The following is a 115343-nucleotide window of genomic DNA, read 5'->3' as shown; positions in this document are numbered from 1 at the left end:
CCCGACCGACATCAGCCCGACCGACATCAGCCGGCGCCGGCTCCTCGGGCTGAGCCTTGGGCTCGGTGCCGCTGCCGCGCTCGGCCTGGCCGGCTGCGGCGGCAGCGACCAGCCGACCGCCTCCACCGGCAACGGGAACGGCGGCAAGGACTACACCGGACCGAAGGTCCAGCTGAACCTGTGGAACGGCTTCACCGGCGGCGACGGGGACATCTTCAAGAAGCTCGTCGACCAGTTCAACGGCGAGCACGCCAACATCGCGATCAGCGTGGCCACGTACAAGTGGGAGGACTACTACGCGAAGCTGCCCGGCGCCGTGTCCAGCGGCAACGGCCCAGACGTCGCCGTCATGCACATCGACATGCTGGCCACGTTCGCCGCCCGCAGGGTGATCCAGCCGATCGATGACGTGGCGAGCGCGCTCGGGCTCTCCGAGGCGGACTTCGCGACCACCGTCTGGAAGGGCGGCCTGTACCAGGGCAAGCGCTACGGCATCCCGCTGGACATGCACCCGGTCGGGTTGTACTACAACAAGGCGCTGCTACAGAAGGCCGGCCTGGACCCGAACAAGCCGCCGCAGAACCGCGCCGACCTCGAGGCGGCCCTCGCCGAGCTGAAGAAGGCCGGCATCCAGGGGTTCTGGGTGAGCCCGTTCCAGTTCACCGGCGGCATGACCGCCTATTCGCTGGTGTACCAGTTCGGCGGCGCGCTCTACAACGCCGACGCGACGAAAGCCACGTTCAACAGCGACCAGGCCGTCGAGGCCGTCACCTGGCTCACCGGTCTCATCTCGGCCGGTCACTCGCCGACCAACGTCGGGCAGGACGCGGACTACCTCGCCCTCAAGAGCGGCAAGAACGCGTTCAACGTCAACGGCATCTGGCAGGTCAACGACCTGAAGAAGAGCCCCGACGTGCAGTGGGGCGTGGCGCCCTTGCCGCAGATCGGCACGAAGAAGGCGGTCTGGGCCAACTCACACAACTTCACCATTGTCCAGCAGCGCAACGTCGAGCAGAACAAGGTCTCCGGCGCCAAGGTGTTCATCAACTGGCTCAGCCAGCACTCGCTGGACTGGGCGGCCGGCGGGCAGGTGCCGGCCCGCAACTCGGTGCGCGACGACCCGAAGTTCAAGGACCTGGCGGAGATGAACACGCTCGCCGCCGAGTTGCCCGACGCGGCGTTCCCACCCGCGGCACCAGGCATCGGCGATGTCACGAAACTGTTCTACGACGCCGTCAACGAAGCCGTACTTGGCAAGAAGCAGCCGAAGCAGGCCCTGGACGACGGTGTGGCCAAGGCCGACAAGCTGCTCGAGGACAACCGCAAGAAGTACGGGAGCTGACGGTCGTGGCCGTCGCGACCGTACCGGAGGTGGCGCGGCGCACCGCGTCGCCTCCGGTGGCGCGCGCCGTGCACGGCAGCGCCACGCCGTACCTGTTCCTGCTGCCGTACCTGGTCATCTTCGGCGTCTTCGGGCTGCTGCCGGTCATACTGGGCGTCTGGCTCAGCCTGCATCAGTGGGACTTCCAGCTACCCAACAAGCCGTTCGTCGGCCTCGACAACTACACCGAACTCTTCTCACCGGGCTCGCTGGTGTACGGCGACTGGTGGGAGAGCGTCCGCGCCACGGCCATCTTCACCGTCGCGTCGGTGCCGCTGCTTGTGGCTCTGCCGATGGGCATCGCGGTGCTGCTCAACCGCTCGTTCCCGGGCCGGACGTTCTTCCGCGCGGTGTACTTCGCGCCGTACGTGCTCGGCGTCGCGGTCATCGGGCTGCTGTGGCGGTTCCTGCTGGACGCGAACCTCGGCTTCGTCAACCACCTGCTGGGCACGTCGACGCCGTGGGTCACCGCGACGCCGTGGGTGTGGGTGTCGCTCGTCGGAGTCACCGTCTGGTGGACGTGCGGCTTCAACGCCGTCATCTATCTCGCCGGCCTCCAGGACATCCCGGCCGAGCTCTACGAGGCGGCCAAAGTGGACGGTGCCGACGCGTGGGACCGGTTCCGTCACGTGACGCTGCCGGGCCTGCGGCCGGTCATGCTGTTCGTCATCACCACCACGATTCTGGCCTCGGCCAACATGTTCGGCCAGTCGTACCTCATCACGAAGGGCGCGCCGGGCACCGAGACCCGCACGGTCGTGTCGTACGTCGTCTCGCTCGGCCTCGGCCAGAATGACGCCGGCCGGGCCGCCGCGATGAGCGTCACGCTCACCCTCATGCTCGCGATCGTCAGCTTCGCCAACTTCCGGCTCTTCCGCTATCAGGGGGACTCGTGAGGACCGCCCGCCGCATCCTGCTCTACGCCGCGCTGCTGGTGCTGACCGCGGTCTTCGTCGTACCGCTGGTTTGGATGGTGCTCACCTCGCTGAAGACCTACCCGGCGGCCCAGCAAAGCCCGCCCACCTGGCTGCCGCACCCGGTGTCGACATACGGGTATGAACGGCTGTTCCAGGCCGACTCGCAGAACCCAATCCTCCGCTGGTTCGTCAACAGCATGCTCGCCGCCACGCTGCAGGCGGTGCTCGTGCTCGCCACCGCCTCCACCGCCGCATACGCCCTCGCGAGGATGCGCTTCCGCGGCCGGGGAATGATGTTCGCGGTGATCGTCGCGACGCTGTTCGTGCCGCCCGCCACGCTCATCATCCCAAACTTCCTCGTCGTCGACACGTTGGGCTGGCTCGACACCGTTGCCGTCATCGTGGTGCCCGGCGCGGCCAGCGCGTTCGGCGTGTTCTTCCTGCGCCAGTTCTTCCTCTCGCTGCCCCGCGAACTGGAAGAAGCCGCCGTCCTCGACGGCGCCAACCAGTGGCAGATCTTCACCCGCGTCGTGCTTCCGCTGTCCAAGCCGGCCCTGGCCACGCTGGCCGTGCTGTCGTTCCTGACGAACTGGAACGACTTCCTGTGGCCCATCTTCACGCTCTTCAGCGCCGACCGGCTCACCCTGCCCGCCGGACTGGGCCTGCTGCAGGGCGAGTACGTCACCGACTACCCCGTCATCATGGCCGGCGCCGTGCTGGCCAGCGTCCCCGCGCTCTTGCTGTTCGTGTTCGCCCAGCGGTACGTCGTCGAAGGCGTCTCGCGCAGCGGACTGAAGGGATGATTTCGCATGCGTTTCATGGTGGTAGCCGCACTCGTCGCGGCCCTCACCCCGGCACCTGTCTCAGCGGCACCTGCCGCGGCGACGGCGGCCGACACGTTCGCCGACCCGTCGGTGGTGCGGGGCGATGACGGCGCCTGGTACGCCTACGGCACCAGCGACCCGCTGCACGTCGGCGAGACCACACCGCACCTGCTGCCGATCCTGCGCTCCACCGACCTGTTCCACTGGGCGTACGCCGGCGACGTGTTCACCCACCGACCCGGCTGGGCCACCGGCACCGCCGGGTTGTGGGCGCCCGACATCCGCCGCGTCGGCGGGCGCTACGTGCTGTACTACACGGTCACCGACACGACGCTCAACCCGGGCGACGACTCCGCGATCGGCGTGGCCACCGCACCCAGCCCGCTCGGGCCGTGGACCGACAGCGGCGGCCCGATCGTCGCGCCCCGGCCGGCCCCCGGTGGGGGCTTCCTGTGGACGTTCGACCCGGCGCTGCTCACCGACGCGCAGGGGCGCAACTGGCTCTACTATGGCTCGTACTTCGGCGGCATCTTCACCGTCCCGGTCAGCGCCGACGGGCTGTCGGTGACTGGCCCGCCGACCCGGGTGACCATCGACAACCGGTACGAAGGTGCCTACGTCGTGCGGCGCGGGCCGTGGTACTACCTGTTCGGCTCGGCGGCCAACTGCTGCGCCGGCCCGACCACCGGCTACAGCGTGTTCGCCGGCCGGTCGGCGAGCCCCACCGGGCCGTTCGTCGACCGCGACGGCATCTCGCTGCTGACCTCCCGGGTTGGCGGAACACCGGTCATCCAGCCCAACGGCAACCGCTGGATCGGCACCGGCCACAACGCCGTCGTGACCGACACCGATGGCCAGGACTGGCTGGTGTACCACGCGATCGACCGCAACCAGCCGTACCTGAACGAGCCGTTCGGCATCAACCGACGCCCGATGCTCGTCGACCGGCTCGACTGGGTCGACGGCTGGCCGATCGTGCGCGCCGGGCCTGGGCCGTCGAGCAACGGGCTGGCGGCGCCGCCGAGGGTCGGGCCCCTGGTACCGAACGCGTCCGACGAGTTCAACGGAGCCGGCCTGGGCGCCGGATGGACCTGGACCCGGCGCGACGACCGGGCCACCGTCACCGGCGGCGCACTGCGCTGGCCGACCGAGCCGGCCGACCTCGTCGGCAGCGCCAACACCGCCGGCGTGCTCACCCGGGCCGCGCCGAGCGGGCCTTACGTCGTCGAGACGAAGCTGATCATCGACCTCGGCGTCGACACGGTCCGCAACTACCAGCAGGCCGGCCTCATCGTGTACGCCGGCGACGACGATTTCGCCCGGCTCAGCCACGTCGCGATCTGGAACACCCGGCAGATCGAGTTCGGCCGGGAGCTGCCGTACGCCGGGCGGCTGTCCTACGGGGGCATGGTCGAGGGGGCGCCGGCCGAGACGACGTGGCTACGGTTGGCGCACACGGTCGTCGGCGGGGAGCACCGGTACCGGGCCGGCTGGAGCCGCGACGGCGTGCACTGGTCGTGGGGCGGCACGTGGACGTTTCCGCCCGGCAGCTCACCCCGCATCGGACTGGTCGCCCAGGGCGGCAACGACCCGCAAGCCACCGCCGTCTTCGACTATTTCCGCGTGTACCGCAGCCTGCGGTGACGGAGGTCCCGACCCGCGATCAAGGAGAACGTTGACCTCGGACGGTACCGGTGAGCTCATCGTCCCAACACCGTTCCCCCGTTGACTCCCACCAGTTGCCCGGTGACGAACGATGCCTCGGGCGAGGCCAGGAACTTCACGACGGACGCGACGTCCTCGGGAGTTCCGGCGCGCCCGACCAGGGTGCGGTCGACCCTGGCCTGGTGGAACTGCGGGTTCATCCGGTCGCCGAAGAACTCGGTGTCTTGCACGTACCCGGGTAGCACCAGGTTGGCAGTGGCCCCGGCCGGCCCCAGTTCCGCCGCGAGCCAGAAGATCCACGCGTGCAGCGCCGCCTTCGCCGCGCCGTACGAGCCGCTGTAGCCGCTGCCGAGTTGGGCGCCGATCGAGCCGATGCCGATCACCCGGCCCTGCTCGGCCAGCTTTGGCCGCAGCGCGGCCACCAGCAGCACGGCGGTCAGCACGTTCTGGTCGAAGTCGGCACGCCACTCCCGGGCGATCGCGTCCAGCTCGGACGGCACCGCCGCGGCGGTGCCCCCGGCGCCGGCCACGATCACGTGCACCCGGTCCACCGCGCGGGCCACCCGCGCGGCACCGTCCGCCGTGCTCAGGTCGGCGGCGACCCAGGTCGCCGTGGGGCCGAGCCTCTCCGCCGCGGCGCGCAGCGCCGGCCCGCGCCGGCCCACGAGCACCACCCGGTCGCCGTTGCCGACGAACGTCGCGGCGACCGCCCGGCCGATGCCGGTACCGCCGCCTCCCACCACCACCGTGCGGCTCATCGAGCCCTCCCGAGCATGGAAAAGTCAGGGCACCAGCATCGTCTTGATGCGCGCCGACGGGCCCCGCATCAGCGCCTCGAACACCTCGACACCGTCGGCGAGGTCTCGAAGTTCCAGCCAGTCCTCGTCGACGGCGGCGACCAGTGGCACTGCCGCCGCGAACTCCGCGGCGGTGTAGCAGAAGCTGCCCACGACCGCCTTCTCACCCCGAATCATCGCTCTGCAGTCCGCATCGGACTCCGCAGCATGCAGGCCGAGCCAGACCGCGGCACCGCCCGGATGCAGCAGGGCGACGGAGTCGGCCCGGGTCCCGGCCGTGCCCACCGTGTCCACGATGACGTCGAAGGTGCCGGTCAGCCGCTGCCCGGTGCGGCCGGCGCCCGCCTTGGCCGCGGTCGCCAGCCGCTGTTCGGCCAGGTCGGCGACGTGGATGCCGGTCAGGCCGCGGCTGCGGAGCACCAGCAGCACCGCCGTGCCCAGCATGCCGGCGCCGATCACGCCGACCCGGGCGTCCGGGACGAGTCGGTCGGCGACCAGGTTCGCGGCGTGCACGGCGTTGGCCATGGGTTCGACGAACGCCCCACGCTGCGGGGACACACCGGCCGGCAGCGGGTGCACGTTGGCTCGTGGCACGGCCACGTACTCGGCGAAGCCGCCCGCCCGGTTGATCCCGAGGATGCTGCGGTTGTCGCAGATGTTCGTCCGGCCGCGCCGGCAGTTGCCGCAATCGCCGCACGCCACCAGCGGATTGACCGTGACCAGAGCGCCGTCGTCGACCCGATGCCCGGCGAACTCGTGACCCATCACCAGCGGCGGCTTGCGGAACGGGCTCTGGGTGGCGAAACCCTCCACCTCGGACCCGCAGACCCCGGCCGCGGCCACCCGCACCAGCACCTCGTCGTCGGCCGGGGCCGGAACGTCGAGATCGGTGACGACGAGTTCGAGCGGCCCGGCGTAGAGCAGTGCTTTCATGCGACACGTCCATCCTTCCGCGCGCCGATGCGCGCACCGCTGTGACTGTCGAACCAGCAGGCGCCGCTCAGGTCGAGCAGCACCCGGCATTCGTCGTCGACGGCGAGGCCGGCGTCACCCGGTACCTTCGCGTAGTGCAGGTCGCGCACGGCGGCCGCGCCGAGCTCCTCGCTGTTGGCGGCGAGCCCGAGCCGGAAGCCGACCACGGTTTCGGCGCCCAGCCGTTCCACCACCGCCACCCGGGCCGGCTGGCCCGAGCCCGTCGCGGCGACCCGCACCTTCTCCGCCCGCACGCCCAGCAGGGCCGTCCCGTCGGGCACCCCGCCGGCGGGCACGCTCGTACCGCCGTCGATCGTGGCCTGTCCGTCCCGGACCGTGACCGGCAGAAGGTTCATCGCCGGCGAACCGATGAACCGGGCCACGAAGGTGTTCGCCGGCTCGTCGTAGATCTCCTGCGGGGTCCCGCTCTGCTGCACCACGCCGTCGTTGAGCAGGATGATGCGGGTGCCCATGGTCATCGCCTCGACCTGGTCGTGCGTCACGTAGATGAAGCTCGCGCCCACTCGCCGGTGCAGTGCCGTGATCTCGGTGCGCATCTGCGCCCGCAGCTTGGCGTCCAGGTTGGACAGTGGCTCGTCCAGCAGGTAGATCGAGGGCTCGCGGACCAGGGCCCGGGCCAGTGCGACCCGCTGCCGCTGCCCGCCGGACAGCGTGCGCGGCCGGCGGTCGAGGTAGGGCGTGAGCTCCATGGTCGCGGCGATCTGCTCGATTCTCGTGGTGATCGCGGGGTCGCGCATCGCCCGCCAGCGCGCCACCATGCCGACCACCGGGATGTGCTGCCACCAGCGGAAGCGGCTCATCAACAGCGGGAAGGCGATGTTGGCCCGCACCGTCTTGTGCGGGTAGAGCGCGTAGGACTGGAAGACGAACGCGACGTTGCGCTGCTTGGGTTCCAGGTCGTTGACCCGTTGGCCGTCGAAGAGCAGATCACCGCCGGTGATGTCGATGAGCCCGGCGATCATGCGCAGCATGGTGGACTTTCCACACCCGGACGGGCCGAGCAGCACCAGGAACTCCCGGTCCGGGATCTCCGTGGAGAACTCGTGGATGACCGGTGTGTCGCCGTAGGACTTCCGGATGCCCCGGAACGCAATGGCTGGCATGCCTACCCCTTCACCGAACCGGAGGTGAGGCCACTCACGATCCGGCGCTGGACCAGTAGGAAGAAGACGATGGCGGGAACGGTGAACACCAGCGCGGCGGAGAACACCGTCGACAACGGGGTGATGAACTCGCCGATGAACGACGACAGGCCCTTGCTGGCCGGCCATTTCGTCGAGTCGCGGATGAACGTCGAGGCGAACAGGTACTCGTTCCAGCCGTCGAAGAACGTGATGACGGCGGCCGCGGCCACCGACGGCGCCACCAGCGGCAGCGTGACCTGGGAGAAGATGACGAACCGGGGCGCGCCGTCGACCCGGGCCGCCTCCTCGATCTCGTAGGGGACGCCGTCCACGGCCGACTTGATGATCCACGCGGCGACCGGCATGGCGAAGGCCGTGTCGGCCAGCACCAGGCCGAACAGCCCGTTGATCAGGCCCAGCGACACGAACAGCGTGTAGAGCGGCACGATCAACAGCGCCTCGGGCAGCATCTGGGTGGCGAACAACGCGAAGCCGATGAGACCGCGGCCGTGGAAGCGGCGGTACCGCGACAGCCCGTAACCGGCCAGCACGGCGAGCGCCAGGCTGAAGAACGTCGTGCCGGACGCCACGATCGCGCTGTTGGTGAGCCAGCGCAGCAGCGGTACATCGCTGTCGAAGACGTCGAACACGGAAGCGATCCGGTCGACGCGCGGCCACAGGCTCTGCCCGCTGAACAGTTCCTCGCGGGTGGCGAGGGCGGTGTTGAGCATCCAGTACACTGGGAAGCCGGCGACGACGATCAGCACGACGACCGCGAGCCATCGCCCGGGACCCGCTCCGGTCAGCCGCTTCACTGCGCCTCCCGCCGCGCCGAGCGTCGCTCGACGACGAAGTAGACGACGGTGACGACGAGGGACAGGCACAGGCCGAGCATCCCCAGCGCGGACGCCCGGCCGAGGTCGGAGTTGGCGAACGCCTCCCGGTAGACGTTGATGACGAGCGTGTTGGTGGCGTCGACCGGTCCGCCGCCGGTGAGCAGGTAGATGATCTCGAACCGGCGCAGCGACCAGATCGTCATGAGCAGCGCGACGATGCGCAGGGTCGGCGCGATGTGCGGCAGGACGATCTCCTTGAGCGCGGTGAACCGGTCGGCGCCGTCGACCCGGGCCGATTCACGCAGTTCGGCGGGCACCGACTGCAGGGCGGCGAGGACGACGAGCATGATGAACGGGAACACCTTCCAGACGCTGACCGCGGTCACGGAGAGCAGGCCGAGGTCGGGGTCGATGAGCCAGCCCTGCTCACCGATGCCGAGCACGGCGAGGCCGCGGTTGGCGACCCCGTCGCCGACGTTGAAGATCCAGGTGAAGACGAGCACGACGGCGATCGACGGCACCGCCCACGGCATCGTGAGGATGGCCCGCACGACGGCCCGGCCGCGGAATCCGTCGTTGATCGCGAACGCGGCGGCCGTGCCGAGCAGCAGTGACCCGGCGACCGTGCAGGCGGTGTACAGGATGGTGGTGAGCACCGACGACGCGAACCGGTCGTCGACGAGGAGGTCGTGGTAGTTGTCCAGGCCGACGTACTCGCCGCCGTCGGGATTGAGCAGTTTGGTGTCGGTGAAGCTGAGCAGCACCCCGCGCAGCAGCGGGGTGGCGGTGAACACCAGCAGATAGACTGCCGCGCCGCCGACGAACAGGTACGGCGCGAGCCGCGATCGGGTGCTCATGGCCCTCCTTCGGGGATCGTGCGCGGTAGGTGCCGGTTGGCCCGGCACCTACCGCGCCGGCGGCGGGTCAGCCCCCGACCGCCGCCTTGGCCTCCTGGGCCGCCTTGGCGAGGGCCTCCTCGGGCGGGACGTTCTGCAGCAGCACCTTCTCGATCCACTGCAGCACGATGTGGCGGATCTGCGGGGTCTTGGCCTCGAACCCGTCCACCACGGCGTCGTGCGAGAACGGCGCGTTCTCCCGGTAGGCGGTGACCCACGGGTTGGCCTTCACGTACGCCTCCGGGACCGTCGTGTCGACGGCCACGGTCGAGGCGTTGCCGATGACCTCGGAGAGCTTCTGCTGCGGCTGCGGCTGGACCAGCCAGCGCAGGAAGTCCTTGGCCAGCTCTTTGTTCTTGGAGTGCTTGTTGATGACGAAGTAGATGCCGACCTGGCTGGTGTTCTTGCCCGGGAACGGCAGCTTCGAGGACATGATGGAGGTGCCCGGCACCTTGTCGCTGATCATCGCGGTCGGCGCGCCGGTCGCGTCGATGAGCATCGCCAGCTTGCCCTCCTTGAACTTCGTGCGGAAGGTCGACGCGTCATCACCCACGGCGAAGGCGCCGGAGCTGTAGACGGCCTTGTAGGCCTTGAGCGCGGCGACGTTCTCCGGCCGGTCGATGGTGAGGGTCTTGCCGTCGGACCAGCCGCCGCCGAAGCCCTGCGGCCAGTTGTTGAAGTCGATCCACCACGGGTTCTCCTCGGCGATGCGGTGGCGCACCGCGAAGCCCGTGATGCCCGTCTTCTCCTTGATGGTCTTCGCCGCCGTGACGAGTTCCTCGGGCGTGGTCGGCGGCTGGACGCCGGCCTGGGCCAGGATGTCCTTGTTCCACAGGAACGCGTAGGGCGCGATCTGGGCGGTGATGGCGAGCTGCTTGCCGCGCCACTTGCCGCCCTCGTTGGTGACGTTGAGCTTCGCGTCGGCGCCGAAGACGCCGTCGAGCGGTTCGAGGACGCCCGCCTCGGCGAGCTCGGGCAGGAACGTGTCGGCGACGGCGAACACGTCGGGGCCGCCCCCCGCGGCGATCTGCGTCTTGATCGTGGTCTCGTAGTCGGCCCGGGTGACTTCCTGCTTGGTCAGCGTCGCCTTCGGGTTCTGCTGCTGGTAGCCCTGAAAGGTCTCCCACATCTTCGCGCCGTAGCTCGGTGCCAGCAGGTCCCAGTGGGCGATCTCGAGGGTGCCGCCGTCCTCGGCGGACTTGGTGGGTTCATCGGTGTCGCCGCATGCGGCCGTCAGGCTCAGTGAAGCCACGACAGCGGCCGCCAGAAGTGCGGATCGGTGTCTCAACATTCCAGTCCACCTCGTGGGGCAGTTGGTGTGTCGGAGGGACGCGGGACTTGGTCCACGACTGTAGACGCGGTGATCGAGTATGGGAATAGGCGTTCAGATACCTGAACGACTTGCCTATTTATGCAGCTCAGCAGCGGTTGATTGCCTACGATCGGACGCGTGTGGCACCCTGCTCGGGACTCGACTCACGGACAAAGGCGGACGGAAACCATGGCGCCGACAACCCGATCTCTTGACGCCGCGGACGCCGCGGCGCCGGCCGGCTCCATCAAGTCGGCCGAGCGGGTACTGCAGATCCTGGACCTGGTCGCGCGGCACACCGACGGGATCGACGCCAGCGGTATCCGCACCGCCCTGAAGCTCCCCCGCAGCAGCCTGCACGGGCTGTTGCGGGTGCTGTCGGACCACGGCTACCTGTTCATGGACCCGCAATCCCGGGCCTACCGGGTTGGGCTGCACGCCTGGGAGGTCGGGCAGGCGTACGCACACAACCGGAACATCACCGTCCTCATTGGACCCGAGATGCGCGCGCTGCGTGACGAGCTCAACGAGACGGTGCAGCTGGCCGTCCTGGACGGCCTCGACAACGTCTATCTGGCCAAGGAGGAGTCCGACCATCCGCTGCGCCTGGTCTCCGGCGTCGGCCTGCGGCTGCCCGCGCACACCACGGCGCTGGGCAAGGTGCTGCTGGCCGGCCTGCCCGCGGGCGAGCTGCGCCGCCGGCTGATCGGGGTCACGTTGCAGCGGTTCACCAAGAGCACCGTCGGCGACAAGGCCGAGCTGCTGCGCCGGCTCGCGGCCGTGCGGACCAACGGTTTCGCCGAGGACGAGGGCGAGTACACCGTCGGGCTCTACTGCGTCGCCGTGCCGGTGCGCAGCGAGTCGGGGGCGGTCGTCGCCGCCGTGAGCTGTTCCATCCCCTCGGCCCGCGCGGGCACTGCCGGCGACCGCGCCCAGCGATACCTGCCGGCGCTGCGAGCCTGCGCCGGCCGGCTCGCCTCGCTGATGGCCCCGCTGTCCTGAGCGCCGCCGGCGCGGCGTCAGCCGCCCGCCGCCGCCACGCAGTCGATCTCGACGAGCATGCCGGCGGCCAGCGTCGATCCCACCGTCGTGCGCACCGGCCGCGGCTCGGACATCAGCCCGCCGTACGCCCGGTCGAAGGCGGCGAAGTCGGCCAGGTCCGCCAGGTGCACGGTGACCTTCACGACCCGGCTGAGTCCGCTTCCACCGGCCCGCAGCACCTCGTCGAGATTGCGCAGGACCTGAACGGTCTGCTCGCCGACGTCGCGGCCGACGATCTCCCCGGTGGCCGGGTCAACCGGTCCCATCCCGGCGGTGAAGAGCAGCCCGTTGACGAGCAGCCCCTGCGAGTACGCCCCGGCCGGCGCCGGGGCCCGGTCGGTCCGGATCTGTTGCACCATGTCTCCACCCTTCGGGGATGACTGTCTGATGTGGACGAACACTGGTCACTGGCCACCGCCTCGCCAGCCGAGGTCACGGGACATCGCCTCGCAGTGGCGGGTCAGCGTGTTCACCAGGTGGTCTCGGTGCGCCGGTCCCTCACCGAGCCGGACACGGGGGATGGAGCAGCTCATCGCGGCCACCACCCGCCCGGTGCCGTCCCTGACCGGTACGGCGACGCAAAAGACCCCGGGGGTGTACTCGCCGTCGTCCTCGCCGAAGCCGCGCTCACGGATGTCCTGGACCCGCGCGAACAGCTCCTGCCACGTGGCGACGGTGTGCTGCGTGAACTTGCGCATGCTCACGCCCTCGAGGCGTGCCTTCAGGTCCGCCGGATCAAGGTAGGCCAGCAGCACCTTGCCGAGGCCGGTAGCGTAGGCGGGCAGCCGCATCCCGACCCGGGACACCAGCCGCAGCGGATGGTCGGCCTCGACCTTGGCGATGTAGACGTTGTCGATGCCGTCGAGCACGGCGAGCTGCACGGTTTCGTTGAGCTCGTCGCGGGCCGCCCGCAGGTGCGGTTCGGCCCGGTGGGCAAGACTGTCCAGGTAGTCGAAGCTTTGCGCGGTCTCCCAGACCCGCACCCCGATCCGGTAGCGCCGCCGCTCCTCATCCAGATAGACCCAGCCGCGGCCCACCAGCGTACCCAGCAGCGCGTGCAGGCTGCTCTTGGGGAAGCCCAGGTCCTGGCCGATCTGCGGGAACGTCGCGCCGGAGCGGTGCGCCGCGAGGTACTCCATAAGGTCCAGAGCCCGCTCGGCCGACTTGACGCCGGTCGTGGACTGGACGTTCGGGGAGGTGTCACGGGTGGCGGTCATGACGCTGGCCTCCTTGCGTGCTGAGGTGTGACCGGCTGTCCCGCCCAGGTTCGATCGGGAAGCGCGCCGCGTTGCCCGGGTCGTGCAACGCCACCACCTCATCACACACGCGTCGATACTGTTTGATGGCCCGCCGGCACTCGGCGGCGTCCTCGGCGATGCCGATCGGGAGCTCCTCGGCGATGTTGCGGTCGAAGAACGCCGTCTCCAGCAGGCCGACCACGCCGTCGGCGCAGCGGACCCGGACGCCGGCCGACCCCGGGTGGTGGCCGCCGGTCGTCTCGAACTCCAGCCCCGGCGCCACGGTGACCGGCCCGTCGCTCAGCACGAGCCGCCCGGCGACCGCCAGGTCCCGCAGCAGCGACCAGGTGCCGCTGGTGAAGTAGAACTCGGTCGGCGGGTGCCCCGGCGGCGCGCACAACATCTCCCGTACCCCGGCGTACGAGGCGTAGATCGTGGCCCGCGGGAGCAGGTCCGGCAGGAGACCGCCGGTGTGGTACGTGACCGTCTGGGTGAGCAGGACGAAGTCGACGTCCTCGCCGCGGACCCCGAGCACGTCGAGGGCCTCCGGCAGCAGCCGCACGTCGTGGAACGCGCATCGCGGGTCGAGGGCCTGATTGGCCCTCTCCAGCGCCGCCCGGTCGGCGTCGCCGATCGGCAGGCCGGTGTCGATCAGCCCGGTCCGCTCGCCGTCGGTGACCAGCCAGACGTAGAACCACAGGTCGTGGAAGTCGGGGTCGTTGCGGCCGAAGAACGCCGCCGAGCCCACGATCGGCATGCGGGCCACCGGCGCCGCCGCCAGCCGCCACGGGCTCGTCATTGGTCGAGCACCTCGACCAGCCGCTTCGCGAGCGCGGCACCGTCGCCGGGCTGCAGTCCCATCGGGTTGACGACGAGCACGCCCTGCCAGGCGCGGTCCTCGCCGACGTGGATGCGGGGCGTGCCCCGGTCCAGCTCCCGCACCACGTCATCGGCGTCGCGACCGCACGCGGACAGGTCGATCTCGAGGACCGGCACGTCGAGGTGGTGCTCGTAGCCATCCCGGACCGAGCACCGGGCGTCGGCCTCCAGCGCGGCCCGAATGTCGGTCAACTCCTGCGCCCCGTGCCGGTGGTGGGCGTCCGGGTCCCGGACGAACGCCCGCAGGGCGACGAGCAGGCCGATGATCTGTTCGCGGCCGACCTTCATGCCCCGGCCGATGCCGTGCCGGCCGCGGACGGGGTCGGCGCCGGTGATCTCCGAGCGCTGCCAGGTGCGGGGCCGGATGTCCATGTCCTGGTGGTGCAGGGCGACGGCGCCGACCAGGTCGGCCCGGCCGCAGAGGATCCCGGCGGTGTGCGGGCCCCGGAACGCCTTTCCGGCGCTGATCGCGACCAGGTCGGCGCCGCCGTCGAGCAGTTCCGCGAGCCTCGCCAGGGGTGGTACGTCCATCGCGGCATCTACGAGCACCGGCACGCCGGCGCGGTGGGCCAGCTCCGAGGCCTCGGCGATGCCGAGGTGGTCGCCGCCGCGGCCGGGCCGCCACAGCACCAGCGCGGCCCGTTCGTCGAGCTCGCGGGCGAGCTCGTCGGGGCGGGTCGAGCCGGGGTAGCCGATCTCGACCAGGTCCGCGCCGGCGGCGCTCAGCGCGTGGTCGTAGGGGTCCCGGTGGGCCCGCTGGACGATGGCCCGGCGGCGCGGCCCGGCGACCTCGGGCAGCACGTCGATGGCCGCCGGGCGGTCGCCGGCGAGGCAGACGGCGGTGGCGAGGCTCAGGGCCGCGGCGGCGCCGCTGGTGACGTAGGCAGCGGGCGCGCCGAGCAGGGCGGCGATCTCGGCGCCGGCGGCCTCCTGGAGTTCGTCCATGCGCACATTGCGTGCGCCCGCCGCCCGCATCGCCTCCACGACCTCGTCGGACAGCGGCAGGCCGCCGAGCCGGGTGGCCGGCCCGACCGCGTTGATGACGGTTCGCAACCCCAGTTCGGTATAGATGTCCATGTGTTGATGCCCCTTCAGATTGGTTCGGCGCGGTACACGATCTCGCCGGCCCGGACGGTCAGCACGGCCGCGACGGCCGGTGCCGGGTCTTCGGTCACCCGCAGGACCGCGACGTCGGCCGGTGCACCAGCACGGAGCGTCCCGATGCCGGCGCCGTCCAGCCCGGCGACCCGGGCCGGCGCCACCGTCGTGCGGCGTACCACCTCGGGCAGGGCGACGCCGAGCCCGAGGAACTTCGCCATCACGTCCGGCAGGCCGCCGACGATGTCGCGGGAGTAGGTGTGCAGGTCTGAGCTGATCGTGTCGGGCAGGAACCCGGCGCCGACCGCGGCCCGGGCCCGCTCCAGGTCGAATCCGCACATGCCGTGCCCGACGTCGAAGAGCACGCCGCGCTGCCGGGCCTCGCCGACCAGGTCGACGACCCGGCCGTGCTCGGTGTACGGGGTGCCGGACAGGCCGGTGAAGCAGTGCGTGAGGACGTCGCCGGGGCCGAGCCGGGCCAGGATGTCGGCCAGGGACGCCGGCGGCGGCCCGAGGTGCACCATCAGCGGCAGCCCCTCGGCATCGGCGACCTCGCGAGCCCGGTCCAGGGCGACGACGCCGTTGTCGCCGGCGACGTCGGCGGACGCCCGGACCTTCACGCCGATGATCCGTTCCCGGTGTTCGGCGATCGCCGCGCGGCAGGCGGCGGGGTCGACGTACGGGAGGGTCTTGAGCTCTCCGGAGAGCAGGATGCTCGTGGTGCCGACGGTGGAGATGTTGATGAACGCGCCGATCCGGGTGCGGGCCCGTTCGACCGTACCGCGGACGAACGCCCCGAACAGGTGCGCGCCGGCGCTGCCGGTGTCCACCATGGTCGTGACCCCGCTGGGCGGGCCGAGCACGTCCGGGTCGACACCGAGATCCTGGCCGACGAAGACGTGCGTGTGCAGGTCGACCAGGCCGGGCGTCACCACCAGCCCCGACACGTCCACGATCCGGTCCGCCGGGTCCGCGGTGGCGGCGATCCGCCCGGCGCGCACGACGAGGTCCCCCGGGGCCAGGGTGCCGGTCTCGGGGTCGCAGACGAGGCCGCCGCGGAGCACGAACCCGGTCATGACAGCCTCACCGGCTGCCCGGTGCGGGCCGACTCGGCCGCCGCGGCGGCGCAGACCACGGCCAGCCGCCCGTCCTCGGCGGCCGGGACGGCGGGCTCCAACCCGGCGCAGGCCGCCACGAACGCCGAGAGCTGCCGGTGCAGCCAGTCGTCGCCGGCGTACGACTCGGCCCGCTCCCCCGCCGTGGACGACGCGGCGAGCGTGCCGCCCTGCTCGATCCGCAGCTGCCCGGCGCTGCCCTGCACGACGGTCAGCGACCGAGGGCCGGCCACGTGCGTGCGGCCGAACGACAGCGAGATCCCGGTGACCGCGCCGGACGCGAACGTCCCGGTGATCGCGGCCGCCGACTCGGCCTCCCCGGCCAGGCCGGTGGTGCGGCAGGTCAGCTCGGCCAGGGGCACGCCGAGCAGCCACGGCAGCCGGTCGAAGCAGTGGTGCGACTGCAGCTGCAGGATCCCGCCACCGCGGCCGGCGTCCCAGTACCAGGGCGGCGTGTCGGGCGTCGCCTCGACGATCACGTCGGTGACCGACAGCGGCTCCCCGACCACGCCGTCGGCGACCAGCCGTCGGGCCGCGAGCCACTCGGCCCGGAACCGGTAGCTGAACCCGACCATGAGCACGATGCCGGCCGCGTCCCGGGCCGCGATGATCCGGTCCGCCTCGGCGACGGTGTTGCACAGCGGCTTGTCGATCAGGACGTGGACGCCCCTTGCCGCCGCCTCGACGCAGGCGTCGGCGTGGCCGTCGTGGGGCAGCCCGAGGTAGACGGCGTCGACCGCGCCGGAGTCGAGCAGTTCTTGGAAGCCGGCGAACGGGATGCCGCTCGACCGGCCGGTCAGCGCGGCGGCGCGTTCGGCGACCGGGTCGGCGACGGCGGTGACGCGCACCCCGGGCAGCCCTCCGGCGCTCGCCGCCACCTTGGCGCCCATGATCCCGGCACCGACGATGCCCAGCCTGATCACGACGTCGCTCCTCACATGCCCAGCAGCTCGCCGCCGTCGACGACGATGTCGCCGAGCAGGACGTGGGAGCTCTCCGCCGAGAGCAGGAAGCGCACCACGGAGGCGACGTCGCTGCCGCGGGCGACCCGGCCGGCCGGGATCCGGGGGCGGAACGCCAGCAGGCTACCGTCGGCCAGGTCGTCGACGGAGGCGTGGTCGCTGGCGAGCTGCCGCATCATCTCCGTGTCCGTCGGCCCGGGCGAGACGGTGTTGACCCGGACCCCGCTGCCGGCGACCTCCAAGGCGAGGACCCGCAGCGACTGGCGCAGTGCGGCCTTGGAAGCCGCGTAGGCGGCCTGCCGCATCCGGGGCATCCGCGCGGCGACGGACGCGACCGCCACGATGGACCCGCTCCCGCGGGCGGCCATGCCGGCGGCGTAGCGGCGGGCCACGTCGAAGCAGCCGAGCGTGTTGACCCGCAGGATGCGCTCGAAGTCGGCGACGGTGACGTCGAGGGTGGGCGAGCTGTCGAAGACCCCGGCGGCGATCGCGACCTTGTCCGCCTCGGCGGTCTCGGCGACCAGGTCCTGTACCGATTTCTCGTCGGTGACGTCGACGTGGCGGGCGGTCGCCTCGACACCCTGCACCCGCAACGTGGCCGCGACGCGTTCGACGAGGTCCGCGTCGATGTCGGCGAGGATCAGCCGGTCGCCGGGGCAGGCTCGGGCGAGGTCCTCGCCGATCGCCTGCCCGATGCCTCGACCCGCGCCGACCACGACTGCTGTTGTGCTCACGGTTGTTCTCCAGGTTCTGTGGCGGGCGCCGCCGCGTACGCGAACGCCCGGGCGGGGTTTGCGACCGTCATGCGGTGGATGTCCTCCTCGGACACTCCCCGGTCGCGCAGCATGGGCAGGAAGGTCTCGATCACGTTGGCGTAGCCCGGTCCGCCGTACGCGGCGAGCTGGCCCAGCTCGCAGATGTCGTTGGACAGCATCAGCTGCCCGGCCAGTCCCATGGCCGTCAGCTCGGCGACGTTGTCGGCCCGGAACGACAGGGGCGCGTAACCCTGCACGAAGGCCAGGTTGTCGATGTTGAGCCAGGCGCCCCGTTCGGCGATCGGCAGCCACCACTTCGTCCCGCGCCGGTCGCCCAGGTGCGACACGATGACGCGGGCCGGGTCGACCCCCTCCTCGGCGAGCAGGTCGAGCTGCTCGAGGGCCAGCTCGCCCCAGTGGGTGGTATGGGTCATGATCGGGCAGCCGGTACGGCGGTGGGCCCGGCCGGCGGCGCGGAACACCCGCTCCTGGTGCGGGGTGATGTGGCCGCGCTCGGTGCCGATCTCGCCGATGAAGCCGGGGCGGATGCCGCTGCCGTCGACGCCGTCGGTGATCTCGGCGACGAGGCGGTCGGCGAGGGCTTCGGTGCTGTCGGTGGTGATGTAGCCCGGGTAGACGACCTCGCGGTACCAGCCGGCGCCCATCACGATGTTGACGCCGCTGGCCTCGCTGATCCGGCGCAGGGCCTGCGGGTCGCGCTTGAGCCCGATGTTGGTCGGGTCGCAGATCGTCCGGCCGCCGGCCGCCGCGAACCGGCGGACCTCCTCGACGGCGATCTCCTCGTCGTCGAGGATGGCCTCGTACAGTTGGCGCAGTCCCCACCCGTCGACCAGCACGTGGTCGTGGCTGAGGGTGTTGCCCATGTCCTCGGGCTCGATCGGCCCGAGGACCGTCATGACCTTTCCGGCAAGACTTCCGGTCATTTCACACTCCCTGCGGCGAGACCTGTCACGATGTACCGCTGAAACGCCAGCGCGATGAGCACCGGCGGGACGACCGTGAACATGGTGGCCGCGGCCAGCGTCGTCCAGGAGAACTGCTGGAGGTTCTGCAGGCCGGCCACGACCGGCGGTACCGTGAGGGCGTTGGTGAGCACCAGCGAGTAGAAGAACTCGCTCCACGCCTCGAGGAACACCAGCAGGCCGGCGGCGATCAGCCCGGGCCGGGCGATCGGGGTGACGACCACCAGCAAACAGCGCAACCGGGACGCGCCGTCGACCTCGGCGGCCTCCTCCAGCTCCTTGGGTACGCTGTCGAAGTACGTCTTGAGCAGCCAGATCGCCAACGGCAGCGTGAACGCGTTGTAGCTGATGATCAGGGCGAGCGACGTGTTGAGCAGCCCGAGGTGCCGGAAGGCGATGAAGAACGGCAGCACGATCGCGATGGCCGGCACCACCCGGGAGGCGAGCAGCAGCAGGTACGCCAGGCGCGAGCCACGGAACTCGTACCGCGAGAACGCGTACCCGGCGGCGCCAGCGATGACCAGGTTGCTGGCGACCACGACGACACCGACGACCAGGCTGCGGGCAATCGCCGGCATCAGCCGGGCGACCGCGTCGGTGCTCGAGACGATCCCGCCGTCCTGCCCGGTGGAGAATGGCGCGCTGTTGCCGGTGAAGATGGCGACGTAGTTGACCAGCGTGGGGTCGTGCGGCCACCAGTGGAACGGCTTGGCGCCGATCTCCGAGGGCCCCATGAAACTGCTCAGCACGGTGAAGTACAGCGGGAACAGGATCCAGACGAGGAACAGCGCGAACCCGACGTAGATCCCGACCGAGGCGAGCCGTGAGCGCTTCACTCGACGCCCTCCGTGATCGTGCTCGAGCGGTACAGCAGCTTGACGAACACGAACCCGAGGACGAGCGCGATGCCGCCGAGGACGACGGCGGTGGCCGAGCCGAGGCCGGTGTTCGTGTACACGAACAGCTGCTGGTACAGGTAGATCGACAGGACCGAGGTGGCGCCGCCGGGGCCGCCCTGGGTCAGCGCCCAGATCGTGTCGAACTGCATGAACCCGAAGATCGTGTTGATGATGACCACGACGACGATGACCGGCCGCAGCCAGGGCAGGGTCAGGTGTCGCAGCCGCTGCCAGGCGTTGGTTCCGTCGACCATCGCGGCCTCCGGCAGCTCCCGCGGGATCGTCTGCAGCCCGGCCAGAAACAGCAGCCCGGTGAACGACGCCTGCCGCCAGGCCCCGGCGAGGATCGCGACGATGAGGGCGCCGGTGCTGTCCGACAGCGGCGCCACGCCGTCCAGGCCGAGGGCCAGGAGGGCGCCGTTGAGCGCGCCCACCTCACCGTCGACGAACCATTTCCAGATCATGCCGACCATCACCCACGGGCAGGCCCACGGGACGATGAGCAGGCTGCGGGCCAGCCACTGGCCGCGAAAGCCGGTGTTGAGCAGCAGCGCGAACCCGAGCCCCAGCAGCGTGGAGACGAGCAGGAAGCCGACCGCGTAGAGCACCGTTGTGGTGAGCGCATGCCGGAACTGCTCGTCGGCGAACAGCGTCCGGAAGTTCGCGAACCCCGCCCACCGCGCCTCGCCGCGAAAGCTGACCCGCTGCAGCGAGTAGATCGTCGTGCGGATCGCCGGCCAGGCGATCAATCCCAGCACGAACACCAGCGCCGGGGCGGCGAGGACCAGCCCGAAGCGGGCGTTCGCCCGGGCCCGCGGCGACGTGCGCCGCCGCGGGGCCGGGGCCATCGTCTCGGCCATGCTAGCCGCCCGCGGCGGCGAGGTTCTTGGCGTCCGCGGCGAGCCCATCGACGGTGTCCTTGACGCCGGCCTGGCCGAGCAGCATCGCCTGGAGCCGGTCGCCGACCTTGACCTGGAACGAGGCGTACCACGGGGCGACCCGCGCCGGGACCACGTCGCTCTGGTTGGCGAAGGCGTCCTCCAGCTTCGACATGTCGTAGTAGTCCGGGAACGCGGCCAGGAAGTCCTTGTCCTTGAACAGCCCCGGGTACGGGCCGAGCAGCGCCGCCGCCTTCGCCCAGGACGTGAAGGTGGAGTACTTGCCGGCCTCGTCCTTCCAGCCGTAGAACTTCAGCAGCTTCCAGGCGTCCTCGGCCCGCGCGCCGCCGGCCGTGGCCCCGATCTGGATGACCTCACCGATCTGCAGCGTCTTGCCGGTGATGCCGGGGTGGCGGTACGAGATCGTGACGTTCTTCGACTCCGGACCCTCCGTCGTGCGGATGATCTGCAGGAAGTAGTGGTGCAGCGTGTAGAACGTGGAGTTGCCCTGTGCCATCGCGGTGACGTGCGCGCCGGGGTCGGCGGTGAGCACCTCCTTGGACGTCAGTCCCTCCTGGTACATCGCCTTCCACCACTCCATGACGCTGAGCGTCTTGGCGTCGTCGGCGAAGACCGGGGCCCCCTTGGCGTCGAACGGCGTGATCCCGTCGGCCAGCAGGTAGACGAGGAAGTACTCCTCCAGGAACTGCTTGGTCCAGTAGCCCGCGTACGGGCTGGCCACCCCGGCGGCCTTGAGCTTCTTGCACTGCTCGTACACCTCCTCCTTCGTGGTCGGAGGTGCGCTGATGCCGTATTTCTGCAGGTGGCTCTGGTTGTACATGAGGCTGTGCACCGCGGAGAAGTACGGGACGCTGATGATCCGGCCGTCCGCGAGCCGGTGCCGGGCCGCCGAGGCGGGGAACATGTCGCCCAGCATGTCCTCGACGCCGGCGAACTTGTTGAGCGTTCCGGCCCAGCCCGCGTCGACGTACTTGGTCGAGGCGTAGGCGAAGTTGTAGAAGGCGTCGATCGCCTGGCCGCCCTGCAGCCGCGTCTGCAGGGCCGGGCCGTAGCCGACGTTCGGTATGAGGGACAGATCCACGCCCACGCCGGACTGGTCCTTGAAGGACGACAGCAGGGTGCGGATCTGATCCGGGTATGCCTCCCAGGCGGTCATCGACAGCGTCCCGGGAGTGTCGTTGGTCTTCGGAGTAGACGCACCGCCGCACGCAGCGAACAGCGATGCCGTGGGAACGGTCAGGCCCGCCGCGAGCGCGCCGCGCAGCAGGCTCCGACGGGAGATCGACGTGCTGGTAGAGAACAAACCCGGGATCGGACGCCGCTCATCCATGTGACCCTCCGGCCGGTCAGACGGTTCATATACATGAACCTAAGTTCTGAGTTGAGCATTCGTACCAGGTCAGCGAGGCGCAAGCAAGAGGCGGCTTCATCGATCCGTGGTCGGGCGGGTCCCGGATCCGGACCGCGTCATGCCCGCCGAGGGCCGCAGCACGGGCATCACGACCGACAGAACCGGCCTGGAGTCATGCCGAGATCGAGCACGACGGACCGGCCGACGACCCATTCGACCGCGCCGAGTGGCTGGCCGATCAAGGCCGGGTCGAGGAGGCCATCGCCATCTATCGGGAGCGGGCCGGCGGCGGCTGGGACGACCAGCAGATGCTGGCCGGCATGCTCGAGGAGCACGGGTATGTTGCCGAGGCCGAGGCGATCTACCGCGTCGGAATCGCCGCCGGCCACGCCAGCGGCTGGAACGATGGCGCGCTCGATCGCTCGGGCGGCGGCGGGTGGCAACGGGATCAGGACGACCTTGCCGCCCTTGCCGCGCACGCGCAGGATGCGGTGGCCGTGCTCCTCACCGAGGTCGGCGATGTTCGACCCGCAGGCTTCGAAGATCCGCAACACCCGAGCAGGCCCAGGAGCGCGACCAAGGCGAAGTCGTTCGGGTTGGCCGACAGCCGGGCGGTGGTGATCAGCGCTTCGAACTGCAGGTGCCCCAGGCCGAGCGTCGGGGACTCGGCCGGGACGGCGGGCCAGCGCACGTAGTCGGCGGGCGAGTGCGGCAGGATGCCGTCGATGACACAGACCCGGTAGAACCCGACGACGATCGACAGCCGCCGCAAAACGGTGGACGGCTGGTAGCAGCGCACGTCCTGCAGCCAGCGCACATACCGTTCGATGTCGATCCTGACCGCGGTCAACGGGTCGAGGTTCTGGTCGCTGTACCAGCGCAGGAAGACGCGCAGGTCCGCCTCGCTGTGCAGCCGGGTTTGGCCGCGGTCCACCCGCGGCTGGGCCGTCACCCACACCGCCGGTAGCGACCGAGGTAGGCCGCCACTGCGGCACGCAGGACAACATCACCCCGGGGCTCGACACCGGCGCTGGGGGCAGGAAACGCAGCCATATATTACCGTGCGTTACCAGTGCTGATGAACGCCAGACCCCCCGACGCGGCATGTGCGTGCACCATTTGACATTATGGCCAGCCGTGTGGGGCAGCGGGTCCGGCTGGATTCTGGGAAAATGAATTCATGGGGCAGCTGCAATTGTTTAGCAAGTCTGAATTGGCTGCCATGCGTGACCGGACCAGGTCGCGTCGTTATTCCGCGGCGAATGAGGAGTTCCGCCGGGAACACGCCCGGCATCGCGCGTGGGGCCTCGCCCAGCGACACGCCGAGAAACTCCGCCGAATACGCGCGAGCGCCCCGTCGGCAAGCATCACTGCCGACGGCCAGGAAGGCTCAGCGAACGAACCGCCCCCGGCCAAGGCCACCGCCACGGCCTCGGCGCCACGCACGGCCACGACTACGACCTCGGCGCGGCAGCCAGACACGGCCGCGACGCGACCGCCCGAGGCCACAGCCACGACCTCGGCACCGCCACCGGCCATGGCCACGGCTACGGCGCGGCCGGCTGAGGCCCCAGCCAGGGCCTCGGCACTGCCGACCAAAGACAGGGCCTCGGCGCCGCCACCGGGCGAAGCGCCGCCACCGGGCGAAGCGCCGCCACCGGGCGAAGCGCCCGAGCGGCCCGGGCAACCCCGCGACCGATACCGGCCCGGACGACCACGCCACAGTGCCGCACCCGACGCATGGCACCGACCAACCCGGCGCCGCCACGCAGCGCCGGCCCGCACCCACCGCGTCAGCGCCATCCCACCGGCCCGTCGGCACAGCGCCGACACACCAGCGAGAATCCGCGCCGGCCCGCCGACACGGCACCACGAAGAAATACCGGCAAACACTCCAGAGCTGTACCCGGGAAATGCCACGCACGCAATCCGTCAAGCCCTATCCCAACGGACCACCGACCAGAAATTCCGAGCGCCATAATAATGACGACGACGCACGAAACACACGCGCTCATCGGCGGTTCAGCACACCCGGCGGTGCCGGATGATCGTTACTTGGCGTCGCGGAGTTTCCCGACCACGCGCGCACGGTCGGCGGCTACCGTGTACCCGATCAAGAGGTCGTAGCGGCAAGAGGCCCGAGTTCCGACAACGGCCGATGATGACGCTGACCGTTCGGGCCACATTCCGGATGCCGGGGTTGCGTGGATTCCCTGGCCGCACTCGTACCGCAAACCGGCGTCCGTCATGCGTTGCGCGGCGCCGTTCAGGACGGACCGTGAGCTGATCTTGCTCACGGCCATCCGGCGCACGGTTCGGTTCAGCCTGACCGAGGCGCTGGTCACCGCCGTTCAGTCCCAGCGAGCCGGATCTTCGAGTCTCGGCGTGGTGGCCGCCCAATCTCCAGCCGCGCCGTTCGGTGTTGTGATTGGTGCGGCGGTCCAGGTCGTTACCGGTTCGGTCGTAGCGCATGGTGGTGCGCGGGCCGGCGTACCGGCAGCGATCTGGACGTTGCGGCGGCTGACGGCGTCGAGCCACATTTGGTGCCCGGGGCGTCGCCGTGGAGAAATTGGCGCTGCGGCAAGTACATGCGGGAGGGTCAATGACCACAATGTCCGGCAAGGTGTGCCTGGTGACCGGCGGGACCAGCGGGATCGGCCGGGAGACGGCGGCCCGGCTGGCCGAACTGGGGGCCACCGTGGTCGTCGTCGGGCGCGACGCCGAGCGAGGGCGAGCGGCCGTCAAGGAGATCCGGCATCGGGCGCCCGGCGCCGAGGTGGACCTCCTGACGGCCGACATGTCGAGCCTGGCCGACGTGCGCCGGCTGGCCGCCGAGGTGCTGGAGAAGTACCACCGGCTCGACGTGCTCGACAACAACGCCGGTGTGATCATGCTCAAGCGGCAGTTCACGGTCGACGGCTACGAGACCATGTTCGCCGTCAACCATCTGGCGCCGTTCCTGCTGACCAGCCTGCTGCGGGAACGACTGGTGAGCAGCGCGCCGGCCCGCGTGATCACGGTGTCGTCCAATGTGCATCGTTCGGCCAAGCAGATCCCGTGGGACGAACTGGCCCGCGGCGAGCCGAGTTACCCGCTGTCGAAACTGGCGAACATCCTGTTCACCGTCGAGCTGGCCAAGCGTCTGACCGGCACCGGTGTGGTCGCCAACTGCCTGCACCCGGGCCTCATCCGCACCCAGTTGGGCCGCGAGGTCCGCGGCGTCGCCAAGCTGCTCGTCGCGGCTGCCAAGCCCTTCATGGGTACCGTCCAGACCGGCGCGGCCACCCCGGTCTACCTGGCCAGCGCCCCGGAGGCGGCCGAGGTCACCGGAGGCTACTTCCTCCGCGGCAAGCAGATCGAGCCGAGTCCCCTGGCCCGCGACCCCGAGGCCGCCGCGCGTCTATGGACCCTCAGCGAGGAACTGGTGGCGTAGGCCAGGCCAAGATCATCGCCATGTGGCGCGCTCGCCAGATTTGTGATCAATGGCCCGCGGAGCGGCGTACGGACCGTGACGATCGACGTGAGCCACAGCACCGGCTCAGCGGCATGTACGGACGTTCAGTTGGGGCTGTATCACGATGAAGGAACGTCGATCCGGCAACCGCAAGTAGATCTTCGGCGCACCCTAACAGCTGCGGCGCGGCTTGACCGCCCGCGCTTCGGGGCGTGGTGTCGCGGGATGGGGTGGGGGATTCCGGGCCGGGTGGAACCGGTCGCGGCCGCTGTGCGCCTGTAGGAGGTGACCGTGCTCTCGGAACCGGCCGTCCGGGGCGACTTCGACGCGCTCTACGCGGCGCAGTTCGCTCCCATGGTGCGGCTGGCCTGTGTGACGACCGGAAGCGTACCGGCGGCGGAGGACGTCGTGCAGGAGGTGTTCCTGGCGTTGCTCCACCGTCCGGACGTCCGCGAACCGACCGCATGGCTGCGCCGCGCCGTCGTGTCCAGGTGCACCTCATGGGTGCGCCGTCGTCGGCTGGAACGCCGCCATGCCAGCCAGCCTGAGCCTGAACCGCTCGTGCCGCTGGGGCCGGACGCGATCGCCGTCCGTGCCGGCCTCACCCAGCTGCGGCCGCGGCACCGGGCGGCCATCTTTCTGCGTTACTACCTCGACCTGTCCGAGGCCGACATCGCCGACGCGCTGAACTGCCGGCCGGGCACCGTCAAGTCCCTGCTACACCGGGCCCACTGCGCACTGCGGGAGCACCTCGATGACCACTGACCAACGCCTGCGCGCCGCCGTCCACGAACTCGTCGAGGCGATCCCCGTGCCCACGGTGGCGCCTCCCGTCATGCCGCTGACCTCTCGCCGGTCATGGCGGCCCGTGCTCGTGGCCGCCGCCGTCGTGCTGCTGTTGCTCGCGGTGGGGCTGGTGCGCTTGCCGGCGACGCCGCGCGCACCTGCCGCCGGTCCAGCCACGCTACCGCGCGTCTTCGCCGACCACTCCTTCCTCACCGCCACCGTCTCCGCCGCGCCTGCCGGGCCCGCAATCGCCATCTACGGGTACGGGCAAGGCGACATGCCCTTCCAGACCCCGCAGCTCATCGCCGTCGGGATAGACGGGCGCACCTACCGCGTAATCGACCTCGCCAGAAAGCGCGGTCGGTCCGTCGACGCCCCTGCATCCGCCCTGCTGTCTCCCGACGGCAGCAGGGTCGCCGTCGCCGACGCGCTCGGGCCGGTCCAGGATGTGGCGATCGTGGACCTGACCACCGGCCGTACCCACAGCTACCCAGTGCCGGCCAGCTCGGCGGTCCGGCTACTCGCCTGGTCGCCGGACTCGATGCGGCTCGCGTACGCCGTCGCGCCGTATCAGGCGGACAGCCATGGCGACCCCCGGGTCGCGCTCGCCGCCGACGGCGAACTGACACTGCTCGACCTGGCCACCGGCGACACGTCTACGGTCGCCGGGCAGCGCGGGGTGCTCGACGCGGCGTTCTCCCCCGACGGCAGAACGCTGGCCGTCCAGGTCGGCACCGAGCTGCGCCTCCTCACCGCCGGTGGGAGCACGGTCGTCCCGCTGCCGGACAGGCATCGGCTCGGCGGGCCAGCCGCCTGGTCACCCGACGGCAGCCGGCTCGCGCTCTTTCGGGTGGCCGCGGGCAGCCCGTCCTGGGCCGCCGGGTATTGGTCGCCGGACGGGTTGGCGGTTCTCGACCTGTCCACCGGGGCGTCCACGCCGCTCGACACCGACGCGACCGCGGTCCTCGGTTGGCAGGGCGCCGACCTGTTGGCGACCGACCACCTCACGATCGTCTCGGTGCCGCCCACCGGGTCGGCCCGGGTCCTCGCCCGGCTCCAACCCGGCAACGACCACTGGATCGACACGGTGCAATTGGCGACTGCCCGCACCGGCGACCTTCAGGTACACGATACCGGCGTCGATCGCGGCCCGTGGCCATGGTGGCTGTGGGGGCTCACCGTCGGGCTGCTCCTCCTCGCAGGTGGCGTCGTACGTATGGCACTGCGCCGCCAACGGGCTCATTGACAGCGAGGCATTCGATGCCCCGCCCAAGCTTCAATCTGGCGTTGCCGAAGTCGGTAAGGAGCATTCGACACGGACATCTCCGGTCGCTGCGCGCGGTGCCGCAGCCAGCCCACACAGCCTCGACGCATGCTCATCGGCATGTCCGCGAGCCTGACGACCAACTCTCGATGACGTTCGTAGCGAGCTGATCGCGGCAGATGCGGTCACCATGCCGGACGTTCGTCGCCGACCGGTGGTCGTCAATGCGGAAGCCGTTGCGACGTACCTGCCGCGCGATCACGCCTACTGGGCCGCGCGCCTCGCTGATGCTCGGCCTGCGCTGAGTTTGTGGAGATTCGCCGGTCGGGGTCGACGGCAGATGCGTATCGGTCGACCATGTGCATGGTGAGGAGTACTCGGAGCGTTCCGGCCACCATGGCGCTCGTGGCTGGCGCCGTCATGCTGGCGTTCGACGTTGCCGTGCAGTTCCAAGCGCACGTCGGGTCGTGGCATCTGGTTGCGCTTGCGCCGCTGGAGCGGCCGTCCCGTGCAGCGCTGCTCTTCGCAGCCGGGCTGGTACTGCTGGCAGCGGCGAGTTGGCGGGTGTCGGACGGGAAGGTCGTGGCGCGCGTGCTGACCGTGTTCGCCGGGGTGCTCGCGCCATGCGCCGTCATCGCGGCCGCGGCCGCCAACGTCGTCGAGACAGGCATACTCGAACGCTCCTCGGCGCATCGAGTAGCGGTCACGCCGGACGGACGGCACGCGCTGTACGCCCGGTCCGTGTACAGCCTGGGCTACGACGACATCTGCTACCGGTTACGTACCACCGGTTGGCTGGTGCGCGAGAGTCGGGTCGATGTGGTCTGCGTCGACGGCGTACAGGTCGAATTCGCCGACGACAGCCATCTGCGGGTAGGTACCAGGACGATCGCCTTCTCCGGTGTGGCAACGGCCGAGACCGTCTACGTGCGGAACTCGGACTAGCGGGTTTAGCGGTGTTGCCGGGGCTAGCGGGCCGAGGCGCTAGCGCTGGTCGGCTGAGCCGATGTAGGCATCGGCTCAGGTATTGCAACCTCTTCACTTGCGCAACCCGCTGCACGGGCAGATCGCGGCCTACCTCGCGGAGCTACAGCGGCACGCCCTGGTCACGGCGGCGATCCCGGGCGCCGCGACGCGCGGGCGGCTAGCGTTCGGCGTCCCAGTGCCGGCCAAGATGTTCGGCTGGCGCTCGATCTGCGACCAAGATCGGGTGAGCGCTCATCGGCAGATGAGTGAGTTGATCAACCGGCGTCGCTGGTCAAGCGATAACGGAATGCTGGCGGGGCGTTGACGTCGACGCGTGCGAGTTTGGTGAATCGGACCGCTCAGGCGTGACGGGTCGCAGCCTGAAGAGACCGGCCGGGCGATCGACATCTGAGGCTGGCGGCTGGGCTGTGACAACGTTGTCCGGCTCGTTTTGGCTGTGTCAGGCGGTCGGTTGGCCTTCGCAACGCGACTCGGGAGGCGGCCTCAGCTGGTCCGCGATCCGCAGCACAAGATCCTGAAAGTCCTTGCGCTGCTCGTCGGCGTCGTCCCAGGCGGCTTGTAACCCGTCTTCCCGGGGAAGGCCGTCGTCACCGGATGGCCAAAGATAGATTCGCAGGAAGGCGACGCCGCCGCCGGCGACGAGGATGCGCAGAGATCGCGTGGCTGAGTTCCTGGTCATGCCCCTCACCCCAAAATCTATCAGTGAATGGTTCTCCTCCACACTATCTATCGGCGATAGGCTGGGCAACGTGACAAAAGTCAACCGCGAGATCGTCGTCCGCGAGGCGCTCGCTCTGCTCGACGAGGTCGGTCTGGATGCCGTGAGCACGAGGCAGCTGGCGAGGCGGCTCGGCGTCGAGCAGCCGTCGTTGTACTGGCACTTCCGCACCAAGAAAGATCTGCTCGCCGCCATGGCGGAGGCGGCGATGGCGCCGCATGCCACCGCACCCCTGCCGGCACCGGGCGACGACTGGCGCGACTGGTTCCTCGACAACACGCGAAACTTCAGGCGCACCCTGCTGATGCGCCGCGACGGCGCACGGCTCCACGCCGGCAGCACGCCCGCCGGCGACCTCGAGCGGATCCGCCGCAAGATGGATTTTCTCGCCGCCTCCGGCGTGCCCGAACGGGACGCGCAGATGGCGATGCTGGCGGCCAGCCGTTTCACCGTCGGCAGCGTGCTGGAGGAGCAGGCAGACACCGGCACCGGTGCTGATCTACCGCCCGACGTGCCGGTGATCGATCACGAGTCGGCCTTCGAGGCGGGCCTGACCCTCATTCTGGACGGCCTGGCGCATCGCAGCCGAACCGAGTAACCCATAGCGCGCGTCTGCCGCGTTCGACGTTCACTCGGCTTGCAGGCGACCGACCCGGCGAGCACGGCCAGGGCCGCGCTCGCCGTCGCCGGCCGGGACTCGTCACGACGCGCGCGGCGTGACCGGGGTGGAGATGTTCAGCGCGAGCGCCTCCACGTCCCACGACGTGATGGTGTCCGCCCGGTCGATGAGCATGGGGAAGGGGCCGGGATCGACCGGCTCCAGCTCGGGCGGGAACAGCATCGACACGTATCGCCATCCGCCGTCGCAGTCGACCCGGCTCTCGTGGTCGAAGGCCTTGCCGCGGATGCGCAGGGCGAGCTGGCCCGAGCCCGTGCAGCGGGCCCGGACCTTGATGAACCGGGCGCCGGGGATGGCGACCTCGGCGTGCGCCGCGGTGTGCTCCGCCGAGCTCCACCGGCCCACCGGCCGACCGGCGTAGGGAAAGCTGGTCGACAGGTCGGGCGCGGTGGTGGTGGCCGGCGCCGAGGCCGATCCGGAGGCCGGCCCGGCGGGCCCCGTCGGGCCGGTACAAGCGACCGGCCCGACGAGTGCCACCAGACCTACCAGCGCCGTTGTCATCAACGAGCGCGGCATGCCGTCCTACCCGAGGTGTCTGAGGATGGAGGCTCCGACATCGCTCGCGCTCTTGCCGCCGGACGGGATCGATCCGAGCTTGACGGGCTGCGTCGTGGGACCAAAGTACGTCACCTTCATTCGCATCATGGTGTAGTCGATGGTGCTGCCGTTGGCGCCGTGCCCGGAGTACTGGACCTTCTCCCACTTCACCGAGACCGCCGGCACGTAGACGAACTGCTGGCCCGCTTCGGTGTGGAACGACTCGGAGGTCTCGACCGACTTCGACTCCGACTTGGTCCAGGTGTAACTCCACGAATCCTCGTAGCTGTCGGTCAACTTACCCGAGACCACCCCACCGGAGATCTCGCCCTCAGCGGACATCGTGTGCACGCCGCCCATCCCATCGGCCCACTCGTTGGTCTCGGAGATCGTCGTCTTCGTGGAGTAGTCCTTCGCGATGTAGGGGTCGCCGTACACCATCGACAGCGGGACGTCCTCAAGGGCGAACTGCTGCTCGCCGCCGGTCGCGACGACCTTCTCGGTCAGCAGCGACGGGCCGAGGTGGGCGTTGGCCTGGGCGCGGGCCCTGGCCAAGCGGCGCTTGGCGCAGGCGGCGTTGCAGGGTGCGTTGATGTCGTTGTCGATCCGGTCCTCCTCTGCCTTGCGCTGCCGGCCCTCCTCCGTCTGCACCGCCGCCCATTCCTTGAGGCAGTCGCCGTCGCAGTCCGGCCGCTGACCGGACGGGTCGGACATGGTGACCGGCGAGTTGTTGGCGTAGGCGTAGCCGTTCGTGCTCGCCGGGTCGGTCGGGGCGAAGACCGGGTCGACCGAGAGGAACCTGCCGATCGCGGGATCGTACTCACGGGCACCGACGTGGGTCAGGCCGGTGGCGTCGCGATCGCCGCCGACGAAACCCTTGGCGGTCGGCCAGGCGGGCGAGCCGCCGCGGGGCGCGCCGTAGGGGTTCTGCCGCCGGATGCTGATCGCCTGGCTGCCGGCGGCGACGGCGATGTTCTGCGTGTTCTGATGGTCGCCGATCAGCCAGGTGACGGCGCCCCCGGTGGTCATCATGGCCACGACCTGACCGGCCCAGGAGTAGTACCGGGTAGCGGTGACCGCGCCGTTCGACTTGGCCCGCTTGAGCTCCATGCCGGGCAGGTAGAGCGTCACGTTCGCCGGGTCCTCCGCGACGAGACGGGTCCCGTCGGCCCCGTAGACGTACCGGCTCACGCCGGAGCTGTCGGTCGCGGTGGCGAGGTGGCCCTCGGCGTCCCAGGTCAGCGTCTGGCTGCCGGTGCCGCCGCAGGTGTTGGCGCCGGTGCCGGCCGGACGGCAGGTGGCGTTGCCGGTGGCGTCGTACTGGTAGTTCTGCGTGACCGACCCGGTCGTGACCGTGCTGACCGCGTGCGGCCGGGCCCCGCCGGCGGCCGGGTAGGTGTAGTCGGTGTTCGTCGTCGCGGCGGCGGTGTGCACCGTCTCCTTCTTGCGGTCGCCGGCGCTGTCGAACGTCCACGACTGCCAGTACGGCGCGGGGCCGCCGAGCGCCGTGGCCGACCGGGTCTGCTGGCAGTCCCCGCTCGACGGCGTCCACGCCTCGGTCAGGCGCTGGGCGTAGTCGTACTCGAAGCACTGCTTGTCGGCGCCGGAGATGATCCCGGTGATGCCGCCGACCTTGTCGTAGTCGTAGTGGGTGCTGTCGACGGCCTGCGGCGTGGCCTGCCGGACGGTGACGGCGTCCTTGAGCCGGCGGGTGTCGTCGTAGTAGGTGAAGGAGCGCTGCACGAAGCTGCCGGCGGTCTGCTTGTACTCCACGAAGGTCGCCTCACCGTACTCGGTGAAGTCGGTGTTCGTGACGTACGTGCCCTGACCGTTGTTGGTCTGCAGCTGCTCGGGCAGGCCGGTGGTGGCGTCGTAGGTGGTGGTGATGGTCTCACCGCCGAGGCCGCCGCCCGCAGGGTAGGTGACGGTGGCCGGGGAGCCGTCGACCCTGAACGAACGGCTCACGGTGTACGTCGTGTCGGTGGGCTGGCCGGTCAGCGACGGCGGGACCACATAGTCCTCACCGGTGGACTGGTACAGCGGCGTGTACGAGCGGACCTTGACCTTGTACTCCTCGCCGTTGCTGAGCCAGCGGCTGGACGAGGCGAGGTAGCCCTTGAACCCGAGCGGGTCGTAGGCCCACGTGGCGAGCTTGTTGGCCGGGGCGACCGACCCGGTGTACTGGCCGGTCTTCCGGCCGAGGGTGTCGTATTCGTAGGCGACGGTTCCGCGGGCGTCCGTGCTGGTCGCTGGGTCGCCATAGGTGTTGAAGGTCGTCGTGCTGTCGCCCTTGTCCGGGTCGTGGCTGCCGGTCTGCCGGCCCAGCAGGTCGAAGGTGAAGGTCCAGGCGTTGCCGGCGTTGTCCGTGACGGAGTCCTGGTGGTTCTTGCGGTCGAAGTGGTACTGCGTCAGGTCGTAGGTGCTGCGGGTGTTGGAGCCGGCGTCGGCCGGGTTGTGGTACTGCCGCAGCTCCACCGTCCGGCCGAGGCCATCGGTCACGGTGGTGGTGGCGGTACCACCGGCCGGCGGGACGACGCTGGTGCGGTCGCCGCCGTAGGTGTTCGTGGTGCGGTACAGCTCCGTGCCGCTGGACCTGGCCACGGACGCGGTGACCCGGCCGGCCCGGTCGTAGACGCTCACGGTCTGCGTCTTCGGCTGCCAGTCGGCGATCGTGTACAGGTCCGTGCCGGGCTGGACGGCGTTGTCGTAGTGCTTCGACTCGCTGGCCTTCTGGCCCTTGTCGTCGTACTTCGTCTCGGTGAACACGGTGCCGACGTTGCCGTTGGCCATCGACAGGACCTGGGTCTGCCGGGCCCGCAGCAGGCCGTCGTACAGCGCGTAGGTGGTGGTGTAGTGCGGGTCGGTACCGGTGCCCGCATTGAGCGAGGCCGTGGTGACCGCGTTGACGCCCCCGGTGCTGCGCAGGGTGTAGGTGTAGGTGACGCTGGGCGAGCTCGGGTTCGAGGCCTTCGGCCGGTTGGCCCGCCACACCTGCCGGGTGCGCCCGAGCGCGTCGTACGTCGCCTCGTTCCGCTTGTTGTTCTCGTCGACGACGGCGGTCTGCCGGCCCCACGACGGCTCGATGACGGCCGTCTTCAGGCCGAACGGCGTCGTGGTCTCGATCTTCGTGACCGGCCCGCCGGCGGCGGGGGTGTATGCGGTGAGCGTGTGGGTGCCCCGGATGTCGACGGCGTCCGTGACCCGGCCGTAGTCGTCGTACGCGCTGGTCGACTGGGTCTGCCACACCGAGCCGCCGGGCGCGGCCCAGTCCTTGGCCGACTCGGCGGTGGTGGCGTCGCCCTTGGTGGGCGTGGCCCCGTAGGCGAGCCCGTCGAAGCTGGTCCGGCTGTCGGAGATGACGTCGGCGTCGGTGGCGGGGTTGGCCGAGCAGCGCAGCGCGTAGGTCTCGGTGCGGCCGACCGGGTTCAGCAGGTTGATGGCCGTGTTGCGGTTGTAGGTGGTCCGCTCGCACGCCTCGTCGCCGGTGACCGCGACGTCGCCCTGGTCGTCGGCCTGGATCGCCATGCCGTAGGCGTCGAAGGTGGTGTCCGTCCGGGTGACCCGCCAGCCGCCGGCGGCCAGCTTGGTGCCGGCCCAACTCGTCTTCTTGCCGGTGTGGCGGGCGTAGACGGTGGTGTCGCCCATGTTGCGGGTGGCGGTCGGCGCCGACTGCCACGGCTCGTCGACGCTCCGCGACACCGGCGCTGACTCGACGCCGTTGAACACCGTCGACGTGCGCGTCGTACCGGCGTAGGCGTTCTCGTCGTTGACGGCCGGGGCGTCGGCGGTGTCGGCCGTGTCCCCGTCGCCGTTGCCGTCGACCGCGGCGAGGGTGACGCTGCGGGTGCCGCCGGAGCCGTTCAGGTCACCGTGCATCCCGCGGAAATACGTCTCCTCGGTGAGCGTCTCGCTGCCGGAGCCCGGGTCGCCGACGCGGGTGTTGACCTGCGAGTAGCCGCGGTAGTCCGACCACGTGCGCAGGTTGGCCTTGGTGATGCCGTCGTCGTCGGTGTGCCGCCACGCCGGGGAGCCCACGTACTCGTACGAGGTCACGACGTCGGGGCTGTTGCCGGTCCGGTCGGCGGTGGTGACGGAACTGACGAGGTACTTGTGGAAGTACTCCGTCTTGGTCGTGGTGTTCCACTGCTCGAGGACCGGGTAGCAGCGCAGCGTGTTGGTCTGCGGCGAGGTGGGCATGCGGCTGCCGGCGATGCAGTCCGGGCCGGTGTAGCGGACGTCGATCTTGCCGCCGGTGTCGGTCCAGATGGTCGACATCCGCATCCAGTTCATCGGGAACTTGCCATCGGTGACCGTGTCGACCCGGTTCGGCATCTGCACCCAGTCGAAGTTCACCTCCGGCAACGCGACCGCCGACCCGATGACGGCGGGCCCAGTCGCCTTGCCTGTGCGCACGATGGACTCCAGCCACAACCCGGCCCGCGTCCCGTCACCGGGGTCGGGGAAGTTGTGCGTCAGCGTCCACAGGTCGACGTCCTTGTAGCCACTGCCGTTCCACACCTGCGTCGTCACCGACGCCAGCCGCTTCGTCGTCCAGAACGTCGGCGACAGCTTGTTGGTGCACGGCGCCGCGGCACAGTCCTGGTCCCACGGCGTGTCCGGCCAGTGCGCCGCGTCGTGGGTCGCGCACGCCGACAGGCACCGGTCCTGGGGGTTGAACACGACCCGCATCGGAGCGGCCGCCGTCGTGTTCTCGGTGTCGGTGCCCGAGCGCCGGTCGGTGCCGTAGTCGATGTGGTCCAGCCACCCGCCGCGCACGTACGACTGCGCGTCGGAGGCGGAGTTGTTGCGGCCGTAGAGGTTGGTCTCGGTGCCGTAGAACAGCGACATCGTGTTGCCGTGCAGGTCCACGACGTAGTCGAGGTTCCAGCGCCAGGCCTGGTTGCAGAACGAGGCGGTGTACGAGGCGGCGTGGCACGGCTCGCCGTTGTTGTTGCCGGCCACCGGCACCGTCCACGTCGAGCTGGTGGTCTTGTTCGCCGGCGCGGTGCCCGTGTATCCGGGCAGCCGGTTCAGGCCGTAGAAATACTGCGTTCCGTCGGCGGTCGTGACCTTCCAGTACTCGTTGTCGTTGTCGCCGTTGACCGTGTCGGTCAGGCGCTGCACGGTAGTGTTGTCGTCGTCCTTGAGGTGCCAGACACCCGAGGCGTCGTCCTTGATGAGCTCGCCCGACGTGTTGTTCAGCGAGAGGGTCGCGTTGTCGGTACCCCAGCACTGGTCACCGGTGTCGGTGGCGTTGTTGGCGCCGGGGCCGCCCTTGTCGTTCGAGCACGGCTTGTACTGCCGCTCGATGAACCCGGGCCACCAGTCGAAGCCCTCGCCGACCCACGACGGCTGGTTGTTCGACGTCTCGCTGCGCCCGTCGACCATCGCCGAGGAGTAGGCCAGCGACACCTGCGGCGCCGGGCCACCCAGCGAGGGCGGGACCGCGATGGGGTAGTTCCACGAGAACGCGCCCGAGTTGCCGCCTCCGGTCCAGGTCGACGAGGCCTGCAGCGACGTCTCGGTGAAGTCGCCCGCGCTGCCCGAGGCGCCGGCCGTCAGCGCCATCAGCGTCGACGTGCCGCGCACGGTCAGGTCGGCGGTGACCTGCTGCTGGGCCGGATCGTTGCGGGAGGCGACCGGCACCGGCGCGCAGGCGGCCTCGCCGGGCGTGGTCAGGGCGCAGGCCGGCAGCTCGACCAGGCGCAGCCGCGAGGCCCAGTCGCCGCCGTAGGCCTTCGCGAAGCCGCTGTAGTCCACCGCGATCGCGGCGGCGCCGGGCGCCGACTGGCCGTCGGAGCGGGCCACATCGAAGACGAGGCCGTCGCGCAGGGCCGCGGGGACCGCCGCGCGGTCACGCATGGCCACCTTGACCCGGGCGGCCTGGGACGACTTGGCCGTGGCCGGGGCGACGACCCAGACGGGGAGCGCGCCCGCGCGGTTGCGGCTGTCCGTCTTCGACGTCTGGAGCTCCAGGGCCTTTGCCGGGGCCGGGACCGCGGCCTCGCCCGCGCCGGTCGGCCACGCCACCGAGGCGGTCTTCGCCGCGCCGGCGCCCTGGCTGAGGTCCTTCGGACGGGACAGCGGGGCCACTCGCTGGCCGTGGATCGGGGTCACGTGCTGACCCGACAGGGTCTCCGGTCTGGGCGGCGCGGCGGACGCGGCTCCCCCGACCTGAAGACTGGCTATGACGAACAAGGCCGAGGTCAGGGCGATCGCCCTCACCCGGCCACGCTGACCAGACATGCGCACTCCCCGTGAAAGTGGCTTCGATATGCAGTTTGGATGGACGGCCAGTGTCGTTCGGAAACCTTCAACGAATCGACACGCGCCACACGGTAAGGCCCTTTCCGGCTGGGCGCAACAGCGTCTCGAATGTCCCATTCAACTTGTCGTCCGACACGCAGATCTGGCTGAATAAAGCGATGCATGCCGCGTATGTCCGAATTGGACGAAAGCGGTCGTGCCGAGTAGCCCGGGGGAATCTCACCCCCGGGCCCTCACAGAACCGTACGTAACAGTCGCCCGTTATACGGCTCTTGTCGTTCTGGTCACCAGACCGTGGGGGCGTGGGTGACCCAGGCCCAGTGGGCGAAGGCTCCCGGTCGTTTTCGGATGGCTTTGTTCCACGCCGTCCGGGCTTTCTTCTTGCCCCGCAGCCGCTTGTATTTCCGGCGGACCCACCGCAGCAGGTAGGCGTTGATGCGTTCCAGGAGGGGATACAGGGCAGATCGGTAGAACGCCCCGTAGTGGTTCATCCAACCCCGGACGATCGGGTTTATCCAATCGGCGAGGTCCTTCTCGGTCAGGCTTGTGCGATGGTGCAGCCGCCACGACCGCACCTCGACACTGATTCTCTTCAGGGACTGTTTGCTGATCGCCGGCAGGAACGACACAAACATCGCCCCGTCCTTCGACCGGGCGGAACGCCGCCGGAAGCCGTAGCCAAGGAAGACAAATTCGGTGTGTTCGTACGAGCCACGCCGCTTGTCATCCTGGCAATACACTATCCGGGTCTTCTCCGGATGCAACTCAAGCCCTACCTGGGTCATCCGCTTCGCGATTTCCGCCAGCACATATCGGGCCTGACCTTCACTGACGCAGTGCACGACCACGTCATCCACGTAGCGCTCGAACGGGATCGTCGGAAACATGCGGGCCATCCACATGTCGAACGCGTAATGGAGAAACAGATTAGCAAGTACAGGTGAAACTGCGGACCCCTGCGGGGTTCCTCGGTCTCGTTCCTGCAGAGTGCCGTCGGGGAGTTGCAGTGGCGCTTTCAACCAGCGCTCCACATACAACAGCACCCACGGTTGATCAGTGTGCGCGGCGACCGCTTTCAGGAGCAGATCCCACGGGACCGTGTCGAAAAACTTCCGGATGTCCAGATCGATCACCCAGCCGTACTTCCAGCACCGTGTCCGGCACACCGCTGCCGCGTCGACCGGGGAGCGCCCTGGCCGGTAGCCGTACGAGTCCGGGTGGAAGATCGGTTCGACCTCCGCCTCGATGACCCGCGCCGCGACCGTCTGGGCGATCCTGTCCCCGACCGTGGGCACGCCCAGAACTCTGACGCCTCCCCCGGTCTTCGGGATCTCCACGGCACGCACCGGAGGCGGAAAATACGTCCCCGACGACATTCGGTTCCAGATCTTGTAAAGGTTGTTCTTCAGATCCGTCTCGAACTCCGCCAGCGACACCGCGTCCACGCCCGGCGCGCCCTTGTTCGCTTTCACCCTCTCGTACGCCTCCCAGACAGCCCGCTTCGCAATCACGAACGGCTTGCCCGATGCTTTCAACTCATTCACACGACTCCTCCCAGCCAAACTGCTGGTTGATCGGGTAAACCAGTCACGAACGACCCGACCCCTTCGCTCCACCTTCGTTACAAAGGCTTCGTCACTACTACGAGTCGGTCCGCCAGCGCGATCGGCAACGGTACTCAGTTCCTCACCGCTTCGGGCGGTCTGGAACGCTCCCTCTCACCCACCAGACAGCAGCGGATAGTGTCCTCACGCGCCTTCTCCCGTTCCGCACGAAAGCCGCAGGCCGGGCTCGCGTCGCCTGTATGCCGGACACCACCTGGCCAGTAAACTGGTCCCCGCCAGACTCATCCCGGGATCGCATTGACACCCCGGTTTCGATGTCACCTTCTAAGTTTCGACACGTCATCAGCGATTCGCTTCCGCTCGCCTTCCCGACCCCCACCTGACATCTCGAATGGACGCCTTTTCCTCATCGTTCACCACAACAGTCTTCAGCTAATGCAGCATGAGGTGGTTTGAAGCCTCCCCCAGCAGGGCGACTCCGAAGGGCCAAACCTTCATCTTCCGTACAGCATCGCTACAAGACAGACATTCCTACATATCTCCGCCCTTTCGCGTTCGGGACACAACAATGCCGCTAACGCGCGCATGTGTGATTTGCCGACGCGGTGAGGTATTGCCGCTTGCCGATTACCTGCCCTACGCTCGGCACGTTTTCATTCAGCGAACGGGGGCCCTCGATGACCATGTCCAAATTCGGGCGTAATGCCCGCACAAGCTTATTCGTACTATTGACGTTTATGACCGGGCTGCTGGTTGCAGCCGGTTCGCCCGCTTCCCCGGCCGCGGCCGCGCCGCCGCCGTGCGGGTCCGGGCAGTCCGACGAGCGGGCCGCCGCCGCGCAGGCGAAGGCCTGCGGCGGCAAGGTCGAGATCCTCGCCGGGCGCAGCGAGTACACCCAGGTCTTCGCCAACCCCGACGGCACCTCGACGTTCACCTCGAGCGCCGTGCCGGCGCGGGTGCACCGCGCGGACGGGTCGTGGGCGGCGGTCGATCCGAGCCTGCGGGCGCGCGCCGACGGGACCCTGGCCCCGGTCGCCACGCTGACCGACGTCGTGTTCGCCGCGGGCGGCACCGGCACGTTCGTCACCTACCGCCGGCAGGGATCCACGCTGCAGCTGTCGCTGCCGGTGGTACTGCCGAAACCGGTCGTGGACGGCGCCTCGGCGGTCTACCACAACGTGCTGCCCGACGTCGACCTGCGCGCCACGGCCACCGCCACCGGCTTCACCCACGTGCTGATCGTGAAGACCCCGGCGGCCGCGGCCAACCCGGCCCTGGCGAGCATCCGGCTCGCGGTCGGCGGCGACGCCGTGGCCCGCACCGGCGCCGGCGGCAAGGTGGCCTTCGCCGACAAGGCGGGCCGTACCATCGCGGTCACGTCCGAGGCGAGCATGTGGGACTCCACCGTGAACCCGGGCGCGGCCGGCGAGGCCCAGGCCAGCGCGGCGTCGATCCAGGCGCTCAAGCAGGCGCCGCCGGACGAGCTGATCTCCACCGAGCACGGCCCCGGCGAGACGGCCCGCACCGCGCCGGTCGCGGTCAGCGCGGAGGCGGACGGCCAAGGCATGGTGCTGCGGCCCGACCCGGCCCTGCTGCGCAGCTCCACCGCGGCGTTCCCGCTCTTCATCGACCCGCAGATCGGCCCGGTCGACACCCGCTGGGCGTACAGCCGGTCGCTCGACGCCGACTACGGCCCGAACGACAAGATGCGGGTCGGCTACAACCCGCCCGCGTACGGCGGTGACGGCCGGCTGTTCCGCGGGTTCATCGACTTCCCGACCACCTACGGCGGGCAGACCTACAAGGGCAAGCACGTCCTCGAGGCCTCGTTCTCCATCAACCTGAATCACTCCTACTCCTGCAACGACACGCCGACCAACCTCTACCGCGCCGGCGGCATCAGCGTCGGCAACGGCGGCCGGATGGCCTGGAACTCCCGCCCGCTCGGCTCCGGCGTGCCCTTCCTCGCCACCGCGTATGGCCACGCGAACAAGGCCGGCGGCTGCAGCACGATCCAGCCCGACATGATCATGACCTTCGGCGGGCCCGGCAACGAGACCATGCGCGCCGACGTCCAGGGCGCCGCCAACGGCAACTGGGACACCTACACTGTCGGCCTGTGCGCCTGCGACTCCAACGGCAACAACGAGTCGGCCGGCGACCGCTGGAAGAAGTTCACGATCGACTACCACACGACGATGAGCATCACCTACAACACCGTCCCGGGCACCCCCGCGAACCTCTCGCCCCACCAGGGGCAGATCAACTGCGGCGGCTTCGTCGGTACTACCACGCCCGCGCTCCAGGCCCAGTACGTCGACGGCGACGGCTCCGACACGCTGTCCTCGACGTTCCAGTGGCAGCAGCTGCCGTCCGGCACCGTCACCACCCTCGCCGGACCGAGCAAGCCGGCCAACAACAACGGCGCCGTCACGGTCAACCTCGGCGCGAACTCCGAAGGCAAGCAGTACCAGTTCAGGGTCCAGACCAACGACGGTCACGACACCTCGCCGTGGTCGCCGTGGTGCGTCTTCACGGTCGACACCACGGCGCCGACCGCGCCGGTGGTGACCCCGACGGCCTCGGGCACGGCCCCCGTGTACACCGGCTGCGACCCCGGCACCATCGGCGCCTGCACGGCCCGGGGCGGCCCCGGCATCGCGGGCGGCTTCGTGTTCAGCGAGCCGGCCGGGCCCGCCGGCCAGGACGTCGTCAAGTACGTCTACGGCTGGGACGCGCCGACGAACTATGTGAGCGTGGCGGCCGGGGCGGCGACGCCGACCATCATGCTGACCCCGCCGCACTATGGCATCAACAAGCTGACGGTGTACAGCCTCGACGCCCACGACCACCAGAGCCCGACGACGAGCTACTTCATCCTGGTCAGCGCGCCGTCGGCCGCGGTGGCCCACTGGCCGCTGGACAACATCGACGGCCACGGCTTCACCGACCGCGTCTCCGGCTCGTCGCTCACCACCACCGGCGTGAACTGGACGCCGAACGCGCGCTGGGTCGGCGCCAACGCGGCCACGTTCACCGGCACGAACAGCTCGGCCACCCAGCTGGTACCGGCGCTGGACACCTCGAAGTCGTTGAGCGTGGCGGTGTGGGTCCAGCTGCAGTCGCCGCTGTGGTGCACGTCCGACAACTTCACCATCATGTCGATGGACTACAGCAACGTGCCGGCCGACAACCACGTCAGCGCGTTCACCCTGAACTTCGACTGCGCGGCCAAGCTGTACCGCTTCCAGGTCGCCGACCAGAACGTCGGGGTACCGAACTACGCCAACGTCTCGACCCCCAACAACGCCGCCGTGCCTGGCAAGTGGACGCTGCTGGTCGGGGCGTACGACGACGCGGAGAACAAGATCAACATGTGGATGGACGGCAACCTGGTCGGCACCACCAACCTCTGGCCGGCGTGGATCGCGACCCACGACGCCGCCCCGAAGGCGACCGGCCCCGTCGTCCTGGGCCGCTACCGCTGGGACAACTGGTCCAGCGGCTTCGTCCACGCCGAGATCGCCGACGCCCGGGTCTGGAACCGCGCCCTGGTCACCGACGACATCAACGGCACCGACGCCAACGCGGCGACGGGCGTCCCGGCCCAGATCGGCCTGACCCGCCCGATGGAGGTGGCCGGCTACCAGTTCGCCGACGGCGAGTGCTACTGCACGGACACCCCCGACGGCTCCTACTTCGCCCGCACCGCAACGCTCATGCCGACCTGGACCGGCGACCCGGTCACCTCGCCGGCCTGGCTCACCGCCGACTCCCACGACGGCAACGGCGGCGTCCAGCTCAACGGCAGCTCCGGGTACCTCACCACGAACAACGGCACCGAACGCCCCGTCCTGCGCACCGACCAATCCATCACGTTCGCGGCCTGGGTCAAGCTGGACCGGGTCACGACCGTCGACCAGGTGGTCCTCAACCAGGGCCCGTTCTTCCTGTTCTTCCGCGGCTGGGAAGGCAGGTGGGGCGCCACCGTCCGCCAGCCCAACGGCGCCGGCGGCTACGTCAACGTCGAGTCCTACTCGGCCACCGCGGCGATCACCGACCAATGGGTCCACCTGGCCGGCGTCTTCAACGCGTCGACCGGCGACGTGAGCCTCTACGTCAACGGCGTCAAGCAGGCCTCCGTCGGCCACGGCGCCGTCGGCGCCCCCTCGACCAGCAGCCTGCTGATCGGCAACCGAACCGGCACCAGCGCCTACTTCGGCGGCACGATCGACGCGGTCCACGTCTACCAGGGCGTGCTGAACAACCGGGAGATCGCGGCCCTCTACGCGGGCTGACCGACCTTTCCGCCCCCCAGAGACGCGGGCCCGCCACGACCAGGGTGGCGGGCCCGCGCCCGTCGTGGGCCGGACTACGTGGCGCGGACCGCGGGGGCGCTGAGCATCCGGCGGGTGGGCAGGGCGCCGGCGAGGAGGGCCGGTACCAGGCACAGCCCGATCACGCCGCCGATCACCAGCCACGGCACCACGAGCTCGACGTGGGTGCCGATCTGCTCGCCCAGCCCCGCCGGGATGCTCAGCAGCGCCCCGAAGGCCACCGCCCCGCCCAGGACCGCGCCGATGAGGACGACCAGGGCAACCCTCGGTCGGTGTGCCGCTGCGCCGTCCGGCCCGGATGGTCACGTCGATGGTCAGAAGCCGTGGATCATGCCCTCGTAACGGGTGACGGCGACCGGGACACCGTCGCGGGCCAGCCGCGCCGCGTAGCGCTCGCCCTGATCGCGCAAGGGATCGAATTCGTAGAGGTTGGTCTCAGCGACATCGTGTTGCCGTGCAGCTCCCACGACGTAGTCGAGGTTCCAGCGCCACGCCTGGTTACAGAACGAGCCGGTGAACGTGGCGGCGTGGCACGGCTCGCCGGTGTTGTTGCCCGCCACTGGCACCATCTACTCCGACCTGGTGGTCTTGTCCGCCGGCGCAGTGCCCGTGTACCCCGGCAGCCGATTCAGCCCGAAGAAGTACTGCGTGCCGCCGGCGGTCGTGACCTTCCAGTACTCGTTGTCGCTGTCGCCGTTGACCGTGTCCGTCAGCCGCTGCACGGTGGTGTTGTCGTCGCCCTTCACCCGCCATACGCCCGTGGCGTCGTCCTTGATCAGCTCCCCGGCCGTGCCGTTGAACGAGATGGTCGCGTTGTCGGTGCCCGCTGCGCCCGTCGACCGCCGCCGAGGAGATCGACAGTGCAATCCGTCACGTGTGTGCCTAGCGCTCTGCTGTGCGTTCCGTGGCGCTGGCCTGGCATGTGACGCGGGTCATGTCAACGCGGGGCAAGGTTGCGATGTTGTAACTTCCCGGCGATCAGCTGCACGACCGCCGCACACGCCGCGCTCCTGAGCTGGCGCGGCCGGCCATCTCCACTGGCGAACATGTCTGTGAACAAGCACATGGCGCGGCCCTACCCTTTCGCGATGCACCCAGACGGACTACAGTGCGGTCCCGTACCTAAGCGGACGCTTAGGTACGGGACAGCGTGCAAATGCCGATGGCCACCGACGGCGGCCGCCTGACGTTTCACGCCTGTCCCCCAACTCAGCGCCGTCGAGGGACTTGTCTGATGCTTACCAACGAGCACGGAGTTGTGGTGACCGGTGCGGCCCGGGGTATCGGCCGCGCGATCGCGACCAAGCTCGCGTTGGAAGGATGCCGAGTGGTGGCCGCCGACATCGACGCGATCGAACTTGAAGAGGTCGCCCGTGAGATCGGCGCATACGCCGTGCCCGGCGATGCCGCTTCGGCCGAAGGGGCAGGCGCCCTTGTCGCGCAAGCCCGCGAGCATCTCAAGGCGATCGACGCGTGGTACGGCAACGCCGGGGTCGATCGCGGACGGGGCCTGGATGCCACGGAGCAGGACTGGGCCAGTTCGTGGGATATCAACGTGATGGCCCATGTGCGAGCTGCGCAACTGCTGCTACCCGAGTGGCTCGACCGGGGCGAAGGCCGGTTCGTTGTCACGGCCTCGGCGGCCGGCTTGCTGACAATGCTGACTGCGCCGTCCTACAGCGTCACGAAGCACGCTGCCCTGGCGTTCGCGGAATGGCTCTCTGCCACGTACCGCCATCGCGGGGTGGTGGTTCAAGCGATTTGCCCACAAGGTGTGAAGACCTCGATGCTGGACCGCGCCGGGAGAGTGCAGGAGATCCTTAGCCACGACGCCGCCCTGAATCCCGCCGACGTGGCCGAGTTCGTATGGCAGTCCGCACAGGACGACCGCTTCCTGGTCCTACCGCATGGTCGAGTCGCTGCGTACTACAAGGCTCGCGCTGCCGACACCGACGCATGGCTCGCGAACATGAACCATCTTCAAGTCCGCCTGGAGAACAGCGAACAAGAACCGCCCTTGTGACTGCTTCCCACCGGATCCGTGGTAGTACTAAGCAATCGCTCATGTTGGTGTTCGCCTCAGTGCGAATGGCGTAGCCACAGCAACTCAGCCCGAGGAGAAGACGTGGAGCCTTCAGTAGCACAGCAGCGGCTTCTGGACGCCGCCGTAGACGCCTTTGCCGAGAGCGGATTCGGTGGCACCAGTACAAGGGACATCGCTACCCGTGCCGGCCGAAGCCCTGCCGCGGTGTACATCCATCACGAGTCCAAGGAGGATCTGCTCTTCGCAGTTAGCATCCAGGGCCACATCGACTCCATGGAGTGCCTTAGGCAGGCGGCAGCGTCCAGCGACGACCCAGCCGAACGACTGCATGGAATGGTCTACGCGTATAGCCGGTGGCACATGGTCAACGCCAAGCTCGGGCGTGTTGTCCAGTACGAGTTTCATGCGCTAACCGCGGAGCACAGGCAGGAAATTCTCGCACTACGCCGGCAGTTCCAGAAGGTAATGGTCGAAGCGGTGTTGGACGGAGTGCACGCCGGCCGATTCTCCGTGGACGACGTAGCCGGCACTGCCAGGGCGTTGCTGTCGCTGTGTATCGACTTGGCGCGCTGGTTCGAACCGGGCCCGGGACGCAAAGTGGGCGCCATTGCCGATCTCAACGCCAACCTTGCCTTGCGCATTGTGAACGCGCGGCCGTCCGGCGCCCCGCGCGCAGCCCAGAACCGGAACCCCGTCAAACGTCCAGCCAAGGTGTCGAGCCGACGGGGAGGCGCCGCTGCCAAGGCGACGGTCCAGAGGAAAGGGACATCGAAGTGAGGCGCTCTGTTTACGGCGAGGAGCACGAGGCCTTTCGCGACTCGGTCAGGAGGTTCTTGGAACGAAGCGCCGTACCCAACGTGGGAAAGTACCTGGAGGATCACGCCATCTCTCGGGAATTCTGGCTCGCGGCCGGCGAGCAGGGACTGCTCGGCCTGGAAATCCCAGAGGCCTACGGCGGGGTCGGGGCCGGCGACTACCGCTTCAACGCCGTACTCGGAGAAGAACTGGCCAAGGTCAACGCCGCGCTCAATAGCTGCTGGGGTATCCACGCGGAAATCGCGGCGCCCTATCTGGTCGCACTCACGAACGATGAACAGCGCAAGCGGTGGCTACCGGGAGTCGCCTCGGGCGAAATTCTCTGCGCCATCGCCATGACCGAGCCCAGCGGTGGCTCTGACCTAGCCGCGCTGAAGACCACCGCCGTGCGCGATGGGGACTCGTGGGTGATCAACGGCTCCAAAACGTTCATCACGAATGGCTACTCCGCGGACTTGGTTATCGTCGCAACCCGCACCTCTTCTGAGAAGAGGGCCCATGGCATCACCCTTTTCGCCGTGGAGTCGACCACGAGCGGCTTTTCTCGGGGACGCAAGCTGGACAAGGTCGGTCAAGAGGAATCAGACACCGCCGAACTCTTCTTCGACGACGTCCGCGTCACCGAAGGCGAGATGATCGGCGATCTCGACGGCGGATTCATCCACATGATGCAGAACTTGCCGCAGGAAAGACTGAGCTGCGCGGTGAGCAACGTGGCGCACGCCAAACAGATCCTCAACGAGACGCTTGCCTACACCAAGGAGCGGCAGGCCTTCGGGAAGCCCATCGGCTCGTTTCAGCACAACAAGTTCCTGCTGGCACAACTGTTCACGCAGATCGAGGTGATCGAGGCATACGTCGACAAGTGCGTCGATGCATACACCCGGCAGGAGCTCACCTCCGTCGACGCGGCCAAGGCCAAGTGGTGGTCCTCTCAGGTCCAGTCCGAGGTGCTCGACCACTGTGTGCAACTCTACGGGGGCTACGGCTACATGAACGAATACCGCGTCGCCCGCGCGTGGCGCGATGCCAGAGTCACCAAGATCTGGGCCGGTTCCAACGAAATCATGAGAGAACTCATCGGCCGCGACCTGGGTTTGTGAGGTCCACCTGCATTCCTGCGTCGTCCGACCAATCTCAACTCGCCCTTTCCGTCACATGATGCTGCCCATCCAAGGAGCGGTCGATGTCTGAAACCCGTATTGCCGTCATCACTGGAGCCGCTCGGGGCATCGGTGCTGCCACTGCCCGCCGATTGGCCAGTGACGGGCACAAGGTAGCTGTCCTCGATCTCGACACCGAGGCCTGCCGCGGCACGGTCGACTCCATCGTCTCCGCCGGCGGCACCGCATTGGCAGTGGGAGCGGACGTCAGCGACGAAGCCTCTGTCTTGGAGGCGTTCGAGGCGATCGTCAACGGACTCGGCGCCCCAACAATCCTCGTCAACAACGCTGGCATCATCCGCGACAACCTGCTGTTCAAGATGACCGTAGACGACTGGGACGCAGTGACGGGCGTCCACCTTCGCGGGGCATTCCTGATGAGTCGCGCCGCGCAGCGGCACATGACCGAAGCGAAGTTCGGACGCATCGTCAATGTCTCCAGCACGTCCGCCCTGGGCAATCGCGGACAGGCCAACTACTCTGCCGCGAAGGCCGGCCTGCAAGGCTTCACGAAGACCTTGGCTATCGAGCTGGGCAAGTTCGGAGTGACGGTGAACGCGGTCGCGCCCGGCTTCATCCAAACTGACATGACCGCCGCTACCGCTGAGCGTATGGGGATGTCGTTCGACGACTTCATCGCGGCCTCCGCTGCCCAGATCCCGGTGGCTCGGGCCGGTCAGCCAGACGACGTCGCGCACGCTGTCCGGTTCCTCGTGAGTGAGGAAGCCGGGTTCGTCTCCGGCCAGGTGCTCTACGTAGCCGGCGGCCCAACCGACTGAGGCATGGATCGTTCGGCCGCCCGGCCTTATCGACCTGAGAATGGACAACGATATTGAGAATCTTGAACGGCATTGATGACCTCGAACGTTCGGTCGGCACCCACTTGGGCTATTCGGAGTGGCACCAGGTCACGCAGGAGCAGGTCAACGCCTTTGCCGACGCCACCGGCGACCGCCAGTGGATCCACGTCGACCCGGCCCGCGCCGCCGTCGGCCCTTTCGGGGCCGCGATCGCGCACGGCTACCTGACGTTGTCGCTTGTACCGATGTTCTTGAGTCAGATCTACCGCGTCGACGGGCCGTCGATGATGGTCAACTACGGCACGGACAAGGTCAGGTTTCCGTCAATTGTCCCAGTGGGCTCCCGGCTGCGGGGCGGCGCGGAATTGCTTGCTGTCACGCCGATCAGCTCGGGTCATCAGTTCGCGATCAGGGTGACCGTGGAGCGCCAGAGCGGTGGCAAGCCGGCCTGTGTTGCCGATGTCCTCACAGTCGCCGTGTCGTGATGCGCGAGTTTGACGTCCGAACCGATGACGATCCGCCCGGACTGGATATCAGCCGCCTAGCCGAGTGGTTCGTGCTCTACGTGCCCGGAGCCGGCGAGATCACGAGCGCTCGACTGATCGCCGGGGGCAGGTCCAACCTCACCTACGAGGTCGGTGACGGAACAAACTCCTGGATACTGCGGCGCCCACCGGTGGGCCATCTGGTAGCGACGGCCCACGAAATGGGACGGGAGTACCGGGTCATGTCGGCACTCGCCGAGACCGCGGTACCGGTGCCGGTCACCTACGTACTCTGCGAGGACGACTCGGTCATCGGCGCGCAGTTCTACGTGATGCAGAAAGTGGACGGCACACCGTTCCGTCGCGCAAGCGAGCTCGAGGCGCTCGGCGCGGAGCGTGTCCGCGCGATTTCGACCCGGCTCGTCGACGTACTCGTCACATTGCACAGCATCGATCCGCAGGCTGTCGGGTTAGGTGAATTCGGCCGCTCGACCGGATTTTTGTCGCGCCAGATACGGCGGTGGAGTACACAGTTCCAGGCGACCAAGACGCGGGAGCTGCCCGCTGCGGCCGAATTGGCGCAACGATTGGCTGCCCGCGTCCCAGAACAGTCCGCCGCTGCCATCGTGCACGGCGACTACCGGCTGGACAACGTGCTGATCGACGACAACGACCAGGTGAGCGCTGTCCTCGACTGGGAAATGGCCACGCTGGGCGACCCGATCACAGACCTCGCCCTGCTCAGCCTCTACCAACGCCTGGCACGCCTCCCAGGCGGGACCGTGGTGACCGACGCCGCCGACACTCCCGGCTTTCTCTCCGAGGCCGAGGTGCGGCAGCGATACGTCGAAGTCAGTGGCCGCAGGCTCGACAATTTCGGCTTCTATCTCGGGCTGGCGCACTACAAGTTCGCCGGGATCGTTGAGGGCATCCACTACCGCTCCGTGAACCACCAGACCGTCGGCGAGGGTTTCGACCAATACGGCCTGCTCACCGAGCCACTCCTGGAAGCCGGGCTGGCCGCACTGAAGGAGCAATTTTGATGGAGTTTGCATTCGATGCCCGAACCCTTGGGCTGCGCGACAACCTCTTGGATTTCATGGACAGGCACATCTACCCGGCGGAGGCAGTCTTCGAGGAAGAACTCGACGGACTGGACAACCGCTGGGCCTGGGACTCCTCACCGACGCTGCGCCACTTGCGCACCGAGGCTCGTAGACGAGGACTGTGGAACTTGTTCCTCCCCGGCGAGAACGGTGCCGGACTCACCAATCTGCAGTATGCGCCGTTGGCGGAGATCACCGGACGCAGCCCGCATCTCGCGCCCGCAGTGCTGAATTGCGCCGCACCGGACACGGGAAACATGGAGGTGCTGTCACTGTTCGGTACGCCTGAGCAGAAGGTGCAATGGCTGGAGCCATTGCTGGCAGGCGAGATCCGGTCGTCTTTCGCGATGACCGAACCCGAGGTCGCCTCTTCTGACGCCACCAACATCTCGACCAGCATCGAGCGCGACGGCAGCGACTACGTGATCAACGGGCATAAGTGGTGGATCACAGGCGCCATGAATCCCAATGCCAAGATTCTTATCGTCATGGGCAAGACCGATCCCGACGCCGAGCGTCACCGCCAACAGTCGATGATCCTTGTCCCACGTGAAACGCCTGGCGTGCGCATCGAACGCGCCATGCACGTGCTGGGCTACGACGACCACGAGCACGGCGGTCACGGAGAGCTATTCTTCGACGACGTCCGGGTACCCGCGGCCAACATCATCAGTGCCGAGGGCGACGGCTTTGCGATCGCCCAAGCTCGCCTCGGGCCGGGACGCATCCACCATTGTATGCGCTCGATCGGACTCGCCGAACGAGCGCTGCAACTGCTCTGTGCACGCGCGGACGAACGCGTCGCCTTCGGCAAGCCTTTGTCCGAACAGGGTGTGATTCGGAGTTGGATCGCCGAGTCGCGCGTGAAGATCGAACAACTTCGGCTGCTGACCCTGAAGGCGGCTTGGAACATGGATGTCAACGGAAACAAGGCCGCGCACAGCGACATACAGGCTATCAAGATCGCGACGCCGGCAACGGTCCAGTGGATCCTCGACAAAGCCATTCAGGCCCACGGAGCCGCGGGTCTCTCCCAAGACTTTCCGTTGGCCTACGCCTACGCACTCATCCGTACCCTGCGGTTCGCCGATGGACCGGACGAAGTGCACAAGGACGCGCTTGCCCGTGCCGAGCTACGGCAACAGCGAGCGGCTCGTAGCGCGAAGGCCTCGGCCTGACCGGGTCCCGGCGGCCGCCGGCATACCTTTCTGATTGGCGCTGGTTCCGTCCGCGCTTGACCGTTCGCACCGAAGGACAGCGATCCGTACGCGCGGTGGTCAAACAGCCGCTTCAGTGACAACCTAAGCACGCGCATACCTATGCAATCGCTTATTTTTGGGATCAACCCGTGGAGCTGTCATGCCTGAGGCCGTCATCGTCGCCGCCGCTCGCACGCCTATCGGTCGAGCGAACAAAGGGTCGCTCAGAGACTTTCGTCCGGACGACCTCGCAGCGCTCATCACCAGTGCCGCGGTCGCCAAGGTGCCGCAGCTCGATCCGTCCGATATCGACGACCTGATTTTGGGGTGCGGGTTGCCCGGCGGCGAGAGCGGCAACAACATGGGCCGTGTCGTCAGCGTCCTCAACGGCTGGGACGCCGTCCCCGGGACGACAGTGACCCGTTACTGCGCCTCCTCGGTGCAGACGACCCGGATGGCCTTCCACGCCATCAAGGCCGGCGAGGGCAACACGTTTGTCTCCGCCGGCGTCGAAACCGTCTCTCGTTTCGGCAAGGGCACCTCTGACCACATCCCGGGCACCGTCAACCCGTTGTTCGACGGGGCTCAGAACCGGACGGCAGAGACAGCCACAACCAACAGGCCCTGGCACGACCCTCGCGACGACAGCCAGCTCCCAGACGTTTACATCGCCATGGGGCAGACCGCTGAGAACGTCGCCACGCTGCGCGGCTTGTCTCGCCGTGAGCTGGACGAGTTCGGCGTCCGCTCCCAGAACCTCGCCGAGAAGGCCATCAATGACGGCTTCTGGGCCCGGGAGATAACCCCGGTCACCACCCCCGACGGCACCGTCGTCTCCGCCGACGACGGCCCCCGCCCCGGAGTCACTTACGAGGCCATGGCCGCCCTGAAGCCCGTATTCCGGGAAGAGGGCCTCGTCACTGCCGGGAACTGCTGTCCCCTCAACGACGGTGCTGCCGCGGTGGTCATCATGTCCGACGCAAAGGCTGCCCAGCTCGGCGTCGCACCGTTGGCCCGAATCGTCGCCACCGGCGTGTCCGCACTATCCCCCGAGATCATGGGCTTGGGTCCGGTAGAGGCGACTCGAAGAGCTCTTGCGCACGCCAGCATGAGCATCAACGACATCGACCTGGTCGAGATCAATGAGGCTTTCGCGGCTCAGGTCGTTCCCTCGTACCAAGACCTGGGTATCGACATCGACCGGCTCAATGTCAACGGCGGCGCCATCGCGGTCGGCCATCCCTTTGGCATGACTGGTGCCCGTCTGCAGAACACGATGCTGAACGCACTGGAATGGCATGACAAGACCACAGGACTGATCACGATGTGCGTTGGCGGCGGCCAAGGCATGGCCCTGATCCTCGAACGACTGTAGGAGCCTGCCATGACTGTGCTCGATCTGTTTCGCATCGACGGCAAGGTAGCAGTCATAACCGGGGCGTCTAGCGGACTCGGGGTCGCGTTCGCGCAGGCTATGTCCGAGGCCGGAGCAAATGTCGTCCTCGGTGCGCGCCGGGCCGACCGCCTCGGTGACACCGCCCGACTAGTGGAGCAATCAGGTCACGAGGCCCTAGCAATCGCGACGGACGTCAGCGACCCTGAGTCCTGCCGTTCGCTGGTTGATTCGGCCATGGAGCGTTTCGGCCGCGTAGACATCCTGGTGAACAACGCGGGGGTTGCAACGGCAGTGCCGGCCACTCGCGAGCGCCCCGAGGAGTTCCGGCAGGTCATCGACGTCAACCTGAACGGCTGCTACTGGATGGCTCAGGCATGTGGTCGGGTCATGAAGCCCGGCTCAAGCATCACCAATATTTCCTCGATCTTGGGGATCACGACGGCGGGCCTGCCCCAAGCTGCATACGCAGCTTCAAAAGCCGGACTGATCGGCCTGACCCGCGACCTGGCACAGCAGTGGACCGGCCGCAAGGGCATCCGGGTCAACGCCGTAGCTCCCGGCTTCTTCACCTCGGAGATGACTGACCAGTACCCGCCCGGCTACATCGAGTCACTTCTACCGTCCCGAGTGCCCTCGGGACGCAAGGGCGACCCCCGTGAACTCGCGGCAACAGTGGTCTTCCTGGCATCAGATGCTGCGGGATACATCACCGGCCAGACACTGGCGGTCGATGGCGGCATGACTATCACCTGACGGGTCGGCAGGCACGCCCCGACCGACGGCCCGTGTGCTCGATGATCGCGTTCGCGGGGATCCTGCCCGGCCAGCGGTCGTGATTCGGATTCGTGACCTGACGGTTGAGCGGACCAGCACGCGAGGCGGATGACCTCGCGGCGCCACGTCGGCCTGCCAGCAGGCTCACCTAGACCACCCAGCCTGCGTGCACTGGCGCAGGCGATAACCAAACCACAAACCTACCGTTGATCACGGCGTGGACCAGGCACTAGGCCTGGCCGCCTACTCGATCGCTGGAGGGAGGCATCCCGTTGACGCCGAGAATCAAGCCTGGCGTGGCCGTCGCGCCACCGTCGACGAGGAGCGTCTGACCGGAGATGTAGCTGGCGAGGTCGCTGACGAGAAACGCCACGGCGTCGGCGATCTCCGCCGGAACACCCATACGTCGCAGTGGGATGCTACCGGTGAAGTCGGCCTGCTGCTGGCCCGGCTCGGGTGCTGTCGCCGGGGTGTTGATGCGTCCGGGGGCGATGCAGTTCACGCGAATGCCGAAGGGCCCGTACTCATAGGCGAGGGTCCGCGTCAACGATGAGATGCCGGCCTTCGCGGCGCCGTAGGCGGCGGCCAGCGGTGAACTCAACACGCCTGCGATGGAGCCGACATGCACGATCGTCCCGCCGCCGGACTGCACCATCTCGCCAAGCGCGCTCCGAGTGAGTTGGAAGACGTACGTCAGGTTCATGGCTTGAATCAGCGACCACTCCTCGTCGGTCACCTCGTGAGTCAACCTGTAGGGGGCGAGCGCCCAGGAACCGCCAGCGACGTTCACGAGGATGTCGACGCTGCCGAGTTGCTCGGTTGCCGACGGGACGATCTGATCAACCTGGCTGGCATCGAGCAGATTCGCGATAATCGGCACCGCCGTGCCGCCGGCTTGCCGGACTGCCGCTACAGTGCCCGCCGCGCGATCCGCGCGGGAGTCGACGACAGCCACCGCCGCACCCGCTTCGGCGAGACGCAGCGCGACCGCTTCGCCGATACCGCGCCCGGCACCGGCGACCACAGCGACGCGGCCGGCCAGGGACAACGAAATCGGCATCAGAATGCGACCTCGCCCTGGCCGCCACTCATGACCAGGTCGTGGCCGGTGAGAAAGCTCGCCTCGTCCGAAGCAAGGAATAGGACCCCGTAGGCGATCTCGATCGGCTGGGCGGCCCGTTTGAAATAGCGGTTCGACTCCTGCTTGTGAGCCCAGGCCTCCGTGTCCTCGGCCCCGCGAGCATGCGCAAGTGGGGTGTCCACCAGACCGGGCGAGATGCAGTTGACACGGATGCTCGGCGCGTAGTCCAAAGCCATCTGACGAGTGAGCGCCTTGATTGCACCTTTCGAGGCATGGTACGAGGCGAGCCGCGGCGAGGCCGTCGTCGCATGGTTGGAGCAGGTGTTCACAATGGCGCCCCGACCGCGGTCGAGCATCACCCTCAAGGCGGCCTTCGACACCATGAAGGTCCCCGTCACGTTCACGTCAAAGACCCGCTCCCACTCAGCTCGGGCTATCTCATGCACGGCACCCGGCTTTCCGGTACCGGCGTTGTTGTGCAGCACGTCGACGGTGCCGTACTCCGCCACAGCATGCGCGATCATCGCCTCCGCCGCGGCCTCGTCGGAGACGTCCAGGACGAACGGAGAAGCGGTGCCGCCTGCTGCGATGATCTCGTCGCACACGCCGCGAGCCGCGTCACCCGACATGTCACCCACGACCACGCCGGCGGCGCCGTGCGCGGCGAAGAGCTTGGCCGTTGCGGCCCCGATGCCGCTTCCTGAGCCGGTGACAACGCAGACCTTTCCCTCCATGCGTCCAGTGGTCATGGCGTCCTCTCGGCTGCGAGTTTCAGGAAGGCGTCGAGCGACTCCGGCACTGAGAGGCTTTCGCGTTCTAGGGCGACCTCTGGCGGGACGCCCTGAAAGATCCGCTTGAGCGGGACTTCGACGAGCTTGCCGGTGCGCGTGCGCGGAATCGCCGAAACCTGGATCACCTCATCCGGCACGTGCCTTGGGCTGGCGTGGCGGCGCACCGCGTCCTTGATCGCCGCGACGAGATCCTCGGAAAAGTCGGTGCCGTCCTCCAAGACGACGAACAATGGCATGTAGTAGCCGCCGTCCAGCAGTTCGATACCGAGAACGAGAGAGTCCGCCACGTCGGGCAGTCGGCCGAGCGCGGCATAGATTTCGGCCGAACCGATGCGCACTCCTCCCCTGTTCAGGGTCGAGTCGGAGCGACCCAGGATGCGGCAGGTGCCGCGTCCAGTGATCTCCAGCCAGTCGCCGTGGCGCCACACCCCCGGCCATGGCTCGAAGTACGAGGACCGGTAGCGCTTCCCGTCGGCGTCGTTCCACAGCCGCAACGGCATCGACGGCATGGGCTGCGTAACGACCAGTTCCCCGAGTTCGCCGGTGACGGGCTTGCCGTCGCTGTTCCACGACTGGACGTCCACGCCGAGCAGAGGGCGCTGCAGCTCGCCTTCGGTGACCGACAGCAGCGAGGTGCCCCCGATGAAGCCGCTGGCGATGTCGGTGCCTCCGGAAGAGGAGGCGAGGAGCACGTCGGGCTTGACCGCCTCGTACACCCAGCGGAACGTCGAGGCAGGCAACGGCGACCCCGTCGAACCGATAGTGCGCAGACGAGAGAGGTCGAATCGCTCCCCCGGCTTCGCGCCCGCCCTCTCACAAGCGGTGAGGTAACCGGCGCTGGTGCCGAGGTAGGTGATGCCGAGCCTCTCCACCAAGGCGAACTGCACTTGGAGGTCGGGGTAGTTCGGGCTGCCGTCATGGACGACGACCGTGGCACCGCTCAGCAGCGCGGAGGTCGCGATATTCCACATGATCCAGCCGGTGGAGGTGTACCAGTAGAAGCGGTCACCCGGCCCGATGTCGTTCTGCAGCATCGACATCTTGCGCTGCTCCAGGACGATCCCACCGTGACCGTGCACGATTCCCTTAGGCCGGCCGGTGGTCCCAGAGGAGTAGACAATCCATAGTGGATGGTCGAACGGCACGCGCACGAACGCTGGTTCTTGCTCCTCTGCGATCGCATCGGCCCAGGCGAGAACGTCGGCCGAGCGCGTCTCCAGACCGAGAACGGGCACCGCGATGGTCGCGCGCAGACTCGGCAGCGAGGCTCGGATCAAGTCCACTTGCTCGCGACGGTCGTGCTGCTTGCCGTTGAATCTGTACCCGTCGGCAGCGACGAGCACCGTCGGCTCGACTTGAGAAATTCGATCGAGCACGGCCGAGGTGCCGAAGTCGGGCGGACAGACGGTCCACACGGCACCGATCGACGCGCAGCCGAGCAGGGCGACGACTGCTTCCAAGCCGTTCGGGAGGTAGGCGGCGACCCGGTCGCCGGGCTTGACGCCGAGGCCTCTCAGCGTTGCCGCGAAGGCGCCGGCCCAGCGTCGCAGTTGCAACTGGGAAACCTCCGTGACGCGGTACTGCTCGTCCACGAGGACGAGGGCCGGGTGATCTTCTGTGGTGTCTCGCAGCATCTGCTCCGCGTAGTTGATCGAGCACTCCGGGAACCAGACGGCGCCCGGCATCCGGACATCCGGCAGGACCGGCCCGTGATCTGTCGGTAGCGTCCCGCTCCATATGGCGAGGTCCGACCAGAAATCCTCCAGTTGATGCACTGACCAGCGCCATACGGCGTCGTAGTCGGTGGGGTCGCCGAAGGTCAAGCCGCGTCGCCGGCCAACCCAGGTCGCGAAGGCGTGCAGACGCGTGGCGCGAATCGACTCTGGAGTCGGTCGCCAGAGCACCGACGGTTCAGGTTCGTCTGGCACTACTGCTCCTCTTACGGGAAGTTGGCGTTGTAGGCCGCTGCCACGTCGACGGTGCATCCCGAGATGAAGCGGGACTCCTCGGCCGCGAGGTGGAGCACCTCGTGAGAGATGTCCGTCGGCTCGACCCAGATCGTGGGCATGGGATTCATCTGCGTGAGCCGCGCCTCCATGTCCTCAAGGCCGGGAGCGTCCTTCTCGGGCACGAACACCTTGTAGACCTCGTCGTGGTGCATCATCGGCGTGTTCACAGCACCGGGTAGCACCGCGTTGCAGGTGATCATGTACGGTGCGGCCTCCAGCGCGACGGCCTTCATCAGGCCGATCAGCGCCCACTTCGAGGCGGCGTAGTGGCTCAGGTTCGGTACGCCGCGCCGAGCGGCCTGCGACGAGGTAACGACGATCCGCCCGTACTTTCGCTCCATCATGTGCGGCAGTACGGCGCGGATGCTGTTGGCGACGCCGGTGAGGTTGACGTCGATCATGTCCTGCCACGCCTGGTCGTCCATGTCAACGAGTTGGTGGTACGTGACGACGCCGGCATTGGCCGCCAAGATGTCGACGTGACCGAAGGCCGCGATGCCGTCCGCCACGACGGCACGCATCGCGTCGATGCTGCGTACATCCGCCTCGACCACGAGGGCCTTCCGCTCCAGGCTCTCCACCGCAGTCGCGGTCTCACGCAACTCCGCGGAAGTTCCCAATGGGTACGGCACCGAATCGACCGGCTTGGGCACATCGACGAGGATGACGTCTGCACCGTTCTTCGCAAACTGGATCGCATGCTCACGGCCCTGGCCATGGGCGGCGCCGGTGACAAGTGCTACCCGGCCGGTGAAATTTGGCATGGTGCCGACTACTCCATCCTTGTCACGGTGTGCTGAATGAGGCCGAACAGCGAGGTGCCGTCGTCGGCGATCGCTTCGATGGTGACGGTGTCTCCTGCGGACAGGAAGGGCGTCACGGCAGCCCCGCTCTGCATGATTTCGACACCGCGCTTCTCCGCGATGCAGCCGAAGCCGTACTCCGTGTCGCCGTTGGAAATGGTCCCAGTGCCGATCATCGACCCGGCGATAAGCGGTCGCGTCCTGGTGAACTCCCCGATGATCTGCGGAAGGCCGAAGGAGAAATCGCGATCGGCCCGAGGAGCGCCGTACAGCGTTCCGTTGACGCTGCACTGCAGCGCTGCCCGCAGGAAGGAACTCTGCCACGCGGTACCGAGGGTGGCTGGCGTGACGAGGAACGGAGCGAAGCCTCGGCCGGGCTTGGATCCGTATGTGCCCGTCCCTTGACGGCGTTCCTCCACCAGTAGACGTCGATATGTGACGTCGTTGGTGATGCCGACCAGCTTGATGTGTTCGGGCGCCTGTGCTGCTGTCGTTCCCTGTGGAGCATCACCGGTGACGACAAAGACGGTCGGCTCATAGTCGAGTTCCCACGTCTCGTCAGGTAACGGCACCTCGGCGCGGGGTGGCCAGTTCGGCGCGCCGCCGCTCTGGTAGACGATAGGGCGCTCGCGGTGTCGGTCAGGCAGCGCCTCCCCTCGGCCGCCGCGAATCCGCTCCATGTGCGAGAGGTACGAACTGCCCTCCGCCCAGTGGTAAACCCGGGGCAGTGGCGCCGCGAAGACCGCGCCGTCAACGGGGCTCCCTAGCGTCGGGTCGTCGAGCGACTCGAAGACACCCTCCAGCAACGTCACGGATTCCGCCCAGGTGTCAAGCGCCCGCTGCATGGTCCGTGGGCCTTGCGGCGGGACCAGAAATCGGGTCCTGTCGCTGCTGACAACCACCAGCGTTCCGTCTGGGCCGCCACCGGCCAACGAGGCAAGGATCATTTCGCTGCGGTGGCCACGGTGATGTATTCGGCCGGTACGCAGAACTCAAGAGTCATGTAGTCAGGCGAGGCGTCGAACGCGTTGTGAATCGAACCGCGCGACAGCGTCATGAGGTCGCCCGCGAATACTCGCTGGTTCGGCTCCCCGGGGCGGGCGACGTCGAGCCATCCGCGGATTGGCAGGAAGAACTGCGCCATCGAGTGGTGGTGCTCTCCTGTGCCGCCAGGCGGCGAGGGCTCGATCTCATCGAGCTTGATGATGTGGATGTGCACGCGCCCGTCGGTCGGGATGCGGGTGCCCAAGTCGCGGTACAGCGACCACCGGCGGGGGCCGTCGCCGCGCACGTACGCGTCGGGCCGGTCGAAGGTGTAGACGCCCTTCAGATGGGCGAACTCGGCGGCGCGCTCTGGCTTGGGAGCGTCTTTGCCGGTGACCGTGCCGTAGTCGGAGGGGCCGAAAACCTCGACGCCTTCGAAGTCGTCGGACACCGCGCTGATCTGGTAGCGCCAGTAGGGCGGCTGGTAGGCGGAGGCACCCTTGTCGAGGACGAGGTCCTGGCCGTCCTCGGTCCGGACAGAGATCGAGCCATTCAAGACGAAGAACCACTGAAAGTCGGCGTCGTGGAACTGCCAGTCCGTGCTGGCATCCCCCTCTTTGCCCGTGTACCGGACGTGGCGGCCCACCAAGGCCCCGTCTGTGTTGGCGGCCAGGTGAAGGTCGCGGTACTCCAGCCCGGCGACCGGACCCTGCTCCCAGGTGCCCTCGTCCTTGCGGACCAGCTCGGTCTTGATGTCCAGGGGGTTGTCCACGTCCCAGCCGGAGCGCCAGGTCGTCGCGTGGGTCATCGCGTGTCTCACTTCCACTCGTGTGCGCCTAGCGCTCATATGAGCGCTGTGCGAACAAAGCTTGTCACGCACATCACATGGCGTCAACAAGTCCTTGCCGTTCGATCCGTCGTGCGTGCGTTGCATTGCGGGGTCCTTGCGTCAACGCAGGTCTGGCAAGATGGTGGTTGCCTGTCCCGAGTAGGAGGCCCATGTCCGAGCTAGCTGACGGTCCGTATGTCCACGCGCTCGAACGCGGCCTCGCCGTCCTCCGGTGCTTCCGCGACGACCGGGACCAGCTGACGATCTCGGACGTCGCGCGAGAGGCAGGGATGGATCGGGCGGTGGCTCGTCGCTTCCTGCACACGTTGGTGGCACTTGGCTATCTCGGCACAGCGAACTCCCGTTTCTATGTGCGCCCGAGAGTGCTCGAACTGGCGCGCCCGTACCTCGACTCGGTCACGAACGTCGACGTGATCCAGCCGCACCTCCAGCAGCTCACGAAAGAGGTCGGCGAGACGTCGATGGCCTTCGTTCTGGATGGCTACGAGATCGTCTTCGTCGCCGGCGTTCAGGCCAAACGACTGGTGTCGGTCCACGTCGTTCTCGGCACGCGGGTTCCGGCGTATTGCAGCCCGCCTGGCAGGGTGCTGCTGGGCTCACTCTCCCCCGACCAGCTCGACGACTACTTCTGTCATGTCGAGCTGGTGCAGCGCACTCCCTACACGGTCACCTCCGAGAATGCGTTGCGGGAGGAGATCAAGAAAGTCGCCGAACAGGGCTACTCCCTCGTCGACCAGGAGCTGGAGCCACAGCTGCGCACCGTCGCCGTTCCCATTCGGGACCGCGGGGGCAAGATCGTCGCGGCAGCCTCCATCGGAACGACGCTGGAGGTCGCGATGGAGCATCTCGGCGGCGAGCTGCTGAGCAAGTTGAAGACAGCTGCCGCCGAGATGGAGCGAGACCTGGCGTTGATCCGCTGAGCGGGAGCCACGTCCGCTCAGGCGTTGAACGCCGCCGCGACGTCCAGCATGGCGCCGGTGACGTACCGGGCCTCGTCGGCGACGAGATACAGCACCCCTGCCGAGATGTCCTCCGGCTGAATCCACTCGGTCGGCATCGGATTGAGCTGGCGGAGAACCGCCTCCATATCCTCGAGCGTCGGGTTGTCCAGGTCCGGACGGAACGTCCGGTAGACCTCATCGTTCTTCATCATCGGCGTCTCCACGCCGCCCGGGAGGATCGCGTTGCAGGTGATCCCGCCGAAGGGCGCCACTTCCAGCGCGACAGTACGAACCAGGCCTGACAGCCCCCATTTGGCGGAGCAGTAGTGCGCCAAGTTCGGTATGCCCTTTCGCCCGGCCTGCGACGATGTCACGACGATCCGGCCGTAGGAGCGCTCGATCATGTGCGGCAACACGGCTCGGATGGTGTTGGCCGTCCCGGTCAGATTGACGTCGATCATGTCTTGCCACATTTGGTCCGACATCGTGGCGAGTGGGCTGTACGAGGCGATGCCCGCGTTCGCCAGCAGGATGTCGATCTGGCCGAACCTCGCGATGGTGTCCGACACGACGCGTCGCATGTCCGCCATGGACCGGGTGTCGCCCTGCAGAGCGATCGCCGGGATGTTCTCCGCCTGGACCAGCTTCACCGTCTCATCCAGCTCGGCCTCGGTACCGAGCGGGTAGCTGACGGAGGCGATCGGCCTCGGGGCATCGACCAGAGCGATCCTCGCCCCCTCCCGCGCGAGGGCAATGGCGTGAGACCTGCCCTGGCCCCGCGCGCCGCCGGTGATGAGGGCGACCTTGTTCTCCAACTTCCCCATGGTGATGTGCTCCTTACGAGGTGTGAAACAACGTTGTGCCGCCTCGGCTCTAGTCGAGGGCGGCGTAGACCGAGCGGATGAGCGGCTCGGCCCGGTAACCGCCGACGATGCCGTTGTACGTGCCGAGAACCCCGGGCTCCATCCGGTTCATGATGTAGGCGAAGGTCAGCCCGCGGTCGATGTCGTTGATGACCATGGAGCCTCCCCAGCCCGCCCAGAAGCAGACTCGACTGTCGGGCAGGTACGGGAAGTGCTCCGGGTACGACAAGGCGTAACCGATGCCCCAGCGGATCGGCAGCCCGAGGTAGAGGTCGACACCTTTGGACTGCTCCTCGAAAATCCGGTCGATGGTCGCTTGGGAGAGCAACCGAACCCCGTGCGCCTCGCCGCCATTGGAGATCACCGACTGGATCCTCGCCAGCGAACGGGCATTGCCGTGGCCGTTGCCCGCCGCGCAGAACTCCGAGCGCCGCCATCGGACGTCCCAGCAGGTTGCGGGGTCGGTCGCGAGACCGGCGACAGTCAGCTTGTAGCCCACGCTGTTCTTGTCCTCGAAGGCGAGTTCCGCGTCGAAGGCCGGGCCGGGAGGTGGGAGGATCAACGGGGAGATCCGGTAGTCCTCCCACTCAGGCAGGCCGATGCTGAAGTCGGCGCCGAGCGGAGCGGCGATCTCGGCAGCGACGAACTTGCCGAGGCTAAGACCGGTCACCTTCAGCACGACGCCATGGATGAGGTGTCCGATGCTCAAGCCGTGGTAGCCGCCGGCGGTGCCGGGTTCCCACCACGGAGCCATGGCGGCTAGCTTGGCCAGGGAGATGTCCGGGTCGTAGACGTCGTCCATCGTCACCGGCATGTCCCAGCCGGCCACGCCGGAGGTGTGGGAGAGGATCTGCTTGACTAAGACGTTCTCCTTACCGTTTTCCGCGAATTCGGGCCAGTACTTCGCGACCGGAGCGTCCAGATCGACCAGACCCCGGTCGACCAGCATGAGCAGAGCGAGTACGGCGACCGTCTTCGTATTCGACCAGCAGTTGACGATCGTGTTTCTTTCCCACGGCCTGGTGTGCGCCTGGTCGATCCAGCCGCCCCAGGCGTCGATGACCGGCTCGCCCTTCACGAAAAGGGCGACCGAGGCGCCGACGTCGTCGCCTGCGGCGAGGTGCTCGTCGAGGACGTCGATCACGCGCTGGAACTTCTTGTCCCACGTTCCTTCGACAGTCATGGCCTGCCTACCTTTCAGTCTCGTTCTTCGGTGCGTTCTTGCCTGCTTGGTGGCCGTCCCGACCCCACCAATAGACCGGGTCGGACCGGTCACGTCGGGACATGACCCAGTCCTCGGGGGCCAGATCCTGCACATTTACCTGCAGCGACTCGTCGAAGACGACCACGCGGTCGGCGATCGCCCAGCGCCCGTCACGGCGTTCGAAGCGGTCCACGTAACGGCAGCGGCTCACGCGTTCGGCCTGCTGCGCCTGGCTGTCTTCGGGCCGCATGCGCAGGAATGCGATGCAGTACGACTCGACGAAGGCCAGGTTGTCCCCGTCGAACTCGATGATGACGTTGGTGACGAAGTGCTGCGCGGAGTCGATGGCCTGGTGGCGGCTGCGGATGTCCTCGACCAGGCCTGCTGCCGTACCCGTATAGGAGGCATGCGTATCGATGGCGTCATCGAAATAGCATGCCGCGATGCCCTCGTAGTCCAGTCGATCGACTGAACGTGCATAGCGGTACAGGCATTCGTGAATAGCCAGCCGGTCGGCGAGGCGCTCCAACATGTTGTTCCTTCGATTACTCGGTTGGCGCCGCTACCGGCGACGGGTGAGGCGGACAGAGAGGGCGACGGCCAGGACCAGGGCGCAGCCGTTGAAGAGACTGGAGATCCACGACGGAGCCCCGGCGAGTTGCAGCCCGTAGATGCCGGTCGCGAGGAGCACGCAGGCAACGAGGGTGCCGAGCACGTTCACTCGGCCGTTGTTGCGGATCTGCGTCGCACCCAGTAGCACCGTGGAGAATGCGGGCAGCAGATACGGCGTGCCGATATCCGGTCCACCTGTCCCGAGTTGCGCGGAGAGCACGACGCCGGCGCAGGAGGCGATGAGCCCGGAGGCCACCAGCGAGCCGAAGGAGATCAAGTTCACCCGGACACCGGCGAGACGGGCCGCTTCGGAGTTGCCGCCGATGCCGTAGAGGTACCGCCCTACTGTGGTCGCCTCGGTGACGTACCAGATGATGATGGCGACGACGGCCGCGTACCACACCGGGTAGGCCAGGCCGAGGAGGGTGCCCTGGCCCAGCTTGGTGAAGCTGTGGGCGTTGTCATTCGTCCCCACCAACTGGTTGCCGTCGGTGATCCAGTACGCGATGGCGGCGAGGACGCTGGACATACCCAGGGTGGCGATGAACGAGCTGACCTGCAGTCCCACGATCACCACGCCGTTGACGACGCCGATCACCAGGCCCACGCCGAAGGTGGCCAGGATCGCCAGCACGACTGGTGTCCCGCCTTCGATCAGCTTGAGCGAGAGCACCACGGCAACTCCCAGCGTGGCCGCCACGGAGAGATCGAAGATGCCGGCGGCCAGGGGCAGGATCAGCGCGAGCGCCGCCATGAAAGTGACGGCCTGGTTCTGGCTCACTGCCTTCAACGTGGTGGCAGTCAGGAAGGTGTCCGGCAGAGCCGTCCCGAAGATCACCACCAGCACGGCAAGGACGAGGACCCCGCTGAACTTGTCCAAGGCGAGTTTCTCGGCCCACGATCGCTGCAGTGGCTTGGCCCTAGCCACTGACGTCGTCATGCCCCGGCCTCTTCTGTCTTTCGGGCCTCGGGCGTGGCGGCCAGGCACGCCGCAGTGATCGCAGCGGCTTCGACGGGTCCAGGAAGCTCACTCTCGACACGTCCTCCGGAGAAGACCAGTATGCGCGAACACAACAACGCCAGTTCCTCACTATCCGTCGAGCAAACGACCACCGAGCAGCCTGATGAGGCGGCTGCACGGATTCGGTCGTGGATGTCTTGTTTGGCCCCGACGTCAACGCCTTGAGTGGGTTCGTCGAGGATCAGTACTCGTGGCTCCAGGCGGAGCCACCTCGCGAGAATGACCTTCTGGGCGTTGCCGCCGGAAAGTTGCGACATCAACGCGCGCGGCTCGCGCGGACGTACGTCGAGTTCGCCCAGCCATCCCTGGACGGTGCGCATCTCCTCTCGACGACGCAGCCAGCCCTTCCGGCTGAAGTCCTTCAGACGCGCCAGCGTGAGGTTCTCGGCCACAGTGTGGCCGTGGACCACGGCGACTCGCGGCCGGTTCGCCGGCACCATGGCGATCCCTGCCCCGATGCTCAGGTCTGGCCGGCCGGAAGGCACGAAGTCGCCGTCGACGACGACGTCGCCAGTCCGCGGAAGGCCGCCGAAGATGAGCGATGCTGCCGCCTCACGGCCCGAGCCGGTGATGCCGGCGATGCCGAGGATCTCGCCCTTTCGCACGTCGGCACTGAGCTTGTGAACCGTGGCGCCGGAGATCGACTTCAGCTCCAGGACCACGGAGCGCTCGTCGACGACGGCGGTCTGTGTTGAGGACTGGACCGGGTGGCCCACGATCAGCTCGATGAGGGTGCTCCGGTCGAGGCCGGCGATCGGCCTCGTGGTGATCAGACGGCCGCCACGCAACACGGTGACCGAGTCCGCGAGCTCGAACACCTCGTCCAGGTGATGGGAGATGAACAGGACCGCAACGCCGTTGTCGCGGACCCTGCGGACGAGGTCGAAAAGCCGCTCTACCTCGGGGCCGGGCAGGTTGGCTGTCGGTTCGTCCAGCACCAACACTTGCGGCCTTGAGCGGTGCTCGGCTACCGCGCGGGCGACCGCGACCGCTGTCCTTTCGCTGGCCTGCAGCTTCCCGGTCGGGACCGTGACGTCGACGTCATAGCCGAGTTCGGCGAGGTTCTGCCGAGCTTCGCGGCGCCGGTCAGCCCAGTTGACCGGCCGGCCGCGGCCACGGCCGAAGCCTCTGCCCAGACCGAGGTTCTCGACGACATTGAGCGAGTCGACGAGGGCCAGGTCCTGGTGCACGAATCGCAGTCCGGCATTCTCCGCCTCGCCGGCGTGAGTAGTGGTGACCGGGTTCCCAGCCACCACCACCTCAGTGCCCGCATCGGGTTCGTGGTAGCCGGCGAGGATCTTCACCAGTGTGCTCTTGCCGGAGCCGTTCTCACCAACGATGGCCCGGATCTCTCCGGGAAGCACCGCTAGGCTCACGTCCTCCAGCACTCGCACGCCGCCAAAGGTCTTGCTGGCGGAGTGCACCTGCAGCGCTGGAGTGACCTGATCCTTGAAGAGCCCGGCATCCTCGTCGGATGACGACTCAACCAACATGCCACGCCTTCTTGAACTGATCGCGGAATCCGGCCACGGCGACGTACTGGCCTTGTTCGATGGCGATCGTGTTCACGTTCGCCTTGGTGATCATCTGGCCTGGAAGTGGTACCGCGACCGCGGCAGCGACATCGTCTCCGGCGTAGTGGCGCGCCAGGGCGTCGATGGTGCGCCACCCCATCATTTCAACCGGATAGCCCGCCCATGCTCTCTCGTCACCGGTCTTGAGGGCCTCCAGGTTGGGGGCTGAAGGAGACTCACCAATGATGTTGATGCCCGAGATGCCGGCGGTCTTGAGCGCAGTACTCACCCCCAGTGCAGTGTCGCCGTTGCCGAAGACGGCCCACTTGGCCTGCGGGTTGCGCTGGAAGTAGGCGACGACGTTGGCCGGTGTCTTCGTGCCGACGTCCGCAAGCTGCTGGTTCTGGTCGTCGACCGTGCAGCCCGGGCACCAAGTCTTGACGGCGGCGATGAAAGCGCCGGTGAACGCTTTCAGGATCGGGAACGCATTGATATTGAAGAGGCCAGCCCGGCCCTTGCCGCCCGACTCGGTGATGAAGTAGGCAGCCACCAGCTTGGCGTAGAGCACGATCTGGTCGGAGCCCGCCACGTTCGCCAGAACTCCGCCAACCGGGCCTTCGGCGCCGACGTTCTGGATCACGGTGATGCCCTTACTCTTCGCCTCGGCGATTTGGGACGTGAATACCGTCGAGTCAGCGGTGCCACAGATGCAGATCGCGTCGGGGGTCTGCTGCAGAGCAGCCTCGAAGGCCTTGATTGCATCGGCCGGCGAGGAACCTGCGTTGATCGTGCTGAAGTCCCAACCGAGGGCTGCGGAGCCTTCGCGCATGCCGGTAGCCACCCGCGCGGCGACCGGCTGCGGGGTGACCAGCAGCATGATGACCTTCTTGCCCTTCGGCGGGGCCTCCTTGAGGTCGGAGACGCCGATGCCGGTTGGGTTCTTTGCGTTCGCTGCGATGTAGTCCGCGGCTTCCTTCAGGCCCAGGTTCCCGGCCGCAGTGCTGTTCTCGCCGCCCGTAATGGCCCCGGGCGAGCCACCGGACGAACTGCACGCGGAGATCAGCAGGCCCGCAGTGGCGAGAAACGCCACGAGCGCGAGGCGGCGAGACTTCGTTGTCATGCAGCTCCCTAGAATTGTGTGCGTCTACCGCACGTTCATGCGTTGGCCGCCCAACTCTGACAGGGGCCAGGTGTGGTGTCAATCACGCTGAGGACACGTTTTCGCGGCCGTGAGCGCCGGCGGACGCGGCAGCGGCTCCGCCACCGCACCACAGGTCCGTAAGTGCCGCACTTCGCCCCGAGATGCTCCCTCACCAGGGTGAATGCCTGTTCTCCGCTCGTAGCGCCGAAGAGCTCGCGGCCGAGCGCGATCGTCCTCAGCGGTCAAGGCGCCGGCCACGGCGCCTTGACCAAGACGCGGCCTGGCGCGCACCGGTCAGCCATGTGAGCGGCCCTGAATGCCTGGTTTGCTCTCGGCCCCATGATGGCGGGCGGTCTGGGATCTGGGCTGGTGAGCAGGCCAGCTCCCCGCGGTTCGGTTCATCCTGAGCCAGGTGAAGTTGTCCGACTCCTCAACGCCGTCTGGAAGGAGTCGGACAACGCAACGCAGAGCTGGTCGACGAGAAGCTCGAGTGTCCTCACAGGGGTTGGAGCAGCACGACGGGGATCCGTCGAGCCGTCTTCAACTGGTACTCGGCGTAGGCCGGGAACGCCTCGACGGCGCGATCCCACCAGGTGTCACGCTCGGCGCCGGTGAGCACGCGCGTCAGGTAACGCCGCCTGGTCGCGCCGTCCTGCAATTCGACCAGCGGCTGATGCAGAAGGTTCCCGTACCACTCCGGGTTCTCGGGCCTGCCGCCGTATGAGGCGATCGCGACGTACTGACCGTCGTGTTCGACGCGTATTAGAGGGCTCTTGCGGACCTTCCCACTCTTCCGTCCGATCGTGGTAAGCACCACGATCGGACGATCCTGCATTGTGTTCCCCTCGGTTCCGTTCGAGCGTTCGAACAGCTCGACCTGCTCGCGGGCGAACTCCCGCGGAGTGGGTTCGTACTCCTCCTCGAAGACTGCGAGCGGGTCGTCGACACCCTGCAACGAGTGTCGGAACAGCAGTCGGGCTGCCGGGGATCCGTTGAGCAGCCGGTTGGTACGACGACGGACCCGCCACCCCTCGGGCCGACGTTCCAGGGCCCATCTGTTGGCGGTCAGACGGCGGATCATGAAACCGTGTGGGCCGTTGGCGATGAGGATCTGGTAAGTAATGGCCACGGCCGTGTCGCCCTGCAAGGTGATCCGTGGCGGGGAGACCTGGTGGGACGAGCCGACGCGCACGTACTCCTGATGCGTCTCGCTGTAGAGCATGTCGCGGATCTGTTGCCGGTTCCCCAGCTCCCAGCCGTCGATTTCGTAAATGCCGTCCTCGACCCAGATCTCCCCTGCCAGGTCGATGGAGTTGCTGTCCACCGAGGGGCCGTAGGAAGCGAGCAAGTGCTGAATCTCGACGATGTCGTTCAGGCGTGTGACGGCTCGCTCGAGTTCAGCGACCCGCTGCTCCAGGCCCTGGCTGTTGTCTCCCACTCCGGTTCCTCTCAGGCGTCGGTCATTTCGATCAACGGGCACCCTGCTTCAACCAGCGCAACTGGTTTTCTCATGTCTGCCTCGGATGCGAGCCCATAGGCGACCGAATCGACCGGCTTGGGGAGGTCGACGAGCGCTACGTCCGTGCCTCGAGCAAGACGCACCGCATGAGAACGCGCCTGTCCACGCGGGCCGCCAGCAATGAACGCGGTACGACCGCCCAGTCCCGACATCCCCTTACTTCTCCAATCGCTGTTGCGATGGCAGCACGTGCAGGGGTGCGATCACCACCCGGCAAAGGTTGAACCGGCAGCGTAACTTAGGCGTGTGCGCCCCGCGCTCTGTTGTGCGCTCTGCGAACGTCCCATCTAAATTGGGCCATGTCAACGCCCGCTAGGTCGCGGTGTTGTAACTTCTGACCATCGGCTACGTGGCTGTTGCACGTCACGCGCTCGCCGAGGACACCCACGGAGCATCTGCTGCGGCTGTTCGCCCGCATCGCTGCCGGTATCTGATGAATGGAATGAGTTGGGCTGACCGCGCCGACCTACAGCGTCAGCAAACATGCCGTGCTAGCGCCCTACGCCGAAGGGCTCAGCTTGCCGGATGCCACGTCGGTTGTCCGGGCACACTTGGGCCGTGGAACGTCACGAGTTCGGCGCCGCGGTGCGCCAGTTGCGGGTGAGTACTCCCCCCGCGGCTGTCGGGCTGCCGGTCGGCCGTCGGCGGGTGCAAGGGTTGCGGCGGGAGGAGCTCGGCGAGCTCGCGGGGATGTCTGCGGACTACGTACGCCGGTTGGAGCAGGGGCGCAGCCATCCGTCGGCCGGGGTGGTGAACGCCATCGCCCGCGCGTTACGGATCGGGCGGGCGGAGTACGAGCGGCTCTGTGCGCTGGCCGGGTACGCCGCCGCGGACGGGCAGGTGCCGAACGAAGTCGGTCCGGGTGCGATGCGGCTGCTGGAGCGGTTCACGGACACTCCGATGTTCGTCTCCGACGCGGCGATGAATTTGATCGCCGTGAACAGTGCGTTCATGGCCCTGGGGCATTGGGATCTCACCGGGGACCCGTGGGAGTGGAACATCGCCTGGCGTAGCTTCTGCGATCCGTTCAGTCGTTTCCAGCAGTCTGCGGCTGACGCAACCGATCATCAGGCGGTCCTCGTTGCCCGCCTGAAGAGCGCGCTGTTGCGCTACCCCGCCGATGCGTCGCTTGCCGCGCTGGTGGACGAGATGCGGAGCCGAAGCCGCCTGTTCGACACCTTGTGGCGCACGCCGCGACCGGTGGCGGCCTACGAGAGCAGTGCCACGTTCATTCATCCGGACAGCGGCTCCGTTACGCTCGTCGGCAGCCTGCTCGCCATCCCGGGCGACGATCTGGCGGCTCTGATGCTCACCGCGGCGCCGGGCTCGGCCGATGCGGCGCGTCTGGCTGAGATCGTCGGCGTCGCCGGGGAGCCGACCATCATCAAGGTGGGCCAGCCCGGCCCAGGCTAACTGCGCCGGATCCTGCGAAGTTAGTGACGTCTCCAGCAACCGCGGATCCAGTGGCTGCCTCCGGGCGGCCCTCGTGACGCGGGGCTGGACGCCTTCGCAACTCGAAGCAATGCCGCAGAGATGACTCTGCGTCGGTATCGCTTCAAGTTCGGAGCACATCGACGGCGCTCACGGAAGCAGGTGCAGCAATGAAGGCGGTGCGTTTTCACGAGTTCGGCGGTCCCGAGGTCCTGCGCTACGAGGACGTCGCGCAGCCCACCCCCGGCGCCGGTCAGGTCCGGATCCGCGTCGCCGCGACGTCGTTCAACGGCGTCGACGGCAACATCCGTGCGGGCTACATGCAGGGTCCGATCCCGGTCGAGCTGCCACACACTCCCGGCATCGACGTCGCGGGCACGGTCGACGCGCTCGGTGACGGCGTGGACGACGTCGCGGTCGGCGACCGGGTCATCGGCTTCCTGCCGATGACGGGGGCCGGGGCGGCCGCGGAGTATGTGATCGCGCCGGCGGAGATCCTGACGGGGGCACCCAAGAACATCCCGTTGGCCGACTCGGCGGCGTTGCCGCTGGTGGGCCTGACCGCGTGGCAGGCGCTGTTCGACCACGGCAACCTGACCGCCGGTCAGCGGGTGCTGATCAACGGCGCCGGCGGAGCGGTCGGCGGATACGCCGTGCAGCTGGCCAAGGAGGTCCGTGCCCGTGTGATCGCCACGGCCAGCCCACGCAACGCCGAGCGTGTCAAAGCCGCAGGCGCCGACGAGGTGATCGACCACACCACCACGGATATGACCGCGGCGGTGACCGAGCCGGTCGACCTCGTACTCAATCTCGCACCGGTCACTCCGGAACAGCTGGCCGCGCTGGTCACGCTGATCCGTGACGGTGGCACCCTCGTCAATACCACCGTCTGGATGCCAGCTCCTTCCGACGAGAAGCGCGGTGTGCGCGGAATCGACATGTTCGTCCGCAGCGACGCCGACCAACTCGCCGACCTGGCCGCTCGCGTCAGCACCGGTGAGTTGCGCGTCGAGGTCGCCCAGCGGGTCCCCCTCGCGGAGCTGCCGGCCGTGCACGCCCAGGCCGCCGCGGGTGCGCTGCCCGGCAAGACCGTCATCGTCGCCCACACCGCCTGACGCCGAACTGACAAGAGAACCCCGATGTCTCACGACAAAGTGATCACCGTGCTCGGCGCGACCGGCACGCAGGGCGGCGCGGTCGCCCGGGCGCTGCTGACCGACGGCGAATTCACCGTACGGGCGGTGACACGCGACGTCGCGTCACCCAAGGCGCAGGCGCTGACCCGGCTCGGCGCCCGGGTGGTCGAGGCGGCCCTCACCGACGAGGGCAGCCTCCGCCGGGCATTCGACGGGGCGTACGGCGCGTTCCTGGTCACGCCGTACTGGGAGCACCGTTCGCCGGCCCGGGAACTGGCCGAAGTGGAGCACCTCATCAGCGCGGCCAAGGCAACCGGCCTGCGGCACGTCGTGTGGTCGACCCTCGAGGACACCCGGGAGGTGATCGCGGCCGATGACGATCGGATGCCGGTCATCGGCGACGGCTATCGGGTGCCGCACTTCGACGTGAAGGGAGGGGCCGCCGACGCCCTGTTCGCCAAGTCCGGCCTGCCCACCACGTACCTGCTGATGTCCTTCTACTGGGACAACCTGCTCACCCTGGCCAAACCGCAACGCGACCCGGACGGGACGCTCGCCGTGCACCTCCCGCTCGGCGACACCGCGATCGCGGGCGTCGCCTCCGACGACATCGGCCAGGTGGCGCTGCGCGTGTTCCAGCAACCGGCGGAGACGATCGGCGCCACGATCCCCGTGGTCGGCGAATACCTGACCGGCGAGCAGATGACGGCGGCGCTCGGCGCGGTGCTCGGTGAACCGGTGGCCTACCGCCCACCCACCCACGAGCAGTTCCGCAGCCTCGGCTTCCCCGGCGCGGACGAGTTGGGCAACATGTTCCAGTACTACGCCGAGTTCCCCGAGTCCTACCTCGGCCGCCGCGACCTCCAGGCCGCTCGCGCGTTCAACCCGCATCCGCTCAGCCTGACCGACTTCCTGACCGCGCACCGCGCCGAGCTCGGCGATACGGAGGAACTGCGATGACCACCCCGTTCAGCCCGCCCGGAACCCCCGAATACGTGCAGGCCGGCGCCGCCTTCCAACTGGCGGCCCCGGTCGACCTGGCCAGGGCGTTCACCGCCCGCTCGACGACGTCGTCCGCTCCGTCGCCACCGCGCGCCGGTCGGGCCGGCCGCTCCGGCTGACCACCACCGGCCACGCGATGGGCCGCACCGGCCCCCTGACAGATTCCCTGCTGCTGCGGCCGTTGCTCGACGAGCCCCTGGGCGTCGACTTTGGACGCCGGACGGCCCGCATCCCGGTCGGCAAGACCTAGACGAGTAGTTCCGTATCCCGGTCAGTGGTCGTAGGCGATCAGTGACCGGGTGAGGGGTGCGCCGGTCTTGTTGTTGTGCCAGATTGCGGCGGCCATGGCGAGGAGGCGCTGGGCGATCCGGACGGCAACGCCGGCGAAGGTGCGGCCGCCGTGGTCTTCCAGGTCGAGTTGGCCCTTGAGGGTGTCGTTGACCGACTCGATGAGCTGTCGGACCTTCTTGAGCATCGGCTCGCCGTAGCGGGCTTTCTCCTGCTTGCGGGATGGGCGCAGCAGTTCGATGCTGTGTTCGGCCAGGTCCCGCTCGAGGGCCTTGGACGCGAAGCCCTTGTCGGAGATCAGCAGGATGCCTGGGTGCTCGGCGACGACCCTGGCCTCGATCTGCAGCATCGCGGCCAGGACCTCCCGTTCGCCGCCCCAGAAGTACCGGGAGTGTGCGGCGCAGTAGCCGTATCCGGCCCAGCCGGCCAGGTCCGAGCGTTGCGCCGTCGGGCGGGACATGCCGCACGGGATCGGTGTGGAGTCGCCGATCCAGTGGTTGTCGAACCAGAAGTCGCTGTCGCGGGCCAGATCCCGGATCACCTTCTTGATCGGCGGCAGCGCGGCGCGGAGCCGCTTGTTGTAGCCGGCCGCTGGGGCAGGTAGGGGAACATGCCGTGCAGGTGGATGCGGGCGTAGCGGATCTGTCCAGCGTCGCCACTCGAGACGGGCTGATCGCCGGTCAGCGCGGTATCGACACTGCGGCGTGCGCCTTTGTCTTCGGTGTGGGCATCGCCGTGGTCGCAGCCGTCAAGTTGGTCCTGGAGCTGAGGCAGCGGCGCCCGGGAGCGCGGCGAGGAAGCAAGCGGCCTCGTAAGGACGGAGGACTGCTTCTAACTGCAGCGCTGTCACGGCAAGGGGCATTGCCAAGATCAGCTGCACGGATGTGCCGCGCTCCGGTCGCTGCCCAGCGTCACGGCCAGCTGCTTGGTCGAGTTCACGCTCGTGCCGAATTGAGGACGTCGCTGGCCCCGTCAGCTTGACTGCCTGAGCAGAACGGCCGTCCCGGTCATCACGCAATATCCAGCATCGCCGCCCAACACGGTCCTCACGTCGATGATGGCGTTCGCGCCGAGCTGTTCGGCCTGCCCGACGAGGGACTTGACCATCTTCTGCATGTTGCCGCCGCCGATGGCACCTAACTTGGCATCCGCGAAAACCAGCCCTCTTACCTCGTACGCCACACCCGGTACCTCGGACAGGGTGGATACCAGCATGCGATCCCCTTTCCAGTCGACGCGCTCATTGTCGACGCGTCTGTCAAGGGCATCCACGGCCAGGCAGGATCGGGCCCACCGGCCCAGTACCACCAACATCAGCCGTCCGCACATGCCGCAAGATGCTCGGCGGGTGACGGACCAGCGATCATGCCTCGCACGGCCGCCCAGGCGTGCGGCGGCCTTGTGGGATCAGCCGAGGGTCCGCCCCCAGCACGAATTCGCTTCGCCCTTGTAGATCCGCCTTTGACGGGGCGGCATCCGCCATCAGAGACCGAGTGTGACCGGGTCGGAGGGTATCCCGGACGTGAGCAAGTCGGTCAGCGGCGTGGCAAGGTCACGGGGCGAAAACAAGTCAGGTCCGGTGTAGTTGGTGATCTCCGAGAGCTGCCACCATCGAAAGGCGGCGAGGTGCTCAGCAGCGAGTTGGTCGGCGGTGAACTCGCCTCGAGGCTCGAAGTGATTGGCGCGGATGAGGAAGTAGTCGTTGACGATGCCGTCGAAGCCGGGCGCATGATCTGCGGCAACGACTACTTGATGCCAGACGTGCGGCGGATCGATGGCGGTGACCAAGCCGGTTTCCTCTCGCAGCTCACGGCGCAGCGCGGACAGCCCGTCCTCACCTGGTTCTATGCCGCCACCTGGAGCAGCCCAGACGGCCTGTGCCCCGTTCGGGACCGCCGGGTGAGGGAAAACGAATCGGCATAGCAGGACCCGGTCATCCTCATCGAGGATGATCGCGCGGACGGAGGTTCGAAGGTTCAACGACCGGCCGGTGTCGCGACGGTCACCGCGCAGCCCGGGTCGAACGCCGCCGGTGCGCCCGCGTCGCCCGGCAGCGGCCACGAGTGCAGCAGGTAGGCGAGCCGGTCGCCGCGGGCTGCCACCACCTCGTCGTCGAGGAAGAAGTAGGCCAGTTCGACCTCGTCGTCGTCGTCACACACGCGCAGGCTGTGCTCGTCGAGCCGGACGTTGTCGGTGCCGCCTTCGACGTACCGCTGCGCGCGCAGCAGCGTGCCCAGCTCGCCGACCGTCTGCGGCGGGGGCTTTCCGTTCGCGCGCGCAGCCTCGAAGATTGAGCCGAAGCCGTACACGTGGCCGCCGAGCTCCGCCTCGATCCAGTCCCACGGGTCGTCGCAGTCCCAGCCCCGCCGGAACCAGTCCAACACGCTGGCGTCGGGAATCTGCCGAACCCGCAGGCCCAGCGGACCCTCGTAATGCGTCCGGTAGACGAAGAGCACGCCCGCGACAGTACGTCACGGCGTGGAAGAAGGTGACGGGGAGATCCACTACGTTGCGCTGCCGATCGAGCGTCACGGCCGTCGAAGCCGCTTGATCGAGTGCACCGACCAACCGGGCGCGGCGTTCTGCTGGAGCTCCATCACAGTCCGTACTGGCCGGTCCGAGCGGCAACCGCCAGCCAGGGCGCGCCATCATGGCGAGATGAGCGTACGTCGTGGTGCGATGGACCTTCGTACGGTGTACGTACCGGTGGATGGTCGAAGCGGCCGGGCGCTCGGCGGGGATCGCGATGCGGCACGAGGTCACGACTACATGGTGTGGGCCGGACACGCACGTCAGGTACGAGTGCCGGACCGGGCCGGCGAGAGCTGCGGGCATCTATCAGCAGGGTCGGCAGTAGAGTCGATGCCGACCCCCAGCCCCCGCACCAAGTGCGAAGAGCCGCTATGTTGCGGTCCATGAACGGTGAACTGGCACAGTGCCTGGCCATCGCGACGCACGTCACGATGTGGCTGGCGGATTCGTCCGGCGGCCGCTCCCCGTCGGATGATCTGCCTAGCCTTCCGCAATTTGCGGATCTGGTCGCCTTCGACTCGGTGGCCGGTATTGAGACGTGGGTTGAACGCCTGGCTGAGGACGGGGTAGATCGGTTGTGGTTCGCCGTTGCCGGCCTCGGGATAACCGACCGGCCCGCAGGGCTGGTCGCGCCGGTGAGCGCGGCGTTCGTGGGTGGCGTACCGGTCGGGCTGTTGAGCACCGGCCCGGCTGGCGGTCGCCTGTGGCAGGCGCAGTGGAGTGCTGGCACGCGGGTAGCTGACGGTGCCGAGATCTTGGTGGCCAACTACGTTTCCGAGCCAGTGTCGATTGGCCCGGTGCGTGTCGGTATGGACGCGGCCACCCAAGAGTTCGACCAAGCGCTGCGGCGGGCCGCCCAGTTCGCCGACCGGCAGCAGTTGCCAACCTGGGCGCGGGTGTTCGCCGCGGCTGGCCGGCACCCCGCGCGGGACGGGAGCCGGCAAGGTGCGCACTATCGGGACCTGTTCCCCGCGTCGTGGCCTGATTTGGACGGTCCACGGCTGGCCGATATGGCGCTAGCAGCCTGGGTATTTGGGGGCATGGGGTCACTGGACTTTCGCAGTTTTTGATGAGGGGTCGGCGGTGGGTGTGACACGCCGGGTGGCCTGGGAGTGCGTGATCTTGGGGTGAGATGACGGAAGCATCGACGGTCCTTGTACCACTGTCGTTGCCGAAAGTGATCCGTCGATGCTTCCAGGAGTCAGCCTACCGATCTCGTTGCGTCGGTTGTTGGACGCCTTCGGTGGGTGTTTCACGGCGCCGACGTTCGGGGTCTTCTCCGCGATGGTCGTCGGGTTGGTCGCGCAGACCGGGCAACGTACGGTCTGCGGGATGCTCACCGGGGCCGGGATGGCCACGTCCTGGTCGCATGATCGGGCGCACCGGTTCTTCTCGACCACGCGTTGGGCCATCGACCAGATCGGCCTGACGGTGTTCGATCTGGTCCTGACCCACCTCGTCGCCGACGGCGCCGATCTGCACCTGGCGGTCGATGACACCGCGCATCGCCGTCGGGGTAAGAAGGTCCACGGCGTCGGATGGATCCACGACGGCTCGGCGCCCGCCCGGAACAAGCTGGCGTTCGGTCACCGCTGGGTGGTCGTCGGGGTGATCGTGCGGCCCTCGTTCCTGTCCCGGCCGTTGTGCCTGCCGGTGTTGTGCCGGCGCTGGCAGGGCAAGGGCACCGCCTCTACCGTGGAGTTGGCCGCCTACATGATCACCGTCATCGCCGCCCGGACGCCGGGCCGGCGGGTCCACGTGGTCGCCGACGCCGCGTACCACGGCCATGGCCTGCGGGACCTGCCCGCCACCGTGACATGGACGACCCGGCTGCCCCGCAACGCGGTGGTGTATCACCGCGCACCGGCCCGCAGCGGTAAACGGGGCCGGCCACGATTGAAAGGCGCCCGGATCGGTACCCCCAGCGAGGCCGCCGCCACCGCGGTGTGGCAGACGGTGTCCGTGACGCGTTACGGGCGGGTCGACACCGTGCGTATCGCGGTCCTCGACTGCCTCTGGTACGGGGTGTTCGGGCCCCACCCGGTACGGATGACCCTCGTGCGTGACCGAGAAACCGGGCCGATGCTGGCCCTGATCACCACTGACCTGAGCGTCACCGCCGCCGATCTGGTGGCCCGCTACGCCGCCCGGTGGGCGATCGAGGTCACGTTCTTCGACACCCGCCAGACCCTCGGCGTCGGACAGGCCCGTAACCGCACCGCGGAAGCCGTGAACCGCACCTGGGCGTTCGGGATGTACGTCTACACCCTCGTCGTGCTCTGGTATGCGCTGTACGGTCACCGATCCGGGATCGTCGCCGACCGCCGCATCCACGCACCCTGGTACCTGTCGAAAACCGACCCGTCGTTCACCGACATGCTCACCGCGCTACGACGCACCCTCATTGCCGCTCGATTTATGGGCTCCCGCCCAGCTCAACCCACCAACGCAGAAATCCGGCAGGTCCAGCGAGCATGGGCACTCGCAGCTGCATAGACCGCGAAAGCCGAGGGGTCATGGAACGACCTCGGCTTCGCCGACCGCGAAGTGCAGCAGGAGTACGAACAGATCAGCCGTGATCTACTCGAAGCGGTGATGCAGGCATGCGTCGCGGCCGTCAATATCGACCTTCCCTTGACGGCGACACGACCGCTCACGTAACCCCAGCCGCCCCACCCCAGCATCGTCAAACTACCCGCACTCCCGGCACCACGCGTCGGCCATGGTCACGTCCACGGACTTGCCGCAATCAGCTCGTCACCGAAGGTCGCGGCCGGGGGTCTGAAGCCCAGGGGTCAGCAATCGTCCCCACGGTCGGCGTCGGCTCCCCATCCGGACGGCGCTGCCTGACGTACCTCTTCTGGGCTCACCACCGCTACGTCGGCCGCTCGGACCTTCACGACTGCGACGCCGAACCCGAACTCCACGTTCGAACCGTCCGGGAACGACACCATCACGTGAGTGTCGGGACCGGCTGGATGGTTGTCCATCCATTGCGCATGGACGACATCGACCGTCAAGGATCAGTCCGGACGCACCAAGGCGAATCCCTCAAGGTCGCCCTGGGCGACATATGGATTCAGCCGCTTGCGCCGCTCCGCGAGCTGCTGCTCTCGCCAGCGACGTCGCGCCTCGGTGTTCGCCACGCTGTCCATTCTTCAACAGGTCACGTGGGTACGTTGGCCGGCGTCTGGCCAGTACCGCGTGGTTGGTGGCCGCAAAGAGGTCACCCTGGTGAAGGGCAACACCGTCTCGCCGGTCGACGGCAAGGTCGCGACGCTGGTCCAGGTTGACCCGACGAAGAACCAGTCCTGCCAGCCTGGCGAGCTGCTTGATCTGCTCGGCGTGTGCCTCGGACAGGCGGTCGATCTCTTCCTTCGCCGCGCCTGAAAGCTCGTTGGTGATAGGGCCGGCCCGGCACGCGGCCACGGGTACGGTCGCGTGCCGGGTTGTCGGCGGGTGTCAGGTGTTGTACGCCCGCACCTCCAGGAGTCCGACGGAGGCGTTGTTGCTCTGCAGGACGACTCGCAGCTGGGTCGTGGTCACCGCGGTGAAGGTGACTTTGTTGTACTGGTTGGCGACCACGGGGAAGCCACTGGCCTGCGGTACGTCCACGAAGGCGCTGCCGTTCCAGTACTGCAGGCGCCAGGAGGCCGGCAGCCGCACGCCGCCGTTGTCGTCGAAGAAGTACACCTCGGCCGACGTCAGCCGCTGGGACTGGGACCATGTCAGTGCGGCCCATTGTTGACCCTGGTTGGGCCACGTGCCCCAGCGCGGGTTTGTGGTGTCGTTGGACGACGGCGGCTGCGCACCGTCATTGATCGCGGCGACACTCTCCCAGGGGGAGGTGTACGACGCGCTGGGCGTCGCCGAGACCGCCACGTTGCCGCCGGGCTGTGTGGTGCCCCCGCCGATCTGCGCGGTCCAGTCGTCGTTCGCATGGACCATGGTGAAGGTCAGGGCCGGGCAGTCGAACTGCGAGCCGGACGGCGGGGGGTTGCCGTACGAATAGGAGTTGGCGGACGTGGCGGCGGACCAGGTCGAGTTGAGGTTGATCTGGATGCTGCTGGCCTCGAACCGCTTCCCGGCCATGCTGGAGCAGTACCAGGCGGTGTTCGTGGCGGGGTTTCGCGTCGAGTAGATCTCGAACATGTCCCAGCCGAAGCCCTTGTCGCCCAGGTCGTAGGTACCCGAGCTGGTGTAGAAGGTGTCCCACGCATGCGTCTGGTAGTTGTACAGGTACGACGACCAGGTGTTGCTGGTTGCGTTGGTCTGATGGATGTCGGTGCTGTAGGCCGCCTGCCCGTTGACGATGGTGGTGTAGGTCGTCAGGAAGCCGGCGTCGATGTTGACGAGCTTCCCGACGCCGGCGTTGCCGCCGCACCAGTCCCAGGCCCACAGCACCGGCCCGCTCGACGTGTAGGCCGTGGTCATCTCCATGCACGCACCGCCGGACGGCAGCGAGGTCGGCGCATACACGACGTCGCTGCCGTGGGTGACGGCTGCGGCGCCGGTGAACACGGTATGGGTCGCCTTGAGGCCCTTGCCGGTGGGCTGCGCGAACGCGGTGCCCCACGCGGTGTGCAGATCGTCGGCGGCCAGTGCCGCGCGGCCGGCCTGGCCGGTGTTCGTTCCGGCGGCGGCTGCGCGCATCTGGCGGTCGCGGTCTGCGGCCATCGAGCGGAACCGTCTCGCGGCGGTCCCGGCCGCGCGTTCGGCGGCTGCGCCGGTCAGGCCCGGGACCGTGCCGAGGACCTGGGCATCGGCGCCGCGCTGCGCCGATCGGTCGTTGGCCGGACGGGCCAGCGTGGTGCTGCCGCCGGCGGCGTTCGCGGTCGCGGCCGTGACACCGGCGACGCCGGCGCAGGCGCCGAGGACTGCGGCCAGCGCCGCCGGCAGCAGTCTGGGTGAGTGAGGTCTACGCATGTTCACCCTCCTGGAGGGAGCGGATGGCGAGCATCGGCGGGACCGCGGGTCCGCAGCGGCGAGCTGGGTCATCGTGACGGCGATGCCGGTTTACGCTGTGATTCCGATGCTCCCGAAAACGTTTTCGGCAGCCTACTTGCGGTTCGCCAGTCTGTCAATAGACCTGTCTCTATGGCTGAATTGGCTATACGTGAAGCAGACTTGCGGATCCAAGGCCCTGCAAGCGCCAGTTGTCTGCATCAAATCGCCCTGAAACACTTACCGAAAACTTTTCGGAACGCCGCTCCTCAGTGGCGGTACATCCAAGCTGCCGGGAACCCGCAGGGTGTCGGTCCGATGAAGCCCACCGCCGGCGGCGAGGCAGCGAGGCCATCGGCCGCGCGGGTTGCAACCGCGGTCCTGCGCGTTGCGGCGGCATTCGACGAGCGGGGATGACGATGACTACACCCATGGACGGTGCTGCCCATTAGCCGGAGGCTGTGGCGCGCGGCGTCCGGGCGGGCCGTCCGGTGATCGTCAACATGATCACCACGGGCCAGGGGGACTGGGTCGCATGCCGGCGTGAGTTCCCGGAGAGTTGATCGCCGGAATGGCCGGCGCATTGCGCTGCGCGGATCGTCCGGCCGATGTTGCGCCACTACCATCCGGTATCGACGTCGATCCGGCTATGGTGCCGGACATGACCAGTGGCCTGCGCTCGCCCAACCCGCACCAGGTCCCACCCCGGCCGTGCACCGGCCGGCTTTCCCCTGTCGGCGAACCCCGTCACCCGCGCCCCGCCGGCGCGGGCGTTCGTGTCGCCGCCCAGTACGCCGCGGACTACGGCGTCCGCAGGCACGACGGCCTCGCCGACATGGACCTCACCGCCGCGGCGAGGCCGGCCAGCGTCTGGTCGAAGTCTTCTGGGATGACGATGGCGCCGTAGACGGCGTTGTCCCGCATCGCGGTTGCCATCTCCGCGGGTGACATGGTGACGATCCGGATCTTCTCCTGGTCCGTACCGGTCAGTACCGCGTCCGCGACCGATCGGGCGGTGCCGTGCGCTCCGCCTTCCAGCCCCGGCGTTGCCCAGATGTGTGGGCTCCGGAACGCGCGAAGTGGCATGGCAGACTTTCTAGGAGGCGATCAGCAGGTCTTCCGTGGGCAGGGTCTGACAGGCCAGCAGCCAGCCCGCGGTGATTTCCTCGGTGGAGAACAACCCACGGGTGTCGGTTTCGTAGCGGCCGGACAGGACCCGCACTCGGCAGGTGCCGCAGGCTCCTTCGCCGCACGACTGCGGGAACGGGAAGCGAGCTTCGTTTGCCGCGTCCAGGACGGTCTGCCCAGGCGCGCAGGGGAAGGCGGTGTCCTCGTCCTTGACGTCGATGGTGAACTGGTCGACGCCTGCTTCCGCTGCGGCGAGGGCGACGGCGTGTGCCTTCTCGCGGCGAGTCTGCCGGCTGCCACCCGACACGAACGCCTCGGTACGGACGGCGGTGCGGGGTACGCCCAGCTTCGTCAGCAGGCCGATTACGTCCTGCATCATCGGCGCGGGGCCGCAGAGGTGGACACGGGTCGCGTCCGCGGCGTACGGGCGCAGCGCCTCCAGGCCTATCCGGCCGCGACCTCCCGTCCAGCCCTCGCCCGGCCGGGTGAGAAACTCCACCACCTCGAGCCCCGGCAGACGCGACCGTAGCTGCTCCAACTCGTCGCGGAACGGAATCTCGTCCTCGGTACGGTAGCCGGCCAGCAGCACGACATGCCCCCGGTGGTTCGCGTCCGCGGCCGCGGTCAGCACGCTGATCAACGGCGTGATCCCGACTCCACCGGCGATCAGCAGCAGGGTACCGCCGGCCGCGTCGATCCCGGGGTTCCAGGTGAATTCGCCCTGAGGCCCGGTCACCCGCAGTGCCAGACCTACCTCCAGGTCGTCGTGCAGAAAGCCCGAGCCGAGCCCGTTCGGCTCCCGCTTCACCGCGATGTCGACGTGACGCCCAGCACCCGGAGCGCTGGAGATCGAATAGGAACGCTCGATCGGCTCGACCGCCACCGGTAAGTCGATCTTGATGTACTGCCCCGCGAGAAACGTGAACGGCAACGGCCCGCCATCCATCGGTTCGAGACGAATGCTGCGGATCGACGGGGTTACCGCCTCGATCTGGGCTACGCGCAGGTAGCCACGCCAGACCGTCCCCGGTGCGGCGGCCGGGCGGCGCGCCTGGATCGTCCGCCACATGGTACCGGCCTGCCGGGGCCGCAACACCGCGGTGGCAGCCATCAGCCCTCCGGCCAGTGCGCCAACCACACCTGGGCCCCAGGCGTCCTGCCCGGCCACGACCAGTCCCTTCACCGGTGTCCGCGGACCCGCCAGCGGAGATCTCAGCCGCTCGGGGGTGGCCGCGAGACCGTAGAACGACCCCCGCACGCTGCGCTGATAGGTCTCGAACGACAGCGGCGTTGCGAGCTCGGCGAACGCGACCGTGTCCCGCAGGCCCGGCCACCGCTGCTCCAGGCGGGTGAGCAGGCGTTCGGTCAGCTCCTCCTTGAGCCGATGGTAGGCGTCCGGCCGTTCGTCGCCGGTCGTGGCCCGCCATTCGTCGAACGCCGCCGGATCGACGAGTTCGAGCGCCTCGACCGTGTGGAAGCGGGCCGCGGGGTTGTTCAGCGAGGCGAACGAGACGTACAGGACGCCGTTACCCAGCGACCGGCGAACGCCGTCGCGATCGTCCAGGTCCGGCATGAACCAGTGGTTCTCGCCGCGCGGACCGAACACGGCCGGCGACCTGTCCAGCCCCAGGAACAGCATGATCGCCGATGATTCACGCGGCAGTTCGGCCAGTTCACGCGCCCATCGTGGCCGCAGCTCGGGCCCGAGCAGGGCATACGTGTTGCGCACCCCGCCCGCCGAGACGACCGTCGAGGTCCGCACGTGGTAGCGGTCTCCGGTCACGCCGTCCTCGACGTCGACGCCGCGCACCCGGCCACGCTCGACGGCGATGCGGCGGACCCGCTGGCGGGCGCGCAGTTCGACGCCCTGCCGGCCGAGGATCTCCAGTGTGATCTCGTTGATCGCCTTCGGACCCCCGACCGGGTGCGCGGTCCCGTTCATGAAGAACGTGGTCGGTACCGCGGCGTGGTAGCCGAATGCGCTGGACGCGGGCGGCGTGCCGTAGAGACCCCAGCGCGCCGTCAGAATCGCGCGCAGCCGGGGATCGCGAAAACTGCGGTCGATCTGCTCCCGCAGCGGGCGGTACGTCGCCGGGGAGAGCCGCTCGACGATCGGCAGGCCCAACTGGCGCAGCGGCGCGGGAAGCGATGCGACGACATTGCGCGCGACGAGTCCGGCCACGGCCCGTCGTACGGCACCGAAATACCGGTCGATCGCCCGGGCCTCGTCCGGGAACTGCTCGGCCAGCCGGGATTGGAACCGCTCGCGGTGGGACGGCACGGCGAAGTCGAACCCGGGGAAGTGCAGCATGTCGAAGTCGTCCGGCAGCGGCTGGAGCTGTACTCTACCGTCGGTCATGAAGTCGAGGAAGGGCCCGGCGTCGGCGCTGAGGTAGTGCACGCCGGTGCCGAACCGGTACCGGCCGGCGCGGGAGAACTCGTGCGTCATGCCGCCCAGCGTGTAGTGCTGTTCCAGGACGAGAACCCGTTCGCCACCGAACTGCGCGATCGTGCGGGCCGCCGCGAGGCCCCCCATACCCGAGCCGATCACCACGACATCGAACGCTTCGTCAGCAACCATGCGTCGAGACTGACGGGGCCGACTTGACAGCGGCTGCACAATCCACGGAACTCGGATCCACTGTTTGTGCAGTCCTGCCGTGCAGCCGAGCCGGCCGGCCACCGCTGGGCGCCGGCAGGTACCGAACACGACCAGGCCCACGCGATGATCGCGTCAGGGCTGTGCGGGATCCTGGCCGGTGCCGTCACGGGCGAGTACGGCGTGGATCGAGGAGAGGGCCGCCGCGGCGTCCCCGACGGCCGTGGCGACGCGTTTGGCGGAGCCCGATCGCAGGTCGCCGATGGCGAAGACACGCGGTGCGCTCGTCTGGAACGGCAGAGGTGCTCCGGACGCTCCGGCGAGCACGCGGCTGTCGGTGAGGACGAAGCCATCGTCGTCCCTGGCGACGCCGGTGAGCCAGGCCGAAACCGGGTCGGCGCCGATGAAGCAGAACAAGGCCCGGCAGTCCAGCCGCTCGCGGCGACCGTCAGGCCCCTCCATGATGACCGAGGTGAGGGTGGCATCGCCGGCCAGTTCCCGGACCGTCGCGCCCGTGAACACTCGGACCCGGGGATGAGCCCGGATCCGGTCGGCAAGGTACGCCGACATCCGCGCCGCAATGTCTGCGCCGCGGGTAATCATGTTCACCGTCGCGCCGCCGGCCGCCAGCGACAGAGCCGCCTGCCCGGCCGAGTTGGCTCCCCCAACGACCATCACCGGTTGACCTTCCAAACGTCGGATGTCGAGTTCGGTCGCGGCGTACTGGATGCAGCCGGACTCCTCGAACGCCGCCCATCGTGGGACGTCGAGACGGCGGTAGCGCGCTCCGGTGGCGGCGACGACGGCCCGGCACGTAATGCGAACGCCATCGTCCAGCAGCACGGCCGGCTGGCCGTGATCGTCGAGTTCAAGCCCGGTTACGATGCTGGGTGAACAGATCCGGACGCCGAATTTGAGCGCCTGGAGCATGGCCAGCCGGGCCAGGTCCGCGCCGCTGATGCCGTCCGGAAATCCGAGGTAGTTCTCAATGCGGGGGCTCTTGGCGGCCTGACCGCCGGGCCCAGTGCGGTCCAGCAGCACCGTGACGAGGCCCTCGGACGCTGCGTACACCGCGGCGGCGAGTCCCGCCGGGCCGGCGCCCACCACCACGATGTCCACCGGGCGGTCATCAGGCCGGTACGTGAGGCCGAGCGCCCCGGCGACGGTTGCGGGCTTCGCGCGCCGCAGCACCGAACCACCGATGACAGCTGCCGGAAGATCGTCCGTGGTGAGCGCCGCCGACGCCATCAGCGAGTGCCCGTGGTCAGAGGTCGTGCTGTGCCAGGAGTGCGGCAGCAGCATCTGTTCGGCGTAGGTACGAAGTTCGCGGGTGTCCGCAGTGTCCGGCCGGCCGACGATCTCCAGGACGCTGCCGGCCGCGGCCCGGAAAACGTCGCGCCGTTGCCGGAACGCCGCGAGCAACGACTCGGCGATGTCGCCCTGCTCGGCCATGGCCCGGCGCAGCGCCGCCGCCCCGAGCCGGACGACCTCTCCGGCGGATACCACCCGGGCGGTCAGATAGACGCGCTGTCCGGTCAGCAGGTTCAGCTCGCCGAGAAAGTCACCAGGGCCGCCCCGGTAGATCAGTCGCTCCGGCTCAAGGGCCGTGGCGTCCCGGACGATGTCCACCGAAGCGGTCAGAAGCACGAAGAAGTCATAGGAGTCGTCGCCGGTCGCGTAGAGGCTGCGGCCCGCCTCGACGCGCTCCGGTGCACCGTAGCGGGCGAGCCGGTCAAGCTGTTCCTCGTCGAGGACCGGTCCGCGCGGCGCGGTCTGCTCGCTCACGTCGCCGCCACGCTTGGCTGGCGGGCGAGGGGCGTGAGGTAGAGGAGAAGGCCGGCGGCGGTGAGGGCGAAGCCGGCCCAGACGGTGGACAACGTACCCCAGCCAGCGGTGAGGGTTGCCGCGCCCCCGATCGCGCCGAGGGCGTTGGCGAGATTGAGGGCGGCGAGATTGAGCGCGCCCATGAGGGTCGGGGCGTCCGGGGCGAAGCCGGTGAGCCGGACCTGGATGGTGGGGATCGCGGCCATCATGGTCGCGCCGACGCCGAACAGGCACGGCAGCAGAACGGCCAGATTGCCGCCGGCTACGCCGATCAACGCCAACGGCAGCAGCACACCGCCGTAGCCGACAATCAGCCCGCGATGCTCGAACCGGTCGGCGAGGCGTCCGCCGACGAGGTTGCCGGCCGTCATGCCGAGCCCGAAGACCGCGAGCGCGAACGGAATGACCGAAGCGTCCTGGCGCGCGGCGTCGGTGACGAACGGGCCAATGAACGTGTACACGGCGAAGATGCTGGAGATCCCGAGCGACGCCACGGCCACCATCCACCAGACGGCGGGCCGGTGCAGCGCACCGAGTTCGCCGCCGATGGAGCCGCCGCGCAGGTCGTCGGTGCGCGGCAGCCACGCCACCAGAGCGGCGCCGGCGAGCAACCCGGCGGCGACCACGGTCCAGTACATGACCCGCCAGCCCGCGTGCTGGCCGATCACCGTGCCCAGCGACGACCCGACGATGGTGGAGACCGTGAGCCCGGCCATGACGGTGGTGAATGCCTTGCCGCCCCGGCCCGGCCCGTACACGTAAGCGGCGACGACAGCCCCCGCGCCGAAGAACGCGCCCTGCACGCTGCCGGCGAGGAACCGGAAGACGACGAGCAGAGTGATGTCGGGTGCCACGGCGGAGAGCCCGTTCCCGGCCAGGAACAATGCGACCAGGCCGAGCAGCAGGGTCCGCCGGTTGACCCGGGCGGCGAGCAGGGTGATGGCCGGGGATCCGAGAATCACCCCGACGGCGTACGCCGTGATCGCGTAGGTGGCGACCGGGATCGACACGTCCAGATCGGCGGCGAACAGCTGGATGATCCCGTTGCTGCCGAACTCGCCGGTGCCGATCGCGAAAGTACCAAGCGCCAGGGCGATCAGCGTCAGCTTCGGATTGCGGATGGCCGCGGTGGCCGCGGTGTGCCGCCGCTCCTCGGCGGCACACTGCCCTTCGTATGCGAGCTGCAGCATGGCCGTCAGCCGAGCCGCAGGGGCGACGACTCGGGACCACGGCCCCCAGCAGGAGCATGTGCACCGGGGCGCCGGCGATGAGTCGTCTGCCGCGCCGCAGCCGTGGCGCCATCCCTGCTGTGTCGTCGCCGGTCGAGCCAGGTCGCCGGAGCATCAGCAGGCCGCCCGTCTGATGAGGTCGGCCGCCGCAGCGGGCTGCGAGATCATAGCGACGTGGGCGGCGCTGACCTCCCGGACCTGCGCGCGGGCCCGCTGCGCCATGAACCGCTGCGCGGCGACCGGCAGCACCTGGTCGTCGCGGGCCGCGAGATACCAGGAAGGAATGCTCTTCCACGCCGGCGCGCCGGAAGGCTCGCCGAGTGTGCGGACGTCCGCGGGTCGCTGGCCGGCCCACATCAGCTCGGTGGTCGCCTTCGGAAGGTCGCCGGCGAAGACGCCTCGGAAGAGCTCCTTCTTGATGTAGCCGTCGACGCTCTCGCCGGCGGGACGGAAATCCAGCGCCGACTCGCTCAGCCGGCTTCCCGGGTACTTCGTCTGCAGGCCCAGCAGGGTCTCACCAGCGTCGGGCACGAACGCCGCGACATAGACCAGCGCCTTCACGTTCGCGTTACCAGTGGCCGCGTTGGTGGTGACGATCCCGCCATAGGAGTGCGCGACGAGCACGATCGGGCCGCTGATGGTCGCGAGGAAGCCGGCCAGGTAGGCGGAGTCGGTGGACACGCTGCGCAGCGGGTTGGCCGGTGCGAGGACCGGGTAGCCGTCGCGGATGAGCCGGGCCGCGACGTCGTTCCAGCCGGAGGCGTCGGCGAACGCGCCGTGAACGAGTACCACAGTGGGCTTCCGTCGGCCGTTGGAGCCGGGCTGGGCGTGCGCGGCCGGCACGCCGAGGAGTGCGCCGGCCGCAACCGCGGCCGATCCGCTCAACAGTGTCCGTCGAGTTGTCGTCATCGGGTTATCCTTCGCAATAAGCGGTGTGCGGTGGCCTTGAACGCGGTCACCGTAGGCGTGGGGCACTTGATGATCGGTGAACGAGTCGATTCAGTCCCCGTCAAGTCCGCCGACCTAGCGTCGCCGGCATGACATCGACGAAGAGCGCCACCCAGATCAAGTGGGGTAAACGGATTCACCTGCTGTGCTATCTCGTGGCCAACGTGATCCAGGTCGTGGTGTGGTGGCTGTACACGCCCGACCACTTCTTCTGGCCCCTGTGGTCGATCCTGGCCTGGGGCATCGGGTTGGCATTCCACCTGCGGCTGGCCGGGGCACCGCACCGGTCCCGGGTCAGCCACCGGTACTGAACCCGGGAGCCGGCATCGTGTCGTTCCTCCTCGAATTCGTCCGCGATCCGATGACGGTCGCGGCCATCGCGCCGAGCGGCCCGGGTTTGGCCCGGGTCGCGACCGCGGCGGTACCCCGGACCGGCTCGCCCGTCGTGGTGGAGCTCGGCCCGGGCACCGGAGCCTTCACCGGAGCCGTCCAGCGGCGGCTCGGCGGCCGCGGCCGGCACATCGCTATCGAGGTCAATGCCCGCTTCGCGCAGCAACTTGCGGCCCGCTATCCGATGGTGGACGTGGTGCACGCGGACGCCGTCTGTCTCGCCCCGGTGTTGGCGCAGCGTGGCCTCAGCCACGCCGACGTCGTGGTCAGCGGCCTTCCCTGGGCGGCGTTCAGCGACGATCAGCAGCACGACGCGCTGTCGGCTGTGCTCGCCGCGCTGTCGCCGCACGGTGTCTTCACCACGTTCGCCTATGTGCACGCGCGCTGGGCTCCCCCGGCGCGGCGCTTGTTGCAGTCGTTGCAGTCGCGGTTCGACGAGGTGGTGATCACCCGAACGATCTGGGCCAACCTTCCGCCCGCATTGGTCTACTGCTGTCGCCGTCCCGAAGCCCACGGGGCTACCGTGTGAGCGATCCGCAGGGCGCTGTTCGAAGCCGTACCGCTGGCTCCGGCGCATGCGAGCCGGCGGTACGGCTTCGAGCGCCGACCGGAGCGCTCAGCCGGCCGTCTCCCGGGCTGCCCGCTCGATGAAGGCGACCGTGGTATCCGGGTGCGAGACGAACAGCAGATGCGAAGCGCCCTCGATCACCTGGACAGTGGCCCCGGCCCGTTTGGCCATGAACTGCTGGGCCTCCGGCGGGATGATCTGGTCGGCCTCACCGATCAGGTGGTAGCTCGGAATCGTCGTCCACGCCGGCACGCCGGCCGCCGGCTCGGCGAACGCGGCCGCGCCGGCCGGGCGCTGCGCAATCGCGTACACGGCGGCATCCGCGGCCGGTACGTCGGCCGCGAACCGGGCGTGGTAGACCCGCGGATCGATGTACAGATCGACCTGCCCGTCGGTCAATGGCACCGCCTTGAGCGACTCGTTCACAGTGCTGCCCGGGAACCGGCCGACCAGCTCTCCAACGGCCTCTCCCGCGTCCGGCACGAACGCCGCGAGGTAGACCAGCGCCCGCACGTGGCGGCTCCCCGCCGCGGCCGCCGAGATGACGGCCCCGCCGTAGGAGTGCCCGACCAGCACGACCGGCCCCTCGACGGTGTCCAGCAGCGCCCGCACGCCGGCCGCGTCGGCGGCAATCCCGCGCAACGGGTTCGGCGCGGCGAGCACCGGGTATCCGCCGGCCAGCAGCCGGCGGATGATCGCATCGAAGCCGCTACTGTCGGCGAACGCGCCGTGCACGAGCACAATCGTCGGGACGACCGTTGCATCCATCATGGACTTTCCCTTCTCCGGTCTGACAGGTTCTTCGCGATCGATGCTGGCGGCCGGCTGTGCATACCGACCGGACCGGGCCGCGCCGCTCGGGCCGCGCATACCGGGTCGAAGGGCGGCCGGTCACCGGCCTTCGACCCCGAGCACTACGAAGCGACGATCCGCAACGCCGCGATCGTCGCCAGACACCGTGTCGTCGTCACGGCTGGGCGGTTGACTGATCCCGACCGGGGACCGGCACGTCGAAGCAGTTCAGCACCATCGCGATGAGGCAGTAGCTGCCGATGAGGAACACCAGCTCGCCGACCCCGTCATGGCCCAGCAACCGCGTGGCCCGGTCGTATGTGGAGTCCGGCAGGATGCGCCCGGAGGTCAGCGCCATCGCGACGTCGTGAGCGATGGCCTGTTCGTCACTCAGCCCGCAGGGTCGCCCGCCCGCCGCCAAGGTCGCGATCTGTGCCGCCGGAAGGCCGACCTCATCGGCCGTCTGCTCGTGTGCGTACAGCAGATACCTGGCGCCGTAGGCGCTGCCGACGGTGAGGATCGCCACCTCGCGAACGATGGGATCGAGGCGAGCCTCGGCCGCGACCGCCCGCTGCAGGAACAGAGCCGGAACCCCGAACGTGGGGAAGTGCAGCATCGCCGCGAACGGCCCGACGAGCGCGCCGTCGTCGTCGAGGATGACGACGCGGCCCTGCTCCCCGGTGACGAGGCCGGCGATGCCGTCATGCACCTCGCGGAGTTGAGGGTTGAGCTCATCGGGCGGGATGGGTCGAATACGCATACGATGCTCCTCCGCCTCAGAGTCCGTCGGTGTACTGGCCGTCGATGAGTACGAAGGCGACCCGGCAGTTCGCAGCCGACCGGTTCGCCCATGCGTGGTTGGTGCCGCGCTGGATCACGACGTCTCCGGTGCGGACGATGGTTTCGCCATCGTCGAGAACCAGCGTGAGCTCGCCCTCAATGACGATCCCGTAGTCGATCGTCTGCGTGCGGTGCATCAACGGATGCGGGGCGCCGGCAGCGGACCGTGCGGCGTCGGCACCGCCCATCTCCCCGAACTTCTCGGCCGCCTCGGCCCTCGTCAGGTTCCGGATTCGGTCGTCCTCCGGAGGGAAGTCGATCACCCGGATGCGAGTGCCACGCTCGGGAGGTCCGAGCACCAGACCGTCCTCCGCCGGCTCACCCGACTGCCGGTCGATGACGGCCGGCGTCTCGCGTGTACTCCACACCTCATAGAAAATCGGGCCACCAGGCCCGCCGATCTCCACCACGCGAGTCGGCGGTGCGTCCTGCGTGATCACCGCACGACTGGACGCGTCATGGCCGGTCACGATTCTCCGGAACGGTTGCACTGGGTTCATATGGGGAGTCCTGCCCCTCTCGGCTGATTTGGACAATCGAGGTCATCGCCTCAGTGGCGTAAGCAGCCCGGCAGGCATTGACGCCGCCGTACACCAAAAGACTGGCCCCCTCCACTTGACGCAGAGTGGACCGCCTGTGGACAGTGCTCCACTGTCCGTAAAGTCCGTCTCGGTACGCACGCCCAGGGAGAGGCCGTTATGGCGCTGACGCGTGCGGTACGGGACCTCGGCGAATGCGCCGAGCATCGGCGCTGAGGTGGGCCACCGGCGCCCGGCCGCTCGACGATCCGTCCAAGAGTGCTTGCATGGCCAGGACCAGCGCGTAGCCTTTCGTCAACGATCTATTCCGGGAAGGGTTCGATGGCTGAGTCCCGCTCCCGTCCAAGCGCCGGGGGTGAACCGGCGCTTGCCGTACCCGCTGGGGCCGATCCGGAAGGCGGCACCGCTTCACTGGCCTTCCAAGTCCTCGGTCCCTTACGGGTGTGGCGTGACGGCGTCGAGGTCGATACCGGACCGCCGCAGCAGACGTACCTGCTGGCCCTCTTGCTGATGCGCGCGGATCGACCCGTCAGCGCTTCTGAGCTCATCGACCTCGTCTGGGACGACGGCATGCCTACTTCGGCATTGAACATCGTGCAGAAGTACGTCGGGACGTTGCGACGGCTGCTCGAACCGAACCTGTCCACTCGGAACCCCGGCTCCTATCTTCGCCGCCGCGGCGGCGGCTATCAGTTCGATGTCAGCCACGTGGCGCTCGACCTGGCCGAGTTCCGCCAGCTCCTCGGCCTCGCCCGCGCCGCCGTGGACGCCGGCCGGCTCGAGGATGGAGTCGATGCGTACGACCAGGCTTTGTCGCGGTGGCGTGGGCCCGCGGGCGACGGGCTGGCCCTCAGTGCGACCGCTGGCCGGCTGTTCGCCTCGGTCAACCAGGAGCTGCTCGACGCCTGCGTCGAGGCGGCTCGTGTTGCGGTGCCCGGTGGTCATGCCAGACGCATCTTGCAGCCCGTGCGGCTGGCCGCTTGGATCGCACCCTTCGACGAAACGATCCAAGCGACGCTCATGACCACTCTGGTGGCGTCGGGGCAACGCTCGGAGGCACTGTCCGTGTTCGACACAGTACGGCTCCGACTGGCCGACGAGCTCGGCATCGATCCCGGTCCCGCGCTCCGCGAGGCGCACCGACAAGTTCTTCGACAGGTCGAGCCGGTGTCTGTACCACGCTCCGCCGGCTCACTCTCGGCAGCCCCGTCCGGGTTCAAGTCCGCTACGCGGGAACATCCCGGCAGCCGGTCTGATCGTCTCGTGGGCCGGCACGAGGAACTTGCGGTCCTCCGTCAAGCCGTCGACTCGGCCACCTTCACCCGTGCGCAGGTCGTACTCGTCGAAGGTCCCCCAGGAGTGGGCAAGACCCGTCTGCTTGCCGAAATCACCGGCGAGGCCGCCGCGAACGGTGCGCTCACCTTCTGGGGCCGATGCCAGGACGGTGAAGGGGCGCCGTCGATGTGGCCCTGGGTCCGGATTGTCGAGGCCTTGATTTCGGTGCTGCCGGAGGACGAGCAGGCACGCTGGATGGCCGGACTCCGCGACCTGCTGGAGCACCCTGCACGCGGGCTCGACGTCCCGGCTCGGCCGGATGCCAGAGCGCAATTCCGTTTGTACCGCCAGATCGTCGCATTGTGCAGCGCGGCCGCGGCTCGGCAGCCCTTGATCGTTGTCGTGGATGACCTCCACTGGGCGGATCAGGCCTCGCTCCAGCTGTTCGCACACCTGGCCGAGTCGCTACCGGTCAGGAGCGTGCTGATGGGCACCTTGCGTGACCATGCTCCGATACCCAGCCAACACGTGAGGCGCATGTCGGCGACGGTCGCGCGGCTGGAGCACCATCGACGCATCGTTCTCGGTCCCCTCGAACCAGCCGATGTCGCCGAGCTGGTCCGCCAGGAGACCGGACGGGCGCCCAGCCCGGCCGTCGCTCGAAGCATCCAGGCCCGCACCGAAGGCAACCCGTTGTTCGTACGCGAGCTCGCGAGATTCCTCGCCGAAGAGAACCACCTGTCCGACCAGGTGGCCGCCCAGGCCGCCATCCCATCGACGGTGCGGGACATTGTCCGGGACCGGATGAGCGCGCTCGAGGCCAGCGACCGTCGCCTCGTCGAAATCGCGGCCCTGATGGGCCGCGACATCGACGTCCGCCTGTTGGCGAGCGCGTCCAGCCTCGACGTGCCGCAGTGCCTCGCTCGCCTGGAGGCGCTTGAAGCCATCGGTCTGCTCGAAACGACCTCCGGCTCTCTGGGCGAGTGGCGGTTCGTACATGATCTCGTCCGCGAGTCCGTGGCCCGCTCGACGATGCGATCAGATGCGGGCCACTTCCATCTGCAGATCGCGGCTGCGCTCGCGCAGGTCCAGGAACCGGCTGAACGCCATGGGGAGGCACTCGCCCACCACCTGTGCGCGGCGGGGCCGCTCGCCGAGCCGAAACAGACTGCGCAAGCACTCATTGTGGCGGGACGCATCGCGGCAACACGATCCGCCTATGAATCCGCGGAGAAGAACCTCAATACCGCGAGCCGCATCGCGCGCAGTGCCGGACTCCTCGACCTCGAGCTGACCGCGCTGACCGAGTTGACGGCTATTGCGGGCATCCACGCCGGCTTCGTCGGAGCCACCATGGATCATCTGAGCCGGGCCGAGGAGGTGGCGCGGTCGCTCGGCCACGACCGGGAGGCCACCGGCTTCCTCTTCACGCAGTTCCTGGCTTACGCCCAGGGCATCCAGCTCGAGGCGGCCGGGCGCCTCGCGCGCCGGCTGCTCGATCATGGTCGGCGCTCCTCGGACCCCGCGGTCAAGGCTTCCGGCCACCATGCGTGGGGGGTCCACCAGTGGAGCACGGGCAACATCGAGGAGGCCTATCGGAGCCTGAGCCGGTCCGACGTGCTCATCCGGGCCCAGCGAGACGCCGAGCCGCTGCGACACCGGCTGCAGATGATGACGCCGGTCATGCTTGCACTGAATACCGCGCTACACGGCGACCTGATCGCCGCGCGTGAAATGTTTGACAAGGTGGAGTTCGACGCCGGCGAGGACCCCTATGCCCTCAGTATCTGGGGCTCATTTGCTGTCACCGCGGCAGCCGCTGCGGGAGACTCCGCCTGGGCGCTACGGGCGGCCGAGAAAGCCATCGACGCTGATCCGGACTTCTCCTTCACCTTCTCAGGAAGCTACCCGCGGCTGGCAAGGCATTGGGCGGCGGCCGTGTCCGGCGGTGATCCAGTCACGGCGACCATAGAGATGGAGCGCATCATTGAAACCACACTGGTCGACCCACCTCGATCAAACCTAGCCACCTGGTACGCACTTCTGGCCGAGATTCGGCTGTGCGGCGACGACCCCATCGCCGCCATGACCGCATTGGACAAGGCCGAGGCGTTCATCGACAGTTACGGCGAACGGTATGCCGAGGGACTGGTTCTCCTCATCCGCGCGAAGGCATTCCAAGCCGGTGGCGACGTCCGGTCCGCCCTACAAGCGGCCCATCGAGCGCTCACCGTTTCGCAGGAGCGTGGGGCCCTTCTGTTCGCAGCGCGCGCCAGCGGCCTGCTCGCCGAACTCCCCGGCCGCGGCGACGAGCACATACCGGACCCGCATGCCGATCACGGCTAGTAGTTGGCTCGGGAGGCTTCAGGCAGCGCCTCGATGGCCTGGTATGCCGCGACCGCGTCCTCGTGCAAGGCGAGAGAAATCGCACTGCCCGGCGTTACCGGTGCAGCGGCAGGTGATGTCGGGTCCAGCCTCGATACGACGCCGGCCGACGCCGTCTGGGGGATGGCCAGAATGCTCGCGAGGACAACCAGATGGGCTGCCATGGCCAGTCGAGGCCGTACTACCTTCCGCACCTCTCCACGGTGTCGCATCCTCAGGCGACGATCGACGCGATCCTGGCCGCCGCCGCGCACTCGGCGGCTGACTTCCGCGTCCAGCGCGCGATCAAATGTCCGGCGATTCCTGGTCGATTTCGGCCAGGAACCGCTCGGAGCGGCGCGCGAAGAGGTAGGCCCCGCGTTCGTCCGATCGGGCGCGGGCTGCTTCGGCGGCGGCTCGCACGACGTCGACGGGTTCGCCGCGGGCGTGCAGCAGGCGCGCGCGCAGCAACAGCAGGAGCCCTTCGGCGAAACGTTGGCCGTAGGTCGTGAGGGCCCGGTCGGCTCGGTCGAGGGCGGTTGCGGCCGCGTCGGGCATGTCGGCGGCCAGCCACATCTCGGCGATCAGTCCGTAGTGGTATGCGATGCCCCATCGCGGCGGGTCCAGGAGGGTCGCGGCCAGGAGTTGTTCGGCCTCTGCCGCCTTGCCGGCCGGGTCGTCGCCGGTGAGTGCACAGGCCCAGTGCCAGTCCAGCCAGATGTAGTGCTCCTGCGCGACGCCGGAGCGGTCGGCGCCGGCCGCGATCCACCGCTCGGCCGCCCACATCACCCGTCGCGCGTCACCGGCCATCGAGGCCGCCATGGTGTGGTAATAGGCCCAGACCGACATCGCAAACAGGTCTTCGTCGGCGAGGTACGCCTTGTCGATCGCGGACCGTGCCGTCTCGACATCGCCGTGCAGCGCGGTGATCACGGCCAGCCAACCGATCCGTTCATTCGGCACCTTCCACGGTCCGAGGTCGCCGGCACCATGGTGCGGGCTGGTGTGGCCTTGCGCGCTGAAGAAGCGGTACGCCTCGCCGATGTTGCCGATGTCCCACTGGTACAGGCCCCAGGCATGCCGACCGTACGCCTGGATGATCGGGTCGGCGGACGCCTGTCCTTGCTCGTACAGTCGGCGAGCCCACCTCCCACGGTCGTTCTCGATCGAGGTGTAGGCCCCGACCAGCCGAACGAACAGAAAGCGGACGGCCTCCGTCTCGTGGCCGAGCGTGCGGGCCAGGTACTCGGCCCGCTCCAGCAGGTCGAACGTCGAACCGCCGTATCCCGCGTGCCTGCTGGCGACAAGGGTGAGCAGTGACAGCACCGACAGCTCCAGGTCCCGCAGGCCGGCCGTGCGCGCGATCTGGGCGGCCGATTCCAGGTGCCGACCGGCGGCCGCGAACGCGAGCTTGGTCGCCGCACGGCGGCCAGCACGGGCCAGTGCCTGCGCGGTGCGAGCCGGGCCGGCGAGCGGGCCGGCGGCCCACAGGTGGTAGGCGAGGCGTTCGGCGACAGACTCGTCGTCCACATGGGTGCGTTCGAGGGCGTCGGCAACGCGCAGATGCAGCCGGACGGTCTGCTGCCGTGTCGTGGTCTCGGTGACCGACTCGCGGACCAGGTCGTGCGCGAACCGTAGCGAGTGCGGGCTTTCCGGCTTGGTTTCCAGCAGACCGAGCGCCTGCAGCGGTTCGAGGCGTTCGAGGCAGTCCGCGACGTCGACGCCGGCTGCGCCGGCGAGCAGGGCGAGGTCCACGTCGCGGCCGATGAGCGCGGCGACCTGCAGCAGGTCGCGAGCGCTGTCGTCGAGACCGGCCATCCGGTCGCGGACGACGTCTCGTACGGTGGCCGGTACCCCGGCCGGCACTGCTTCCTCGCCGTCGCGCAGCGAGCCGCCGTCGCTCAGGAGCCGGGACAGCTCCCGGACGAAGAACGGATTGCCAGCCGTACGGGTGTGGATGCCGCGGGCGACATCAGCGCCCGGGTCCTGGCCGGTTTCGCGGCGGATGAGCTCGGTCACCTCGGTCAAGCCGAGCGGGCCGAGCCGGATCCTGCGGTGATCCGGCAGCCGACTGGCCGCGGCCAGGACCCGCGACAAGTCAGAGCCGGGTACGGGTGCGCGATCACGGAGCGCGCCGATGATCACCGTGCCGGCGGGTAGCCGGGCCGCGAGGTGGCCGAACAGCTGGAGCGAGGCGGTGTCGGCCCATTGGAGATCATCGAGGATCAGCAGCGTGGGCCGTTGCGCCGAGGCCTGCCCGACTACGGTGACGACCTGTTCGAGCAGGCGGAACTGGGCGCCGCTGTCAGGAACCGTTGGCGCGGCCGCGGTGTCGTTTCGCGGTTCGAGGAGGCCGCCGAGATCACTGGCGAGCCATTTCTCCCGCAACGGCGCCGGCAGGCTGTCGAGGATCGGACGGAGCGCCTGCTCCCACGGCCACATCGACGGTGTTCCATCACCTTCCAAGCAGGAACCCCAGACCACGAACGGGCCGAGCTGGCTCGCTTCGGCGGCGGTTTCCTGCAGCAGACGGGTCTTGCCCACGCCCGGTTCGCCTTCGACGATGGCGAGCGCCGAGCGGCCGGTGAGTGCCATCTCGACGGCTTGCCGCAGGATGGCGAGCTCCTCGGCCCGGCCGACCAGCCCGGCCGCCGCTCGCGCCGACGCGCCGTCACCCCGGACGTCCGCACCCGTCACGACCGGCGACGTCGGAGGCTGCGCCAGTACCTGCAGATATGCGGCCTGCAGCGCCGGGCCGGGCTCGACACCGAGCTCGTCGGCAAGGCAGGCGCTGACCGTGCGGAACGCCGACAGTGCCTCCGCACGGCGCCCCGCGGCCCCGAGGATGGCAATGAGGCTGGCCTGCACCGGTTCATGGAACGGCGCCATCGATGCGGCCAGCCGCAACGCCGGCAGCACAGGCGCCGGCCGGCGCAGCGACATCGCCAGTTCGGCCGCTGCAGCGCACGCGGCGTGGAACTCGTCGTCGAGGGCCGCGAAGATCGGCAACGCGGTCGGCCCATGCGTGAATCCGTCGCCCGCACGGCCCTGCCACAGGCCGAGCGCTTCGATGTAGCGATCAAGCGCCATTTCGTGACGATGCTCTGCGAGGGCCTCTTTCGCGGTCTCGACGAGCTCCCGGAAGGCGACCAGGTCCAGCATGCCGGAAGGCGCCGTGAACAGGTAGGTGTTGCCGCGGCGGTGCAGGTACGAGCCGGTTCTACGGGAGGGGATCGCGGGTTCGAGCAGCCGCCGCAACGCGCCGACGTACTTGTGGATGACATTGAGCGCGCTGCTGGTGACGCCGTCGCCCCAGATCAGATCGATCAACTCGCTCGCGCTGATCGGCCTGCCCACCCGAGCCAGCAGCAAGGCCAGCAGATACGCCTGCTGCCGGGGACCGGTATCCAGCTCGACACCGTCCCGCCACACCCGTAACGGGCCGAGGACCTGCAGGCGCAAACCAACGCCACCGACCGGCCGCCCCTCGTCGTCAGGCTGGACCGGATGAACTGGCAAGGCCACGCCGACCCCCAGGAACATGACAGATCGTCGGCTGACCAGCCGTCGAACGCGGAGTTGCAGCGCGCACAAAGCCTACCGGTCCAAACCCTGCCCAGCCCATCAAACATCGATCCGAACAGGCACGCACCCCAGCCCTGGCTTCATTCGACTCACGCAGTGGCAGCGGCCACAAGAGGATGTCCCTCGACATCACGTCTGCAGGCTGGTCCGGAACCCTTGACGGTTTGTGAACGGGCGGGCAAGGCGGACGGTTCAGCGTCAGCCACGCCGCTTCGACCGCCGGCGAACAGCGCGGGACGGTGGCGCAACCGTGCGGATGCCCGCCACCGTGTTCAGTCGACGTCAAGTGTTCATTCAGTACCCGTCACTAGCCTTGGTCTCGTCGCGCATCGACCCAAGGAGGCCCTGTGATGCCTACCCGCGTCAATCGGCAGACAGTCGACCTGGCACCATATCCCGACCTCGTGGTTGTCTACCTTGGCATGCGCGTCAATCGGCTCTACGGCCTGCGCACCTTGGCGGGCTACGGCCCGCAGATCGGCCGATCCGCGAACGGCGAGCCTGAAGGCCTGCTAGCGCACGAGTCGCTGCTGTGGTCGCTGTTCCCCATGCACGTCGGCATCCGCCAGTACTGGCGCGACCTGCCTTCGCTCTTGTCATGGGCACGCTCTGAACCGCACCGACGCTGGTGGCGAGATTTCCTGCGCGACAGCGGCGGTACCGGCTTCTGGCACGAAACGTACTTGATCCGCGGCGGAATGGAGGCGGTGTATGACGACATCCCGAGACACCGTGGGTTCGCCTCCTTCGCCCCCGTGCATCCGGCGCGCGGCCACATGTTCGGCTCGGCCGCGCGAGTCGGACGTCCCGAGGACACCATCGCACCGGTCGTCAGCGAGGAAGAGCTCTACACGCCGGACGCCCAACCGAAACCCGCTGATGGAACGGCTTGATCCACGTGCCGGCGCGGGCCGCCGGCAAGCCCGGCAAAGCTGTGGTCGTGTGAGCCGGTGCGTGCGGCACGATGTCGCCATGCTCAAGCGAGCGTGACCTGCCGCCGCGCCCCGGACGGATCGATGCCGGCCGCCGTCCGGAACAGCTCCGGACCGCGCTCTCGGAGACGACCGATGCTCATGCCTGACAGGAGCGAGACGATCGGCTTTCTATCCGGCGCGAGACCTGGCCCGCGAGGTGTCGGTGGCATGAGGAACCCAGCCCTGTCTGAGGGTGCATTACGCCCTGCGAAGGCATGGGCGAGCCTTGCCGCACCGAGCGGTAGAATTCGACCGGTCCACGTACGTCCGTACGAAGTCGGCGTCTGCGTCGGCGAAGATCGCGTCGTGTCCGTCTCGGGATCGAGAAGTGTAGCGGTGCCAGTCCTTGCAGCCCGGTCCGGCGGTGAAGATCAGCCAGCGCGCAGATCCTCGCCGTATCTGCAGATCCTAGGCCCGTTACGGATCTGGCGCGACGGTGTCGAACTGGATGCCGGGCCACGGCAACAGGCATACCTCCTGGCTCTGCTGCTGGCCCGCACCGGCAGGCCGACCAGCACGAGCGAGCTGATCGACCTGATCTGGGGCGATGACGTCCCCTCCAGCGCTTTGAACGTTCTTCACAAGTACATCGGCGCGTTGCGACGGCTGCTCGAGCCTCTGCTGCCCGTCCGCGAAACCGGCTCGTTCGTCCACCGTCGCGGCAATTCCTACCTTTTCGCCGCCGGCCCCGCCATGCTGGACCTCGTCGCCTTCCGAGAACTTGTCGATGCCGCTAGGGCCGCGCTGACTCAGCACGATCACGAGGCGGCCCTCGATCACTACGTCGGAGCGCTCGGGCTCTGGCATGGCCCGGCGGGCGACGGCATCGCCGACGGGACAATCGCCACGACGGTCTTCGCCGCGCTCGACAACGAGTTCTACGACGCGTGCACGGCGGCGGCGGAGCTTGCCGTGTCGATGGGCCGACCGGAGCGGGTGCTTGCGGCTTTGCAACTGGCCGCATCGATGGCACCGTTCAACGAACCCGTGCTGGCCGGTCTCGTCGGCGTTCTCGGCGCTACTGGACGCCAGGCGGAGGCGCTGTCGGTGTTTCGTCAGGTCCGTGACCGGCTCGCCGACGAGCTTGGCATTGACCCGGGTCCGGCGCTGGAGGACGCGCAGCGGCGGATTCTCACGCAGCCCCCGGCGTCGCCGCTTGTGCGGGAGGCGGACGAGGAGGTCGGGCGGACCACGGCGGCCGCCTTGATCGGCCGGACCGAGGAGCTCGCCACGCTGCGGCGCATTGTGGAGCGCGCACTCGCCGGCGACACCGCGATCGGCGTCGTCGAAGGCGAACCGGGCGCAGGCAAGACCCGCCTGCTGGAGGAGGCCGCCGCCGTGGCGGGCCGGCTGGGTGCACTCGCCGTCTGGGGCTCCTGCCTGGAGGGCGATGGGACACCGGCGATGTGGCCATGGGAGCAGGCACTGAGCAAGGTCGTCGGCAGTTTGCCCGCTCCGGCGAGCAAACAGTGGCTCACCGGCGAGCTGGGAAGCCTCCTTGCGGCGCGGGACGACGCCACCCGGGAGTTTCCCGACGGCAATGCCCAGTTCCGGCTGTTCGAGCAGGTCGTCGCCCTGGTCGGACAAGCCTCGGCGCGGCGGCCGACACTCCTGATACTTGATGATCTCCAATGGGCCGACGCCGCCTCCCTGCAGTTGTTGCATCACCTGGCGGGGCGGCTACCCCATGGCACCGCGATCATCGGCGCGCTACGTGACCGGGCACCCGCACTCAGCTCGGACCTCTCCCGGGTGCTGGCCGCTGCCAGCCGGCGGCCCGGTCACCGGAGGTTCCGGCTCGGCCCGCTCGGCCTGGCCGACGTGGCGGAACTCATCCGCCACGAGGCCGGCCAGGATCCCGGCGACGCCGTCGCCCGCGCCATCCACGCCCGTACCTCCGGCAATCCGTTCTTCGTCCGCGAACTGTCCCGGCTCCTCAGCGAGGTCGGCGCGATCGGCGACGGCGACACGTCCGCATCGGCCGGGGTCCCATCCACCGTCCATGACGTCGTCCGCGACCGGATGGCCGGGCTCGACGACAGCGCCCGCGACCTGCTGCATGTGGCCGCGCTCATCGGCCGCGACGTCGATCTCAGGCTGCTGTCCCGCGCCACCGGTGTAGACGTCGCGGACTGCCTCCATCGCCTGGAACCGCTGCATACTCTCGGGCTACTCGAGCCCGGGCCGCAGGACCCGTCCTCGCTCCGCTTCGCGCACGACCTGGTTCGCGAGTCAGTTTCCGAGACCGCGACGAAACAGCAGGTCACCCAGCTGCATCTGCGCGTCGCGGACGCGCTCGAACAGATCCATGCCGACGATGAGGACGTCGCCGAACGCCTCGCATACCACCTGTGGGCCGCCGGCCCCCTCGCCGAGCCCGTTCGCGCCGCGGAGGCGCTGATCCGCGCCGGGCGCCGCGCGGCAGCCAAACTCGCGTTCGAGTCCGCCAATCGACAGCTGCGCTCCGCCATCCAGGTCACCCGGGCTTCAGGACTCATGGAGCTGGAGTTCTCCGCCCTCACGCTGCTCGCCATCGTCGTGAGACGACAGTCGGGGTACGACGCCTCGACATTCGATCTGCTGGAGCGGGCCGAATACCTGGCCCGCACCCTCGGCCGGGAGGCGGAGGCCGCCGACTTCCTCTTCATCCGTCTGATGGGTGCCTACACCTCCATCGAGGAGGGCCGCGGGCAGTTGGCCCGCCGAATGCACGAGCTCGGTCAGGTGTCCGCCGATCCGGCCGTCCGACGCTACGGCCGGCAGGCCTGGGGCCTGCATCAGTGGGACATCGGCAACATCGGCGAGGCGTACCGGTCCTTCACCGAGGAGGATGTCGCCGCTGCCGGCGGCACCGTCGCCCCGGACGAAGAGACACCGCTCCGGCGGGATGGCAGCATTCCCGGGGAAGGGCCCGGCTGGCGGGCAGTCATGACCGCGCTACACGGTGATGTCGACGCGGCGCTGGCTTTCGTCGACACTTGGGACACCCCGGGGGACCCGTACGCGGCCTCAGTCTGGGTCTACTACACGACCATGATCGCTTCCATGGCCGGGGACGCCGAAGCGGCACGGCGAGCCGGCGAGCGGTGGGCCGCCGCCGGCCTCGCCCGTCTCCGCGCCCAGATCGACCACTACATCCGGCAGGGCTGGTGCTGGGCACGCGCCCTCACCGGCGAGGATCCGGCTGGCGCCGCGGCCGAGGCTGAGGAACTCCTGGTCGCCAACCTGCTCCATCCGCCGCAATGGGGCATCGCCTACCACTACGCACTGATCGCCGAGATGTGGCTGGCAGCCGGATTGCCCGATCGGGCCGACGCCGCTGTTGACCGAGCCGACCAGGCAATGTGGGACTACGGCCAGCGTTACGCCGAAGGGCTGCTCCTGCTGCTGAAGGCGCGCCTGCTGCAGGCCCGCGGTGCACCCCTCACCGCTGTCCGGGCCGCCGCCGAACGGGCCTACACGCAATCCACCGCATGTGAGGCGCACCTGTTCGCGCGACGCGCCGAACGATTCCTCTCAGGAGCTGGAGGCAATGCATGACCGCAGGCCCTGAGGAACAGAGCCGGCTGACGGCCCTGGCCCGTGGGCTCTCGGCGCCGAAGGGCTTCGTCGACGCCAGCCTGGCCGCCCCTGCCCCCGGAACGATTCGCCTGCTGGGTGGCATCCCCGCGCCTACGGCTTTGCCGGTCGAGGCGATCGGCCAGGCATCGACGCAGCTGTGGCAGGACCCCGACGCCGCGGTCGCGTGCCTGCAGTATTCGCCGGCGCGCGGATCCGCCGCGCTGTGCGACTGGATCGCGAAACGGGAGGGCGTCGACCCGAGCCGGATCGTGGTGACGAACGGTGGCATGCACGGCCTCGCACTAGCGGTGCTGACCGTCGTCGAGCGCGGTGCCACCGTCGCGGTGGACGATCCGGTGTTCCCGGGTTTCCTGTGGGCCCTGGAGGTATCGACGACGCGGATCTTGCCGGTACCGGTCATGGCCGACGGCTTCGATGTCGAACACCTCGCCCGGCGGCTCGCCACCGGCGCCCGGATCGCCGCAGCCTACACCGTGCCCGACTTCCACAACCCCGCCCAGGTCAGCCTCTCGGCGCCGAAGCGGCAGGCACTGATCGAGCTCGCCGAGCGGCACGGCTTCTACGTGATCGTCGACAATCCGTACCGCGAACTGCGCTTCGCCGGCCAGGACCAAGGTGTCGCGGTCTTCAACCAGTCGGATCGGGCGATCCACGTCAACACCTTCACCAAGACCCTCGGCCCCGGCTGGCGCGTGGGCTGGCTGGTGCTGCCCGACCACCTCGTGGACCCGGTGATCCGGCTGCGCAACCGCCTCGACGTACACACATCCTCGGTGACCCAGGCGATAGTCGAACGGCTGCTCACCGACGACGCCCAATGGTTCGACCGGATCGTGAACAGCGCCACCGCGTTGTACCGAGAACGCGCTGGTGTGCTGATCGACGCCCTGCGGGAACACCTCCCGGGCGCCCTGCAAATCGTGGCCCCCGAAGGCGGGCTGTTCCTCTGGCCGCGGCTCACCAACGACGCTGTGGACCCCGCAGCGCTGTTCCAACGGGCGGCCGCCCACGGCGTGATCTACCAGCCGGGCGAGTTCTTCGCGGCGGACCCCGGTCGGCGGTCTTCGGCCCGGCACCTGCGGTTCGCCTACAGCGACCGCACTCCGGAAGAACTGCGGGAGGCCGTACGCCGGCTGGCCCTGGCCTTCTGAGGACGCATGCGAGCAACGACAGTCCCCTATGGTGGATTCCCGGGAGGCGGCTCATGACCAACGTTCGGCTCCCCCTCCGCGCACTCGCCCCGTTCGCCGCGGGTTCGATCGGCATGGGCATCTGGGTCACCGTGCCGGGCATCTTCCTGTTGTACTTCCTGACCGACGTCCTGGCCGTGCCGCCGCACGCGGCCGGACTCGCGCTGCTGCTGCCGAATGTCGCCGATATCGTGGTGCACCCGTGGGTGGGCCGGCTCTCCGATGCCAACCTGGCCGGCGGCGGCCACCGCCGGCAACTGATGTTGGCGGGCTGCGTCGTGGTGCTCGCCTTCGTGGCCATGTTCGCCGTGCCGTCGGACCTGCACGGGACAACCGCCGCGATATGGGTCGCGGTGGCGCTGGTCGCCGGCAACCTGCTCTACTCGTGCTACCAGGTTTCCTACCTGGCCACACCGGCCGACCTGGGCATCGACTACCACGAGCGGACCCGCCTCATGGGCTACCGCAATGTCGTGATCACCGTGAGCGTCCTGCTCGCCGGCGTAGCCGCGCCGCTGGTCGCCGGCGACGATCCGGGCGTCGGCGATTACACGAGGATGGCCCTGCTGCTCGGCGTGGCCATGCTTGCGGCGATGCTGGCCGGCATCACCGGCGTCGCCCGCCTCAACCGGGCTGCGCCGGGCACCCCGGCCGAGCCGGGGCACCGGGGCGGGCTGCTGGTGGCGCTACGCGACCGGCAGTTCCGTGCGCTGACTGCGTCATATCTGACCGTCGCGATCACGATGAACCTGGTACTGGCCGCCATGCCGTACTTCGCTGAGTACGAGCTGGGCCGCTCCGCGCTCACGACCGTGCTCATCGCGGCTTTCATGGCGCCGGCGGTCCTCGCTACGCCCCTGTGGGTACTGGTGGCCCGGCGTTTCGGCAAGCAGCGCAGCCTGCTCGCCGCTCAGGCCGCGTTCGTGGCCGGCTCGCTGGTGCTGGCCCTGGGCGCCGCGGCCGGCCTGCCCCTGCTGATCGCAGCCGTGGCGATGCTGGGCGTCGCGTTCGCCGCGATGCAACTGATGCCGCTGTCGATGGTGCCCGACGTCATCGCCGCCGCCGGGCCGGCCGGTACCGCCAGTGCGGGCAGTTACACCGGCGTGTGGACCGCCGCCGAGGCCACCGGCGGCGCATTGGGGCCGTACGTGTACTCGGCCTGCCTGGCTGCGGGCGGGTTCGTGGCCAGTACCGCGGGCGAGCACACCACGCAGTCTTCCGGCGCGCTGGCGGCCGTTCGCTACGGCTTCACCTTGGTGCCGGCCGTGCTCATGACGATCGCCATCGCGCTGCAACGTCGGTACACCTTGGACAAGCGCGCCCACGCTGCAGCGCCGCGTGCCGTCGCCCCGGAAAACGCAGTGGGGTGACGCCGCCCGCTTCCCTCGCCGGAACTGCCGTGCGGATCCGCCGGCTGGCCGTGGGCGGGACGCATGCCAAGATTGGTCCGAATTCGGTGTTCGCCGCGCTCAACGCACGCTTTCGGCGAGTGCCGAGGTCTCGAATGGTTCCTTCCAACGCCTGCCGGCGACGGGGCAGCGCACGTAGTACGTCGTCGTACGCTGCCCTGTCGAGCACCCGGGCGTTGGCAGCCTCGGTGAGCGGCATGACGGCTGGGTCGGTCCAGCCGTCGAGCGCGGCGAACAGGTCGCCGAGGCACGTGCCGATGCGGCGGCCGACAGCGTCAGTTAGGGCATGGGCTCCACTTGGACGGCGATGGTTACCGGGTCGGAGATCATGCCCTTCCTCGTCGACGTGATCACGGCGGTGTACCAACCCGCGACGGTGAAATCGACGTGGCTGAGGTCGACCGCGAGGGCGGCGTCACCCGGGTTGGTACTGGCACCGATGTCGTTGAGGAATGCGGCGTCGTCGGCCGGACCGTGGCCGACCTGGTAGGTGATCGTGTGCCTGATTACCGCGACTGTTGGAGCCTTCGGCGGTGTCGGGCCGGTCGTCGTGCCACCGACGGCGAACGTCGTGACCGCCGCGGCGTGATCGCTGGCCCAGGCGTTGCCGGCGACGTTTGTGGCCGAGGGCCAGCCGACCGTCAACGTGTGTGCCTCCTCGACGTGCAGGGCACCGCGGGTGTAGTGAACGTAGTCGATGCGGTCCTGCGGCTCGGGCTGCCCGTTGCCGTTGGTCGGGGTGACCGGTGACCAGGTGTTTCCGGAGTCGGCGGCGGGATCCGTGTTGGCCACCCGGAACGAGTCGGCCAGCCCGGCACGGGTGAACACGTCGGGGACGGGCCAGTCGACAGCGCCTGCGTCGCAGTGCGAACCTGATGTGGCATTGGTCCAGTCGGCACCCGAGGGCGAGGCCAGGTCGCCGAGCAGTACCACCGGCACGCTGCGCTTCAGGTCGTCCTTCATCGCTTGTGCCACCGCCTGCGCCTGCGCGTATCGGGTGGTTGACTTCTCATGCGAGATCAGGGTCGCCGGATCCGTCATCCCGTTGAAGCAAGCGTTGTACGGGCCGTAGTCGGACTCGTTGAGGTGGGCGACCCACACGTGGATCGGGTTGCCGTCAACGCCGATCGTCACCGCGGCTGCCGGCGTCGAGCTGGTCGGGTACACCCGCTTTGCGGTCGTGAACGGGTAGGCCGAGACGATGCCAAGGTCACCGACCCCGTGGACCTGCCAGCCCAGCGAAGCCCCGACGGACTGTGCCATGGCGTAGCCGCCGTCCTGGAACCCTACGACGCCGATGCCCTGCGCGGCGATCACGGCCAGGTTCTTCCCGACCGCATCGGTGACATGCTGGCCATTGCCCCAGGCATTCCACGACGCGGTCTGGACTCGCGGGGCCGCGTGCAGCGCCTTGACCGGCACCTCGACGAGGATGCGCGAAGTTGTGGTCCCGTTGGTCGCCGACACCATGATCTCGCCGGCATTCTGCGGCACCGTGTCCGGGGCGGTCCCGCTGACGGTGCCGTCCGCGCTCACATTGAGCCACGCGTCACCCGAGACCTTGCTGAACCGCGTCGGCGCCGCGCCGTTCCACAGCCCGGCCAGCGGCTGACTGATCGCCGCCGTGACCGGCACGCTCGGCAGGTGGAAGGTGTCCGTGACGAAACCCGCGGGCAGACTCGGCCACGAGCCCGGCTGCACCGACAGCTTGGTCCACTGCGCATACAACGTGACGGTGCCGCCCTGCTCGGCGGTCAGGTTGCCGGCCGTGGCCATGTCCTCGTAAACGACCGGTCCCGTCGCGGTGGTGCTCCACCCGGCGAAGCGGAAGCCTTCGCGGGCGAAGCCGTTCGGCGCAAGTGCGCCAGCTTGGTCGTAGGAGAACGAACTGTCGGCCGTTGTGCCCCCGCCGGCGCCGTTGCCGTTGTAGCGGACTGTGTAGGTGTTCGGCGCGAACTGCGGGGTGAGCATCACGTCCGCTGCCGGCATGGTGAAGGTGTTGTCGGCATTCACCGTCAGGCCGGTCGGAGCCTCGACCTGCCAGCCCGCGAGGTGATATCCAGTGGCCGGCGTCGCGGTGAGTGTCACGCTACGGCCCGGGGTGACCGAGTCTGCTGAAGCGGTCGCGGTGCCGTGCGCACCGGTTCCGAACGAGACCAGGTGCTGGCCCGTGCCGCGCCAGCGTGCGTAGAGTGTGACGGTCGCCCCGTCAGTCACGGCGAGGTTCGACACGCTCTCCCCGTCGCGGTAGACCACCGGCCCGGCCGGGCTTGTCGCCCAGCCGGCGAAGTCAGCGCCGGTTCGGGTGTAGCTGTTCGCCGTGAGGGGCGTGGACTGGTCGTAACTGATCTTCTGGTCCGGGGTCGATCCACCGTCCGCACCGTTGCCGACGTAGCGCACGGTATACACGTTCGGGTGGAAACTAGCCAGCACTGATACGTCCGCGGCGGGCATCGCGAACGTATTGTCCGAGCTGATCGTCAGATCCGACGGGCTCTGAACCTGCCAACCGGCGAAGTGGTAGCCCACCGTCGCGTTCTCGGTGAGCGACACCTTCGTGCCCGGGCCGGTCGCCGCGAAGTTGGCCGATGCCGAGCCGTGGCCGCCGCTGGTGACCGTGATCGAGTGATAGTTGGCCGGGTTCGTGGCGGCGAAGTGGTTGGCGATCTGCGTGGAACTGATCGGCCGGTCGTAGAGATTGAAGTCGTCGACCAAGCCGCTGGCCCATGCTCCGGGGTAGTCGCCGGTGAGCGTCACACCGCGGCCGTCGGTTCCGATCCGGAACGGCAGGCCGCCGTCGAGCGGATTCGTTGTGGTGTAGTTGAGGGTGCTCCCGACCTGGACGCCATTGATATAGACCTTCAGGGTCTTGGCGGTGCTGTCGACGACGGCGCCGACGTAGACCCACTTCCCCTTGATGTTACCGAGGCTGGTGAGCCGGGCCGAGTTGCCGCCGATGAGCGCGCTGAGCTGGGTGGTGCCGTTGAGGTTGTACAGCAGCAGACCACCGTAAGGGCCTGAACCCGACCGCCAGTCTTCGTTGCCGAAGATGGCGCCGTCCTGGCTGGCTTCGGTCTCGTACAGCCAGAACTCGACGGACACGCCGGTGCTGCCGGGCTTGACGTTCGACGGCAGCGTGACGATCTGCGTGCCGCGGATGAACTGCATCGCCTTGCCGCTGATCCCACTGGCATAGCTGGGCGTTCCCGTCCAGGTCGCGTTGTTGCCGTGACCCGAGGAATCGACGACCGTGCTACCCGAGTCGTTGTCGAAGTCGTACGAGGCAACTGGCTGGACGTCTCCGGAAACCGTCGGCACCGCTGCGTCGGCCGGCGTCGCGGCCACGGTGAGCAGTGCGAACAGCACGGTACCGGCCGCGGTGACGGCGGATGCCTTCCTTCCCTGCTTGATATGCATTGTCGTCCCTCAGATCGTTGCCACGCGGCCGGCGTAGCGCTGGGTCCAGCCGGTTCCGGTGTCGGCGGTGATGATCACGTCGTAGTAGCCGTTCTGGGTGGGCCACTCGACGACGGTCGACTTGCCGCCGGCTACCCGATAGGTCTGGTTGCCGCCGAGATAGTCGTTGGCCGTGACGGAGTAGCGCACCGGCTGCGTGCCGTCGTTGCGCAACGTGATCTTGACCGTCACGGCGGAGCCGGTCACGAGGTCGACGTCGACGCGCGGGATCCCGATGTTGTTCTGTCCGGCGGGCACGACCTGGCCGGCGAAGGAGCGGACGAAGCCGTCGTGGCCGTAGACCGAGAAGGCGTACTTTCCGTCGGTCTGCGTGACGTCCCAGGTGTAGCTCTTCGTGGCGCCCTGGCCGACCGTCAAGGCGGTGTTGGCGAACGCCTGGTACTTGTCCGGGAAGACCTGCATGCTCAGCGTCTTGCCCGACGCGCCGCCATGCATGGACAGGTCCGCGCGGACGGTGCCCTTGACGCGGTCCTCGACGAGCACGCCGTGGCCGTGGAAGGGCAGCGGCCGGGGCTTGAGCTGCCCCGCGGGGTACGTCGGCACGCTGGACGTGCTGAGCGTCAGCGGCGCGACGACCGGGCGGGTGAAGTCGATCGCGCTGGTGAGGTCGCCGCTGATACCGCGGCGCCATCCGCTGATCGTGCCGCTCATCGCCGGCGTGCCGCGGTACGCCGTCCACGTCTCGAGGAAGCGGATGAGGGAGGTGTGGTCGAAGACCTCCGAGCTGACCCAGCCGCCACGCGTCCACGGCGACACGAGAATCATCGGCACGCGAGGGCCGTAGCCGAACGGGGTGCTGCCGGACCACTCAGCCGGCTCGCCCGGTTCGGGGCGCGGCGGCAGGACGTGGTCGAACGCGCCGTCGTTCTCGTCGTAAGTGATGATCAGCAGCGTCGACTTCCAGAGCTCCTGGTTGGCCTGGAGGGTGTCGATCACCTTCTTGACAAATCGGCCGCCGTCGGCCGGACCGGCCGCCGGATGCTCGGACCAGCCGTAGGGCGCGACGATGTACGACACGTCCGGCAACGGGTGCTGCGCATCCGGCTGGCACGCGGCGATGAAGTCCTTCAGCACGCCGACAAGGTTCGTGTCGGTGTTGTTGTTCGGGGTACCGGTCGAGGCGTACGGGAACGAGTTGGCGCGCCACACCAGGCCGGTGCCGGGAGCGGTTTTGACAGGGTCGTTGAGGTTCGTGCTCGACGGGGTGAACGCGGCGAAGCCGCGGATCGGGTTGTCGGCGTAGTCGCCGACCCAGCTGCCACCGTTGTTGGTGTTGTCGACATAGATCCGCCAACTGACGTCGGCCGCCTGGAGGACCTCCGGGTAGGTCTGCCAAGCGCGGTTGCCGGAAGACTCGCCACCGTTGCCCACCACACCGTTCGAGGTCCCGGTCCAGAGGTACAACCGATTCGGGGTGGTCGGACCATGCAGCGAGCAGAAGTTCATGTCGCAGACCGTGAACTCCTGCGCCAGCGTCGCATGGACCGGCACCTCACTCAGGTAGTAGTAGTGCATGCAGTTGCCGCCCTTGTCCGGCACCCAGGTGTTCCAGCGGCCGCCGTTCGCGCCGTAGAAGTTGTGGTCGAACCCGTAGTTGCTGGCGGAGTGGAACGGCGTAACCACACTGGAGCCGTTCGGCTGCTGGAAAACGGTCGTCCCGTTCTGGAAGCGCAGTATCTGCTTGTCGTTGTGACCGCGCACGCCCGGCAGCTGACCGAAGTACTGGTCAAACGAGCGGTTCTCCTGCATGAGGATCACGACATGCTTCAGATCGGCCATCGTCCCGGTGAAGCCCGCGGGCAGCACATAGCTGGCCGGCGGCAACGAACCAGGTGACTTCGCCGGCGCCGCCGCGGCCGAACCAGCGCCACCAACCGCAGCACCGCCTACCGCCACGGCCCCGGCGGCGACGCCAAGGCCCTGGAGCACCCGCCGGCGCGTCGGCCTCAACTCACTGTGCCCGGAGGAGGTTCGATCCTCGCCATCCCCGGCGGTACCGACATAGCCGGCATCCTCTGTGGACATTCCAGTACACCCTTCCCACACGACTGAAAATCCGACGCAGTCCACCGTTTGAAGGTGAACGGACGGGCTACCGGGAGTTCACGGTGGACTGTCTCTCGACCAAGATCGGGTCGACCACCGCGTGTCGATTCGCCAGATGTCAGTAAGCTTGAGCGCACTCAGCGACCGGGCACCCGAGCGATCGCCGACACAATCGGATCATCTTCCGCGCCGAGGAGGCACGCCTCGCGCACGAACGAGGTCGCGCGGTCGCGCAACGCCCCGGCCGGATCCGGCTCGAAGGGGGGCCGCTGCGACGCGCGTTCCGCCACCCCGCCGGGGACCACGATCCCGGCCATCTCAAGTTCACGGTACGTCCGGGCGACCGTGCCGACGGCAAGCCCGAGGTCGGCCGCGAGCTGGCGCAAGGGTGGGAGGCGGTCACCCGGGGCCAGCACACCGAAGCGGACCAGCTCGATCAGTTGGCGGCGCAGTTGCTCGTACGGTGGCGTGGGATCGTCGGCGACCACCATCAACGCCGGACGATCGGTCACGGCGTCCGCACCCGCGGGTCGGCCCGGTCCATCGAGGTGAGTACCGCGGCTACACACCAGCTCGCCATGGCAAGCGCCGCAGGAACCAATTCGAGCAGCCCCCAGCCCGTAACCGTCCGCCACGTCGGCGCGCAGGAGATGCCGAGCAGGCCATCGGCCGCGGTCAGGCTGACACCGGCGAGAGGGAGGGCGATGAGGGTGCCGACGCCACCGGCGACGTTGCGGGCCGCGCGCCTGCGCAGCGTGTCATCGCCGGCCAGTGCGCTGGTACTACCGGATCGCGGTCGCCGGACGATGGTGTACACGGCGACGTACGCCATCAGCAGGCCAACCACTCCACCCGGGACGGTCCACGGTCCGGCCTGGACGGTCGCAGCGTCCACAGTGGACGGCCGCAGCTGACGCAGCGTCTGAACGCCGTGGAACAGACCGGTCTCCGTTCGGGCCCGGATGTCGGTTCGGCGGGCGCAGCAGCTCAGCCCCGACACCGCCGATGATGGCCCGCGCCACCGACGAAGAGCTACGCGCCTGCAAGGTCGGGTTCCGCGCGAAAGACCTCGCCAACGTCGCCAGCTACCTCACCGAGGTCGGCTACATCTGAGCCGACTGGCGCAGCCGTCCACCGGCTGAGGTGATTGCCGACCTGCTCGGCGTCAAGGGTGTCGGCCCCTACACCGCGTACCTGACGGCGAACCTCGTCTACCGCAGCGGCGGCACACCTCACGTCGACACGTACGTCGTCGACGTCATCGGCCGGCTGGCTTGGTTCGTGATCCGCCATGCCAGAATCCCAGCATGGACCCGATCGAGGTGGATGAAGCGGAGTCGGGCAGGTACAGCCTGTGGCTCGAGGCGGGAACTACCGATGTCGACGACGTGATCTCGGACCTTGGACACACGCCGAACGGCTACTTCTGGGAAGGCATTGTTGAGCTGCTTGTGGTGTCTGAGGCGCCGGCGCTGAAGGGTCGTTTCGAGAGTGATCCCGAAGGCGGAGCCTTTTGCGCCTACAGCGACGACCGTGCTGCCCTGGACGATCTAGCCGCTCTGCTCAGCAGCGTAGCTACGGATGAGATGCACCTACGGCGCCTTGTTGAGCTGGCGGCTTCCATCGGTTTCGTGTTCGACGATTGATTGTCTGCTGCCAGCGAAGTTGGTCCGAAGAGGGCGCGTTGACCTGGGTGGATCAGATGAGATGTCGACGCCGAGGTTGGTGGTGAGGTGGTCGTGGATCTGCTGGATGGTGACGCGAGGTTGGTGCGTGCGCGGCTGGGTGAGCGTTGCGTCGATGACGGCTTGGTGCTGGTCGAGGCGGGATCCGCGGCTGGGTAGCGATTTTCGGAGCGGCGGAGCCGCTGCGGTGAGTGTCTGGATGGTTCGGCCGCGGACGCCGTGCCGTTCGGCGAGGGAACCGTGTTGACGGGGCGGGGTTGTTGACGGCATCACGGCGGATGGCGGCGAACAAGCGATGCGGGCTCGGCGCCGGCGGACCGACTCGGCTGGTGCCCGTGGCGCAGGGTTCGGTAGGTGGCTGCTGCGGTGTTCAGCGAGGGCTTTGGCCAGGTCGGTGGGGTGTCGGCCGGCGAGGGCGGCCAGGAGCTTCGTGCGGAGATCGATGCGTTCGGGTTCGGGATCGCGACGATCGACAGTCACGGCCACATCGGCGATCGGGCAGGGCGCTCGGGTCGCCACCGGCCACGCTCGTCGTCGACCACGACTGTTGAGGCAGCCTGATCCGCGCAACGGCGGTGAGGGTGGCAAGCGGCTCTGACGAAGGCGGGACGTGCCTGGGACGATGTCGTCGAAGGCGGTCGTGGAGGCCGAATCCGGCTACCTCCCACCGACAAGTCGGGCGGGCATGGACAGGGAGACCACGGAGCCGGGGCAAGACGGGTCCGGCGCTACCCAGCGCCGGCGGTCTACAGCTCCCAGCGGGTGGCTCGCCACAGCCCGCCGGCCACGCACACAGCGGCTAGCAGCAGCGTCACCACGGTTGCCCAGGTGTCGTCGGTGCGCCACTCGGTGAGCTGCAGCTGCTTGGGCAGTGCGACGAACGCTGCGGGTCCGATGTTGCGGATGCCCGGGATCAGGTTGGCGAACGGTACCGCCACGAAGATCGTGCCGAGCGCGACCGCGATCGTGGCCACCTGTCCGCGCAGGATCATGGCGGCCAGGAAGGTGACCGCGACGGCGAACACCGCGCCCAGACTGGAGATCAGGATGCCGGTGGCGGTCGCGCGCACGTCCGGCGCGCCGAGGAGGAGTGTCGTTTCGTAGGCCGCCGCGGCCCCGCCAGCAGCGCTGGCTACCGCGGCCGCGGCCGCGATCGTCACCAGTCGGGGGACCAGCAGTCTGATCCGACCTGGCACCTGGGTCAGGTAGAGCGTGGCGAGCGGCGGGTTGGCCCGCACCGAGAAGGCAAGGCCGGCGATGACGACGGTGACGAGTGTGCCGAGCGTGGTGATGTTGCCGAAGTAGGCGCCCATCCCGTCGGACGGCTGCGGCCTGGTCACCGTAACTTGAATGTTGCCGGTGCCGGTGGCGCCGCTCAGCAGTTGCCCAAGGTACCGGGTGAGCAGTGGCTCGCCGAAGCCGAGCAGCAGGAAGATCGCGGCCAGGGCGATCCACCGCCCGGTCCGCAACAGCCTCAGCCGCTCCAGCCGCCACAGGTTCACGACCGCACCTCCACCAGGTTCAGAAAGACCGTCTCCAGGTCGGCGCCGACCGGGTTGAACGCGATAAGTTCCGCACCGCTCGCACTGATCTCGGCCGGCAGCAGCGTTTCGCCGGCGTGCACGGTCGTGGTATCCACGCGCAGGCCCTGCTCGTGCCGCCGCACCGCGGCCACCCAGTCAAGGCGGCCGAGGCGGTCGGCGAGCCGGTCGGCGCCGGTGCGCAGGTGCAGCTGCCAACTCGGTAGGGTGTGCCGGTCCAGGAGTTCGTCGACCGGGCCCTGGTAGATGAGCCGGCCCTCGCGCAGGACGCCGACCGTGTCGGCGACACGCTGGACATCGGCGAGGATGTGGCTGGAGAGGACCACCGCGTGGTCGCGTCCGAGTGCGGTGATGAGATCCAGGACCTCGGAGCGGCCCTGCGGGTCCAGGGCGCTGGTCGGCTCGTCCAGCAGCAGCACCTGAGCGCCGGAGGCGAGCACCACGGCGAGGCCGAGCCGCTGCGCCATGCCTCTGGAGAAGCCGCCAACCCGCCGATCCCGTGCCGCGGTCAGGCCGACGAGTGCGAGGGCGTGATCGGTGCCGGTCGTCCCGCCGGGGCTCGGCCGCCGGAACAGTTCGACGGTCTCCGCCGCCGTCAGCCACGGCTCGAAGGCCGGCGTATCGGGGCACAGCACCACCCGGGCCGTGGTGGATATCTGGCCGGAGCCGGGGCGGCGCAACCCCGCGAGCAGGGACAGCAGTGTCGTCTTGCCCGCACCGTTGGGGCCGACGAGTCCGTACACCCCGCGGGCCGGTACGTCCAGATCCACAGCGTGCAGGCCGACGTTGCCGCGAAAGAGCTTCGTCAGGGCATGGGTTCGCACGGCAGCGGGTTGCGCCGTGACCGGCCGTGGGCGGTCCACGGCCGGCGCGTCGGGGGTAGCGGTGGGCAGCGGCTCGGTAGTCGTCGTCCGTTCGGCGCGTCCGATGATCAGGTACAGCACGCCGCCGAGCGGGATTTGCGCCAGGATGATCAGCGCCCAGGCGGCCTTGGGCAGATACCTGGTCGGGCGGCGGATCAGTTGTGCGAAGCAGACGATGACGAACGCCAGCAGCAGCGCGGCGATCGGGAGCCAGGCGGCGGGGTTACGCACTCAAATCGCCTCCGGGGGCAGCACGAACAGGCCGGCGACCTTGCCGTCGGGGCTGAAGCTGACCCGGCCTGCCTGCTCACCCACCTCGAACTGCAGCGGTATGTCGACGACGGTGTAGTCGCCGACCTGGTGGGCGAGCGGCTCGCCCATGTGTTGTTCGTATCGCCCATAGCGGCCGGCGAGCGCGGCCCAGGTGGCGGCGACGGAGGCCGCGTCGGGCAGCGCCTCGGTGACCTTGGCATCGAAGTTGCGGCGCGCCTCCTCCCAGTTGCCCTCGGCGAGGTTGACGAAGAGGGCGACCGCGGCCTCGGCTGCACCGGGCAGCAGTGCCGCGTTCATCGGGGTGCCGGTGCGGGGGTCGATCGGCCGGCCGAAGCGCTGGAACGCGGCCTGCCGCGTCGTGCCGAGCACGTCGCCGATCTCCGACCAGGTGTGGCCGGCCCCACGCGCGGCATCCACCGCACCGCGCAGCCGGCTCTCGGCCTCGCGCACGGCGTCGAGGGCTTGCTGGAGCGCCCGCAACGGCGACATGACATCCACGTCGTCAAGCTTCGCTTTACGCTGCGCTCGCGTCAATGAGACCTTTACGACATCCCCGTTCGCCCGTTGTCGCCGGGCCGCGCTACGACAGGTCGCCCCGCAGTATCGCCGACGACGACCGGGTCCTACCTGGGATTCCAGAATCCGACCGCACACCTCACACGCCGCCACCTCGTCGACGTTCGCCATGATCACCTACCTTTTCGTGCGAACCTTAGCACGAAAAGGAACGCGCAGCGCACGTAATCACGGCTTCCCCGGTTGACGCGTGCTGCGCATCGCCGAGGCTCCGATGCCCTTCTGACCAGCCTTACCGCGGCCGGCTGCCGCCATCGCCCGCGCATGGGTTGCGCTGCGAATCTCGCCTGTGTCAAACCCAGTTGCCGGATTGATCACGCGAACGCGTGGGTCGTTGGCGAAACGCTTCGCGACCTCGTTTGCCGGACGTCGTGATCCCGCTCGACGGAGCCGTACGCAGACGACGCGTCCTGCACCGCCTGATCCACGAGCACTGCACAGGCTGAAATTGCCAACTCGTCCGGTTTTGGTAGCACCACAATTGCAAGCTCGGCACTGCTGGACGCGCGATCGCGGCCGACTGCGAGGGAGGGCCCGCCCGGCTACTCGGGCTCGCGGGGCGAAGAGACCTTGCCGTGCTCTTCGAGCTCGCGCCGGGCCGGCGGCGCGGGGGCCTTCTCAATCGGGAAGAAGAAGCC

The 115343-nt window shown here is 68.4% G+C and carries 99 protein-coding genes and 1 pseudogene (2 of these 100 only partly in view); 38 read left to right on the top strand and 62 right to left on the bottom strand.

Going from position 1 to position 115343, the window contains the following annotated elements; all coding sequences use genetic code 11:
* The 4 genes in view from ACQPY0_RS18820 to ACQPY0_RS18805 are tightly spaced (at most 6 nt apart) and all read left to right on the top strand, a layout consistent with a single transcriptional unit that may run on beyond the window.
* Positions 1–1342, top strand: partial view of an ABC transporter substrate-binding protein gene (locus ACQPY0_RS18820; protein ID WP_432990551.1) — the 3' portion only. 8 nt of this gene lie to the left of the window's left edge; 1342 of the gene's 1350 nt are visible here — the last part of the coding sequence; its start codon lies beyond the left edge, outside the window; the stop codon is at positions 1340–1342.
* A gap of 5 nt (positions 1343–1347) precedes the next feature.
* On the top strand, positions 1348–2277 hold the full coding sequence (locus ACQPY0_RS18815; RefSeq protein WP_432990549.1) for a carbohydrate ABC transporter permease: 930 nt from the start codon (positions 1348–1350) through the stop codon (positions 2275–2277).
* A complete protein-coding gene (locus ACQPY0_RS18810; protein ID WP_432990547.1) occupies positions 2274–3101 on the top strand; it encodes a carbohydrate ABC transporter permease in 828 nt (275 codons plus the stop codon). Before ACQPY0_RS18815 ends, ACQPY0_RS18810 begins: the two co-directional genes overlap by 4 nt.
* 6 nt (positions 3102–3107) lie before the next feature.
* Positions 3108–4766: a family 43 glycosylhydrolase gene (locus ACQPY0_RS18805; protein ID WP_432990545.1), complete on the top strand. Its 1659-nt coding sequence runs from the start codon at positions 3108–3110 to the stop codon at positions 4764–4766.
* 56 nt (positions 4767–4822) lie between these two features.
* Here the strand turns inward: ACQPY0_RS18805 and ACQPY0_RS18800 are convergent, their stop codons facing one another.
* The 6 genes from ACQPY0_RS18800 to ACQPY0_RS18775 all read right to left on the bottom strand — a co-directional run bounded on the left by ACQPY0_RS18800 (position 4823) and on the right by ACQPY0_RS18775 (position 10724).
* A complete protein-coding gene (locus ACQPY0_RS18800) occupies positions 4823–5545 on the bottom strand; it encodes an SDR family NAD(P)-dependent oxidoreductase (RefSeq protein WP_432990543.1) in 723 nt (240 codons plus the stop codon).
* 24 nt (positions 5546–5569) lie between these two features.
* Positions 5570–6517: an alcohol dehydrogenase catalytic domain-containing protein gene (locus ACQPY0_RS18795; RefSeq protein WP_432990541.1), complete on the bottom strand. Its 948-nt coding sequence runs from the start codon at positions 6515–6517 to the stop codon at positions 5570–5572.
* Positions 6514–7680, bottom strand: coding sequence for an ABC transporter ATP-binding protein (locus ACQPY0_RS18790; protein WP_432990539.1), 1167 nt, complete (start codon positions 7678–7680; stop codon positions 6514–6516). The genes ACQPY0_RS18795 and ACQPY0_RS18790 overlap by 4 nt, the downstream gene beginning before the upstream one ends.
* Before the next feature lie 2 nt (positions 7681–7682).
* Complete coding sequence (locus tag ACQPY0_RS18785) at positions 7683–8516, bottom strand: carbohydrate ABC transporter permease (RefSeq protein ID WP_432990537.1); 834 nt, start codon at positions 8514–8516, stop codon at positions 7683–7685.
* Positions 8513–9394 carry a carbohydrate ABC transporter permease gene (locus ACQPY0_RS18780; RefSeq protein ID WP_344615389.1) on the bottom strand — a complete coding sequence of 294 codons (882 nt, stop codon included), beginning with the start codon at positions 9392–9394 and terminating at the stop codon, positions 8513–8515. Before ACQPY0_RS18780 ends, ACQPY0_RS18785 begins: the two co-directional genes overlap by 4 nt.
* Before the next feature lie 67 nt (positions 9395–9461).
* Positions 9462–10724, bottom strand: coding sequence for an ABC transporter substrate-binding protein (locus ACQPY0_RS18775; RefSeq protein ID WP_432990534.1), 1263 nt, complete (start codon positions 10722–10724; stop codon positions 9462–9464).
* Between the two features lie 210 nt (positions 10725–10934).
* Here ACQPY0_RS18775 and ACQPY0_RS18770 point away from each other — a divergent pair, with 210 nt between their 5' ends.
* Positions 10935–11747 (top strand): IclR family transcriptional regulator, encoded by an 813-nt coding sequence (locus ACQPY0_RS18770; protein ID WP_432990532.1) that lies wholly within the window; start codon positions 10935–10937, stop codon positions 11745–11747.
* Between the two features lie 17 nt (positions 11748–11764).
* On the opposite strand, the gene ACQPY0_RS18765 is transcribed toward ACQPY0_RS18770, so the two are convergent.
* The 13 genes from ACQPY0_RS18765 to ACQPY0_RS18705 form a co-directional block, all read right to left on the bottom strand.
* Positions 11765–12145, bottom strand: coding sequence for a Rid family detoxifying hydrolase (locus ACQPY0_RS18765; RefSeq protein WP_432990530.1), 381 nt, complete (start codon positions 12143–12145; stop codon positions 11765–11767).
* A 45-nt stretch (positions 12146–12190) separates the two neighbouring features.
* A complete protein-coding gene (locus ACQPY0_RS18760; protein ID WP_432990528.1) occupies positions 12191–13003 on the bottom strand; it encodes an IclR family transcriptional regulator in 813 nt (270 codons plus the stop codon).
* A complete protein-coding gene (locus tag ACQPY0_RS18755; protein WP_432990526.1) occupies positions 12987–13823 on the bottom strand; it encodes a hypothetical protein in 837 nt (278 codons plus the stop codon). Before ACQPY0_RS18755 ends, ACQPY0_RS18760 begins: the two co-directional genes overlap by 17 nt.
* A complete protein-coding gene (locus tag ACQPY0_RS18750) occupies positions 13820–14980 on the bottom strand; it encodes an aminotransferase class V-fold PLP-dependent enzyme (RefSeq protein ID WP_432990524.1) in 1161 nt (386 codons plus the stop codon). The genes ACQPY0_RS18755 and ACQPY0_RS18750 overlap by 4 nt, the downstream gene beginning before the upstream one ends.
* 14 nt (positions 14981–14994) lie before the next feature.
* A complete protein-coding gene (locus ACQPY0_RS18745) occupies positions 14995–16077 on the bottom strand; it encodes an amidohydrolase family protein (protein ID WP_432990522.1) in 1083 nt (360 codons plus the stop codon).
* Positions 16074–17039, bottom strand: coding sequence for a Gfo/Idh/MocA family protein (locus ACQPY0_RS18740; RefSeq protein WP_432990520.1), 966 nt, complete (start codon positions 17037–17039; stop codon positions 16074–16076). The genes ACQPY0_RS18745 and ACQPY0_RS18740 overlap by 4 nt, the downstream gene beginning before the upstream one ends.
* A gap of 11 nt (positions 17040–17050) precedes the next feature.
* On the bottom strand, positions 17051–17812 hold the full coding sequence (locus tag ACQPY0_RS18735; RefSeq protein WP_432990518.1) for an SDR family NAD(P)-dependent oxidoreductase: 762 nt from the start codon (positions 17810–17812) through the stop codon (positions 17051–17053).
* Complete coding sequence (locus ACQPY0_RS18730) at positions 17809–18777, bottom strand: phosphotriesterase family protein (protein WP_432990516.1); 969 nt, start codon at positions 18775–18777, stop codon at positions 17809–17811. Before ACQPY0_RS18730 ends, ACQPY0_RS18735 begins: the two co-directional genes overlap by 4 nt.
* Positions 18774–19652 carry a carbohydrate ABC transporter permease gene (locus ACQPY0_RS18725; protein ID WP_432990514.1) on the bottom strand — a complete coding sequence of 293 codons (879 nt, stop codon included), beginning with the start codon at positions 19650–19652 and terminating at the stop codon, positions 18774–18776. The genes ACQPY0_RS18730 and ACQPY0_RS18725 overlap by 4 nt, the downstream gene beginning before the upstream one ends.
* Positions 19649–20575 carry a carbohydrate ABC transporter permease gene (locus tag ACQPY0_RS18720; RefSeq protein WP_432990512.1) on the bottom strand — a complete coding sequence of 309 codons (927 nt, stop codon included), beginning with the start codon at positions 20573–20575 and terminating at the stop codon, positions 19649–19651. The genes ACQPY0_RS18725 and ACQPY0_RS18720 overlap by 4 nt, the downstream gene beginning before the upstream one ends.
* Position 20576: 1 nt before the next feature.
* Positions 20577–21944: an ABC transporter substrate-binding protein gene (locus ACQPY0_RS18715; protein ID WP_432990510.1), complete on the bottom strand. Its 1368-nt coding sequence runs from the start codon at positions 21942–21944 to the stop codon at positions 20577–20579.
* 167 nt (positions 21945–22111) lie between these two features.
* Positions 22112–22444: a hypothetical protein gene (locus ACQPY0_RS18710; RefSeq protein WP_432990508.1), complete on the bottom strand. Its 333-nt coding sequence runs from the start codon at positions 22442–22444 to the stop codon at positions 22112–22114.
* Positions 22414–22917 (bottom strand): hypothetical protein, encoded by a 504-nt coding sequence (locus ACQPY0_RS18705; RefSeq protein ID WP_432990506.1) that lies wholly within the window; start codon positions 22915–22917, stop codon positions 22414–22416. Before ACQPY0_RS18705 ends, ACQPY0_RS18710 begins: the two co-directional genes overlap by 31 nt.
* 1650 nt (positions 22918–24567) lie before the next feature.
* Between ACQPY0_RS18705 and ACQPY0_RS18700 the strand changes: the two genes are divergently transcribed.
* From ACQPY0_RS18700 to ACQPY0_RS18680, 5 genes are all read left to right on the top strand, one after another.
* Complete coding sequence (locus ACQPY0_RS18700; protein ID WP_432990504.1) at positions 24568–25398, top strand: SDR family oxidoreductase; 831 nt, start codon at positions 24568–24570, stop codon at positions 25396–25398.
* 312 nt (positions 25399–25710) lie between these two features.
* On the top strand, positions 25711–26184 hold the full coding sequence (locus ACQPY0_RS18695; RefSeq protein ID WP_432990502.1) for an RNA polymerase sigma factor: 474 nt from the start codon (positions 25711–25713) through the stop codon (positions 26182–26184).
* Positions 26174–27451, top strand: coding sequence for a WD40 repeat domain-containing protein (locus tag ACQPY0_RS18690; protein WP_432990500.1), 1278 nt, complete (start codon positions 26174–26176; stop codon positions 27449–27451). Before ACQPY0_RS18695 ends, ACQPY0_RS18690 begins: the two co-directional genes overlap by 11 nt.
* Positions 27452–27874: 423 nt before the next feature.
* Complete coding sequence (locus ACQPY0_RS18685; RefSeq protein ID WP_432990498.1) at positions 27875–28414, top strand: hypothetical protein; 540 nt, start codon at positions 27875–27877, stop codon at positions 28412–28414.
* A gap of 97 nt (positions 28415–28511) precedes the next feature.
* Positions 28512–28760 carry a hypothetical protein gene (locus ACQPY0_RS18680; RefSeq protein ID WP_432990496.1) on the top strand — a complete coding sequence of 83 codons (249 nt, stop codon included), beginning with the start codon at positions 28512–28514 and terminating at the stop codon, positions 28758–28760.
* A 135-nt stretch (positions 28761–28895) separates the two neighbouring features.
* Here ACQPY0_RS18680 and ACQPY0_RS18675 read toward each other — a convergent pair whose 3' ends face one another.
* Positions 28896–29135 carry a hypothetical protein gene (locus ACQPY0_RS18675; protein ID WP_432990494.1) on the bottom strand — a complete coding sequence of 80 codons (240 nt, stop codon included), beginning with the start codon at positions 29133–29135 and terminating at the stop codon, positions 28896–28898.
* Between ACQPY0_RS18675 and ACQPY0_RS18670 the strand changes: the two genes are divergently transcribed.
* Complete coding sequence (locus tag ACQPY0_RS18670) at positions 29116–29772, top strand: TetR/AcrR family transcriptional regulator C-terminal domain-containing protein (RefSeq protein ID WP_432990492.1); 657 nt, start codon at positions 29116–29118, stop codon at positions 29770–29772. The two genes, ACQPY0_RS18675 and ACQPY0_RS18670, sit on opposite strands and share 20 nt — an antisense overlap.
* A 102-nt stretch (positions 29773–29874) precedes the next feature.
* Here the strand turns inward: ACQPY0_RS18670 and ACQPY0_RS18665 are convergent, their stop codons facing one another.
* The 3 genes from ACQPY0_RS18665 to ltrA all read right to left on the bottom strand — a co-directional run bounded on the left by ACQPY0_RS18665 (position 29875) and on the right by ltrA (position 38201).
* The gene (locus ACQPY0_RS18665) at positions 29875–30369 is read right to left on the bottom strand and encodes a hypothetical protein (protein WP_432990490.1); all 495 of its coding nucleotides are present in this window, start codon (positions 30367–30369) and stop codon (positions 29875–29877) included.
* 6 nt (positions 30370–30375) lie between these two features.
* Positions 30376–36636 carry an RHS repeat-associated core domain-containing protein gene (locus tag ACQPY0_RS18660; protein WP_432990488.1) on the bottom strand — a complete coding sequence of 2087 codons (6261 nt, stop codon included), beginning with the start codon at positions 36634–36636 and terminating at the stop codon, positions 30376–30378.
* A gap of 305 nt (positions 36637–36941) precedes the next feature.
* Positions 36942–38201 carry a group II intron reverse transcriptase/maturase gene (gene ltrA / locus ACQPY0_RS18655; RefSeq protein ID WP_432990486.1) on the bottom strand — a complete coding sequence of 420 codons (1260 nt, stop codon included), beginning with the start codon at positions 38199–38201 and terminating at the stop codon, positions 36942–36944.
* Between the two features lie 758 nt (positions 38202–38959).
* Between ltrA and ACQPY0_RS18650 the strand changes: the two genes are divergently transcribed.
* A complete protein-coding gene (locus ACQPY0_RS18650; protein ID WP_432990484.1) occupies positions 38960–42520 on the top strand; it encodes a LamG-like jellyroll fold domain-containing protein in 3561 nt (1186 codons plus the stop codon).
* Positions 42521–42594: 74 nt separating this feature from the next.
* On the opposite strand, the gene ACQPY0_RS18645 is transcribed toward ACQPY0_RS18650, so the two are convergent.
* The 3 genes from ACQPY0_RS18645 to ACQPY0_RS18635 all read right to left on the bottom strand — a co-directional run bounded on the left by ACQPY0_RS18645 (position 42595) and on the right by ACQPY0_RS18635 (position 43425).
* Positions 42595–42780 carry a hypothetical protein gene (locus ACQPY0_RS18645; RefSeq protein WP_432990482.1) on the bottom strand — a complete coding sequence of 62 codons (186 nt, stop codon included), beginning with the start codon at positions 42778–42780 and terminating at the stop codon, positions 42595–42597.
* Between the two features lie 93 nt (positions 42781–42873).
* Positions 42874–43119: an alpha/beta hydrolase fold domain-containing protein gene (locus ACQPY0_RS18640; RefSeq protein WP_432990480.1), complete on the bottom strand. Its 246-nt coding sequence runs from the start codon at positions 43117–43119 to the stop codon at positions 42874–42876.
* A 9-nt stretch (positions 43120–43128) separates the two neighbouring features.
* Complete coding sequence (locus ACQPY0_RS18635) at positions 43129–43425, bottom strand: hypothetical protein (RefSeq protein WP_432990478.1); 297 nt, start codon at positions 43423–43425, stop codon at positions 43129–43131.
* A gap of 368 nt (positions 43426–43793) precedes the next feature.
* Here ACQPY0_RS18635 and ACQPY0_RS18630 point away from each other — a divergent pair, with 368 nt between their 5' ends.
* The 9 genes from ACQPY0_RS18630 to ACQPY0_RS18590 all read left to right on the top strand — a co-directional run bounded on the left by ACQPY0_RS18630 (position 43794) and on the right by ACQPY0_RS18590 (position 52321).
* The gene (locus ACQPY0_RS18630) at positions 43794–44582 is read left to right on the top strand and encodes an SDR family oxidoreductase (protein WP_432990476.1); all 789 of its coding nucleotides are present in this window, start codon (positions 43794–43796) and stop codon (positions 44580–44582) included.
* A 102-nt stretch (positions 44583–44684) separates the two neighbouring features.
* Positions 44685–45380, top strand: a complete 696-nt coding sequence (locus ACQPY0_RS18625) for a TetR/AcrR family transcriptional regulator (RefSeq protein ID WP_432990474.1) — start codon at positions 44685–44687, stop codon at positions 45378–45380.
* On the top strand, positions 45377–46522 hold the full coding sequence (locus ACQPY0_RS18620) for an acyl-CoA dehydrogenase family protein (protein ID WP_432990472.1): 1146 nt from the start codon (positions 45377–45379) through the stop codon (positions 46520–46522). The genes ACQPY0_RS18625 and ACQPY0_RS18620 overlap by 4 nt, the downstream gene beginning before the upstream one ends.
* Before the next feature lie 83 nt (positions 46523–46605).
* Entirely contained in the window at positions 46606–47361 is a 756-nt protein-coding gene (fabG, locus tag ACQPY0_RS18615; protein WP_432990470.1) for a 3-oxoacyl-ACP reductase FabG, read from the top strand.
* A 62-nt stretch (positions 47362–47423) separates the two neighbouring features.
* A complete protein-coding gene (locus ACQPY0_RS18610; RefSeq protein WP_432990468.1) occupies positions 47424–47867 on the top strand; it encodes a MaoC family dehydratase in 444 nt (147 codons plus the stop codon).
* Positions 47867–48910, top strand: coding sequence for a phosphotransferase family protein (locus ACQPY0_RS18605; RefSeq protein WP_432990466.1), 1044 nt, complete (start codon positions 47867–47869; stop codon positions 48908–48910). The genes ACQPY0_RS18610 and ACQPY0_RS18605 overlap by 1 nt, the downstream gene beginning before the upstream one ends.
* Positions 48910–50151 (top strand): acyl-CoA dehydrogenase family protein, encoded by a 1242-nt coding sequence (locus ACQPY0_RS18600; protein ID WP_432990464.1) that lies wholly within the window; start codon positions 48910–48912, stop codon positions 50149–50151. Before ACQPY0_RS18605 ends, ACQPY0_RS18600 begins: the two co-directional genes overlap by 1 nt.
* A 181-nt stretch (positions 50152–50332) precedes the next feature.
* A complete protein-coding gene (locus ACQPY0_RS18595) occupies positions 50333–51547 on the top strand; it encodes an acetyl-CoA C-acetyltransferase (protein WP_432990462.1) in 1215 nt (404 codons plus the stop codon).
* Between the two features lie 9 nt (positions 51548–51556).
* The gene (locus tag ACQPY0_RS18590) at positions 51557–52321 is read left to right on the top strand and encodes an SDR family NAD(P)-dependent oxidoreductase (protein WP_432990460.1); all 765 of its coding nucleotides are present in this window, start codon (positions 51557–51559) and stop codon (positions 52319–52321) included.
* Between the two features lie 250 nt (positions 52322–52571).
* Here the strand turns inward: ACQPY0_RS18590 and ACQPY0_RS18585 are convergent, their stop codons facing one another.
* From ACQPY0_RS18585 to ACQPY0_RS18560, 6 genes are read right to left on the bottom strand one after another with little or no spacing between them, the layout of a single operon-like run.
* Entirely contained in the window at positions 52572–53402 is an 831-nt protein-coding gene (locus ACQPY0_RS18585; protein WP_432990458.1) for an SDR family NAD(P)-dependent oxidoreductase, read from the bottom strand.
* Positions 53402–54157, bottom strand: coding sequence for an SDR family NAD(P)-dependent oxidoreductase (locus ACQPY0_RS18580; protein WP_432990456.1), 756 nt, complete (start codon positions 54155–54157; stop codon positions 53402–53404). The genes ACQPY0_RS18585 and ACQPY0_RS18580 overlap by 1 nt, the downstream gene beginning before the upstream one ends.
* Positions 54158–54168: 11 nt before the next feature.
* Positions 54169–56142: an acetoacetate--CoA ligase gene (locus ACQPY0_RS18575; RefSeq protein ID WP_432990454.1), complete on the bottom strand. Its 1974-nt coding sequence runs from the start codon at positions 56140–56142 to the stop codon at positions 54169–54171.
* 11 nt (positions 56143–56153) lie between these two features.
* Positions 56154–56987 carry a mycofactocin-coupled SDR family oxidoreductase gene (locus ACQPY0_RS18570; RefSeq protein WP_432990452.1) on the bottom strand — a complete coding sequence of 278 codons (834 nt, stop codon included), beginning with the start codon at positions 56985–56987 and terminating at the stop codon, positions 56154–56156.
* 8 nt (positions 56988–56995) lie between these two features.
* Positions 56996–57973 carry a fumarylacetoacetate hydrolase family protein gene (locus ACQPY0_RS18565; protein ID WP_432990450.1) on the bottom strand — a complete coding sequence of 326 codons (978 nt, stop codon included), beginning with the start codon at positions 57971–57973 and terminating at the stop codon, positions 56996–56998.
* The gene (locus ACQPY0_RS18560; RefSeq protein WP_432990448.1) at positions 57970–58818 is read right to left on the bottom strand and encodes a hypothetical protein; all 849 of its coding nucleotides are present in this window, start codon (positions 58816–58818) and stop codon (positions 57970–57972) included. The genes ACQPY0_RS18565 and ACQPY0_RS18560 overlap by 4 nt, the downstream gene beginning before the upstream one ends.
* 191 nt (positions 58819–59009) lie before the next feature.
* Between ACQPY0_RS18560 and ACQPY0_RS18555 the strand changes: the two genes are divergently transcribed.
* Complete coding sequence (locus ACQPY0_RS18555; protein WP_432990446.1) at positions 59010–59780, top strand: IclR family transcriptional regulator domain-containing protein; 771 nt, start codon at positions 59010–59012, stop codon at positions 59778–59780.
* Positions 59781–59797: 17 nt separating this feature from the next.
* Here the strand turns inward: ACQPY0_RS18555 and ACQPY0_RS18550 are convergent, their stop codons facing one another.
* From ACQPY0_RS18550 to ACQPY0_RS18520, 7 genes are all read right to left on the bottom strand, one after another.
* The gene (locus tag ACQPY0_RS18550; protein ID WP_432990444.1) at positions 59798–60625 is read right to left on the bottom strand and encodes a mycofactocin-coupled SDR family oxidoreductase; all 828 of its coding nucleotides are present in this window, start codon (positions 60623–60625) and stop codon (positions 59798–59800) included.
* 49 nt (positions 60626–60674) lie between these two features.
* Positions 60675–61847, bottom strand: a complete 1173-nt coding sequence (locus tag ACQPY0_RS18545; RefSeq protein WP_432990442.1) for a serine hydrolase domain-containing protein — start codon at positions 61845–61847, stop codon at positions 60675–60677.
* 7 nt (positions 61848–61854) lie between these two features.
* Positions 61855–62400: a nuclear transport factor 2 family protein gene (locus ACQPY0_RS18540; protein ID WP_432990440.1), complete on the bottom strand. Its 546-nt coding sequence runs from the start codon at positions 62398–62400 to the stop codon at positions 61855–61857.
* A 30-nt stretch (positions 62401–62430) separates the two neighbouring features.
* Positions 62431–63420: an ABC transporter permease gene (locus tag ACQPY0_RS18535; RefSeq protein ID WP_432990438.1), complete on the bottom strand. Its 990-nt coding sequence runs from the start codon at positions 63418–63420 to the stop codon at positions 62431–62433.
* On the bottom strand, positions 63417–64994 hold the full coding sequence (locus tag ACQPY0_RS18530; protein WP_432990436.1) for a sugar ABC transporter ATP-binding protein: 1578 nt from the start codon (positions 64992–64994) through the stop codon (positions 63417–63419). Before ACQPY0_RS18530 ends, ACQPY0_RS18535 begins: the two co-directional genes overlap by 4 nt.
* The gene (locus ACQPY0_RS18525; RefSeq protein ID WP_432990434.1) at positions 64984–66135 is read right to left on the bottom strand and encodes a sugar ABC transporter substrate-binding protein; all 1152 of its coding nucleotides are present in this window, start codon (positions 66133–66135) and stop codon (positions 64984–64986) included. Before ACQPY0_RS18525 ends, ACQPY0_RS18530 begins: the two co-directional genes overlap by 11 nt.
* A gap of 517 nt (positions 66136–66652) precedes the next feature.
* A complete protein-coding gene (locus ACQPY0_RS18520) occupies positions 66653–67594 on the bottom strand; it encodes a nitroreductase/quinone reductase family protein (RefSeq protein WP_432990432.1) in 942 nt (313 codons plus the stop codon).
* Positions 67595–68233: 639 nt separating this feature from the next.
* On the opposite strand from ACQPY0_RS18520, the gene ACQPY0_RS18515 reads away from it, so the two are divergent.
* The 4 genes from ACQPY0_RS18515 (at position 68234) to ACQPY0_RS18500 (ending at position 71363) form a co-directional block, all read left to right on the top strand.
* A complete protein-coding gene (locus tag ACQPY0_RS18515; RefSeq protein ID WP_432990430.1) occupies positions 68234–69088 on the top strand; it encodes a helix-turn-helix domain-containing protein in 855 nt (284 codons plus the stop codon).
* Positions 69089–69276: 188 nt separating this feature from the next.
* Positions 69277–70221 (top strand): NADP-dependent oxidoreductase, encoded by a 945-nt coding sequence (locus ACQPY0_RS18510; protein WP_432990428.1) that lies wholly within the window; start codon positions 69277–69279, stop codon positions 70219–70221.
* Between the two features lie 24 nt (positions 70222–70245).
* On the top strand, positions 70246–71202 hold the full coding sequence (locus ACQPY0_RS18505) for an NmrA/HSCARG family protein (protein WP_432990426.1): 957 nt from the start codon (positions 70246–70248) through the stop codon (positions 71200–71202).
* A complete protein-coding gene (locus ACQPY0_RS18500; RefSeq protein WP_432990424.1) occupies positions 71199–71363 on the top strand; it encodes a hypothetical protein in 165 nt (54 codons plus the stop codon). The genes ACQPY0_RS18505 and ACQPY0_RS18500 overlap by 4 nt, the downstream gene beginning before the upstream one ends.
* A 152-nt stretch (positions 71364–71515) precedes the next feature.
* Here the strand turns inward: ACQPY0_RS18500 and ACQPY0_RS18495 are convergent.
* From ACQPY0_RS18495 to ACQPY0_RS18480, 4 genes and pseudogenes are all read right to left on the bottom strand, one after another.
* Positions 71516–72186: pseudogene (locus ACQPY0_RS18495) on the bottom strand (transposase); the annotation flags it as partial.
* A gap of 318 nt (positions 72187–72504) precedes the next feature.
* On the bottom strand, positions 72505–72804 hold the full coding sequence (locus ACQPY0_RS18490; protein WP_432990422.1) for a hypothetical protein: 300 nt from the start codon (positions 72802–72804) through the stop codon (positions 72505–72507).
* 210 nt (positions 72805–73014) lie between these two features.
* Entirely contained in the window at positions 73015–73593 is a 579-nt protein-coding gene (locus ACQPY0_RS18485) for an NUDIX hydrolase (protein ID WP_432990420.1), read from the bottom strand.
* Positions 73509–73988: a hypothetical protein gene (locus tag ACQPY0_RS18480; RefSeq protein ID WP_432990418.1), complete on the bottom strand. Its 480-nt coding sequence runs from the start codon at positions 73986–73988 to the stop codon at positions 73509–73511. Before ACQPY0_RS18480 ends, ACQPY0_RS18485 begins: the two co-directional genes overlap by 85 nt.
* Before the next feature lie 459 nt (positions 73989–74447).
* Between ACQPY0_RS18480 and ACQPY0_RS18475 the strand changes: the two genes are divergently transcribed.
* Both ACQPY0_RS18475 and ACQPY0_RS18470 read left to right on the top strand, forming a co-directional pair.
* Positions 74448–75134 (top strand): hypothetical protein, encoded by a 687-nt coding sequence (locus tag ACQPY0_RS18475; RefSeq protein ID WP_432990416.1) that lies wholly within the window; start codon positions 74448–74450, stop codon positions 75132–75134.
* Between the two features lie 148 nt (positions 75135–75282).
* Entirely contained in the window at positions 75283–76560 is a 1278-nt protein-coding gene (locus ACQPY0_RS18470) for an IS701 family transposase (RefSeq protein ID WP_432974310.1), read from the top strand.
* 299 nt (positions 76561–76859) lie between these two features.
* On the opposite strand, the gene ACQPY0_RS18465 is transcribed toward ACQPY0_RS18470, so the two are convergent.
* Complete coding sequence (locus ACQPY0_RS18465) at positions 76860–77084, bottom strand: hypothetical protein (RefSeq protein ID WP_432990414.1); 225 nt, start codon at positions 77082–77084, stop codon at positions 76860–76862.
* Between the two features lie 115 nt (positions 77085–77199).
* Between ACQPY0_RS18465 and ACQPY0_RS18460 the strand changes: the two genes are divergently transcribed.
* Positions 77200–77454, top strand: coding sequence for a hypothetical protein (locus ACQPY0_RS18460; RefSeq protein WP_432990412.1), 255 nt, complete (start codon positions 77200–77202; stop codon positions 77452–77454).
* A 72-nt stretch (positions 77455–77526) separates the two neighbouring features.
* Here the strand turns inward: ACQPY0_RS18460 and ACQPY0_RS18455 are convergent, their stop codons facing one another.
* The 6 genes from ACQPY0_RS18455 to ACQPY0_RS18430 all read right to left on the bottom strand — a co-directional run bounded on the left by ACQPY0_RS18455 (position 77527) and on the right by ACQPY0_RS18430 (position 86697).
* Entirely contained in the window at positions 77527–78990 is a 1464-nt protein-coding gene (locus ACQPY0_RS18455; protein WP_432990410.1) for a hypothetical protein, read from the bottom strand.
* Positions 78991–79809: 819 nt separating this feature from the next.
* Positions 79810–80094 carry a hypothetical protein gene (locus tag ACQPY0_RS18450; protein WP_432990408.1) on the bottom strand — a complete coding sequence of 95 codons (285 nt, stop codon included), beginning with the start codon at positions 80092–80094 and terminating at the stop codon, positions 79810–79812.
* 10 nt (positions 80095–80104) lie between these two features.
* The gene (locus tag ACQPY0_RS18445; protein WP_432990406.1) at positions 80105–82717 is read right to left on the bottom strand and encodes a 2Fe-2S iron-sulfur cluster-binding protein; all 2613 of its coding nucleotides are present in this window, start codon (positions 82715–82717) and stop codon (positions 80105–80107) included.
* A gap of 153 nt (positions 82718–82870) precedes the next feature.
* Entirely contained in the window at positions 82871–84520 is a 1650-nt protein-coding gene (locus ACQPY0_RS18440; RefSeq protein ID WP_432990404.1) for an FAD-dependent oxidoreductase, read from the bottom strand.
* The gene (locus ACQPY0_RS18435) at positions 84517–85749 is read right to left on the bottom strand and encodes an MFS transporter (protein WP_432990402.1); all 1233 of its coding nucleotides are present in this window, start codon (positions 85747–85749) and stop codon (positions 84517–84519) included. Before ACQPY0_RS18435 ends, ACQPY0_RS18440 begins: the two co-directional genes overlap by 4 nt.
* Before the next feature lie 153 nt (positions 85750–85902).
* Positions 85903–86697, bottom strand: coding sequence for an alpha/beta fold hydrolase (locus ACQPY0_RS18430; RefSeq protein ID WP_432990400.1), 795 nt, complete (start codon positions 86695–86697; stop codon positions 85903–85905).
* 128 nt (positions 86698–86825) lie between these two features.
* On the opposite strand from ACQPY0_RS18430, the gene ACQPY0_RS18425 reads away from it, so the two are divergent.
* Both ACQPY0_RS18425 and ACQPY0_RS18420 read left to right on the top strand, forming a co-directional pair.
* Positions 86826–87047, top strand: coding sequence for a 2TM domain-containing protein (locus ACQPY0_RS18425; RefSeq protein WP_432990398.1), 222 nt, complete (start codon positions 86826–86828; stop codon positions 87045–87047).
* A gap of 17 nt (positions 87048–87064) precedes the next feature.
* Positions 87065–87655 (top strand): class I SAM-dependent methyltransferase, encoded by a 591-nt coding sequence (locus ACQPY0_RS18420; protein WP_432990396.1) that lies wholly within the window; start codon positions 87065–87067, stop codon positions 87653–87655.
* A gap of 87 nt (positions 87656–87742) precedes the next feature.
* Here the strand turns inward: ACQPY0_RS18420 and ACQPY0_RS18415 are convergent, their stop codons facing one another.
* The 3 genes from ACQPY0_RS18415 to ACQPY0_RS18405 form a co-directional block, all read right to left on the bottom strand.
* The gene (locus tag ACQPY0_RS18415) at positions 87743–88465 is read right to left on the bottom strand and encodes an alpha/beta fold hydrolase (RefSeq protein ID WP_432990394.1); all 723 of its coding nucleotides are present in this window, start codon (positions 88463–88465) and stop codon (positions 87743–87745) included.
* A gap of 196 nt (positions 88466–88661) precedes the next feature.
* The gene (locus ACQPY0_RS18410; RefSeq protein ID WP_432990392.1) at positions 88662–89246 is read right to left on the bottom strand and encodes a carboxymuconolactone decarboxylase family protein; all 585 of its coding nucleotides are present in this window, start codon (positions 89244–89246) and stop codon (positions 88662–88664) included.
* 16 nt (positions 89247–89262) lie between these two features.
* Positions 89263–89766, bottom strand: coding sequence for a cupin domain-containing protein (locus tag ACQPY0_RS18405; RefSeq protein ID WP_432990390.1), 504 nt, complete (start codon positions 89764–89766; stop codon positions 89263–89265).
* Positions 89767–90186: 420 nt separating this feature from the next.
* On the opposite strand from ACQPY0_RS18405, the gene ACQPY0_RS18400 reads away from it, so the two are divergent.
* Entirely contained in the window at positions 90187–93486 is a 3300-nt protein-coding gene (locus tag ACQPY0_RS18400; RefSeq protein WP_432990388.1) for an ATP-binding protein, read from the top strand.
* Positions 93487–93810: 324 nt separating this feature from the next.
* On the opposite strand, the gene ACQPY0_RS18395 is transcribed toward ACQPY0_RS18400, so the two are convergent.
* Positions 93811–97047 carry a BTAD domain-containing putative transcriptional regulator gene (locus ACQPY0_RS18395; protein WP_432990386.1) on the bottom strand — a complete coding sequence of 1079 codons (3237 nt, stop codon included), beginning with the start codon at positions 97045–97047 and terminating at the stop codon, positions 93811–93813.
* Positions 97048–97439: 392 nt separating this feature from the next.
* Between ACQPY0_RS18395 and ACQPY0_RS18390 the strand changes: the two genes are divergently transcribed.
* The 4 genes from ACQPY0_RS18390 to ACQPY0_RS18375 all read left to right on the top strand — a co-directional run bounded on the left by ACQPY0_RS18390 (position 97440) and on the right by ACQPY0_RS18375 (position 104205).
* Positions 97440–97982, top strand: coding sequence for a monooxygenase family protein (locus tag ACQPY0_RS18390; protein WP_432990384.1), 543 nt, complete (start codon positions 97440–97442; stop codon positions 97980–97982).
* 387 nt (positions 97983–98369) lie between these two features.
* Positions 98370–101603 (top strand): ATP-binding protein, encoded by a 3234-nt coding sequence (locus ACQPY0_RS18385; RefSeq protein WP_432990382.1) that lies wholly within the window; start codon positions 98370–98372, stop codon positions 101601–101603.
* A complete protein-coding gene (locus tag ACQPY0_RS18380; protein ID WP_432990380.1) occupies positions 101600–102796 on the top strand; it encodes a PLP-dependent aminotransferase family protein in 1197 nt (398 codons plus the stop codon). The genes ACQPY0_RS18385 and ACQPY0_RS18380 overlap by 4 nt, the downstream gene beginning before the upstream one ends.
* Before the next feature lie 53 nt (positions 102797–102849).
* The gene (locus tag ACQPY0_RS18375) at positions 102850–104205 is read left to right on the top strand and encodes an MFS transporter (RefSeq protein WP_432990378.1); all 1356 of its coding nucleotides are present in this window, start codon (positions 102850–102852) and stop codon (positions 104203–104205) included.
* Between the two features lie 318 nt (positions 104206–104523).
* Here the strand turns inward: ACQPY0_RS18375 and ACQPY0_RS18370 are convergent, their stop codons facing one another.
* The 4 genes from ACQPY0_RS18370 to ACQPY0_RS18355 all read right to left on the bottom strand — a co-directional run bounded on the left by ACQPY0_RS18370 (position 104524) and on the right by ACQPY0_RS18355 (position 110599).
* Positions 104524–107661: an InlB B-repeat-containing protein gene (locus tag ACQPY0_RS18370; protein WP_432990376.1), complete on the bottom strand. Its 3138-nt coding sequence runs from the start codon at positions 107659–107661 to the stop codon at positions 104524–104526.
* Positions 107662–107670: 9 nt separating this feature from the next.
* Positions 107671–109500 (bottom strand): alkaline phosphatase family protein, encoded by a 1830-nt coding sequence (locus ACQPY0_RS18365; protein WP_432990374.1) that lies wholly within the window; start codon positions 109498–109500, stop codon positions 107671–107673.
* 404 nt (positions 109501–109904) lie between these two features.
* Positions 109905–110258 carry a GntR family transcriptional regulator gene (locus ACQPY0_RS18360; RefSeq protein ID WP_432995293.1) on the bottom strand — a complete coding sequence of 118 codons (354 nt, stop codon included), beginning with the start codon at positions 110256–110258 and terminating at the stop codon, positions 109905–109907.
* A 17-nt stretch (positions 110259–110275) separates the two neighbouring features.
* Entirely contained in the window at positions 110276–110599 is a 324-nt protein-coding gene (locus ACQPY0_RS18355; RefSeq protein ID WP_432990372.1) for a hypothetical protein, read from the bottom strand.
* Between the two features lie 475 nt (positions 110600–111074).
* Between ACQPY0_RS18355 and ACQPY0_RS18350 the strand changes: the two genes are divergently transcribed.
* Both ACQPY0_RS18350 and ACQPY0_RS18345 read left to right on the top strand, forming a co-directional pair.
* Positions 111075–111413: an Imm51 family immunity protein gene (locus ACQPY0_RS18350; protein WP_432990370.1), complete on the top strand. Its 339-nt coding sequence runs from the start codon at positions 111075–111077 to the stop codon at positions 111411–111413.
* Positions 111414–111806: 393 nt separating this feature from the next.
* A complete protein-coding gene (locus ACQPY0_RS18345; protein WP_432990368.1) occupies positions 111807–112013 on the top strand; it encodes a hypothetical protein in 207 nt (68 codons plus the stop codon).
* A gap of 185 nt (positions 112014–112198) precedes the next feature.
* Here ACQPY0_RS18345 and ACQPY0_RS18340 read toward each other — a convergent pair whose 3' ends face one another.
* The 4 genes from ACQPY0_RS18340 to qcrB form a co-directional block, all read right to left on the bottom strand.
* Positions 112199–112954, bottom strand: a complete 756-nt coding sequence (locus ACQPY0_RS18340; RefSeq protein WP_432990366.1) for a hypothetical protein — start codon at positions 112952–112954, stop codon at positions 112199–112201.
* Positions 112951–114087 carry an ATP-binding cassette domain-containing protein gene (locus ACQPY0_RS18335; protein ID WP_432990364.1) on the bottom strand — a complete coding sequence of 379 codons (1137 nt, stop codon included), beginning with the start codon at positions 114085–114087 and terminating at the stop codon, positions 112951–112953. The genes ACQPY0_RS18340 and ACQPY0_RS18335 overlap by 4 nt, the downstream gene beginning before the upstream one ends.
* Positions 114088–114618 carry a DUF3887 domain-containing protein gene (locus ACQPY0_RS18330; RefSeq protein ID WP_432990362.1) on the bottom strand — a complete coding sequence of 177 codons (531 nt, stop codon included), beginning with the start codon at positions 114616–114618 and terminating at the stop codon, positions 114088–114090.
* A gap of 629 nt (positions 114619–115247) precedes the next feature.
* On the bottom strand, positions 115248–115343 hold the end of the coding sequence (qcrB, locus tag ACQPY0_RS18325; protein ID WP_432990360.1) for a cytochrome bc1 complex cytochrome b subunit. Its footprint extends 1527 nt past the window's final position; the window shows 96 of its 1623 coding nt (coding positions 1528–1623); its start codon lies beyond the right edge, outside the window; the stop codon is at positions 115248–115250.

The sequence above is a fragment of the Dactylosporangium sp. CA-233914 genome, assembly GCF_050942935.1.
Taxonomy (GTDB): Bacteria; Actinomycetota; Actinomycetes; order Mycobacteriales; family Micromonosporaceae; genus Dactylosporangium.
This window is presented reverse-complemented; position numbering and strand designations above follow the sequence as displayed.

What these genes read in the sequence shown, in the direction of transcription:
- ACQPY0_RS18455 (WP_432990410.1), bottom strand. Translation starts at nt 78,990, where the DNA reads ATGCGTAGACCTCACTCACCCAGACTGCTGCCGGCGGCGCTGGCCGCA.
- ACQPY0_RS18570 (WP_432990452.1), bottom strand. Translation starts at nt 56,987, where the DNA reads ATGCCAAATTTCACCGGCCGGGTAGCACTTGTCACCGGCGCCGCCCAT.
- ACQPY0_RS18450 (WP_432990408.1), bottom strand. Translation starts at nt 80,094, where the DNA reads ATGCCACTTCGCGCGTTCCGGAGCCCACACATCTGGGCAACGCCGGGG.
- ACQPY0_RS18545 (WP_432990442.1), bottom strand. Translation starts at nt 61,847, where the DNA reads ATGACTGTCGAAGGAACGTGGGACAAGAAGTTCCAGCGCGTGATCGAC.
- ACQPY0_RS18580 (WP_432990456.1), bottom strand. Translation starts at nt 54,157, where the DNA reads ATGGAGGGAAAGGTCTGCGTTGTCACCGGCTCAGGAAGCGGCATCGGG.
- ACQPY0_RS18435 (WP_432990402.1), bottom strand. Translation starts at nt 85,749, where the DNA reads ATGCTGCAGCTCGCATACGAAGGGCAGTGTGCCGCCGAGGAGCGGCGG.
- ACQPY0_RS18585 (WP_432990458.1), bottom strand. Translation starts at nt 53,402, where the DNA reads ATGCCGATTTCGTTGTCCCTGGCCGGCCGCGTCGCTGTGGTCGCCGGT.
- ACQPY0_RS18675 (WP_432990494.1), bottom strand. Translation starts at nt 29,135, where the DNA reads ATGACCAGGAACTCAGCCACGCGATCTCTGCGCATCCTCGTCGCCGGC.
- ACQPY0_RS18755 (WP_432990526.1), bottom strand. Translation starts at nt 13,823, where the DNA reads ATGACGAGCCCGTGGCGGCTGGCGGCGGCGCCGGTGGCCCGCATGCCG.
- ACQPY0_RS18690 (WP_432990500.1), top strand. Translation starts at nt 26,174, where the DNA reads ATGACCACTGACCAACGCCTGCGCGCCGCCGTCCACGAACTCGTCGAG.
- ACQPY0_RS18355 (WP_432990372.1), bottom strand. Translation starts at nt 110,599, where the DNA reads ATGGCGTACGTCGCCGTGTACACCATCGTCCGGCGACCGCGATCCGGT.
- ACQPY0_RS18390 (WP_432990384.1), top strand. Translation starts at nt 97,440, where the DNA reads ATGCCTACCCGCGTCAATCGGCAGACAGTCGACCTGGCACCATATCCC.
- ACQPY0_RS18555 (WP_432990446.1), top strand. Translation starts at nt 59,010, where the DNA reads ATGTCCGAGCTAGCTGACGGTCCGTATGTCCACGCGCTCGAACGCGGC.
- ACQPY0_RS18380 (WP_432990380.1), top strand. Translation starts at nt 101,600, where the DNA reads ATGACCGCAGGCCCTGAGGAACAGAGCCGGCTGACGGCCCTGGCCCGT.
- ACQPY0_RS18595 (WP_432990462.1), top strand. Translation starts at nt 50,333, where the DNA reads ATGCCTGAGGCCGTCATCGTCGCCGCCGCTCGCACGCCTATCGGTCGA.
- ACQPY0_RS18780 (WP_344615389.1), bottom strand. Translation starts at nt 9,394, where the DNA reads ATGAGCACCCGATCGCGGCTCGCGCCGTACCTGTTCGTCGGCGGCGCG.
- ACQPY0_RS18510 (WP_432990428.1), top strand. Translation starts at nt 69,277, where the DNA reads ATGAAGGCGGTGCGTTTTCACGAGTTCGGCGGTCCCGAGGTCCTGCGC.
- ACQPY0_RS18750 (WP_432990524.1), bottom strand. Translation starts at nt 14,980, where the DNA reads ATGGACATCTATACCGAACTGGGGTTGCGAACCGTCATCAACGCGGTC.
- ACQPY0_RS18560 (WP_432990448.1), bottom strand. Translation starts at nt 58,818, where the DNA reads ATGACCCACGCGACGACCTGGCGCTCCGGCTGGGACGTGGACAACCCC.
- ACQPY0_RS18590 (WP_432990460.1), top strand. Translation starts at nt 51,557, where the DNA reads ATGACTGTGCTCGATCTGTTTCGCATCGACGGCAAGGTAGCAGTCATA.
- ACQPY0_RS18650 (WP_432990484.1), top strand. Translation starts at nt 38,960, where the DNA reads ATGACCGGGCTGCTGGTTGCAGCCGGTTCGCCCGCTTCCCCGGCCGCG.
- ACQPY0_RS18770 (WP_432990532.1), top strand. Translation starts at nt 10,935, where the DNA reads ATGGCGCCGACAACCCGATCTCTTGACGCCGCGGACGCCGCGGCGCCG.
- ACQPY0_RS18500 (WP_432990424.1), top strand. Translation starts at nt 71,199, where the DNA reads ATGACCACCCCGTTCAGCCCGCCCGGAACCCCCGAATACGTGCAGGCC.
- ACQPY0_RS18505 (WP_432990426.1), top strand. Translation starts at nt 70,246, where the DNA reads ATGTCTCACGACAAAGTGATCACCGTGCTCGGCGCGACCGGCACGCAG.
- ACQPY0_RS18370 (WP_432990376.1), bottom strand. Translation starts at nt 107,661, where the DNA reads ATGCATATCAAGCAGGGAAGGAAGGCATCCGCCGTCACCGCGGCCGGT.
- ACQPY0_RS18360 (WP_432995293.1), bottom strand. Translation starts at nt 110,258, where the DNA reads ATGGTGGTCGCCGACGATCCCACGCCACCGTACGAGCAACTGCGCCGC.
- ACQPY0_RS18760 (WP_432990528.1), bottom strand. Translation starts at nt 13,003, where the DNA reads ATGACCGCCACCCGTGACACCTCCCCGAACGTCCAGTCCACGACCGGC.
- ACQPY0_RS18415 (WP_432990394.1), bottom strand. Translation starts at nt 88,465, where the DNA reads ATGATGGATGCAACGGTCGTCCCGACGATTGTGCTCGTGCACGGCGCG.
- ACQPY0_RS18330 (WP_432990362.1), bottom strand. Translation starts at nt 114,618, where the DNA reads ATGTCGCCGTTGCGGGCGCTCCAGCAAGCCCTCGACGCCGTGCGCGAG.
- ACQPY0_RS18550 (WP_432990444.1), bottom strand. Translation starts at nt 60,625, where the DNA reads ATGGGGAAGTTGGAGAACAAGGTCGCCCTCATCACCGGCGGCGCGCGG.
- ACQPY0_RS18765 (WP_432990530.1), bottom strand. Translation starts at nt 12,145, where the DNA reads ATGGTGCAACAGATCCGGACCGACCGGGCCCCGGCGCCGGCCGGGGCG.
- ACQPY0_RS18400 (WP_432990388.1), top strand. Translation starts at nt 90,187, where the DNA reads ATGGCTGAGTCCCGCTCCCGTCCAAGCGCCGGGGGTGAACCGGCGCTT.
- ACQPY0_RS18660 (WP_432990488.1), bottom strand. Translation starts at nt 36,636, where the DNA reads ATGTCTGGTCAGCGTGGCCGGGTGAGGGCGATCGCCCTGACCTCGGCC.
- ACQPY0_RS18775 (WP_432990534.1), bottom strand. Translation starts at nt 10,724, where the DNA reads ATGTTGAGACACCGATCCGCACTTCTGGCGGCCGCTGTCGTGGCTTCA.
- ACQPY0_RS18350 (WP_432990370.1), top strand. Translation starts at nt 111,075, where the DNA reads ATGGACCCGATCGAGGTGGATGAAGCGGAGTCGGGCAGGTACAGCCTG.
- ACQPY0_RS18410 (WP_432990392.1), bottom strand. Translation starts at nt 89,246, where the DNA reads ATGCGTATTCGACCCATCCCGCCCGATGAGCTCAACCCTCAACTCCGC.
- ACQPY0_RS18375 (WP_432990378.1), top strand. Translation starts at nt 102,850, where the DNA reads ATGACCAACGTTCGGCTCCCCCTCCGCGCACTCGCCCCGTTCGCCGCG.
- ACQPY0_RS18720 (WP_432990512.1), bottom strand. Translation starts at nt 20,575, where the DNA reads ATGGCCGAGACGATGGCCCCGGCCCCGCGGCGGCGCACGTCGCCGCGG.
- ACQPY0_RS18525 (WP_432990434.1), bottom strand. Translation starts at nt 66,135, where the DNA reads ATGACAACGAAGTCTCGCCGCCTCGCGCTCGTGGCGTTTCTCGCCACT.
- ACQPY0_RS18475 (WP_432990416.1), top strand. Translation starts at nt 74,448, where the DNA reads ATGAACGGTGAACTGGCACAGTGCCTGGCCATCGCGACGCACGTCACG.
- ACQPY0_RS18540 (WP_432990440.1), bottom strand. Translation starts at nt 62,400, where the DNA reads ATGTTGGAGCGCCTCGCCGACCGGCTGGCTATTCACGAATGCCTGTAC.
- ACQPY0_RS18715 (WP_432990510.1), bottom strand. Translation starts at nt 21,944, where the DNA reads ATGGATGAGCGGCGTCCGATCCCGGGTTTGTTCTCTACCAGCACGTCG.
- ACQPY0_RS18630 (WP_432990476.1), top strand. Translation starts at nt 43,794, where the DNA reads ATGCTTACCAACGAGCACGGAGTTGTGGTGACCGGTGCGGCCCGGGGT.
- ACQPY0_RS18365 (WP_432990374.1), bottom strand. Translation starts at nt 109,500, where the DNA reads ATGGCCGATCTGAAGCATGTCGTGATCCTCATGCAGGAGAACCGCTCG.
- ACQPY0_RS18795 (WP_432990541.1), bottom strand. Translation starts at nt 6,517, where the DNA reads ATGAAAGCACTGCTCTACGCCGGGCCGCTCGAACTCGTCGTCACCGAT.
- ACQPY0_RS18535 (WP_432990438.1), bottom strand. Translation starts at nt 63,420, where the DNA reads ATGACGACGTCAGTGGCTAGGGCCAAGCCACTGCAGCGATCGTGGGCC.
- ACQPY0_RS18800 (WP_432990543.1), bottom strand. Translation starts at nt 5,545, where the DNA reads ATGAGCCGCACGGTGGTGGTGGGAGGCGGCGGTACCGGCATCGGCCGG.
- ACQPY0_RS18605 (WP_432990466.1), top strand. Translation starts at nt 47,867, where the DNA reads ATGCGCGAGTTTGACGTCCGAACCGATGACGATCCGCCCGGACTGGAT.
- ACQPY0_RS18730 (WP_432990516.1), bottom strand. Translation starts at nt 18,777, where the DNA reads ATGACCGGAAGTCTTGCCGGAAAGGTCATGACGGTCCTCGGGCCGATC.
- ACQPY0_RS18805 (WP_432990545.1), top strand. Translation starts at nt 3,108, where the DNA reads ATGCGTTTCATGGTGGTAGCCGCACTCGTCGCGGCCCTCACCCCGGCA.
- ACQPY0_RS18790 (WP_432990539.1), bottom strand. Translation starts at nt 7,680, where the DNA reads ATGCCAGCCATTGCGTTCCGGGGCATCCGGAAGTCCTACGGCGACACA.
- ACQPY0_RS18530 (WP_432990436.1), bottom strand. Translation starts at nt 64,994, where the DNA reads ATGTTGGTTGAGTCGTCATCCGACGAGGATGCCGGGCTCTTCAAGGAT.
- fabG (WP_432990470.1), top strand. Translation starts at nt 46,606, where the DNA reads ATGTCTGAAACCCGTATTGCCGTCATCACTGGAGCCGCTCGGGGCATC.
- ACQPY0_RS18430 (WP_432990400.1), bottom strand. Translation starts at nt 86,697, where the DNA reads ATGACGACAACTCGACGGACACTGTTGAGCGGATCGGCCGCGGTTGCG.
- ACQPY0_RS18745 (WP_432990522.1), bottom strand. Translation starts at nt 16,077, where the DNA reads ATGACCGGGTTCGTGCTCCGCGGCGGCCTCGTCTGCGACCCCGAGACC.
- ACQPY0_RS18600 (WP_432990464.1), top strand. Translation starts at nt 48,910, where the DNA reads ATGGAGTTTGCATTCGATGCCCGAACCCTTGGGCTGCGCGACAACCTC.
- ACQPY0_RS18565 (WP_432990450.1), bottom strand. Translation starts at nt 57,973, where the DNA reads ATGATCCTTGCCTCGTTGGCCGGTGGCGGCCCAGACGGAACGCTGGTG.
- ACQPY0_RS18665 (WP_432990490.1), bottom strand. Translation starts at nt 30,369, where the DNA reads ATGCCGCGCTCGTTGATGACAACGGCGCTGGTAGGTCTGGTGGCACTC.
- ACQPY0_RS18700 (WP_432990504.1), top strand. Translation starts at nt 24,568, where the DNA reads ATGACCACAATGTCCGGCAAGGTGTGCCTGGTGACCGGCGGGACCAGC.
- ACQPY0_RS18395 (WP_432990386.1), bottom strand. Translation starts at nt 97,047, where the DNA reads ATGTTCCTGGGGGTCGGCGTGGCCTTGCCAGTTCATCCGGTCCAGCCT.
- ACQPY0_RS18445 (WP_432990406.1), bottom strand. Translation starts at nt 82,717, where the DNA reads ATGGTTGCTGACGAAGCGTTCGATGTCGTGGTGATCGGCTCGGGTATG.
- ACQPY0_RS18425 (WP_432990398.1), top strand. Translation starts at nt 86,826, where the DNA reads ATGACATCGACGAAGAGCGCCACCCAGATCAAGTGGGGTAAACGGATT.